The 115,343-nt window shown below is 58.7% G+C and carries 90 protein-coding genes, 1 tRNA gene and 3 pseudogenes (1 of these 94 running past the window's edge); 52 read left to right on the forward strand and 42 right to left on the reverse strand.

Annotation, left to right across the window (positions count from 1 at the left end):
* Positions 1-38: 38 nt before the first annotated feature.
* Positions 39-1,463: an aminotransferase-like domain-containing protein gene (locus GRO01_RS10055; RefSeq protein WP_062507742.1), complete on the reverse strand. Its 1,425-nt coding sequence runs from the start codon at positions 1,461-1,463 to the stop codon at positions 39-41.
* 227 nt (positions 1,464-1,690) lie between these two features.
* Here GRO01_RS10055 and GRO01_RS10060 point away from each other — a divergent pair, with 227 nt between their 5' ends.
* Positions 1,691-2,980, forward strand: a complete 1,290-nt coding sequence (locus GRO01_RS10060; protein WP_174787445.1) for an aspartate aminotransferase family protein — start codon at positions 1,691-1,693, stop codon at positions 2,978-2,980.
* A 24-nt stretch (positions 2,981-3,004) separates the two neighbouring features.
* Positions 3,005-3,412 carry a tautomerase family protein gene (locus tag GRO01_RS10065; protein ID WP_062507746.1) on the forward strand — a complete coding sequence of 136 codons (408 nt, stop codon included), beginning with the start codon at positions 3,005-3,007 and terminating at the stop codon, positions 3,410-3,412.
* A gap of 59 nt (positions 3,413-3,471) precedes the next feature.
* Here the strand turns inward: GRO01_RS10065 and hydA are convergent, their stop codons facing one another.
* Positions 3,472-4,890, reverse strand: coding sequence for a dihydropyrimidinase (gene hydA, locus GRO01_RS10070; RefSeq protein ID WP_062507748.1), 1,419 nt, complete (start codon positions 4,888-4,890; stop codon positions 3,472-3,474).
* Between the two features lie 97 nt (positions 4,891-4,987).
* Here hydA and GRO01_RS10075 point away from each other — a divergent pair, with 97 nt between their 5' ends.
* The 6 genes and pseudogenes from GRO01_RS10075 (at position 4,988) to GRO01_RS10100 (ending at position 13,857) form a co-directional block, all read left to right on the forward strand.
* On the forward strand, positions 4,988-5,677 hold the full coding sequence (locus GRO01_RS10075; RefSeq protein ID WP_167494588.1) for a TetR/AcrR family transcriptional regulator: 690 nt from the start codon (positions 4,988-4,990) through the stop codon (positions 5,675-5,677).
* A 201-nt stretch (positions 5,678-5,878) separates the two neighbouring features.
* Positions 5,879-7,177 carry an NAD(P)-dependent oxidoreductase gene (locus GRO01_RS10080; protein WP_062507887.1) on the forward strand — a complete coding sequence of 433 codons (1,299 nt, stop codon included), beginning with the start codon at positions 5,879-5,881 and terminating at the stop codon, positions 7,175-7,177.
* 3 nt (positions 7,178-7,180) lie between these two features.
* Positions 7,181-8,465, forward strand: a pseudogene (gene preA / locus GRO01_RS10085) (NAD-dependent dihydropyrimidine dehydrogenase subunit PreA).
* A 38-nt stretch (positions 8,466-8,503) separates the two neighbouring features.
* On the forward strand, positions 8,504-9,766 hold the full coding sequence (locus GRO01_RS10090; protein ID WP_062507752.1) for a Zn-dependent hydrolase: 1,263 nt from the start codon (positions 8,504-8,506) through the stop codon (positions 9,764-9,766).
* Between the two features lie 44 nt (positions 9,767-9,810).
* The gene (locus GRO01_RS10095) at positions 9,811-11,229 is read left to right on the forward strand and encodes an NCS1 family nucleobase:cation symporter-1 (RefSeq protein ID WP_062507754.1); all 1,419 of its coding nucleotides are present in this window, start codon (positions 9,811-9,813) and stop codon (positions 11,227-11,229) included.
* Between the two features lie 174 nt (positions 11,230-11,403).
* Positions 11,404-13,857, forward strand: a complete 2,454-nt coding sequence (locus GRO01_RS10100; protein ID WP_062507756.1) for a TonB-dependent receptor — start codon at positions 11,404-11,406, stop codon at positions 13,855-13,857.
* Positions 13,858-14,130: 273 nt separating this feature from the next.
* Here GRO01_RS10100 and GRO01_RS10105 read toward each other — a convergent pair whose 3' ends face one another.
* Both GRO01_RS10105 and GRO01_RS10110 read right to left on the reverse strand, forming a co-directional pair.
* A complete protein-coding gene (locus GRO01_RS10105; RefSeq protein ID WP_167494589.1) occupies positions 14,131-15,258 on the reverse strand; it encodes an acyltransferase family protein in 1,128 nt (375 codons plus the stop codon).
* A 118-nt stretch (positions 15,259-15,376) separates the two neighbouring features.
* Positions 15,377-16,672 (reverse strand): hypothetical protein, encoded by a 1,296-nt coding sequence (locus GRO01_RS10110; RefSeq protein ID WP_062507760.1) that lies wholly within the window; start codon positions 16,670-16,672, stop codon positions 15,377-15,379.
* Between the two features lie 520 nt (positions 16,673-17,192).
* Between GRO01_RS10110 and GRO01_RS10115 the strand changes: the two genes are divergently transcribed.
* Together GRO01_RS10115 and GRO01_RS10120 are read left to right on the forward strand one after the other, a co-directional pair.
* Entirely contained in the window at positions 17,193-18,302 is a 1,110-nt protein-coding gene (locus GRO01_RS10115) for a glycosyltransferase WbsX family protein (protein WP_062507762.1), read from the forward strand.
* Between the two features lie 9 nt (positions 18,303-18,311).
* Positions 18,312-19,847, forward strand: coding sequence for an oligosaccharide flippase family protein (locus GRO01_RS10120; RefSeq protein ID WP_141306993.1), 1,536 nt, complete (start codon positions 18,312-18,314; stop codon positions 19,845-19,847).
* 68 nt (positions 19,848-19,915) lie between these two features.
* Here GRO01_RS10120 and GRO01_RS10125 read toward each other — a convergent pair whose 3' ends face one another.
* The 4 genes from GRO01_RS10125 to GRO01_RS10140 are packed head-to-tail and all read right to left on the reverse strand — an operon-like array spanning position 19,916 to position 24,235.
* Positions 19,916-21,031 (reverse strand): SEL1-like repeat protein, encoded by a 1,116-nt coding sequence (locus GRO01_RS10125; protein ID WP_062507767.1) that lies wholly within the window; start codon positions 21,029-21,031, stop codon positions 19,916-19,918.
* Position 21,032: 1 nt separating this feature from the next.
* Positions 21,033-21,689, reverse strand: coding sequence for a phosphatase PAP2 family protein (locus GRO01_RS10130; protein ID WP_062507770.1), 657 nt, complete (start codon positions 21,687-21,689; stop codon positions 21,033-21,035).
* The gene (locus tag GRO01_RS10135; protein WP_167494590.1) at positions 21,682-23,070 is read right to left on the reverse strand and encodes an O-antigen ligase family protein; all 1,389 of its coding nucleotides are present in this window, start codon (positions 23,068-23,070) and stop codon (positions 21,682-21,684) included. The genes GRO01_RS10130 and GRO01_RS10135 overlap by 8 nt, the downstream gene beginning before the upstream one ends.
* A gap of 16 nt (positions 23,071-23,086) precedes the next feature.
* Entirely contained in the window at positions 23,087-24,235 is a 1,149-nt protein-coding gene (locus GRO01_RS10140; RefSeq protein WP_062507774.1) for a glycosyltransferase, read from the reverse strand.
* Here GRO01_RS10140 and GRO01_RS10145 point away from each other — a divergent pair.
* The gene (locus GRO01_RS10145) at positions 24,234-24,413 is read left to right on the forward strand and encodes a hypothetical protein (protein WP_062507776.1); all 180 of its coding nucleotides are present in this window, start codon (positions 24,234-24,236) and stop codon (positions 24,411-24,413) included. The genes GRO01_RS10140 and GRO01_RS10145 overlap by 2 nt on opposite strands.
* A gap of 51 nt (positions 24,414-24,464) precedes the next feature.
* Here GRO01_RS10145 and GRO01_RS10150 read toward each other — a convergent pair whose 3' ends face one another.
* Positions 24,465-24,926 (reverse strand): polysaccharide biosynthesis/export family protein, encoded by a 462-nt coding sequence (locus GRO01_RS10150; protein ID WP_231490087.1) that lies wholly within the window; start codon positions 24,924-24,926, stop codon positions 24,465-24,467.
* A gap of 141 nt (positions 24,927-25,067) precedes the next feature.
* Complete coding sequence (locus tag GRO01_RS10155) at positions 25,068-26,408, reverse strand: outer membrane beta-barrel protein (protein ID WP_062507778.1); 1,341 nt, start codon at positions 26,406-26,408, stop codon at positions 25,068-25,070.
* Positions 26,409-26,653: 245 nt separating this feature from the next.
* Between GRO01_RS10155 and GRO01_RS10160 the strand changes: the two genes are divergently transcribed.
* From GRO01_RS10160 to GRO01_RS10185, 6 genes are all read left to right on the forward strand, one after another.
* The gene (locus GRO01_RS10160; RefSeq protein WP_083541252.1) at positions 26,654-28,138 is read left to right on the forward strand and encodes an exopolysaccharide biosynthesis polyprenyl glycosylphosphotransferase; all 1,485 of its coding nucleotides are present in this window, start codon (positions 26,654-26,656) and stop codon (positions 28,136-28,138) included.
* Between the two features lie 142 nt (positions 28,139-28,280).
* On the forward strand, positions 28,281-30,332 hold the full coding sequence (locus GRO01_RS10165; protein ID WP_062507782.1) for a GumC family protein: 2,052 nt from the start codon (positions 28,281-28,283) through the stop codon (positions 30,330-30,332).
* Complete coding sequence (locus GRO01_RS10170; RefSeq protein WP_231490089.1) at positions 30,332-31,435, forward strand: glycosyltransferase family 4 protein; 1,104 nt, start codon at positions 30,332-30,334, stop codon at positions 31,433-31,435. Before GRO01_RS10165 ends, GRO01_RS10170 begins: the two co-directional genes overlap by 1 nt.
* 395 nt (positions 31,436-31,830) lie before the next feature.
* Positions 31,831-32,847: a glycosyltransferase family 2 protein gene (locus GRO01_RS10175; protein WP_083541255.1), complete on the forward strand. Its 1,017-nt coding sequence runs from the start codon at positions 31,831-31,833 to the stop codon at positions 32,845-32,847.
* Position 32,848: 1 nt separating this feature from the next.
* Positions 32,849-33,724, forward strand: a complete 876-nt coding sequence (locus tag GRO01_RS10180) for a glycosyltransferase family 2 protein (RefSeq protein WP_062507785.1) — start codon at positions 32,849-32,851, stop codon at positions 33,722-33,724.
* Positions 33,725-33,864: 140 nt separating this feature from the next.
* Entirely contained in the window at positions 33,865-34,731 is an 867-nt protein-coding gene (locus GRO01_RS10185) for a hypothetical protein (protein ID WP_141306997.1), read from the forward strand.
* 48 nt (positions 34,732-34,779) lie between these two features.
* Here GRO01_RS10185 and GRO01_RS10190 read toward each other — a convergent pair whose 3' ends face one another.
* Positions 34,780-36,231: a phosphomannomutase gene (locus GRO01_RS10190; protein ID WP_174787446.1), complete on the reverse strand. Its 1,452-nt coding sequence runs from the start codon at positions 36,229-36,231 to the stop codon at positions 34,780-34,782.
* Positions 36,232-36,635: 404 nt separating this feature from the next.
* On the opposite strand from GRO01_RS10190, the gene GRO01_RS10195 reads away from it, so the two are divergent.
* The 8 genes from GRO01_RS10195 (at position 36,636) to GRO01_RS10230 (ending at position 44,103) form a co-directional block, all read left to right on the forward strand.
* A complete protein-coding gene (locus tag GRO01_RS10195) occupies positions 36,636-38,960 on the forward strand; it encodes a TonB-dependent receptor (RefSeq protein WP_062507792.1) in 2,325 nt (774 codons plus the stop codon).
* Positions 38,961-39,000: 40 nt separating this feature from the next.
* Positions 39,001-39,729: a tetratricopeptide repeat protein gene (locus GRO01_RS10200; protein ID WP_062507794.1), complete on the forward strand. Its 729-nt coding sequence runs from the start codon at positions 39,001-39,003 to the stop codon at positions 39,727-39,729.
* A 104-nt stretch (positions 39,730-39,833) separates the two neighbouring features.
* Complete coding sequence (locus tag GRO01_RS10205; RefSeq protein WP_062507796.1) at positions 39,834-40,439, forward strand: O-methyltransferase; 606 nt, start codon at positions 39,834-39,836, stop codon at positions 40,437-40,439.
* Between the two features lie 52 nt (positions 40,440-40,491).
* A complete protein-coding gene (locus GRO01_RS10210; RefSeq protein WP_062507799.1) occupies positions 40,492-41,040 on the forward strand; it encodes a hypothetical protein in 549 nt (182 codons plus the stop codon).
* A gap of 158 nt (positions 41,041-41,198) precedes the next feature.
* Positions 41,199-41,924, forward strand: coding sequence for a tonB-system energizer ExbB (exbB, locus tag GRO01_RS10215; RefSeq protein ID WP_062507801.1), 726 nt, complete (start codon positions 41,199-41,201; stop codon positions 41,922-41,924).
* Positions 41,925-41,930: 6 nt separating this feature from the next.
* A complete protein-coding gene (gene exbD, locus GRO01_RS10220) occupies positions 41,931-42,365 on the forward strand; it encodes a TonB system transport protein ExbD (RefSeq protein WP_062507803.1) in 435 nt (144 codons plus the stop codon).
* Positions 42,365-43,198: an energy transducer TonB gene (locus tag GRO01_RS10225; protein WP_062507805.1), complete on the forward strand. Its 834-nt coding sequence runs from the start codon at positions 42,365-42,367 to the stop codon at positions 43,196-43,198. The genes exbD and GRO01_RS10225 overlap by 1 nt, the downstream gene beginning before the upstream one ends.
* Positions 43,199-43,236: 38 nt before the next feature.
* Positions 43,237-44,103, forward strand: coding sequence for an NmrA family NAD(P)-binding protein (locus tag GRO01_RS10230; RefSeq protein WP_062507807.1), 867 nt, complete (start codon positions 43,237-43,239; stop codon positions 44,101-44,103).
* Here GRO01_RS10230 and GRO01_RS10235 read toward each other — a convergent pair.
* Positions 44,079-45,008 carry a Dyp-type peroxidase gene (locus tag GRO01_RS10235; protein WP_062507809.1) on the reverse strand — a complete coding sequence of 310 codons (930 nt, stop codon included), beginning with the start codon at positions 45,006-45,008 and terminating at the stop codon, positions 44,079-44,081. The two genes, GRO01_RS10230 and GRO01_RS10235, sit on opposite strands and share 25 nt — an antisense overlap.
* Before the next feature lie 153 nt (positions 45,009-45,161).
* Here GRO01_RS10235 and GRO01_RS10240 point away from each other — a divergent pair, with 153 nt between their 5' ends.
* A complete protein-coding gene (locus tag GRO01_RS10240) occupies positions 45,162-45,512 on the forward strand; it encodes a zinc ribbon domain-containing protein YjdM (protein ID WP_062507811.1) in 351 nt (116 codons plus the stop codon).
* Here the strand turns inward: GRO01_RS10240 and GRO01_RS10245 are convergent.
* Complete coding sequence (locus GRO01_RS10245) at positions 45,499-47,187, reverse strand: SulP family inorganic anion transporter (RefSeq protein ID WP_062507813.1); 1,689 nt, start codon at positions 47,185-47,187, stop codon at positions 45,499-45,501. The two genes, GRO01_RS10240 and GRO01_RS10245, sit on opposite strands and share 14 nt — an antisense overlap.
* Positions 47,188-47,322: 135 nt before the next feature.
* Between GRO01_RS10245 and GRO01_RS10250 the strand changes: the two genes are divergently transcribed.
* Entirely contained in the window at positions 47,323-48,054 is a 732-nt protein-coding gene (locus GRO01_RS10250; RefSeq protein WP_062507814.1) for an SDR family NAD(P)-dependent oxidoreductase, read from the forward strand.
* Between the two features lie 42 nt (positions 48,055-48,096).
* On the opposite strand, the gene GRO01_RS10255 is transcribed toward GRO01_RS10250, so the two are convergent.
* The 3 genes from GRO01_RS10255 to GRO01_RS10265 all read right to left on the reverse strand — a co-directional run bounded on the left by GRO01_RS10255 (position 48,097) and on the right by GRO01_RS10265 (position 52,945).
* On the reverse strand, positions 48,097-50,586 hold the full coding sequence (locus tag GRO01_RS10255; protein WP_062507816.1) for a TonB-dependent receptor: 2,490 nt from the start codon (positions 50,584-50,586) through the stop codon (positions 48,097-48,099).
* 176 nt (positions 50,587-50,762) lie between these two features.
* Positions 50,763-51,989 (reverse strand): MFS transporter, encoded by a 1,227-nt coding sequence (locus GRO01_RS10260; RefSeq protein ID WP_062507818.1) that lies wholly within the window; start codon positions 51,987-51,989, stop codon positions 50,763-50,765.
* Between the two features lie 32 nt (positions 51,990-52,021).
* Positions 52,022-52,945 carry a LysR family transcriptional regulator gene (locus GRO01_RS10265; protein ID WP_231490092.1) on the reverse strand — a complete coding sequence of 308 codons (924 nt, stop codon included), beginning with the start codon at positions 52,943-52,945 and terminating at the stop codon, positions 52,022-52,024.
* Between the two features lie 227 nt (positions 52,946-53,172).
* Here GRO01_RS10265 and ggt point away from each other — a divergent pair, with 227 nt between their 5' ends.
* Together ggt and GRO01_RS10275 are read left to right on the forward strand one after the other, a co-directional pair.
* Positions 53,173-54,873, forward strand: a complete 1,701-nt coding sequence (ggt, locus tag GRO01_RS10270) for a gamma-glutamyltransferase (RefSeq protein WP_062507822.1) — start codon at positions 53,173-53,175, stop codon at positions 54,871-54,873.
* A 45-nt stretch (positions 54,874-54,918) separates the two neighbouring features.
* A complete protein-coding gene (locus tag GRO01_RS10275) occupies positions 54,919-56,229 on the forward strand; it encodes a lipase family protein (protein WP_062507824.1) in 1,311 nt (436 codons plus the stop codon).
* 107 nt (positions 56,230-56,336) lie between these two features.
* Here GRO01_RS10275 and GRO01_RS10280 read toward each other — a convergent pair whose 3' ends face one another.
* On the reverse strand, positions 56,337-59,648 hold the full coding sequence (locus GRO01_RS10280; RefSeq protein ID WP_062507826.1) for a Hint domain-containing protein: 3,312 nt from the start codon (positions 59,646-59,648) through the stop codon (positions 56,337-56,339).
* A gap of 194 nt (positions 59,649-59,842) precedes the next feature.
* Between GRO01_RS10280 and GRO01_RS10285 the strand changes: the two genes are divergently transcribed.
* Complete coding sequence (locus GRO01_RS10285; RefSeq protein ID WP_062507828.1) at positions 59,843-60,214, forward strand: ArsC family reductase; 372 nt, start codon at positions 59,843-59,845, stop codon at positions 60,212-60,214.
* Here GRO01_RS10285 and GRO01_RS10290 read toward each other — a convergent pair.
* Positions 60,189-61,094, reverse strand: a complete 906-nt coding sequence (locus GRO01_RS10290; RefSeq protein WP_062507830.1) for a helix-turn-helix domain-containing protein — start codon at positions 61,092-61,094, stop codon at positions 60,189-60,191. The two genes, GRO01_RS10285 and GRO01_RS10290, sit on opposite strands and share 26 nt — an antisense overlap.
* Positions 61,095-61,523: 429 nt before the next feature.
* On the opposite strand from GRO01_RS10290, the gene GRO01_RS10295 reads away from it, so the two are divergent.
* Together GRO01_RS10295 and GRO01_RS10300 are read left to right on the forward strand one after the other, a co-directional pair.
* Positions 61,524-63,995: a membrane-bound PQQ-dependent dehydrogenase, glucose/quinate/shikimate family gene (locus GRO01_RS10295; RefSeq protein WP_141306999.1), complete on the forward strand. Its 2,472-nt coding sequence runs from the start codon at positions 61,524-61,526 to the stop codon at positions 63,993-63,995.
* A gap of 77 nt (positions 63,996-64,072) precedes the next feature.
* A complete protein-coding gene (locus GRO01_RS10300; RefSeq protein WP_062507834.1) occupies positions 64,073-64,963 on the forward strand; it encodes a transporter in 891 nt (296 codons plus the stop codon).
* 20 nt (positions 64,964-64,983) lie between these two features.
* Here GRO01_RS10300 and GRO01_RS10305 read toward each other — a convergent pair whose 3' ends face one another.
* Complete coding sequence (locus tag GRO01_RS10305; protein ID WP_062507836.1) at positions 64,984-66,459, reverse strand: aminotransferase class V-fold PLP-dependent enzyme; 1,476 nt, start codon at positions 66,457-66,459, stop codon at positions 64,984-64,986.
* Between the two features lie 123 nt (positions 66,460-66,582).
* Between GRO01_RS10305 and GRO01_RS10310 the strand changes: the two genes are divergently transcribed.
* Together GRO01_RS10310 and GRO01_RS10315 are read left to right on the forward strand one after the other, a co-directional pair.
* Positions 66,583-67,044, forward strand: coding sequence for an Lrp/AsnC family transcriptional regulator (locus GRO01_RS10310; RefSeq protein ID WP_011252091.1), 462 nt, complete (start codon positions 66,583-66,585; stop codon positions 67,042-67,044).
* A gap of 53 nt (positions 67,045-67,097) precedes the next feature.
* Positions 67,098-68,396, forward strand: coding sequence for an amino acid permease (locus GRO01_RS10315; RefSeq protein WP_062507838.1), 1,299 nt, complete (start codon positions 67,098-67,100; stop codon positions 68,394-68,396).
* 4 nt (positions 68,397-68,400) lie between these two features.
* Here the strand turns inward: GRO01_RS10315 and GRO01_RS10320 are convergent, their stop codons facing one another.
* Positions 68,401-68,799 carry a DUF4186 domain-containing protein gene (locus tag GRO01_RS10320; protein WP_062507840.1) on the reverse strand — a complete coding sequence of 133 codons (399 nt, stop codon included), beginning with the start codon at positions 68,797-68,799 and terminating at the stop codon, positions 68,401-68,403.
* Positions 68,800-68,892: 93 nt separating this feature from the next.
* Here GRO01_RS10320 and GRO01_RS10325 point away from each other — a divergent pair, with 93 nt between their 5' ends.
* Entirely contained in the window at positions 68,893-69,927 is a 1,035-nt protein-coding gene (locus tag GRO01_RS10325; protein ID WP_062507842.1) for an exodeoxyribonuclease VII large subunit, read from the forward strand.
* A gap of 3 nt (positions 69,928-69,930) precedes the next feature.
* Here GRO01_RS10325 and GRO01_RS10330 read toward each other — a convergent pair whose 3' ends face one another.
* Entirely contained in the window at positions 69,931-70,425 is a 495-nt protein-coding gene (locus tag GRO01_RS10330; RefSeq protein WP_062507894.1) for a hypothetical protein, read from the reverse strand.
* Between the two features lie 145 nt (positions 70,426-70,570).
* Here GRO01_RS10330 and gap point away from each other — a divergent pair, with 145 nt between their 5' ends.
* On the forward strand, positions 70,571-71,593 hold the full coding sequence (gene gap / locus GRO01_RS10335) for a type I glyceraldehyde-3-phosphate dehydrogenase (protein ID WP_062507844.1): 1,023 nt from the start codon (positions 70,571-70,573) through the stop codon (positions 71,591-71,593).
* A gap of 3 nt (positions 71,594-71,596) precedes the next feature.
* Positions 71,597-72,811, forward strand: coding sequence for a phosphoglycerate kinase (locus tag GRO01_RS10340; protein ID WP_062507846.1), 1,215 nt, complete (start codon positions 71,597-71,599; stop codon positions 72,809-72,811).
* Between the two features lie 253 nt (positions 72,812-73,064).
* On the opposite strand, the gene GRO01_RS10345 is transcribed toward GRO01_RS10340, so the two are convergent.
* The 3 genes from GRO01_RS10345 to GRO01_RS10355 form a co-directional block, all read right to left on the reverse strand.
* Positions 73,065-74,300 carry an MFS transporter gene (locus tag GRO01_RS10345; protein WP_062507848.1) on the reverse strand — a complete coding sequence of 412 codons (1,236 nt, stop codon included), beginning with the start codon at positions 74,298-74,300 and terminating at the stop codon, positions 73,065-73,067.
* Positions 74,301-74,328: 28 nt separating this feature from the next.
* Positions 74,329-74,727, reverse strand: coding sequence for a GlcG/HbpS family heme-binding protein (locus GRO01_RS10350; RefSeq protein WP_062507850.1), 399 nt, complete (start codon positions 74,725-74,727; stop codon positions 74,329-74,331).
* Positions 74,728-74,806: 79 nt separating this feature from the next.
* On the reverse strand, positions 74,807-75,547 hold the full coding sequence (locus GRO01_RS10355) for an IclR family transcriptional regulator (RefSeq protein ID WP_062507852.1): 741 nt from the start codon (positions 75,545-75,547) through the stop codon (positions 74,807-74,809).
* A 174-nt stretch (positions 75,548-75,721) separates the two neighbouring features.
* On the opposite strand from GRO01_RS10355, the gene GRO01_RS10360 reads away from it, so the two are divergent.
* On the forward strand, positions 75,722-76,483 hold the full coding sequence (locus tag GRO01_RS10360) for a meso-2,3-butanediol dehydrogenase (RefSeq protein ID WP_197032592.1): 762 nt from the start codon (positions 75,722-75,724) through the stop codon (positions 76,481-76,483).
* A gap of 57 nt (positions 76,484-76,540) precedes the next feature.
* On the opposite strand, the gene rpoH is transcribed toward GRO01_RS10360, so the two are convergent.
* Complete coding sequence (gene rpoH / locus GRO01_RS10365; protein ID WP_062507856.1) at positions 76,541-77,434, reverse strand: RNA polymerase sigma factor RpoH; 894 nt, start codon at positions 77,432-77,434, stop codon at positions 76,541-76,543.
* Positions 77,435-77,678: 244 nt separating this feature from the next.
* Entirely contained in the window at positions 77,679-78,647 is a 969-nt protein-coding gene (locus GRO01_RS10370) for an RluA family pseudouridine synthase (protein ID WP_062507858.1), read from the reverse strand.
* Here GRO01_RS10370 and GRO01_RS10375 point away from each other — a divergent pair.
* Positions 78,646-79,029 carry a hypothetical protein gene (locus GRO01_RS10375; RefSeq protein ID WP_062507860.1) on the forward strand — a complete coding sequence of 128 codons (384 nt, stop codon included), beginning with the start codon at positions 78,646-78,648 and terminating at the stop codon, positions 79,027-79,029. The genes GRO01_RS10370 and GRO01_RS10375 overlap by 2 nt on opposite strands.
* 55 nt (positions 79,030-79,084) lie before the next feature.
* Positions 79,085-79,561 (forward strand): TspO/MBR family protein, encoded by a 477-nt coding sequence (locus GRO01_RS10380; protein WP_062507862.1) that lies wholly within the window; start codon positions 79,085-79,087, stop codon positions 79,559-79,561.
* Between the two features lie 8 nt (positions 79,562-79,569).
* Here GRO01_RS10380 and GRO01_RS10385 read toward each other — a convergent pair whose 3' ends face one another.
* The gene (locus GRO01_RS10385) at positions 79,570-79,869 is read right to left on the reverse strand and encodes an ArsR/SmtB family transcription factor (RefSeq protein ID WP_062507864.1); all 300 of its coding nucleotides are present in this window, start codon (positions 79,867-79,869) and stop codon (positions 79,570-79,572) included.
* A 94-nt stretch (positions 79,870-79,963) separates the two neighbouring features.
* Between GRO01_RS10385 and GRO01_RS10390 the strand changes: the two genes are divergently transcribed.
* Complete coding sequence (locus GRO01_RS10390; RefSeq protein WP_062507866.1) at positions 79,964-81,049, forward strand: alkene reductase; 1,086 nt, start codon at positions 79,964-79,966, stop codon at positions 81,047-81,049.
* A 45-nt stretch (positions 81,050-81,094) separates the two neighbouring features.
* Here the strand turns inward: GRO01_RS10390 and rlmB are convergent, their stop codons facing one another.
* Positions 81,095-81,943, reverse strand: coding sequence for a 23S rRNA (guanosine(2251)-2'-O)-methyltransferase RlmB (rlmB, locus tag GRO01_RS10395; protein WP_174787434.1), 849 nt, complete (start codon positions 81,941-81,943; stop codon positions 81,095-81,097).
* A 69-nt stretch (positions 81,944-82,012) separates the two neighbouring features.
* On the opposite strand from rlmB, the gene GRO01_RS10400 reads away from it, so the two are divergent.
* The 3 genes from GRO01_RS10400 (at position 82,013) to GRO01_RS10410 (ending at position 84,609) form a co-directional block, all read left to right on the forward strand.
* Positions 82,013-82,098 (forward strand) — tRNA-Tyr (locus GRO01_RS10400).
* Positions 82,099-82,569: 471 nt separating this feature from the next.
* Positions 82,570-83,553 (forward strand): DUF1852 domain-containing protein, encoded by a 984-nt coding sequence (locus GRO01_RS10405; RefSeq protein WP_062507898.1) that lies wholly within the window; start codon positions 82,570-82,572, stop codon positions 83,551-83,553.
* 27 nt (positions 83,554-83,580) lie between these two features.
* On the forward strand, positions 83,581-84,609 hold the full coding sequence (locus tag GRO01_RS10410; protein ID WP_062507868.1) for a methionine synthase: 1,029 nt from the start codon (positions 83,581-83,583) through the stop codon (positions 84,607-84,609).
* Between the two features lie 303 nt (positions 84,610-84,912).
* Here GRO01_RS10410 and metF read toward each other — a convergent pair whose 3' ends face one another.
* Positions 84,913-85,881 (reverse strand): methylenetetrahydrofolate reductase [NAD(P)H], encoded by a 969-nt coding sequence (gene metF / locus GRO01_RS10415; RefSeq protein WP_062507900.1) that lies wholly within the window; start codon positions 85,879-85,881, stop codon positions 84,913-84,915.
* Between the two features lie 160 nt (positions 85,882-86,041).
* Here metF and GRO01_RS10420 point away from each other — a divergent pair, with 160 nt between their 5' ends.
* Positions 86,042-86,950, forward strand: a complete 909-nt coding sequence (locus GRO01_RS10420; RefSeq protein WP_062507870.1) for a LysR family transcriptional regulator — start codon at positions 86,042-86,044, stop codon at positions 86,948-86,950.
* A 94-nt stretch (positions 86,951-87,044) separates the two neighbouring features.
* On the opposite strand, the gene GRO01_RS10425 is transcribed toward GRO01_RS10420, so the two are convergent.
* Positions 87,045-92,285 carry a Hint domain-containing protein gene (locus GRO01_RS10425; protein ID WP_062507872.1) on the reverse strand — a complete coding sequence of 1,747 codons (5,241 nt, stop codon included), beginning with the start codon at positions 92,283-92,285 and terminating at the stop codon, positions 87,045-87,047.
* 328 nt (positions 92,286-92,613) lie between these two features.
* Here GRO01_RS10425 and GRO01_RS10430 point away from each other — a divergent pair, with 328 nt between their 5' ends.
* Positions 92,614-92,901: a hypothetical protein gene (locus GRO01_RS10430; RefSeq protein WP_062507873.1), complete on the forward strand. Its 288-nt coding sequence runs from the start codon at positions 92,614-92,616 to the stop codon at positions 92,899-92,901.
* Between the two features lie 22 nt (positions 92,902-92,923).
* Here the strand turns inward: GRO01_RS10430 and GRO01_RS10435 are convergent.
* The 4 genes and pseudogenes from GRO01_RS10435 to GRO01_RS10450 all read right to left on the reverse strand — a co-directional run bounded on the left by GRO01_RS10435 (position 92,924) and on the right by GRO01_RS10450 (position 96,085).
* A pseudogene (locus tag GRO01_RS10435) lies at positions 92,924-94,048 on the reverse strand (SMP-30/gluconolactonase/LRE family protein).
* Positions 94,049-94,122: 74 nt separating this feature from the next.
* Positions 94,123-95,319, reverse strand: a complete 1,197-nt coding sequence (locus GRO01_RS10440) for a DUF2075 domain-containing protein (protein ID WP_062507878.1) — start codon at positions 95,317-95,319, stop codon at positions 94,123-94,125.
* A gap of 20 nt (positions 95,320-95,339) precedes the next feature.
* Positions 95,340-95,819 carry a Cys-tRNA(Pro) deacylase gene (gene ybaK, locus GRO01_RS10445; protein ID WP_062500700.1) on the reverse strand — a complete coding sequence of 160 codons (480 nt, stop codon included), beginning with the start codon at positions 95,817-95,819 and terminating at the stop codon, positions 95,340-95,342.
* Positions 95,816-96,085, reverse strand: coding sequence for a hypothetical protein (locus tag GRO01_RS10450; protein ID WP_141307001.1), 270 nt, complete (start codon positions 96,083-96,085; stop codon positions 95,816-95,818). The genes ybaK and GRO01_RS10450 overlap by 4 nt, the downstream gene beginning before the upstream one ends.
* 39 nt (positions 96,086-96,124) lie before the next feature.
* Between GRO01_RS10450 and GRO01_RS10455 the strand changes: the two genes are divergently transcribed.
* Together GRO01_RS10455 and GRO01_RS10460 are read left to right on the forward strand one after the other, a co-directional pair.
* The gene (locus GRO01_RS10455) at positions 96,125-96,913 is read left to right on the forward strand and encodes a triose-phosphate isomerase (RefSeq protein ID WP_371857410.1); all 789 of its coding nucleotides are present in this window, start codon (positions 96,125-96,127) and stop codon (positions 96,911-96,913) included.
* Positions 96,913-97,737, forward strand: coding sequence for a DeoR/GlpR family DNA-binding transcription regulator (locus tag GRO01_RS10460; RefSeq protein WP_062507880.1), 825 nt, complete (start codon positions 96,913-96,915; stop codon positions 97,735-97,737). The genes GRO01_RS10455 and GRO01_RS10460 overlap by 1 nt, the downstream gene beginning before the upstream one ends.
* Here GRO01_RS10460 and GRO01_RS10465 read toward each other — a convergent pair.
* Together GRO01_RS10465 and GRO01_RS10470 are read right to left on the reverse strand one after the other, a co-directional pair.
* The gene (locus GRO01_RS10465) at positions 97,724-98,758 is read right to left on the reverse strand and encodes an alpha-E domain-containing protein (protein WP_231490096.1); all 1,035 of its coding nucleotides are present in this window, start codon (positions 98,756-98,758) and stop codon (positions 97,724-97,726) included. The genes GRO01_RS10460 and GRO01_RS10465 overlap by 14 nt on opposite strands.
* Positions 98,755-100,260 carry a circularly permuted type 2 ATP-grasp protein gene (locus GRO01_RS10470; RefSeq protein WP_083541258.1) on the reverse strand — a complete coding sequence of 502 codons (1,506 nt, stop codon included), beginning with the start codon at positions 100,258-100,260 and terminating at the stop codon, positions 98,755-98,757. The genes GRO01_RS10465 and GRO01_RS10470 overlap by 4 nt, the downstream gene beginning before the upstream one ends.
* Positions 100,261-100,560: 300 nt before the next feature.
* Between GRO01_RS10470 and GRO01_RS10475 the strand changes: the two genes are divergently transcribed.
* The 3 genes from GRO01_RS10475 to GRO01_RS10485 all read left to right on the forward strand — a co-directional run bounded on the left by GRO01_RS10475 (position 100,561) and on the right by GRO01_RS10485 (position 105,139).
* Complete coding sequence (locus tag GRO01_RS10475; protein ID WP_083541263.1) at positions 100,561-101,439, forward strand: transglutaminase family protein; 879 nt, start codon at positions 100,561-100,563, stop codon at positions 101,437-101,439.
* Complete coding sequence (locus GRO01_RS10480; RefSeq protein WP_062507882.1) at positions 101,426-102,502, forward strand: zinc-binding metallopeptidase family protein; 1,077 nt, start codon at positions 101,426-101,428, stop codon at positions 102,500-102,502. Before GRO01_RS10475 ends, GRO01_RS10480 begins: the two co-directional genes overlap by 14 nt.
* Before the next feature lie 219 nt (positions 102,503-102,721).
* The gene (locus tag GRO01_RS10485; RefSeq protein WP_231490099.1) at positions 102,722-105,139 is read left to right on the forward strand and encodes a TonB-dependent receptor; all 2,418 of its coding nucleotides are present in this window, start codon (positions 102,722-102,724) and stop codon (positions 105,137-105,139) included.
* Between the two features lie 70 nt (positions 105,140-105,209).
* Here GRO01_RS10485 and GRO01_RS10490 read toward each other — a convergent pair.
* The 3 genes and pseudogenes from GRO01_RS10490 to pgm form a co-directional block, all read right to left on the reverse strand.
* Positions 105,210-106,510: pseudogene (locus GRO01_RS10490) on the reverse strand (NAD(P)/FAD-dependent oxidoreductase).
* Between the two features lie 240 nt (positions 106,511-106,750).
* Positions 106,751-108,142: an NAD-dependent succinate-semialdehyde dehydrogenase gene (locus GRO01_RS10495; RefSeq protein WP_062509810.1), complete on the reverse strand. Its 1,392-nt coding sequence runs from the start codon at positions 108,140-108,142 to the stop codon at positions 106,751-106,753.
* Between the two features lie 637 nt (positions 108,143-108,779).
* The gene (gene pgm / locus GRO01_RS10500) at positions 108,780-110,426 is read right to left on the reverse strand and encodes a phosphoglucomutase (alpha-D-glucose-1,6-bisphosphate-dependent) (protein WP_062509806.1); all 1,647 of its coding nucleotides are present in this window, start codon (positions 110,424-110,426) and stop codon (positions 108,780-108,782) included.
* A gap of 218 nt (positions 110,427-110,644) precedes the next feature.
* Between pgm and GRO01_RS10505 the strand changes: the two genes are divergently transcribed.
* The gene (locus GRO01_RS10505; protein ID WP_062509805.1) at positions 110,645-111,874 is read left to right on the forward strand and encodes an acyl-CoA dehydrogenase family protein; all 1,230 of its coding nucleotides are present in this window, start codon (positions 110,645-110,647) and stop codon (positions 111,872-111,874) included.
* 40 nt (positions 111,875-111,914) lie between these two features.
* Here GRO01_RS10505 and GRO01_RS10510 read toward each other — a convergent pair whose 3' ends face one another.
* The 3 genes in view from GRO01_RS10510 to GRO01_RS10515 are tightly spaced (at most 24 nt apart) and all read right to left on the reverse strand, a layout consistent with a single transcriptional unit that may run on beyond the window.
* Positions 111,915-113,825 carry a TonB-dependent receptor domain-containing protein gene (locus GRO01_RS10510; RefSeq protein WP_231490330.1) on the reverse strand — a complete coding sequence of 637 codons (1,911 nt, stop codon included), beginning with the start codon at positions 113,823-113,825 and terminating at the stop codon, positions 111,915-111,917.
* A 24-nt stretch (positions 113,826-113,849) separates the two neighbouring features.
* On the reverse strand, positions 113,850-114,308 hold the full coding sequence (locus GRO01_RS13615) for a TonB-dependent receptor plug domain-containing protein (RefSeq protein ID WP_231490328.1): 459 nt from the start codon (positions 114,306-114,308) through the stop codon (positions 113,850-113,852).
* Positions 114,305-115,343: the 3' portion of an MFS transporter gene (locus GRO01_RS10515; RefSeq protein WP_062509803.1), read on the reverse strand. Its footprint extends 251 nt past the window's final position; 1,039 of the gene's 1,290 nt are visible here — the last part of the coding sequence; its start codon lies beyond the right edge, outside the window; it ends in the stop codon at positions 114,305-114,307. Before GRO01_RS10515 ends, GRO01_RS13615 begins: the two co-directional genes overlap by 4 nt.

Here is a 115,343-nt window from a genome sequence, read left to right on the forward strand (position 1 = left end):
ATAGCCATCAGTCTCAAAAACCCCGCTAAGTCAACGGCTTAGCGGGGTTTTTGTGCGTTATTCTGACTGGATGTGATCTCTGCAAGGCAGCGGAAAAGCTTTGGCGAGTTCATCTGGCTTGTATTGAAACGGAGCCAGGAAGTCTGCCTCTGATTAGGGCTGAACAGGAAGCCGGGAGCGAGCATGATGGCCTGTTCGGCGGCTTTCCGGGCAACAGGCACTGGGTCCAGGTCTGTGCAAAAGCGTGCCCACAGGAACATGCCGCCTTCGGGATATGAGAAAATTTCCAGACCGGCAGCTTCCAGAGACGATATGGCCGTCTTTCGGGTGGTGGCCAGTTTTTCCCGCAATCTCTCCAGATGCAATCGGTGTCGCCCGTCTGCGAGAATGGTATGAACGATGGCCTCGTTCATGGAACTGCTTGTCAGACTGCTGGCCATCTTAAGATGCAGGATTCGTGCGGCGATCTTCGCCGGACAGGCCAGGAATCCGACCCGTAGCCCTGGTGAAATCGTTTTGGAAAAACTGCTGATGAAGATGACCCGTTCCAACTGGTCCAGATGTGCCAGCGTGGGAGTGTTCTCGTCCGCAAGGCCACCAAAAATGTCATCTTCGATAATCATGAAATCATGACGTTCGGCCAGGCTCAGGACATGATGCGTGACGGACGGACTGCAATTCGTACCAGTCGGGTTATGCAACCGGGTATTGAGAATAAAGGCTTTCGGCTGCTCCGTTCTGGCAATACGTTCCAGTGTTGCCAGACAGGGGCCATCGTGAAAGCGTGGAATGCCGATGGTCCGAAGGCCAAGCGCTTCGAGGGTCGGGAAGAGGTTGCAGTAACCGGGATCTTCTACAAGTACAGTGTCTCCTGGTTGGGTCAGACATCTGATGCTCAGTTCCAGAGCCTGACTGGCGCCATGCGTGAGGATGAGAGCCGGCAGGTCACATCTGATGCCCTGTCGCAGCAGGAGCAGGCGGATCAACTCCCGGAGGCCGGCATGACCATAAGGATTGCCATACCCTGACATCTCCGGATCGGGACGACGCCCCAGCGCTGTAAAGGCATGACGGATACCCTCGCGGAAAAGATAGCTGTCCGGCAGCCACCCACATCCTGCCTGAACGACGGACGCGTTGTTTTCATAAGCCCGCTGGAGCATCCATGAGGAATCGATGGATGGGGTAATGTCAGAATGTATGACTGTATTGTCAGTTACATGCTCCCTGTGTCTGGCCACGAAAAAGCCGCTTGCCCTGCGAGCTTCCAAGATCCCATCGGCTACAAGACGATTATAGGCATTGGAGACAGTAAGGGGACTGACACTGCATTGTCGGGCGAGGTGGCGGATGGACGGTAGGCGGGTGCCGGGTGTCCAGTTCTGGCTGCGGACCAGGGTTGTGACCTGCTGGACGATCTGGGTGACTAGAGGGGTGGGGGAATGGGGGTCTGTCTGGATCATGGGTCTGACTGTACCGGTCGTTCTTGCAGTACAGACTAGGCTCATATTTCCCTGACTGTATATATTCAGTTCGTTTCATATTCGGGATAGCCTTTTTTCTGATGTGACGGGGCTGGCGCACCAGGCCTGTTCATGTATGCACCCATCATCAGTCTGCGAGGCGTATCGTGTCGAAACTGACCAACGGATTTGACTGTGTTGAGACTATCCGCAAGGGCACGTACTGGATGCCCTTTACGGCCAATCGCAGGGTCCGGGCCGATCCGCAGGCACGGCTTCTGACGTCTGCGAAGGGGCCTTATTATTATACGCCGGATGGCACGGAGCTTTTCGATACGCTTTCGGGGCTGTGGTGTTCCCCGCTGGGGCATGCGCATCCCCGGATTGTGGAGGCGCTGAAGACGCAGGCCGAGACACTGGATTATGCGCCGCCGTTCCAGCTCACGAATCCGCAGACAGTGCATCTGGCGGAGCGGATCGCCGGCCTTGCGCCGGACGGGATGGATCATGTCTTTTTTGCCAATTCCGGCTCCGAAGCGGTGGATACGGCGCTGAAGATCGCGCTTGGGTATCATCGGCTGCGGCAGGAGGGGCAGCGCTTTCGCATGATCGGGCGTGAGCGCGGGTATCATGGTGTTGGTTTTGGCGGCATGTCCGTTGGCGGGATTGTCCCGAACCGCAAGATGTTCGCTTCGGGCATGATGCCGGGCGTGGATCATCTGCGGCATACCTATAACCCCGAACACATGGCGTTTTCACGGGGTCAGCCGGAATGGGGCGCGGATCATGCCGAGGATCTGGAGCGGCTGGTCGGGCTGCATGACGCCTCGACGATTGCGGCGCTGATTGTAGAACCGGTGCAGGGATCGACGGGGGTGATCGTGCCGCCTGTGGGGTATCTGCGCAGGTTGCGGGAGATCTGCACGAAACATGGCATCCTGCTGATTTTTGATGAGGTTATTACGGGTTTCGGCCGTATGGGCGAAAACTTCGCGGCGCAGCGTTTTGACGTGACGCCGGACATGATCACGTTCGCGAAAGCCGTCACCAACGGCATTGTCCCGATGGGGGGCGTGATTGTGACTGATGAAATCTATAACACGTTCATGACCGGTCCGGAAAATGCCATCGAGTTCGCGCATGGCTATACCTATTCCGGCCATCCGATGGCGACGGCGGTGGCCCATGCGGTTCTGGATGTCATGGAGGAAGAATGCCTTTTCGCGCGTGTCCGTGCACTGGAGCCGGTTCTGGAAGAGGCGGTACACGGGTTGCGCGATCTTCCTGCCGTCAGGGACATCCGTAACATGGGACTGACGGCGGGAGTGGATCTGGTCCCTGCGGAGGGTGCGCCCGGTGCGCGGGGGCTGGCCATTTTCGAGCGCGGTCTGCGCGAAGGTCTGCTTCTGCGCTGCACGGGCGACACGATTTCCTTCGGTCCTCCGTTTATTTCGACCCCGGAGCAGCTTCGCGGGATGATTGATGGTGTCCGCCGTCTGATCCAGTCCGTTTCCTGAAAATACATCCTGTGAGGACAAGACATGCCACTTCTGCATTTTCACCTTGTTGAAGGCCGTTCCGACCGTGAAATCAGGGCGCTTCTCGATGCGGCCCATGAGGCCATGCTGGAGGCGTTCAGGGTTCCGCGCGGGGACCGTTATCAGATCGTCTCGGAGCACAAGCCCTCCCGCATGATCGTGGAGGATACCGGACTGGATATTCCGCGGACCGGAAATGTCGTGCTGTTGCAGGTGTTCAGCCGGCCGCGCGGGGAAGATGCCAATGCGCTGTTCTACCGGCTGCTGGTGGAGCGGCTGGAGGCGGATTGTGGGATTGCGCCTTCGGACGTGATGATCTCCGTTGTTGAGAACGAAGATGCTCACTGGTCCTTCGGCTATGGTCGTGCGCAGTTTCTGACGGGGGAGCTGGGTGGCAAAAAGCCGGAGTAAGTGCCGGGTGTTTGAACGGTCCCGGATCAGGAGAGCCCTGATCCGGGGCCAAAGTTACGTCAGGGCGTGCTCTTGCGGTGGATGGCGGCCTGCATGTCCGGGCTGAAACAGGGCCGTTCCACATACCGGCCCGCGCCGCGTGTTACGCGCAGGTCGTTATCGGCCCAGGCGATTTTTCCGCCGCTGATGGTGTATCGGGCCAGACCGGTCAGGGTCATGCCTTCATAAATGTTGTAATCGACATTCTGGTGGTGGGTTTTTGCGGAGACCGTCCGGCTGGCCTGCGGATCCCACAGGACGAGATCGGCGTCCGCGCCTGCGGAGACGCTGCCCTTGCGGGGATGGATGTTGAAGATCTTCGCCGTGTTGGTGGAGGTGATGGCCACGAATTCCTGCGGGGTCAGTTTTCCGGTCCGCACGCCGTGGTGCCACAGGACGCTCATCCGGTCTTCAATGCCCGGGGTGCCATTGGGGATTTTCGTGAAATCGTTCAGTCCCTGTTCCTTCTGCCCGGCGCAGAAGCAGCAGTGATCCGTGGCGGTGGTCTGAAGTTGGCCGGAAGCCAGTCCTGCCCACAGGGCTTTCTGATGATGTTTTGGGCGGAAGGGCGGGCTCATGACGTGCTGGGCCGCGCCGAGCCAGTTCGGGTCCGCGTAAACGCTGTCGTCGATCACGAGATGCTGGGCCAGGACTTCGCCATAGACGCGCTGGCCACGGGCGCGGGCTGCGGCGATGGCCGCGGCGGCTTCTTCCGTTGAGACATGCACGATGTAGATCGGGGCGCCGAGCAGTCCTGCGATGGCGATGACGCGCTGTGCGGCTTCGCCTTCCACGGAGGGTGGCCGGGAGATTGGGTGCGCCTGCGGGCCTGTCACACCGCGTTTGAGAAGATCGGCCTGAAGGTATGCGACGGCGTCCCCGTTTTCCGCATGGATGTTGCACAAGGCGCCGAGTTCGAGCGCGCGGCTGATGGAGTGCAGGAGGACGTCATCATCCACCATCAGGGCGTTTTTATAGGCCATGAAGTGTTTGAAGGAATTGACGCCGCAGTCCCGGGTCAGAGTGGCCATGTCTTCATGGACTTTCTCGTCCCAGTGTGTGACCGCGACGTGAAACGAGTAGTCGGAGACGGATTTTTCCGCCTTGCGGCGCCAGTCTTTCCAGGCGCCGAGGAGAGAATGTCCGGGTTCGGGGATGACGAAATCAATGATGGTCGTTGTGCCGCCAGCGACGCCCGCGGAGGTGCCCGTATAGAAGTCCTCGCTTGCGACGGAGCCCATGAAGGGCATTTCCATATGGGTGTGCGGGTCGATGCCTCCGGGCATGACCAGCAGGCCGCCCGCATCAAGGGTGTCGCAGCCCGAGGGGGCTTCCAGATCAGGGCCGACGGCGACGATCCTGCGTGCGTCGTCACACAGGACGTCTGCCCTGTGGGCCGTTTCGGCCGTTACGACGGTACCACCACGGATGAGAAGCATGGGTTTATCCTTGTGCAGGGAGGGTGGAGACGGGATTTCGGGTGATCAGGACATGTCTGGTCTTGTCAGCGGGGGGAAAGGGGAGAACGATGTCTGTATGACCGAGACTCTTCCTCCTTCTTCTGTCGGCAGGGCCGTTCACAGGACCCGCCCGGGAACGCCCCGCCCGGGCATTCCCCGTCAGGCGGCTGAAGCGGCCATTCTTGCGGCAGCCGAGCGTGTGTTCGGACTGCATGGTTTCCGCGGGGCGAGCGTGAATGAAATTGCCCGCGAAGCGGGGGTTCCGAAGCCGAACATCCATTACTATTTCGGGACGAAAGAGGAGCTCTATTGCAGCGTCCTCGAAAACATCATGACGTTCTGGCTGCGGGATGCCGATGACTGGCTGGTGCCGGAGCGGCGGGCGCGGGAAGGATTTGAGGGATATATCCGGGCGAAAATGGCGTTTTCCCGCGAGCGGCCGGATGCATCGCGGATCTTTGCCTACGAGGTTTTGCAGGGCGCGGGAAATATCCATCATTATCTGTCTACAACCCTGCGCGAACACGTTGCGAGACGGGCACGGACATTTGAGGTCTGGCACAGGGAGCGCCAGATGCCGGCCATTGATCCGGTGCATCTGATGTTTGCGATCTGGTCAATGACGCAGGCCTATGCGGACATGAGTGCGCAGATAAGCGCGGTGACGGGTCATGCCGTGCTGCATGACTCCGATTTCGAGGCAGGTCTGCAGACGATCCTGCGTCTTGTTCTGGGGTTTTGCAACGATATTGAAGATCGGGCGTGATTTCGGCAAGGAAATGTCTCCCTGTCTGGCGGCCGGAAATGATTATTGTCTGAGAAGGATGTAATTTCCTGACCATGTGGTCAAGTTTACGTTGCGGAATCGGTCTGAACTCAGTCATGGTGTGTCACGAAACGCCCATGGTGGAGAGTTTTCTTCGTGGATCAGACTCCGAATATCACCGCAAACCGCCTGCCGCCGGACATGCTGGCACGGAATTTCTCAGATGCTCATCCGCCTTTGACGGAGGGGCAGGCCACCATCGAGTCCGATCGGTGTTATTTCTGTTACGATGCCCCCTGTATCGAGGCGTGTCCGACCGGGATTGATATTCCCGGCTTCATCAAGAAAATCTCGACAGGGAATATTCCGGGTTCGGCACGGACGATTCTGGAGTCGAACATTTTCGGTGGGTCCTGTGCGCGGGTCTGTCCGACGGAAATCCTCTGTGAAGGCAAATGTGTCCGTAACACGCAGGAAGACCGGCCCATCCAGATCGGGGCGCTTCAGCGTCATGCCACGGACTGGCAGATGCGGGCGGGCGCACAGCCGTTCAGCCGGGCGCCGCTGACGGGAAAGCGGATTGCCGTTGTGGGGGCGGGGCCTGCGGGTCTGGCCTGTGCGCACCGGCTGGCCATGCAGGGGCATGATGTTGTCGTATTCGATGCGCGGCCCCGAGCGGGTGGCCTGAACGAGTACGGTGTTGCCGCTTACAAGCTGGCGGATGAGTTCGCGCAGAAGGAAGTGGCGTTTGTCCTGTCCATTGGCGGGATCACAATCGAGAACGAGATGGTGCTTGGGCGGGACATCACGCTGGCATCTCTGAGGGCGGAGTATGACGCCGTATTCCTCGGGATCGGTCATGCCGGTGTCAGGGCGCTGGGGATTGCCGGGGAGTATTTTCCGGGTGTCCGCAATGCCGTGGAGTTCATTGAGGATCTGCGAGCCTCTCCAACGAAATCGGATGTAGCCGTCGGGCGGCGTGTGGTTGTGATCGGGGGTGGAAATACCGCCATTGATGCTGCTGTTCAGGCGAAGCGTCTGGGAGCGGAGGAGGTCACGCTGGTCTATCGCCGGGCGGCGGAAAACATGTCCGCAACGACGGTCGAGCAGGAATGGGCGCAGACGAACGACGTTACGATCCGGTACTGGTCGGCTCCCATGCGGATCGACGGGACGGAGGATGGGGTTGCGTCCGTTACCTTTGCCCGTGGTGTCGTGAAGGACGGGCGGGCGGTTTACGATCAGGGGGACTATACGCTTGAGGCGGATATGGTTCTCAAGGCGGTGGGACAGCTGTTCCTGCCGGACCCGCTGGCTGAAGACGAAATCGTTATCGAGGGTGGCCGCATCAGGGTGGATGCCGAAGGGCGGACAACCATGACGGGCGTGTATGCCGGTGGAGACTGCACGGCGGGCGAGGATCTGACCGTGGCAGCTGTCCGTGACGGTCGCAATGCTGCTGAAGCCATCACGGCGGATCTGATGAAGGCGGGGAACTGAGACATGGCCGATCTGAGCACCAATATCGCTGGTATCCGTTCTCCCAATCCGTTCTGGCTGGCGTCGGCGCCGCCGACCGACAAGGAATACAATGTCCGCCGGGCTCTGGAAGCCGGCTGGGGTGGGGTGGTGTGGAAGACGCTGGGCGAGGATCCGCCGGTTGTGAATGTCAGCAGCCGTTACGGGGCCACCCGCTATAACGGGCAGCGCATGGCCGGGCTTAACAACATCGAGCTCATCACGGATCGTCCGCTGGCGGTCAATCTGGCGGAGATCAAGGCCGTCAAGAAGGATTATCCGGACCGTGCCATCATCGTCAGCATCATGGTTCCGTGTGTGGAGGAAAGCTGGAAGCGCATCCTTCCGCTTGTCGAGGAGACGGGAGCGGATGGCATCGAGCTGAACTTTGGCTGTCCGCATGGCATGTCCGAGCGGAACATGGGATCCGCGGTCGGGCAGGTTCCGGGATATGTGGAAATGGTGACGCGGTGGTGCAAGCAGTATACGCGGATGCCGGTGATCGTGAAGCTGACGCCGAATATCACGAATATCCTCAATCCGGCCCGGGCGGCCCTGCGCGGGGGGGGGGGCTGATGCGGTTTCGCTGATCAACACCATCCAGTCCGTGGTGGGGGTTGATCTGGATGCGATGGCGCCGATGCCGGTTGTGGACGGGCGGGGGACGCATGGCGGTTATTGCGGGCCTGCGGTGAAGCCGATTGCCCTGCGGATGCTGGGGGAGATTGCGCGGACGCCCGATACGTCCGTTCTGCCGATTTCGGGGATCGGGGGAATCTCGAACTGGCGGGATGCGGCCGAGTTCCTGGTCATGGGGGCGACGTCGCTTCAGGTGTGCACGGCGGCGATGCATTATGGATTCCGGATCGTGGAGGACATGATCGATGGCCTGTCCAACTGGATGGACGAGAAGGGCTTCGAGACGATCGCGGATGTGACGGGGCGTGCTGTTCCGAATTTCGTCAACTGGAACCAGCTCAACCTGAAGTTCAAAACGCTTGCATCCATTGATCAGGAAGCCTGCATCAAATGTGGTCTTTGCCATATTGCGTGTGAGGATACGTCCCATCAGGCCATTTCGAAGACGCTGCTGAATGGCGAGCGTCATTATGAAGTCATTGATGAGGAATGTGTGGGCTGTAACCTCTGTGCGCATGTGTGCCCGGTGGATGACTGCATCACGATGGTGCCGCAGCCTGTCGAGGATGTTCAGACATGGAACGAGCATCCCAACAATCCGATGAGCAAGATCCCTGCAAAAGCGGGCTGATCGCCCGGACACGAGAAACCCGAAAACGGAGAACGACAATGAGCACGCAGTCTGCATCTGGCGCGGTTGGCAATGTTACCGTGAATGGCGTGAAGCTCTGGGAGGATATTCTGGAGACGGCACGGTTTGGTGGGACGCCGAAGGGTGGAATCCGGCGCCTTGCGCTGACGGAGGAGGACCGTCAGGTCCGGGACTGGTTTGTCCGGGCCTGTGAGGCGCTGGGATGTACGGTGTCCCATGATTCCATGGGGAACCAGTTCGCGCGGCGTCCCGGAACGGAGGAGACGCTGCCGCCCATTACGATGGGGAGTCATCTCGATACGCAGCCGACCGGTGGGAAATTCGACGGAATTGTCGGTGTTCTGGGTGGTCTGGCGGTTCTGCGGACGCTGCATGAAACGGGGCGGGAGACACGTCATCCGATCGAGTTGATCAACTGGACGAACGAGGAAGGGTCGCGTTTTGCGCCCGCCATGCTGTCCTCTGGTGTGTTTGCGGGTGTTTTTACGGAGCAGGAGGCGCTTGATACGAAGGATCGGGAAGGCGTGCGTTTCGGGGATGCGCTTGAGGGCATCGGGTATCGTGGTGTGGAGGTCTGTGGCGCACATCCTGTGGCGGCGTATTTCGAACTGCATATCGAGCAGGGGCCGATCCTTGAAGTCGAGCATAAGACGATCGGGATCGTGACGGGTGTGCAGGGTATGCGCTGGTACGAGGTTACGCTTACGGGACGGGATTCCCATGCCGGGAGCACGCCCATGCGGATGCGGGCGGATGCTCTGGTGACGGCCGCGCGTCTGATTGATGCCGTGCAGACAATCGCGCTGGAGCATGGTCCGGATGCGGTGGGGACGGTCGGGTTGATCGAGAACAGGCCGAACAGTCGCAATGTCGTTCCGGGGGACGTGTTTTTTGCGGTCGATTTCCGTGATCCGGACGACAGCATTGTCCAGAAAATGGAAGAGGCGTTTTATGCACAGGCGTCGGAGCTGGCCGAAGCGGCCGGTCTGACGCTGGAGATTGCGCGGGTATGGGATACGCCTGCGGTTCAGTTCGATCCGGAATGCATTGCATCCGTCGCGCGTGCGGCTGATGCGCTGGGTTATCCGGCCCGGCGGATCGTTTCGGGTGCGGGGCATGATGCGACCTATATGGCGCAGGTTGCTCCGACTGCGATGATTTTTGTGCCCTGTGCCGGAGGGCTCAGTCATAACGAGGAAGAAAGTGCCGAGCCTGACGATGTGACGGCCGGTGCCAATGTGCTTCTCCGGGCTGTGCTGGAGACGGATATGCGTCTCTGACAGGCGCGGCTGGCCGGATTTTTTGAGACTGGGGAGGGGCGTTGATGAAGCCGGGTTTTGCAGCGGATCTCTATAACGAGGAACTTGCCCCGGTTGCGCCGGAGAAGCGGAACTGGTCATGGCTGAACATGGCCACGGTCTGGATGGGGATGGTCCATAATATCGTGGCCTATGAAGCGGCGGCCGGTCTTATGGCGCTTGGTCTTTCAGCGTGGGAATGTCTGGAAGTCGTGGCCGTTGCCTATGCGATCCTCTTCGTGACGATGTGGCTTAATGCGCGGCCCGGAACGCAGTATGGGATTCCGTTCTGTGTCCTGATCCGTTCTGCTTTCGGGCCGAAAGGGGCACAGATTCCGGTTGTCCTGCGGGGATTTTGTGCGGTTTTCTGGTTTTCCGTTCAGGCTTATGCCGCCACACAGGCGATGGATGCCATTCTGTCCACGCTGAGTGCGACATGGGCGTCTTTCACTACGCCTGTTCTGGGGATGCCCGAAAAGCGCTGGGCGTCGATGGCGATCATCTGGGCGCTTCATGCCTGGATTTCGAGCCATGGTGTCCATCGTATCAAGAACTTCGAGCTGGTTGCAGGGCCACTGGTCATTGTGGTGGGGCTTATCGCGACAGTCTGGGGACTGCGGGTGGGGCATGGTCTGGGGCCGCTGTTTTCCGTCCCGTCCCGGCTGCACGGGTTGGCCTTCGTGGCGACGTTTGCGCTGGGCGTGACGGGCATGATCGGGATGTGGGCGACATTCGCCGTGAATATCCCGGATCTCTCGCGGTTTGTCCGGTCCCAGCGGGATCAGGTCATCGGGCAGGCCATCGGTCTGCCACTGACGGCGCTTGTTTTCACTCCGATGGCCATCATTACCACGTCGGCGACTGTTCTGCTGTTCGGGCGGCCGATCTGGAATCCGACAGCGCTTCTGCTCGCGCTCAATCAGCCTCTTGTTACGGTCATCGGCGGGGCCACGCTCATTCTGGCGACACTGTCCGTGAATGTGGTCGCCAATATTCTTCCCGCGTCCTACGATCTTATCAATCTCTTTCCTCGCCACCTTGATTTCAATCGGGCCAGCCGGCTTGTTCTTGCGCTGGGCGTTTTCTTCGTACCCTGGCTCTGGTTCGATCATGCCGATAACATTTATCGGATGCTTGATGTCATCGGTGGTACCCTGGGGCCTGTGACCGGTATTATGCTGGCTGATTATTATATTGTCCGGCGGCAAACACTTGATGTGGGTGCGCTTTACCGGCACGGGGATGTCTATGACGGCCGGGGAGGCTGGCATCTGCCGGCGGTCATTACTTTGGTGGTGGGGGGCGCTGTCGCTTCGGCTGGGCAGGTGGTGCCAGCTCTGCATGCCCTGGGGAATGTGTCCTGGTTTGCTGGGATTTTCATCGGGTTTGGACTGTATCTGGGCCTGACCTGCGACTGGCAGAAACGGAGCGTACAGATCAGATGACCGGCGCTCCATGACAGTTCGGTGAAGAAATCATACGTTGCAGATTCGAATCATTGTGTCTTCCGTCCGGACTTGATACTAATTTGACTGTTTAGTCAGCTTCACAATGTTTCAGCCCCGTGCCTTTGCAGCAGAATGTTGCAGGATACGTCCTCTGAAGGAAAACGCGTTTCCATGTCGCTTCCTTTTATCCGAACCTGTTATGTAACCCTTCTTGCGGGCACGGCACTGGCCAGTGTGGCTGCGCATGCGGCATCCCCGGACCAGACATCCCATAAGCCTTCTTCTGCGACACCTTCCGGCAGCAGGTCGGCATCGGGTTCGGGTAAGGCTGCAGCTTCGGCTGCACCCGCGGTGAGAAAAACTCCGCACGACATGACGGCGGCTGGCAAGGTCGAGGAAGTCAACGTTTCCGGGCGCAGCACGCGGACGCGTTCGCCGGGCGGTGGCCTGATGCGGGTCGAAACAGCGGCGAAGGCCGTCCAGACTGTCACGCGCGATTTTATCGCAAAGCAGATGCCCTCCGCGAACGTCCAGCAGCTTATTGCGATGCTGCCAAGTGTGAACGTTGCGCAGCAGGATCCGGCGGGGCTGTATTCCGGGCAGGTCAATGTCCGGGGATTTGACCAGAGCGAAGTGGGCTGGATGCTCGATGGCGCGCCGCTGAATGATATTGGTGGCGGCCAGTTCTATGCGAACGAAGTTCTGGAATCCGAGGATCTGGAGAATGTCTCGCTTCAGCCCGGTTCGGTTGATATCAACAGTCCTGTGGTGAATGCGTCTGCCGGTCTGACCAGCATGACCATGACGAATCCGACGACGCGCGCAGGGGGACTGCTGGATGTTTCCTTCGGTTCGTTCGATACGTTCCGCGAGTTTCTGCGCCTGAACTCCGGCTATATCGGAAACAGCGGCATCAGGGCCATGTTTGCTTTCAGCCATACAAAGGCCAACCAGTATCGCGGCCCCGGGCAGGCGGAGAAGTTCCATTATGACTTCAAGGCTGTAAAGGATTTCAGCAATGGAAGTCATACCGGTCTGACAGTGTCGTATAACGACCAGGTCAATGATTCCTATCTCAACCCGAGCCTGCCCAACTACCTGAAGTCCGGTTACAGCAACAACTACGTGGCGGATTATACGGGCGTGAGTTCAGGGGCCAATTATTACCGGCTCCATGTCAACCCGTTCCGGAACGTGGTTGCGGTGTTGCCCACCCATATCGTGGTTTCTCCGAACATTACGGTCGATGACTCTCTTTATTTCTGGCATGGAATTGGAAACGGCACGGGGGCAGGGCTGGTGAATGCTTCGACCGGCCTTGGCAATCAGTCTGTGACACTGGATCTGAATGGTGCCAGCCGTGCGCTTGCACTGACGCCGTCCAACCAGGAACAGTTCCGTACCGGCAACACGCTTTCCCTGCATTACAGGCCGGACCGGCACCATGATCTTTCCATGGGGTGGTGGTATGAATATTCCAACGAGCTTCAGTTCTCTCCCTATGGGAGTGTGAGTCAGACGACTGGAGAGCCGGCCAACATCTGGGGCACGAGCGGTATTCTTCAGACGACGACGGGACAGGATTATAACGTCCGCAACTTCCTGACCCTGACGCAGGTGAACATGCTGTTCGTCGGCGATGAGATGAAATATTTCAATGACCGTCTGAAGATCGTTCTGGGCTTCAAGGAAGCCATGGTGACGCGCCGGACCTACAACTATACGCCCGGCACGACCTATAACCGGAACCTGCATAGTGCGGAGCCGCTGCCGCAGATCGGGTTATCCTGGAACTTTGATCGCAAGAACCAGATCTTTGTTTCCGGCAGCACCAATTTCAAAATGCCGTCCAATACGTCTCTTGTGGATTATTACGGCACCGGGAAAACGAAGACACAGCTCGGTGGTCCCAGCAATCCCGAATATACGATCGAGGAAGAACTGGGCTACCGTTATAATGGCGATGTCATTATCGGGTCAGTGTCCTTCTTCAACTACAATCTGTCCAACCGCCAGCAGTCTCTGAATTATTATCTGGGCGGGACGGCGAACGGGGCGTCCTACAGCCAGACCGTCAACGCCGGTGGGCAGACGACGCGGGGTGTTGATATCCAGCTCAGCACGCGTCCGATCTGGCATCATCTGCGTCCATACGTGACATTTGAATATCTGCACTCGACCATCGACAATAATATCGCGGCGACCACGACCAGTGGGACCAGTGACTTTCTGCCGACCAAAGGCAAGACGGCCATTCGTTCTCCGCATGAGATGGCGGGGATCGGCATAGATTACGACGATGGCAGTTTCTGGTTTTCCGGGCAGGTCAAGTATGTGGGCAAGCAGTACGCCACGTTCATGAACGATAATGCCATTCCGCAGTACATCACGAACAATGTCGGCATGGGATACCGCTTCCACAATACGGGTTTCCTGAAATCGCCGCAGATCCAGCTGAACATGCAGAACCTGACGGGGGCCAAGTTCCGTAGCGGCGTTTACGGTTTCACGACGAATGCGAATGCGACGAAGGGTGTTTTCGGCGGTACGATTGCAGGATCTGCCCCGAGCTATTACCTCCAGGTACCATTCAGCGCGATGGTCACGCTCTCGACCGGCTTCTAAAACGCAAGGGGCCTCACCAGGCACAATCGATAAATTGTGCCTGCCCGACTACGTGTATGTGAGGCGAGTGCTGTGAAGCTGTTGAGTATGGCGGAGCAGACATGAATTTCGCTGGTTCGGCGATTGAAATGCATGTCCATTCAGGCGCTGCGAGGCGCCTGAAGATGAGTGATCTGTATTGACTGATACGAACAGACTAAGCGGCTGCGGCTGATTTCCAACGAAGCACAACAGCAGGCCCTGTGAGCAGTGACACGGGACTGCTGTTGCGGTTTATCGGATGTATTTCTGAAGTGTTCGACCGATCCTGTTGGCTGGCATTTCAATGAAATGAAAGCAGAAAGAGGCTGATATAAACGAAATGATCAGGACAGGAAGCAGCATGACTGAAATCTGCACGGACAGGGGCTCTGAAAGCAGGAGAGGGCTTACCAGACGTGCAACAATGACAATCACCAGAAAATGGAAAAGGTATATTCCAAACGATATATCGCCAATTCGAGACAGCCAGCGGTGCGACAGAACTCTGGACATATGATTTTTTGTCGCTAGTCCATAAATAATGACTGCAGAAAAAAGGGCTTCAATCAGGCTGCATAAGGGATCGTGAAATGGGATTTCGCCCTGGTGGGGGAATAGCCCCAGTGTTCCTCGAACGCCAAACAGGCCAATTACAGCAAGATAGAAGAATACATCAGGGTAGTTTCCTTTATGCGATTCCAGAATTTTAAATGTTAGAATGCCAATAATGAAGTCTACAGCATAAAAAACTGGCAGAGTCTTTCCGCCGCCATCAGCTACAAGAAAAGACAGTCCTGCAAATATTGCAGTAGTGAGCGCTGCCATCCATACGCGCCCGGTGCAAGCCTTGATAAAAAAAGGCAATACAAATGCGACCATAATTTCGCAGGTAATCGTCCAGTTCTGAGGGACGAGAGCACTGTTCATGCCAATAAAGCATTTGATTATGGTAAAGCCGGATAAAGGCAGTCCATGAGGCAACAATCCCTGAAACCAGGTATTGAGGAATGGCACGTTTCTTTCCGAGAGACTCGACTTTACGTAAATCAGGGATAAGGCGGTGACGACCATCAGGAGAGGCAGTATTCGAAAGATGCGGCGTGTATAAAAACCCGCAATTTCTCTGATTTCGAGTGGTTTTCTGAAAAAGGAAGGTGACAGGACAAAGCCGCTCAGAACAAAAAATACAACGACTGCAGCATGGGAGTTGAGGACAACGTCCTCAAATGTAAGCCAGAAAGAACTGCTTACAGGAAAGCAAAGCACATAGTGTCGTAGTAATACGATCAGGGAAGCAATTCCCCGCAGTGACTGGAGGGATGGAATATGATGGTCAAAGGATTTTGTCGCTTTGAATGATTTTCCAATCGAATGAGACACCGTTACTTTTTTCTCCCGCAAAATTTAGTTCGTTATAAAGCAGCTGAAATAAAAAAAGGAAGCACCCGGATACGGGTGCTCCCTTTTCTATGTAGAAACAGGCTAAGTGCCGAAACGATCAGCAGCCCCAGTGCGATGTGTTGTGCAGCACGGGAACCTGCGAATGCGAAGCCGACTGTGTGGTCGACGAGAAGCAACCCTGTGAACCAGCGTGGCTCGTCGATGCGGTGGAGCAGCCCCATGCGTTGCCCGACTTGCCGAAGCTGCCGCCGAAGCAGTTGCTGCTACCGCTACCGCTTGACTGCCATCCACTGCAGGACGAGAAAGCTCCGTTCATTGCAGAAATGATCTTGTGAATGGAGGAGGCAAGATCGCTTCCGCTGCAGCCGCCAGAGCCCCAGCCCCAGCTTCCGCTATGGCTACCGCAGGCAGTGCTGCTGCCATTGTCATTGTGCGTTGAGCTTCCGTTGTGGCCATTCCAGCCGGAATGTCCGTCCTTACCGGAATGTCCTTCACAGCCGGAATGGCTGTTATGGTCCCAGTGGCCACAATGACTATTGTCCGAGCTGCCTTTGTCAGCCGAGGCATCAGAGATCAGATAGTTTCCGCTCTTGTCCTGCGTAATCTGAAGCGTACCGGGGGTATAGCCTGAAGCCATCGAGACATTGCTCAGGGTTAGCGTATGATTGTCGCTTTCCTGAACAACGAGGCTGTAGCTGCCGTCGGTGTTCTTGACATAGGAAGCTGAAAGCGGAGTTTCACCCGTGTTGGCGGTAATGCCGAATTCCGTCTTGCCAGAAACATTGCTGAAGCTGGTATCAACGGTTGTGTCCTGGCCGTTGAGGAAGAACTGCTCGCTCGACTTGGGGTCAAAGGAGACCGAAACGCCGGTTGCCAGGAAGCCCGTGTAAACGGAGCTGTCACCAGACAGGGTGATATGCATCGAATTGGCGATGTTGACGCCGTCCGTCTGGCTTCCGAATGTCGAATTGACAAGGTTCAGCGTACCGCTGCCGTTCAGTCGCTCGCCATCGCCCATAAAGACGTTACTGCGGTTGTTCTCAATGGTCATGGTACCGTCCATGACGTTGATGTCGCCAAGCTGAACAGCCGAACCCGTATCGATTACAATCGAGCCGTACTGGAACACCTGAAAAGAACTCGTCGAGAAAACAGGCGAGCTTTCACTGGACGTGCAGGAAGACGCCGTGATGTCGAGTGTGCCGTAATCACCGATTGTCAGGCTGGGAACAGCCGTCGAATTTGCCGTTCCGGCGACAGCTTCAGCTGTGGCGGTTGAGCTCGTTCCGGTAATATTGACATCGTGATAGGTCGTCGGGGAAGCGCCCGTGGACCAGTTCTTGACATTATAGAAATCGCCGTTCGTGCCGCCGGTCCAGTAAGTAGAAGCCATTAGACAAGTATCCTATATTCCAGGGAAACCCGGATATTCTTATGTTCAAAGCTCGAGTGCAGAATTATTCAACCCGCGCACTCTCATCCGGGATCAATGCTGGCTTAATTTGCACATCTCAAAAATATTTTCTCATTAATAAGACGTTAAATGCTTTTTTTCTATAAATTGCAGATAGCCAGAAATTCCCGGAATCTCGGGTATCAGCGCGGTTTTTTCCAATTTCCGAATGTATGCTGGCGATCTGTTTTCGTGGGCTCGTCAGGAAAGATCGGGTTTTTCTGACCACGATTCGTCCGGTCTGGAGAATTGCACAGACAGGCAAATAGCGATTATGACAGCCGCGACATATCTGGAAACGCACAAGCAGGATGATCAGGATATTCGCGTTCCGATATTCCCCTGTGCTGTGACAGTCGGGTCATCGAACGGGCATAGTTTTTGGGGAGGGCAAGCTGCGTAGACCAATCTGACAGACTTCTCTACGTTTCCAAAAAACAGTATCATAGTGAGACCCCCATTGAGCGCCGAAGTAAGAAAAATTGCATTTTATTTGCCGCAATTTCATCGCATTCCCGAAAACGACAAATGGTGGGGTGAGGGCTTTACGGAGTGGACTAACGTCCGCAAGGCGAAACCACTCTTCAAGGGGCATGTTCAACCTATCGTTCCAGGAGAGCTGGGATACTACAATCTGTTAGACGAGCAGGTTTATGCTGCTCAGGCGCAGATGGCCCAAAGTCATGGAATTGAGGGGTTTTGCTACTGGCATTACTGGTTTGGAAACGGAAAGCGGATTCTTGAGAAACCCTTCAACAAGGTTCTGGAGACAGGAAAGCCTGATTTTCCGTTTTGTCTGTGCTGGGCCAACCAGTCCTGGACAGGTGTGTGGCATGGGGCCCCAAAGCAGGTGCTCATGGAGCAGACCTATAATGGTGAGGAGGATATGCGGGCCCATTTTGCATTTCTCGCAAAGGCTTTCCGGGATCCTCGCTACATTACCTTCAATGGTCGGCCTGTTTTTCCGATCTATGGCGTTCGTGAACTTCCTGACCCACCGGCTTATATTAGGGCGCTGCGAAATCTGGCGGTTGAACACGGATTTCCGGGTCTGCATGTTATTGGTATGGCCAATAGGGATGCCGATAAACTTCTGACCTGTTGTGATCAGGTTATGCCTTTTGGGCCTGGAGATTATCTGGACAACAACCCATTAGGATTAGGATTGGTAAGACGCGTATTGCGTCGTTTTCTCTGCACATCAAAGGCGGACTGGCTGCCTGATGCCCTGCGAAAAGCAATGAATGCACCGATTCATCATCCATTTCGGGATGTGGTCGATCAGGCTTTCAAAGACCTTCCTGCGTCTGCGGATTATATCCCCTGCGTCACGACTGGCTGGGACAATACCCCACGTTCGAAACGTAGAGGGGTTGTCTTTGAAGGATATTCTCCTGAACTGCTGGGCGAATATGTGCGCAAGGCAGTACTGCGGAACAGGCAGATCGGCAGTGATAATTTCATTTTCTTCAAAGCCTGGAATGAATGGGCGGAAGGCAATATTCTGGAACCTGAAACGCGTTTCGGGATGAAACCGCTTGAAGCCGTAGCGGCAGCGCTAAAGGATTGATCTGAAATCGTGACCGACAGATCTCAGCCAGAAACTCTCCTGAATCCGGAACATGAAGTCATGACGGATACAGGTGCAAAAACAGCGCGGGGAGCGGCCTTTCTGCTTGGTACCAAGCTCTCAGGCCGCGTTCTGGATTTTATTTCTCTTGTCGTTCTGACACATCTTCTGCGACCAGCCGATTTCGGTCTGGTTTCGTTGGCCATGTCCGTAATCTATCTGGCAGAGGCAGTTTTCGAACTACCTCTGTATCAGGCACTGATTGTTCTGGATCTGATAGACAAAGATCATCTCGATACTGCATTTACACTGAGCTTCCTGCGTGGGTTCGCAATCTGTATCGTTATTCTCGTTATTTCCGCGCCGTTCTCGATTTTCTATCACGATTTCAGACTGTTTCCGCTTCTTATGGCACTCAGTCTGGCGCCTGCATTTCGCGGACTGCACAGTCCGGGCATCGCAATTTATGCCAAGCAGCTCGATTTTGCGCGCGAATGTGCCATTGAACTGCTGGGGAAAGGCTGCGCGGTAGTTGTTGCCGTTCTGGTCGCTTTTACAATGCGATCATATTGGGCCATTGCGGCCGCAACGATTACCAATGCTGTTGCTTCCATGGCCGTCTCGTATGTTGTATCCGCGTATAGACCACGTTTTACACTGTCTCGATGGAATGATTTCAAGAGCTTCCTTGGCTGGAGCAGCGGTGCCCAGATTCTCAGCGCCATTAACTGGCAATACGATCGCCTCATTCTGGGCCGTCTTGTCTCTGCGCCGACCCTTGGTGCTTTTTCGATAGCAAGCGATCTCGTTGGCATTCCTTCTCAGGCCATTGCCGTTCCTCTGGGTCGTCCTCTTCTTTCTGCTCTCGTCGCGAGCCGTAATAATCTGGATCGTCTGAGAAATCTTTATCGCCTGTCGAACACGACCATTTTTATGGTCATTCTTCCCGTTTTTATTGAGATGTCTTGTCTTTCCAATGAAATCGTTCACACGATTCTGGGACCAAAATGGGAGAAATCCGTTACTTATATTTCTCTCCTTGCCATTCCTCCAATGATTGCAGGTCTGGCTGAGGGTATTGGGGCTCTGGTGACGGCTTTCAAGAAAAACCACCTCTATATGCGCCTTAATGCTCTGGAATTCTTTCTCAAGATACCCATTATTACGGGCGTTTCATTTCTCTTCGGAGCGATCGGGGTGTGCTGGGCTCGTATAGGTATAGCATCCATTATGATGGTTGTTTGCCTCACGATGACCAGATCTCTGATCAAGACATCCTATACCGAAATATTTTTTCAGAACTGGCGTACCGCTCTGGCTGGAATCATTTCCTGCCTCGTCATGGAAGGTCTGAAATACAATATTCTGCCTTCAACGTGGCCGGGGCTTGCGAGGCTGTTCATTCTGGGATGGGCCGGAATAGGGGCCTATGTCCTTGCTCTGCTTGGGCTCTGGTATCTGACCGGGAAAAAAGCTGATGATATTGAAGCCAAAATCGTCGGGAAACTCCTGTCGAGATTCAGGAAGCCCCAGCCGCAGTCCTGAGACGCGGTTTCCTGGTGACTTCAAGCGTTAGTAGCTCTCTTCAGCGCTTCGATTTGTAATATGCGGCGCTAGTTCCTCCCGACGCCACTGTTCTGAGAACTGGATTGAGCGGATTGGGCTTCGAGGAGCTGGCGCAGTTTAATGGCCTGTTCACTTCCGCGATCTGCGGCAAAATCCAGAAGCTGCTTCGCTTCTGCAGGATCGGGCTCGCACCCCATTCCATTGTAGACGAGCTGGGCAAGCGTTACGGCCGCTCCGATATGCCCGGCTTCGACGGCCCGGCGATACCATGAATGGGCTTCAAGGAAATTGGGATCAATGCCATCGCCCTGAAGGTTTATATCACCGACCAGTGCGAACGCTTCAACCTCGCCGCCCTGTGCGGCTTTTCGCAGCCACGTCTCGGCTTTCGATACATCCCGTTCGACACCGCGGCCCTGATAATAGGCAACTCCGACTTTCATCTGCGCTGCCGGATGGTTCTGTGTTGCGGCCTTCATGAAATGGCTCAAAGCCTGAGCGTCTTTGCCGCCTTCATATTCCAGAATTGTACCAAGCATCAGTTCGGCGTCTGGCAGGCCGCCATGAGCTGCCTGCTGAATGAATGCCGCTGCCCTGCTGCGTTCTTCGGGCGTCCGCGCCGCGCCAAGCAGAGTGATCCCATGACCGTACAGTCCCTGAACATTTCCTCCTTCAGCCGCACGCTGGTAGAACTTGCGGCCTCTTGGGATGTCGCGAAGCGTTTCCGGGCCCTGTGTCAAGAGATAGGCTGCCAGCGCCATGCCTTCCAGATCGCCGCCTTCTGCTGCCCGCTCAGCCCAAGACAGTGCTTCTGCATGATCAGGTTCTCCCTGTTTCAGCGCCATATCGAACACTTTGACCTGATCTCCGGCAGGTGCGCTGAAGCCCATATGGCTCAGTACGCCCAGTCTGTGACAGGCTTTGGCATGATGTTGTTCTGCGGCTTGCCGGAACCAGCGAAGGGCCTCGTTTCCGTTCATCGGAACATCCCGGTCGGCCAGATACAGTTCTCCGAGCACAAACTGGGCTTCTGCATTCCCTGCAGTCGCCAGCGTGTGAAGCTGTTTTATTCCCTGTCTGGTTTTTCCGTTTTTCAGAAGATTCTGTGCGTGCTTCAGTTTTTCTTCAGGGGTGCCAAATAACGGGACACGAAAATTCTTCATGTTATTTTCCCAAATCATTAGGAGATGGTTTTTGGAATGCAGAAGGGGTTACAGGACAGCGCATGAGGGGTGCAACAAACCGGTGTGAAAAATACTCAAGCCACATCTCCACTGGGGAGCGCAGGCCATGCAATACCATCGTCAGAACCAGACCACCGGTTATCAGGAAGACGGTGGGCCGGTTCAGCCATGCCTTTCCCGAAAACGCACGCAATTCGTTCTTTCTCGCTAGTGTCAGAAACAGGACGCCCAGCAAACCGACGCTCGCACCGACAAGAACTTCTGCACGGGAATGAACATGCAGGGCGATCCGTGCACAGCCTGCGAACAGCGCCACTCCAACTGCCGCGACAAAGCACATGCGCGGATATCTGCTGAAAAGCACTGCAGCCCCGCCATAGACAAAAGTCGTCCCTGCCGTATGTCCGCTGGGACTGTACAGGCTTTGTCCCGGAAGCCGCCCGCAGGCCTCAAAATAGAGTTTGAGGACCAGTGTTCCCCCGAAGACCAGAAGCACCAGGGCAGAGTAGTACAGAAATATCCTGTATCGTCGTTGCAGGATGAGGGTCAGGCTAATCAGCGCCATCAGGGGCCACAGAATATTCTCGTCCCCGAAATCGCTCAGAAAGCCGATAAGCATCATGGGGCTGTCAGGCATGCCCCGTTTTTCCCTTTCCGGCCTGAACTCTCATCAGCGATGAGACCAGCACGGCCAAAAGCACATAAAAATCCATCGTTCCCAGAACGGGACCGGAAATCAGTGTCGCCACCGTCCGACCAAGCAATGCCGTAAATGTTGCTTCGATCATCCAGGCATCCAGCGATTGTTCATTCGCTACTGCCCTCAGCGTACGGAATATTGTTACAAACAGTCGGCCGTTCCAGAAAACGAGCCCCAGAACGCCTACAATGCCAATGGTAGACAGAAAACCCGGAAGCAGGCTGGAGGAACGGTTGCTTCCCCACCCGGTTCCCAGGCCATAGGTTTCCAGAGCAAGCTGATATGAATCGTTGTCTTTCTGAGTGCGCTCTTCGTATGAAACCGACTGTTTCTTGTCCTGAGTTTCCAGCATCACGACCGAAGCTGCCTTGATCACATCAGGCGCGAAAGCGGCAAGGGCTAATGTCGTTAAGCCCATGCACAGGACGCCGGCTCCGATGAACATCATCAGCCGCCGGAACAACTGCCGTTTCCGGGTGACAATGGCATAGATGACCAGCAGCATCAGCCCGACCAGCATGGCAACATAACCAGTGGTTGAGGTTGTCATCAGCAGGCAAATTACGCTCATCACCAGCATGAGCCGCGTCAGCCATCCGCCATAACCTCTCAGTGTCGACCACACTGTCGAATAGAGTGTACCGATCAGGAAGGTCGCGCAGGCCGAAGGTTCCGCAAATGTGGCATTGATGCGCGGGACTGGCCCGCTCATTTGCGTATCGAGGACAGCCCAGCCGGGATTGGAATATAAAAGGGTCTTTGGGAACGGAATACTGCCTATAAGCCTGTGTGCCATTTCCCAGAACCCGATGAGACATGCAAGCATCGCACCTATGAGATAGGCCAGATATAGCCGGCGCGGGTCGGCCTCGCGTCTTGTCAGGAACAAGAGCGTCATGATGAACATGACGAGATCGAGTATGAGGTAGGTGTCCTGCGTTATGTTTCCGCGTTGCGGGGAAAGCGGCATACGCGTTGCGAGCTCATCCAGCTTCTGAGGCCAGACAAGAACTTTGCCTTCAAACAGACGCGGAAGCAGAATGGAGCCCAGGATTGCCCAGGAAAAAGCGAGAAGCAGCGGCAAACAGAATTTTATCTGGCGGCTCGCTCCAGGAAAGGTGATGCCCAGTGCAAGCTGAAGCCCCATGAATGCAATAAACATCATTCCCGGAGCCATGGAGGGCTGTAGGCCCAGCCCCCCCAGCACCAGAACAGCGGCAGCCTGGAAGACACCCCCAATAACAGTCAGTTCCAGAAGGCGCTGCGGATCTTTTCTGAAAAAGAAGATAAGGCTGAGGGGCCAGAAGATCAGCCCCATCGCAGTCAGACCCATGTCAGACCTTGTCGGCTGGTTGAGACGGCATAAAGGCCTGCCATTGCTGTTCAACAAATGTCGTGAAACGCGATCGAAACAGTTCTTCCGAAAACCGGAGTGCGTTCTGATGACAGAGTTCGGACGTCATGTCCTTTTCATGTTCCTCAAATGTCCGCACCGCATCGATAATGCTTTCCGCGCTCTGGCTGTCGAACAGGAGACCTGTTGTTCCAGACTGGACAATGTCGCAGGCCCCTCCGCGTCCGTAAGCGATTACGGGAGTTCCTGCGGCCTGTGCCTCGACAAGGGAAATACCGAAATCTTCTTCCCCGGCGTACACAAAGGCCCGGGCCTTACTCAGCGTCATCTGCAATTCGGCATCCGGGATATGCCCCCGAAGGCTGATATTTGAAGCTCCGGCCGCTTTCTGACGGACCAGTTCCGCGTCAGGTCCGCCTCCAATGACGATCAGCTTCCTGTCGGGCATGTGGCGGAATGCTTCAACCACCAGGTCAATCCGCTTGTAGGGCACCAGTCGTGAAACAACGACATAGTAGTCTTCCTTGGTGCCATTCACAGAAAAACGGTCCAGATTGACGGGGGGCGGAATGACATGGGCTTCCCGTCGCCATGTCTTGCGGATCCGGCGGGCGATATAACCTGAATTTGCTACGAATGCGTCCACACCGGCCGCCGCTCTGACGTCCCAGTTTCGCAGGCGATGGAAGAGCCAGCGGATATAAAGGCCACGCAGCCCTGTATTCAGTCCGCTCTGACGAAGATAGGTGTTCTGGAAATCCCATGCGTACCGCATTGGGGAATGGACATAGGACACATGGAGTTGATCCGGTCCTGTGATGATACCCTTTGCCACGGCATGATGGCTGGAAATAACAATATCAAATCCACTGAAATCCCACTGCTCGACCGCCAGAGGCATCAGGCCGAGATAGTGCCTGAAAAACCTACGTGCAAATGGCAGCTTTTGAATGAACGATGTTTGAATTTTTCGATTTCCCAGACGCGCACGGTCTTTTGGGGAAAGAAAATCCACAACAGAGAAAATTTTTGCGTCCGGGTAACATTTAATTAATTGCTCAATGACAAGCTCAGAACCGGCCCAGTTTTCCAGCCACTCGTGTACAATCGCAACCTGGATAGATTTCATGTCTATTTTTTCTCATTCTGCGGTTTTCAAAGTTCCGCTGCCCGCAGGGACTTACGCTCTCTTTGTAACACCGTCGTCGAAGCAGTCTTCCACGCCGGTTGCGGGAAGTGGCATTGGTCTGGCAGCATTCCTCGGCACATGCATGTGGATTGCCGGAGGCTACTGGCTTTTCTCCTGATCAATCTCAAGGACCGGCGGCTTGCTCATCTTCGGAGAAGGGGGAGCAACATCAGAAATGCCGCTCATATACCTTGATGACATCTCCAGGTTTGACAAAATTCTGAGGATAGAGAAGGCCGGTGACTGTGCTTCCTCCCTCCTGCCGGATCGCATACGCATAGTGTTCCCATGACCGGTATGTGAATCCTCCCGCCGCTGCGACGGCTGAAAGCAGTGTCATACCCGGCTGGTATGCATACTGACCCGGATGTTCGACCTCTCCGATGACCGAGATGAGGCGGTAGGCTGTAACCTGCACCGCGATTTTTGCGTCCCGAAGAATGGCTTTTCGCCGAAGCTCAGCCGTAACATTTTCTCCTAATTCCCGGGTCGTCAATCCGGATGCATGTACATTTCCCAGCAATGGCACATCAATATTGCCTGCACTGTCGATGCGGAAATCAGAAGTTAATTGATCCTGACCATACGTCATCAGACGCACTTCATCATCGGTCCCAAGTTTATACTGCATCGGATCGTATGCTGGTACCGCTGTCAGCCCCCGGCCCGGACTACAGGCCGCCAGACAGCAGCCTGACACGCATAGAAGAATATATTTTCGCAGGCTCTGCAAAAGGCTCATCCCAAAAAATCCGTCATGATGAGAATTCTATCACAATTGATACTTTATGCTTATCACAGCCGTATCGATACTGTATCGCTCAGTTCCGACAGCATTGGCATTTCTGTAGATATTCGATGCTTCCAGAGAGAAGTTCCGGTCTAGCGCCCAGTCGAAGCCGACGTTGAAGTCAGCATTCAGCTGGGATGTCATAACCTGATACAGTGGAGTATGTTCGAAAATAGCCGGTGTTCCTCCTCCTCGACCCTGCTGAATCTGAGCCCCGGCATGTAGTACGAGGTTGCGGGAGTAGGCATGGCGGATATCGAGTGCAGCGCTGGTATAAACAAAGCCGACCACACTTTCGAAAGCACTGTCTGCAATTCCACGCGATACGGTCAGAGAAACCCGTGTAAGATGCGTGGGCGTCCATGTTCCCCGTAGCTCAACATAGAAGGTGTTAAGGGCTTTATAGGCCGATGCAGCGTAGATGCGGCCTTGATATCCCCCTAATACCCGAACGCTGAACGGGCCAGGCATTTTGTAATCATATCCCGCCAGAGCAGAAAAACCATTGGAGTTTCTGGAAGGAAGATTGAAACGATTATTCGAATACCGGATCTCGACACCCTGGGCGATCATCAGAAGGTCGCTACCTTCGGCCATGGAATACCGCAACCCGACCCCCTCAGAGAACAGCACCCGGTTACGGTAGGACTGCTGCAGGTAAATATCGTTTCCCCCCAGATCTGCGAACTGAAAGCGTTTCAGATCAAAGTTTGGAATTATCGAGAGCTTTCCGTGCGTTTCGATCCGATCATCCAAAGCCAAATCCTGTATGAAATAGGGAATGGGTCGATTTGCGGCCAATGCGCCCAGGTCAAATGGCATCTGGGTCATTTTTTCATGGCTCAGATGATACTCGAGCCGATCATGGCCCAGACTTTCATCTCCTGACAAAAATGCAGACCAGTTAGTCTGATCCTGTAATTCGCGCTCGGGATAGTAAAGCTGATCAACGGATGCCCCAGCCCTGATGTGCCTCCGGCTCTGAATGAGTAATCCTTCCAGATTTGCCTTGGTCTGGCTGGCTGCGCTGGGAACGCCGCCCATAATCTGGTCGGCGTTATTGGTGTAACCCCATCCTTCGGAGGCCTTCCCATTGATAGTCCAAGGGCCGAATCTGAGGCCCTGAGCCCCGTATCGATAATCTGTATCCGACTGGAAAGCATCTGCGGTTGCACTGCTTTCAGGACTACCCAGAGCCGAAAGGTTCTGTGTAACGACCTGTGCATATGCTGCGTTGCCCAGAAATAGCGGCGACTGGAAAGACGCCCCGATTCCCAAAGCGAACAATACGCTCAGACCAGATTTTTCCCGATACAAAAACATGCGACAATTTCTTATCAGAAAAACACTTCTCAAGAAATCCTTCCCGTGGAAACAGTCGAAAATCATAACGTGAATGCTGCTATAACGTTTTATTAACTCAAGTTGATGTAGACCTTTGTTAATTTTTATGTAAATAGATATCGTCGTCAACGACACAAGTTGCTATTGTTATATATCGTTCGGAAAGTGGCCGTGAATAACACTGCTATCGCCTTCGATAATGAGTGTCATTCTACGGGGAACCGATGAGATTATCCTTCTCCTTTGATCGGGCTGCTTCCAAACCCTCAGCAGACAAGACGATGATTTCTGCGGTTGGCAATGTTCGCCCCCGGTTTGTTGTGGAGCTTGCTCGTCGGATACCGCTCGTCTTTTTTTTCAGTGATCTCGTGGCTGTATTTCTGTCGGGGGTGGCTGGAAGCTGGATTGCTTCGGCTGTTCACAATTCGTCAGTCGGTGCGCCGCTGTTTCTTGATGCAAGCCTGAATGCATCCCGTGCAGCAGGCCATCTCATGCCGATCTGTATCGGTGTTCTGCTCTACATGTTTGTCAGCGGTGAATACCGTAACAGATTCCCGTTCTGGAGCGAGTTCGGGCGTCTGATCGCAGCGTCGTTCTGTGCCCTGCTGGCATCGGGCTTCTGGGCATTTGCGTTCCAGATTTCCGATCTGCGGATGGCAATCCTGCTGCCTTGGGTCATTTTTCCGTTCTGCAGCGAACTGCTTCGGCAGTTCTGTCGTCGCGGACTGCACGCAGTCCGCTTATGGCAAATCCCTACACTGCTGGTTGGGGGTGAGGCAGAAACGGACCAGGCAAGGCGTATCCTGAATAGTGAATCCCTTCCCAGCTACGAAATCACCAGGCGTCTCAGTCCGGAGGAAGCGATAAACTTCCTTGCGGCATCTGAGGAAACGAATTTTTCCCGCGGGTTCGAGTTTCTGTTATGCCTTGATCCAACCGATACGCGTTCTCGGGACCTTATCGAGCGACTGACCCGGAGGCGCATTCCCTTTGCCCTGATCCCTCAGGTCTCCGGAATGCCTACTCACGGTCTGACGCAATCATCCTATTTCAGTCATGATACTATTATTCTGTCCTATCGGAGCAATCTGGAAGAACCTGTTCATCGTTTTTTTAAATTCACGTTTGACTTTCTGCTGGCCGTAATCCTGTTTGCGCTCGTTTTTCCTGTCTACGTGATCCTCTATGTGCTCATTGCTCTGGAGGGTGGGCAGCCAATTTATGGCCATCGCCGGATCGGTCAGAATGGGCGTGAATTCAAGTGCCTGAAATTTCGCACAATGGCGAAAAATTCTGATGAAATCCTGAAGCATCTTCTTGAAACCGATGCTGAGGCAGCCGCAGAATGGCAGGAGACACAGAAACTGCGTCGTGACCCCCGGATCACCCGTATTGGACATCTGCTCCGGAAAACGAGCCTGGATGAACTGCCGCAGCTTCTTAACGTTATCCGAGGGGAAATGAGCCTGGTGGGGCCGCGTCCTATCGTGCAGGCGGAAGTCCATCACTATGGTGAGAATTTCGAGTATTACGAAGCGATCCGTCCGGGAATTACCGGGTTGTGGCAAGTTAGTGGTAGAAGTGATACAGGTTATGCTGAACGTGTTCAGCTTGATCGGTGGTATGTTCGTAACTGGACTCTCTGGCACGATGTCGCCATCCTGGCGAAAACCCTTCCGGCAGTTTTTCTGAGACGCGGTGCTCGGTAAGCGGAAATTAATATTTATGAGTCAGATTTCTGCTACGATGAATCCGAAACCCTCTTATCCAATTGAGATTACTCCTGCCCACGAGCAGGAATTCGCTGGTTTCAGCCAGTTGTTTTCAAGTCTCAAAAGGCACAGGCTTCTGATGTGTTCCGTCACAGGCGGCACATTCCTTCTAGGGGTCCTCGCCATTGCGAGCCTCAAACCTTACTATCAGTCTGTTGCTGAAGTCGCGGTAGGGGCCCGCGGCATGATATCGCCGTCACAACTCAGCCCCTATGCCGATCATGCTTTGGATCTGGTCGCGCTCAATACCCAGCTCCGCATCATCAAAAGTCCGGCAATCGCCCTGATGGTGACGCAAAGACTGCATCTTACGGATACCCCGGAATATGAGCAGGCGCTGCGTCCCTCGCTTCTGTCAAAGCTCAAGAGAAGCCTCGGTCTTCAGAAAGCCCCGGCTCCCCTGACACCTGAACAGCATGAAGAGCTGGTTTCCGACCTGCTCATGCAGAAGGTGGTCATCAGCAATGACGGTCGTTCGGCGATCCTCGGGATAACCGCGCGGTCTGCCACGCCCGACCTCGCGCCCGCTATCGCCAATGCCTATGTGCGCGCGTATCTCGACTTCGAACAGCAGGCCAAGATTCAGGCGGCCCGCAATGCAAGCGTTCTTCTCGAGGAGCAGATTGCCCCGCTGCGCGAAAGAGCGATTCAGGCAGAGCAGGCTGTTTCCCGCTACAGGCAGGAACACAATCTGCATCTGCTTGGAGACGATACGGGTAATGATGCAGATCGTAAGGGGCGTATTGCGCTTCCCGCGACAGAGAATGATGTGCGTCTTACACAGATGAATCGTGAACTTGGTGAGGCGGAAGCAGATCTGGCGCGAAAGCAGGCGATATACAGTCAGGCTGAGTCAGGCGGAAACATCGAGACCATTACCGCAATCACGGCGTCACCGCTGATCCAGAGTCTTCTCCTTCAGCAGGCGCGGATCAATGCACGTATCTCGACGCTGTCCGCCACCGCTCTCGATCAGAATCCGGAACTGATCTCTGCCCGGGCCGAAGAGGCGCGAATTGAAGCCCAGATTGCCACGGAAAGCCGCAAGCTTCTGCAGAACCTCCGTTACGAGGCTGAAGCTGCTCAACAGCGGGTCAACGCTCTGAAAGAGCGTACAAACATCCTGCAAGCAAATGCGACGGAAGAAGAGCACGCTGACATCCGCCTGCGACAGCTTGTGGGCGAGGCAACAGCCGCACAGACCCTGTATCGGGATTACCTTTCCCGCGTTGGTCAGATTTCTGCCGAGACGGCCATACAGCAGGCAGAAGCACGCCTTATCACGCCTGCTGATCAGCCTCTCGGACCAGCAGGGCCACCAAAAAAACAGTATGGCGTGCTACTACTCCTGATTTCCCTAGGACTTGGAGCTTGCGCTGCTCTGCTGAGAGACCGTTCCCGCAGCACTCTTCGGACCCTCAGCGAGCTTGAACAGCAGACCCATCTGTTCGGCCTTGGGGCCCTTCCGCGCTTTGAAGGTCCCCTGCGGCAGCAACTGGGCTATAGCAATTCCCTGTACGGCCGGATGCTTAATTCCATGCGGGCCATCCTGACCTTCGGTAATCCTTCCATCCGCACGAAAACCACGGTTATTACCTCGGCTGTAGGCAGCGAAGGCAAAACCACACTTGCCATTTCGCTTGCCAGCAGTGTGGGGGCGCTCGGCAAACGGGCCCTTCTGATCGATTGTGATGCCCATCGTCCAGGCGTCCTCCTGTCGCTGGGGCTGAATGAAACCGCTGACGGTTTCATTCGCGAAGCGTTGCCAGGAATGGATATTTTCGTGGCCAGCCAGAGCAGCGAACGCGGGGTAATGAATTTTGAAGCCCTGGCGCAGTTTCTGGAAACGCATCGCGATGATTACGATCAGATCATCATCGACACGCCACCAGTTCTGAGCTTCCCCGAGGCGGGTGTTCTGGCCTCTTTCGCTGAAGGAGTAATCCTCGCCGTCAAATGGCATCATACGTCTGCGAGTGCCGTTCTTGAAGCACAGAGAATTCTGCGCACCCATCATGCAAACTGCCTGGGTGCCGTTCTGACATTTGTCGACATTGAAAATCTGCACCCCGAAGAGAGTGTCCGGATCGGAGAATATTCCTACTATCGCAAGCTTGTTTCCGCACCATAATGTCTGTTTCTTCCATGCCCCGGATCTCTCTGAATGGACGTTTTTCCGTTCAGTCCCTCAGTGGAGTGCAGCGTTTTGCGACGGAGATTACACGCGCACTTTCGGAAATCTGGCCAGTTGACCTGCCGCGCCCCGAACTGTTGACACCACAGGTCCCTTCTTCTGCGTCGCCCCCTGTTGATATGGGTTTTCCGGTACGACCTTGTGGCCGTTTTCAAGGCCAGCTCTGGGAGCAGATTGATCTGCCCAGAGCCGCAGGCCTGGGATTGCTTGTGAATCTGGGAAATACTGGCCCTCTTATTCTGCCAGCACGGAACAGTCGTCAGATCGTCGTCATCCATGATGCCGGCGTCTTTTCCACTCCCCAATCCTATTCGCAGCAGTTTCGTGTCTACTACAAAACCCTGCACCGGTTACTGGCGTCAGGCAGAACCCGTATTGTCACGGTATCAAACTTCGCTCGCAATGACATTGCCCGCCATCTCCGGATTGATCCGGCCAGGATCAGTGTCATTACCGAAGGTGCGGAACATGCTACGCGTCTTCCAGCAGACAGAACCATTCTGGAACGCAGTGGACTGGAAGCAGGGAAGTATGTGTTGGCTGTGGGCAATATGGCTCCGCACAAAGATTTTGCAGCACTTGATCATCTGGCAGCGACATTACCCCAACGCGGACTGAAGCTGGTCATCAGCGGCGGAATGAATAAACGGGTTTTTGACACTGACATGCCTGATCTGCAGCATGCCACTTATGTCGGTCGCGTGACAGACGAAGAACTTCACGCCCTTTACAGGGATGCAGGCTGCTTTGTTTTTCCTTCCATTTACGAAGGTTTTGGTCTTCCGCCGGTCGAGGCCATGGAAGCGGGTTGCCCCGTTGTTGCGCGCGACATCCCTGTGTTGCGTGAAGTTTGCGGCCAGGCTGCTCTCTACGGTTTCACGCCAGCCGATCTGACGTCCCGGGTTTTGGAAATTTTTGATAATCCCGATGTTGCCAGAACGCTTCGCCATGCGGGCCGGGAACAGGTGAACCGATACCGCTGGTCAATCGCAGCCGGTAAACTTCTGGATATCATGCGCGAGGAATTCTCCAAGTGCTGAAGATTCTCCGCATCGTTCACATACTGGCTATGCTGGCCTCAATTGGCACTGTGATGCCAGTCAGGGCACAAGAATTTACCACGAACGAAGACACTTCCTCCGCTCCTCTTCCCACAAGGATGCAGTTGTGGTGTTCAATCGCGGATTTGGCTTCAAATCGCCTGTTCGTTTCCAATCCAATACCTACATCCGCTCTTAGCCATATGGTATTATGGAACGTGAGTAGCCGTTTTGTAACAATTGTAAATAGCCGCTACAACCTGACATTTCGTAATAGTGATCATGCATGTGTCATATCACACGATATGACACATGCCACGAAAGCAAGGAGTACCTTGATATCCTTGGCGCAACATCGTGGCAGCCGCATTATTATTGTCGGTTTGAACTAGAGCATGACATCCGTGATTACCTCGACCGACCTGGAAGCAAAGGATATTTTGCATAAAACCAGCATATTTTTATCAGAGAGACTTACAGAGACTGGAGAAAGAGTGTCCCTGCCAGAACCATCGCGGGTTATTGTCGGCATAGCAACCAGCGGTCGGCCTACCGTTCTTGCCGAGCTCGTGCGTCAGTTGGCGAACCAGTCGGTTCAACCGCACAGATTCATCATCAGCTATGCCAAGCCAGATGATATTTCTGCTATTCCCCAAACACTGCGTGACAGCCTGAAAATTGAATTTGTTACTGGTCATATGGGGCTGACGACACAGCGTAATGTTATCCTCGATCATATGTCAGATGAGGATATTCTCCTTTTTTTCGATGATGATTTCTTTCCACACCCGACGTATATTGCCAAGATCATCGAATGTTTTTGGAATAACCCAGATGTGCTGGGCGCTACGGGATCTCTGCTGGCAGATGGTGCCAAAGGACCCGGCTTGGAAATCGAAGACGCCAATCGACTTAATGAGACTGCCCATATAATGGCAATTTCCCCAGTCGAGGATGTTTTTAATACCTATGGTTGCAATATGGCTTTCCGCTGTGATGCCATAAAGCGTCTGGGCGCCCGCTTTGACGAAAATCTGCCTCTTTATTCCTGGTATGAGGATATGGATTTTTCACGATCTCTCCTTCCATATGGCAGAATTGTTCAGGTCAATGGTGCCAGAGGCGTGCATCTTGGTAACAAGACCGGCAAAGGATCAGGTATCCGCCTCGGTTATTCCCAGATCATCAACTGCATTTATCTCGCTCGCAAAGGGACCTATCCCTGGTCGCACGCGCTGAAAAGCGCAGGACGGCATTTCCTCATCAATGCCGTCAAATCCCTCAAACCAGAGCCTTACGTTGATCGTAGGGGACGTTTGCGGGGAAATCTGATCGGTATAGGCGATTTGCTCCGAAACCGTATTACCCCTGAACGTGCCGCCACAATCACCATTTCAAAAGTAGCATCCTGACATGCGGTTCTCACTTATCGTCCCCACACTCGACCGCCCGGCTGAAGTTGAAGCTTTCATGCAGGGTCTCGACCGCCAGATTTTCCGTGATTTCGAGGTCATCCTTGTCGATCAGAGCGGAACAGATCTTTATGAGGATATTGTTGCACGATACAGCCGTAAATGGCCCGTGAAGCATGTCCGATCTGATGTCCGCAAGCCCCGACACGCGTGTAATCTGGGCGCCCGTCAGGCTGTGGGGGAAATTATTGCTTTCCCCGATGATGACTGCATTTACGAACCAGACACGCTCGAACGTGTAAATGCCTATTTTCGTAAAACAGGTGATCAGGGATTTATAACCGGTGCGGTACTGAACCTCGATGGGACACCAACAGCAATGGGGCGATGGCTGAAAGAAAGCCAGCCTCTTAACCGTCACTCCATCTGGACGGGCCTGATCGAATTCAATTTCTTCATGCCTCGCGACCTGTTCGAACAGGTCGGCGGTTTTGATGAAAATCTGGGGCCGTGTACGTCATTTGGCTCCTGCGAAGGGCCAGATCTTGCGCTGCGTCTGATGTCGGTCGGAGCGCATGGATACCATGATCGTAGTCTGCTGGTCCGTCACATGGACAAGTCTTCCACGCTCAGTGGTTCCCGCGCCTATGATTACGGGACAGGAATGGGATATGTCCTTCGCAAAAACCACGCTTCCGTGCGAACAGTCCTGACATTCTTCATTCGCCCACTGGGAGGAACGCTCCTCAGTCTTCTGCGACGGAAACGTGACCGGGCGACATATTATTTCAGGACACTTCAGGGCAGGCTGGCAGGGTATTTCTCCAGACAGACCTGCCAGATTGCACGGCATACTCTACGGGAAAATATTTCCTGATAGTCCGGAAGGTATTCCGGAACGACTGTAAAGGCGGGTTCATGACAGGAAATTTTCTCAAGGTTTTTGGCATCTTGAGTGCAATCCCAGCGGTGTTTTGCATTCTCACTGCACATGCTGATGCAGCAGATCCTGCCCGAATGATCGCAGCCTGTCCGGCATGGCCTGCCCATTGCAAAATTGATCTCAAGGGGCAGGTCTACAAGATCCAGCACACACTGCATCTCAATCCACTGACCATGAGACTGACCAATGGCGTACTGGATGCCTCGGGGCTGCCGGATGGTGAGCCTGCAATTCTTGTCTCGTCAGATGGTCCGGGCCAGCCCGAAAGTTACGATACCGCGGCAGACAGCATCGATCATATTGTTCTGACAGGCCAGCCGAAAGCAGATGGGATCGTTCTCGATAACAGGAATGATGATAATATCCGTATGGCTGCCATTACGATGGAAAATGTCTCCATTTCCGGATTTCGCCGTGGGCTGACTTTTGGCAGTCATGCCTATGTTTTTGGACTTTCCCACGTCCAGATCCATAATAACGCAACGGGCCTGTATACGGTCCCGAACGCAGTGGATGCGGGAGAGCGCATTACCCTGGAGGATGTCAACGTTTTCAATAATACCTTGGGCGTTGATGACGAAGGAGGCATGGAACTCGACTGGCTCGGATCACGTCTGGATTACAACGCGATGACGGCGGTGATCTCAGGTCTGTGGAATTTTGACGGTCATATTGAGATTGCTCCTCCGCACGTTCCTCCGATCCGGCTTCATGCCCTCGTCGGTCAGCCGGCAGGTTCACTTTTCATAACGCCCGGGTCTTTCGTGATCGTCAGTCAGTCCGGCGGGCAGGCAAGCAGCGACTACTGGGTCCAGAGCGACAGCCCGTACAGTGCGATCCAGTTTCCTGCCCACACTTATGGTGTTCGAGGAAAGATCGCTGTTATGAACGGTCCTGCTCCCGTTTATGGGCCTGCCTTGCCGCCCTACAATCCGTACTGATCCTGACAAGCCCCTGCCTGGAGGCAGGGGGCCCGCAATAGAGTTGTGTTACGCCATCCAGCGGCCTACTGCCGCCATACCCAGCGTCAGAAGTTCTTCGGCCCGCTGAGGCGTGGATGCCTCAACATATACCCGTAGTTCCGGAGCATTTCCTGACGGGCGCAGATGGATAATGTCATCCTGATGGAAAGTGATGCGGATACCATCCGTTTCATCGACCTTTGCAACGGGACCACAGGCATCAACGAAACCCAGCATTTCGCTGACACCCGCAACGTCCTCGCGTAACATGGTCAGGCGTGCTTCACTCTGCGTTCTGGGGATGTTTTGCAAACGGTCGCTCTGTGTGAAACGCGGCGGAAGTGTTTCAAGAAGTTCCGCAACACCGCGCTGCCCGTCCTGAACCGAGGTCAGGACACAGATCATTGGTAAGACGGCGTCCCGGGTTGGCAGGGCAGCGAGAAATTTTCCCTGATGGTTGATATCACTGGCCAGCAGGAACCCGCCATTGGCTTCGTAACCAACGGACGGAACATTGCCCGCCTCAACGGCATCCATCATTCCCGTCACGACGTAAGGTGAGCCAATCCGGGTGCGACGTATGGACGGAACAATTCCCGAAGCTTCGAGGGCCGTATTGCTGCTGACAGGTGTGGTCACCGAAGCGGCGCCGAGGCTCTGTGCCGCCAGAATTCCAAGGACGTCTCCCCGCAGCCAGCGCCCATGCTGATCCGTGAGAAGAGGGCGGTCTGAGTCCCCGTCCGTTGTCAGGATGGCGTCATACTCGCCGTTCTGTGCCCAGTCGCGCGCAAGAACGATATCTTCCGGACGCACTGCCTCCGTATCGACGGAAACGAAAACATCCGAACGTCCCAGAGCAACGGCTTTTCCGCCCAATGCTTCGATAATGGATACCAGCACGTCTCGTCCTACGGCCGAATGCTGGTACACACCAAGTGTCTTTCCGGAGAGCGCCGTGGGACCAAAAAAATCCACGTAGCGTGAAATATATTCCGGCAGAACATCTGTGACGGCAGGAAGCGTGATATCGGCCGTCAGGGTACCCTGATCATCGAACCATCCGTGCGGGAGGCTGACGTCCTGTTCGCGCATGCCGGTTTCGTCGCTTTTGAGGAACTCTCCCTTTGCACGGTTGAACTTGATGCCGTTTCGATCGCTGGGGATATGGCTTCCTGTCACCATAAGTGACGGCATATTCCGTGAAAATGCATACAAGCTTAACGCGGGTGTAGGAACCAGACCGCAATTGACCGGCTTGCCTTTCATCCACACGATGGCGGCAGCGCATGCCCGCAGAATGCGAGGGGTGCTCGGACGCAGGTCTCCTGCAATAGCCACGGGTTTTCCGGGACTGAACTCCCCGATTGTCTCCAGATATTTCAGATAGCCAACAGTATAAGCAAAGCAGACGGCGTCCGTCATGGACGTGACAAGTCCGCGTGCGCCACTTGTTCCGAATGCTACTTCTGATTGTACCATCCAGTCAGAAATCTTCATGTATCTTCAGCCTCATGTCATCGGGGAAATAGTTCATGCGTATCTCTTCCCGAACATACATCCGCGCTATTGGACCTGATAGGGCTTCCCGGGAAAATCATGGATGAGCATGGCTTCGCATGCGTAAAAGTCTCTTCCGGGGTGTGGCGACGGGGACACAGCATCATTATTACACAATATTGCTAATGAGAATCATTTGCATTAACAACTGGAGTGAGGGAAACAGGGCTCAGTCAGAACGTCGCGACGGTTTCTTTTCCGATGGCGGATCATGGGTGTGCAGGCTGAAACCAGAAGCGTTTCGGTCGCAGGGAGCGGCACCTGGTCCGATCGGATGAAAAGCTGTCGGAAGGTCTGTGGCGTAGTTTCCAGAGTTCAGGTGTTGCATGCCGCAAGAAAACGATTTTTCGCTCTCCTCCCTGTCGGGTCCGTCTTTCCGGTCCTCCCGTGAAGGTTCAGGCCAGAAATGGTCTGCCCTTGTCATGCTCGCACTCGGTGCAGGGCTGGGTGTGGCCGAAGCCGGTGAGGCCGAGGCGCAGGATGGAACGGACACGGCAGGAACAACCGCGACCGACAGCACGATCAATCTCTCCGCCGTGCGGGTGCATGGTCAGGCCGACGTTGAGGGGAGCAATACGAACAACACGTCTCTCGATATCGGGCGCATGCCGGGCACGGTCCGTGACACGCCGCAGACCATCAGCGTCGTGCCGAAAGACCTGATCATCCAGCAGCGTCTGTTCACGCTGGATCAGGCGCTTGCCAATGTTCCGGGCATCACGATGTCCACGGGCGAGGGCAATGGTGGCCTGAACGGCGACCAGTTCCGTATCCGTGGCCAGCAGGCACGTGGCGACATCTATGAAGATGGCCTGCGGGATTTTGGAACCTATGTGCGGGACACCTTCAACACCGAGAGCGTCGAAGTCATCAAGGGGCCGAGCGGCGAGTATTTCGGCGCGGGCAATGTGGGTGGCGTGATCAACCAGACGCTCAAAAAGGCGCATCTGGGCAACCATTACGATCTGGACCAGACCTTCGCCAGCGGCATGCAGTATCGCGGCACGGCGGATGTGAACTACCAGCTTGGCAAGCATACCGCCCTGCGCGTGAACGGCATGTATAACAAGCAGGACGTGGCCGACCGCGACAACATCCGCACGGACCGTTACGGCGTGGCGGCGGACCTCGGTTTCGGGATCGGGACGAAGACGACCTATCACCTGAATTACCAGTGGCTCGGCAGCCGTGGCACGCCGGATTACGGTGTTCCGATGATCCAGATCGGCGGCATCTATTCCCCGATCACGAGCCATGGACTGGCCCGCGATACGAGTTATGCGCGCAGTTTCAACATGGATAATTCGAACATCCACATGGTGACGTCGAAGTTCTCGTCACAGATCGCAAACTGGCTGACATTCAATAACGATACGCGCTTTACGCATTATCATCGTGATTATTCCGCATCGAACCCGAATGCCTGTACCGGGTCATGTGCCACATCCTTTCTGGCGGGTGGCAATCCGGCGCTGGCTTATGGTGCGGGCGGTGGCGCGGCCTATAATCAGGATGGCTGGGGTATCCAGAACGTCATGATGGCGCGGGCGAAGTTCAATACGGGCTTCCTGCGGCATGACATCAGCGCGGGTGTGGACATCAACTACACCAAAGATGACCGGATCATGGGCACTTATGTGAACCGCATGAACGACCAGACGATCCGCAATCCCTACTACTCGGCACCGAATACCTACATTACCTGGCCGTCTTCGGGGCATCGTACGGCGGATTTCCGGGATCTGGGCCTGTTCCTGGCGGACAAGATCCATATTACGAAGCGCCTTTCCCTGTTCGGGACGTTCCGCTGGGATAATTACGAGAGCACCTACTGGAGTGCTGCCGCCTCTGCTGCAGGAACACAGTCCCAGTCGTCCAGCAAGTTCAGCCCGTCTGCGAGCCTGATGTATGACGTGGACGACAACAAGAGCGTCTATTTCACGTTCTCACGCTCCTACAAGCCAGTTGGGACGGATGTGGCGTCCGAGGTGACGACGCAGTCCAGCATCGGGGACGTTCCGGTCAACGGCCGGAACCTCAAGCCGCAGCGCAGCGACCTGTTTGAAGTTGGCACCAAGATGGACTTCCTCAACAAGCATCTGGGCATGACGGCGGCGCTATATCAGATCGAGCAGAATAACTCGTATACCTATGACGAGAGCGGCAATGTCATCACCGGCTTCCAGGATGCGGGAACCGGGCGTGAGATCCGCGGGGCCGAGCTGAGCCTGACGGGCAAGATTACGAAGGACTGGGAAATCTACGGCGCCTATTCCTACATGGGCGGCAAGGTGACCAATTCCTCCACCACGGCCGGCAAACAGGCGCCGCAGCTCCCGCACAACAATTTCTCGGTCTGGACGTCCTATAATCTGTCTCCGCTGCTGCTGAAGCCAGGTCAGGGCAAGCTGAGTGTCGGTGGTGGCGCGCAGTACAGCTCCGGTTACTGGGCGAACGAGGCGAACACGGCCCGCATGCCGTACAATTTCTCGCTGAATACCATGATTTCCTACCAGTACGGCCGGTATCATGTGCAGTTCAACGCCAACAACCTGTCCGATCATCTGAACTATGCCTCGGCCTTCAATACGGGCCGTGCCGTGCCACAGTCCGGCCGGACGTTCATGGGCAATTTCGGCGTCGGGTTCTGAACCGACCTGTCATGAATGACCGGGCTTCATGAGGAACGCGATGTCATCAGGTCTACAGGACTGTCAGGATAACGGGATATTGCATCTCGTTGTGCCTTTGCCTGTTCCGCAGCAGGTGAAGGCACAGCTGATCCTGGCACAGACCCATCTTGATGCGGGCTGTGCCGAGGACGCCTTTTCCTGTTTCGCAATTGCCGCACGGAGTGGTCATCCCGTTGCGCTGAACATGCTGGGTCGTGCCTATGAGCGTGGGTGGGGTGTGACGCGCAATCCGGCACTGGCGGCATGCTGCTTCGAGGCAGCCCTGCGTGGCGGAGACGGGTGGGCCATGTTCAATCTGGCCGATCTCTTTTTTACGGGAGAGGGCGTGCCGAAGAATCACCGTCGGGCTTACCGGCTTTATGTCGATGCGGCCCGCTCCGGGAACGCGAAGGCGCTGAACATGCTGGGGCTCATGCATGAAGAGGGGAGCGCACCGGGAGAGAGTCCTGATCCGGAAGGCGCGCGGCAGTTCTATCTGGCCGCCGCCGAGGGCGGGGACTGCTGGGCATGGCTCAATCTGGGTCGGCTTTCACTGGAGGACGGTGAATGGCCCGATGCGGCGGAGGCGTTCACTAAGGCGCTGGATGCGGCAGTCGATGGTGTGCCCGAGGCCGTACTTGGTCTGATCCGGCCATATGTGCAGAAGCCTGTTTTTCAGGCTGTTCTGCGCCGGTGTCTGGCGAAGCATGGCGTGTCTTCAGACAAGAAGGTGTGCCATGCAGCCTGACCTGAAACAGCTCCTTACAAACGGTTTTTCTTTCATACAGAATGGTGACGTGACAGCGTCTGAAACCGTGACAGGATGGGTATCTGGAGAAAGGAAACACTCTCATGGATGATCGTGTCACACAGGTTCTCGAACTCTATCACGAGCGGCTTGAAGCCGAACGGCAGGAGCGGATTGCCGGGGTTCAGCGGCCAAACTCGGAGCGGTTTCTGGCGGTAGGGCGCCGGACCGGACAGCTCATCAGCATCCTGGCGCGGTCTCTGGACAAGCCGACCATTCTCGAACTGGGAACATCCTACGGCTATTCCAGCATTTGGCTGGCCGAGGCTGCGCGTAGTGCGGGCGGACGGCTGGTGACGATGGAGCTTGAGACTCACAAGATCGCCTATGCCCGCGAGATGGCTGAACGCGCCGGGCTCTCGGACTACGTTGATTTTCGCAACGGCGATGCGCTGGAGCTGATCGGACAGATGGACGACGGCATCGACTTCGTCCTGATGGACCTATGGAAGGACCTGTACGTGCCCTGTCTTGAGGCCGTTCTGCCGAAACTCAGTCCGGGCGCCATTATCGTTGCGGACAACATGCGTATTCCTGGTGGCGAGGATGCACAGAAATATCGGGAGGCCGTCCGTGCAATCCCCCACATGCTGAGCGTGCCCCTGCCTGTGGGGACGGGGCTCGAAGTCAGCCGCTATTGTCCTGAGTAATTCCCTTTCAAATCAACCTGCGTCTGGGCATGTCCCGGCACAAGAAAGCAACATGTTCAAGACATTCATGAACCGATATGGGACCCCACTGACGACCGGGTTCTTCATTGTCTCCGGCGTCACAGGCGTGGCGCTGTTCTTTCACTGGGGGCCAACAGCGTTTCATCCCATCCATGAATGGCTGAGCATGGTGCTTCTCGCACCCTTCATCCTGCATCTGGTGAAGAACTGGACATCGCTGGTCAATTACGCCCGTCGCAAGACGCTGTATGTGCCGCTGATCATCGCGTTTGCAGCCTGCATTCCGTTCTTCTTCCAGGCGCCCAGCGGACATGCGGGTAACCGGCAGACGGCTTTCATGGCACTGCCGGTTCTGGAACACGCGCCGCTCACACAGCTTGCGCCGCTGGTCCATATGGATGCGGACGGACTGGTCCATCGCCTCCAGTCGCAGGGTTATACGGTCGGCTCAGGGGACCAGACGCTTGAGGATATTGCAAAAGCCTCAGGGCATCCGGTTAATGACGCCGTGGTCGCAGCGCTGCAAAATCCACATGGTGGCGGCCCGGGCCATGGCGGCCATCATCCGCATCAGGAATAAGACAGAAAGCCTCGGTCAGACCGGGGCTTTTTTTTATGAGGGCCCTCTCAGGACTGCGGACACGATACGACACGGAAGAGCCGCCGAATCATTCTTGATAGTGAGAATGACTCTCATTATCGTCGGATTAATATCCCCGCAGTCCAACAGGTGCCGTGATGTCCCTTAGCTTTTCCCCCTGGCAGATGTTTCTCGACGCCGGCCCGGTCGTGCGGGGCGTCATGACAATCCTTGCGATGGCCTCGCTGGTGACCTGGACGATCTTCATTGCCAAAACCATTGAACTGCAGCGCCTTCGCTCGCGTCTGAAGAAATCGGAAATCACGCTCGAAGACGCCGAGACGCTGGATATCGGCGAGGAGTGGACGCGCACCGGATCGGGCTCCGGCATCGCCCATGCCATGGTCATGGCTGCCGAAGTGGAGCGTCAGCGCTCGCAGGACATTCCGGGGGACCGTGAGGGCATCAAGGAGCGCATTGTCCTGCATCTGGAAAGGCTGGAAGCCGCTGAAGGCCGCCGCCTGATGCGGGGGACGGGCGTTCTCGCGACTATCGGTGCGACGTCTCCGTTCGTCGGGCTGTTCGGCACGGTCTGGGGCATCATGTCGTCCTTCACGGGCATTGCGGCCGCCCATGCCACCAGCCTCGCAGTCGTGGCACCGGGCATTGCCGAAGCACTTCTGGCCACGGCACTTGGTCTCGTCTCCGCCATTCCGGCCGTGGTCATTTACAACCATCTCGCCCGCCAGACGGCAGCCTGCCGCGCCTGCGTTGCGGATCTGACGTCACTCGTAATGCGTCTCGTCTCGCGGGATCTGGCGCGCGGGATCAGCGGCGGCAAGGTGCTCCGCTTCGGGCGCGATACGCTGGCTGCGGCAGAGTAAATTTCCATGGCCATCCGGATCCGCCATGCGGACGAAAGTGTGCTCGAAGCGCATGAAATCAACGTCACGCCGTTTATCGATGTCATGCTGGTGCTGCTCGTGATCTTCATGGTCACGGCGCCGCTCACCACCGTCAACGTCCCCGTCGATCTTCCGTCCTCCACGCAGCAGACGGCACCCCGGCCGGACGAGCCCGTCTTCCTGACCGTCAAGGCAGACCACAATCTGGCCCTCGGCGAAAACGATGTGCCCGCCGCGCAACTGACGGAAGCGCTCGCCGCCGCGACCAAGGGCAACCGCGACGAACGCATCTTCCTGCGTGCCGACAAGACGGTGGATTACGGCACGCTCATGGACGTCATGGATCATCTGCGAAGCGCGGGTTATCTCAAGGTGGCCCTCGTGACGTTGCAGGGCCAGACGACCGGAACAACGCCCTGATGTCGGACGGGCTGATCTCCGAGCAACCGACGCTGCCGAGTTTCCGGGAATGGTACGCCGCGACCTGTCGTGTGGAAGACCGCTGGAGTGCAAGGCTCTGGGGTGGCTCGGCGTTGAGCGTTGTCATCCTCACGGGGGCTGTCCTGTTCTGGGCAGTGACGTCCGCCCATCCCCAGCCCATTCTGGCGGCGGAACCGCCCCCGGCTGCGATCAGCATCGATCTCGCTCCTGTCCCCGCGCCGGTTCCGGCTCCGCAGCAGGATGTCGATCCCGGCCCGCAGCAGGCAGTGGCCTCGACGGAGCCACAGCCGGAAGATCCGCCCAAGGTCGAAGCCCCACCAAGCCCCGCGCCCAATCCTCCGGTCCCGGTGCCCAAGCTGGAAAAGATCAGGTCGCACAAACCAACTGTGCACAAGCCGCTCCCGCCCGTTCCGGTCAAAGCGCCGCCTGCGGAAAAGACAACGGCCCCGCGCACTGTGGAAGCCCCGCCCACGACCAGCCCGAGCGCCGCTTCGGCCACTACGTCCAGCCATGCATCGCATGATCCCGTCACCTGGCAGGGTGAGCTTCTGGCGCGTCTGGAACGGTTCAAACGCTATCCGCAGGAAGCCCAGTCCACGCATCAGGAAGGAACGTCCCTGCTGCATTTCGTCATGGACCGCAAAGGCCATGTTCTGAGCGCCAGCCTCAAGCGCAGCGCGGGGCATGACCTGCTGGACGCGGAGACGCTGGCCCTGATCCACCGTGCCGAACCGCTGCCCATTCCGCCCGACAGCGTGCAGGGCGATCCGCTGTCCCTGACGGTTCCCATCGAGTTCTATCTGGAACACTGATCCGTTTTCCCCGTAAACATCGCGCAGGGAGAGACGACATGGATCTTGTTCTCGGGGCCTCAGGGCATGTGGGCGGCACGGTCGCCAGAATTCTGCTGGAGCAGGAGCGGGCGGTTACGGTTGTTTTGCACCGTCCGGAACAGGCTGCTGCATGGTCTGCCCGTGGGGCCAGCGTGGCCGTGCTCGATGTTCACGACACGGCGGCCCTGACGGCAGCTTTTTGCAAAGCCCGGCGCGCATTTCTGCTGAACCCGCCCGCCAGCCCAACGCTGGATGTGGACCATGAAGAGCGCCGCACGGTTCATTCCATCCTTGAAGCCGTCCGGGGCGCCTCGTTGGAAAAGATCGTCGTGCAGTCAACCTATGGCGCGCAGGACAAGCCGCATTGCGGAGACCTTGGGAGCCTGTACGCCTTCGAGCAGGGCGCACGGGAAACGGGAGTGCCGCTCTGTATCGTGCGAGCGGCGTATTTCATGAGCAACTGGTTCGGTGCCCTGTCCACTGCGCGGCAGTCAGGGGTATTTCCCAGCCTGCTTCCCAAGGGGCTCAAAGCCCCGATGGTCGCGCCGCAGGATGTGGGCGAACTGGCGGCCCGTCTTCTGGTCGCGCCTCTTGAAGAGACGGGCACTTACAGCATCGAAGGCCCCGAAACCTACACGCCGGAAGACGTTGCCACAGCGCTCAGCGCCGTGCTGGAGCAGACTGTGACGATGGATGAAATCCCGCGTCCGCAATGGCTGGAGTTCTATCGCAGTCACGGCTTCTGCCCCGAAGCCGCGCAGTCCTATGCCACAATGACGGGGATTTTTGTGGACGGCCGGTATGACCGTCCGCGCACGCCCTTGCGGGGTGCGACGGACCTTCAGACCTGCCTGCGCGATCAGGCGTCGAGATCGTCCAGATAATCGGCTGACGGAACAAAGAACAGCGTGCCCGTGACGGGGCGGCTGTAATCCAGCAGGCGGTCGTAATTCCCTTCCGGCTTGCCGACGAACATGTTGTGCAGCATTTCCTCGGTCACGGACGGGGAGCGGGCATAGCCGATGAAATAGGTGCCGAACTCGCCCTTGCCGGCTTCACCGAACGGCATGTTGTCCCGCAGGATATCGACCTGTTTGCCGTTGCGCGTCACGACATTCAGGGCGTTATGGGCGTAAGCGGGCTTTGTTTTGTCATCAAGCTCGACATTGGAAAGCTTTTTGCGGCCGATGATCTTTTCCTGCATCTCGATCGGCAGGGTGTTCCAGGCGTCGAGATCGTGGAAGTATTTCTGGGTGATGACGTAGCTGCCGCCTTTGAAAGCCGGGTCTTCATCGCCGATGATCGCGGCTTCGCACGCAGCGGCGTTTTCCGGGTTTTCCGTGCCGTCCACAAAGCCGATCAGGTCCCGGTCATCGAAATACTTGAAGCCATGCACTTCATCGACAACCGTGCACACGCTGCGCAGGCGGTCCATGACCAGCTTGGCCATCTCGAAACACATGTCCATACGCGTGGCGCGGATGTGAAAGAGCATGTCGCCGGGCGTGGAAACGGCGTGATGGACGCCTTTGATTTCCTGAAACGGATGCAGTTCCTTCGGGCGCGGACCGGGAAAAAGACGGTCCCAGGCGGCAGACCCAAAACCCAGAACACAGGACATCTGTCCGTTCAGGTCCCGGAAACCGACCGTACGACGCAGCCCCGAGAGGTCCGCGCACAGGCTGCGGATGGTCTTTTCCGCATCCGTGCCGGGATGGATGTTCAGGATCAGAAAAATGGCCGCCCGGGTGAGGGAGGCGGCAACGGGCTGTGGCGTGGGGTCGGGCATGGGAACGGTCTTTCCGTCAGCATTGCGTGATGTGTCAGGCGCCGTTGATAGCGCGCTGTGCGCTGAAGGAACAGATTACGAAAACGGGCGAGCCCCGTTTTGAAATGTGCTGCGCGTGCAGTAGGGTCCGGCCACAAACGAGAAAGGCCGATCATGGACAGCAATCTGAAATGCCCCGTCTGCGGGTGCGAACATGTTTATCCGGATGGTGCGCTGTGGATGTGCCCGGAATGCGCGCATGAGTGGAACCCGGCCGACACGGCAGCGGAAAACGGCGAGGCTTCTGCCGAGATCCGCGATGCCAATGGCAATGTCCTGGCCGATGGCGACAGCGTGACGGTCATCAAGGATCTGAAGATCAAGGGCTCGTCCATGGTCGTCAAGGGTGGCACCAAGGTGAAGAACATCCGCCTTTCGGACGGTGGCGACGGGCATGACATCGCCTGCAAGATCCCCGGGATCGGCGCGATGAACCTCAAATCCGAGTTCGTCAGGAAGGCCTGACGGGCGACGGGGATGCAGCCGTATCCCCAAGGATCTGGTGGGCGGCTTTCAGCGCCGTATGCAGTTCGGCGTAGATATTGCCGTCCCCAAGGGCCGGGGTGATGTGGTGCCGGTCCATATCGGCGCGCAGATAGACACTCACCCGCCCAAAGAGCAGCGCAATGCCGCGCTGGTGCAGTTGCGCGATCAGGTCCCGCAGGTCGGCAGCGGCGGAATAGTCAATGTCGGTGACGGGGCTTGCATCCAGCACGACGCAGCGGACGGGATGGGGCGCATGCTCCACCAGATCCAGCAAATCCTGCCGAAAGCGCGTCGAATTGGCGTAGAACAGATCCGCGCAGAAGCGGAAGACGATCAGCCCGGGCGCGCTTTCCAGCCCGTCTTTTGCAGGCAGGGCTTCCAGAACCCCGGCCGTCGAGGACTGTTGCAGCACCATCGTATGCGGCTCGTAGCTGTGCCGGACATGGCGGAACAGCGAGAGCGCGATGGCAAGGAAAATGCCTTCCTCGACGCCGACACCGACCACGACAGCCGCTGTCGTAACGGCCAGCCAGAACTCACCCGGGCTTTCCTGCCGGATCGCACGCAGGCTTTTCAGATCGACCATGCCGACCGCAACGGTAAAGACGATCCCCGCCAGAACGCAGCGGGGCAGGGCTTCCAGCGGGCGCGTAAGAAACAGCAGCACCATGAGCGTCACGCAGGCGAACGTGACCTGCGCCAACTGCGTGCGGGCACCGGAACGCACGGCCATGGCCGTCTGGGTCGGGCTGCCATTGACGGTGAAAGTCCCGCTCAGTCCCGCTGCGACATTGGCCGCCGACAGCCCCAGCAAATCGCGGTTCTCATCAACGGTTTCATGAAACCGCTCCCCGAACACGCGGGACGTGGCCGCACTCTGCGCGATGATGACGAACACGCAGGACGCCGCGACGGGCAGGAGGGCGAGAAGCTCGTTCCAGGAAACATCTGGCAGACCGAAATGCGGCAACCCGCCCGCGACATGCCCCAGTGTCGGGACACCGTGATGGGACAGGTTCAGCCCCATGCTCAGTGCGATACTGCCGATCACGACGCAGAGCCCGGCCGGCAGATGCGGCGCAAGGCGCTGCCCGGTCATGAGAATGCCGACCGTCACCGCCGAAAGACCCGCGACCATGAGGCTCCCATGCGTGATCTGGCGAAGGGTCTCGTAGGCCTGCACCAGCGGATTATGCGCGCTGACCGATACGCCCAGCATGTCATGCAGCATGGCGATGCAGACCTGCACGCCCACCCCGGCCAGAAATCCCGTCAGCACGGTGCGTGACAGGAAATCCGCCAGAAACCCCAGCCGGAAAACCCGCGCCACCAGCAGAAGTGCCGCGCAGAGGAGTGCGGTCATGCTGACGAGCGCGATGTAATGCGCGCTTTCGGGCGGTGCCATCTTGCCGATGGCACTTGAGAAAATGGCAGCCGTCGCGGAATCGGCAGCCACGACCAGATGCCGGGACGAACCGAACGCTGCAAAGGCCACAAGTGGCAGCAGGACCGTATAAAGCCCCGTGACTGCTGGCATGGCCGCGATGCGCGTATAGCCCAGAACCTGCGGAATATTCACCGAGGCAAGGGAAAGACCTGCGACAATATCCGTCCAGCTTCGGCGGGTGTCTGTGGGCTTTTGCTGTTCCGACATAAGGTGCGTTCTAGGCCTGTGGTGGGGATCTGTCTTCACAATGTTCTGTGGGTGGTTGGGTCTGATCCGGAAATGCCTCATGATCCGACCGCTCAAGACGGATTTTTCGTCAATGCAGTCAGAAGGAACTGGATTATGACCCAGAGAGTAGCGCTCATTACCGGTGGATCACGCGGTATCGGTGCAGCGATCGCGCTGAAGCTGGCGCAGGATGGCTTTGATATCGCCATCACCTATGCCCGCAACGAAAAAGCTGCGCAGAAGGTCGTGTCAGAAGTCGAGGCACTGGGCCGCAAGGCCGTCGCCGTTCAGGCCGATGGCGGCAGCACGGACGGCAATATCGCAGCTATTACGAAGACGCATGAGGCGTTCGGACGTTTGGACGCACTCGTGTGTAACGCGGGCATCTATCCCTATGGCCCGATCGCCCAGATGACCGTCACGCAGATCGAGGATGTTCTGAACCTCAACCTGCGCGCTGCAATGGTTGAGACGGTCGAAGCGCTGAAATACATGAAGACGGGTGGCCGCCTGATCTATATCGGCTCGGCTTTCGGTGAGCGCGCGCCGTTCCCGGGCATCTCGCTCTATTCGGCAACGAAGGCCGGTCTGATCGGCTTTACGAAGGGTGTGGCGCGGGATCTCGGTCCGCAGGGTATTACGGCAAATGTCGTCGAGCCCGGCCCGATTGCAACGGATCTCAACCCCGAGGACGGCGCGGCCGCTGCTGTCATTCGCAAATTCACGGCCACGGAATCCTACGGCAAGGTCAATGATATTGCCCGCACCGTGTCGTTCCTCGCCAGCCCGGATGCGTCCTACATCACGGGTGCATCCATTCTGGTGGATGGCGGTCTCGTCGCCTGAGACCGAAAACGGCTCCCTCGATATGAGGGAGCCGTCGTTGCTTCAGAAGCTGGTGGAGAGCGAGCCCATCATCGAGAAGGGCGGCTGGATGTAATAGGACGGCGCGGAATCAGCCGAGATCTTGTTGCCGTACACACCCGTCGTGGCCTTCGCATTTTCCGAGAAGTTATAGACGCCCCCCAGCTTGTACTGGCCGGTCAGGTTGGTGAAGTTCAGCTTGAAGACCGGCGACTGCGCGATGAAGAACTTCGGCAGGTGGTAGCCCAGGGACAGCGAGTCCGAGAAGTAGGACGGCATGGCCTGGTCGTTCATGAACGAGGAATACTGCTTGTCCGTGTAGCGGATGCTGGCATTCAGGAAGAACGGACCTTCCGTATAGGTCAGGCCGATGCTGCCCATGAACTTTGGCGTCATGATCGGCGTCTTGCCCTTGGTCTTCAGATAGTCGATCGAACCGTTATCCGCAGCAACCGGCAGGTTGTTGTCCATTGTGGCGTGCAGGTATTCGAACGACAGATATGGGCGGAAGCGGTGGAACAGCGGCTTGGTGGACAGCATCAGGTCCACGCCGCGGATCGTCTCGCCACCCGTATTGAGCGTCGTGCTGACAGGCACGTCATTGCTGTAGGTGTTGAGTGACAGCAGGCGGTTGGTGACGTTGAAATTGTAAACGCTGATATCCGCCAGGAACACGTTACCCGTATAACGATAGCCCAACTCTTCCTTGATGGAATACTGCGGCTTTACATTGGCCCCCGAGGTGGTCATCGCACCCGTGGAGGTGCTGTAGCGTGTGATGAGGTTGACGGGGGATGGCGCGCGGAAATCACCCTCGGCATTGATGTAGATCTGGTGATGGGGCGCGAAGTCCCAGGACCAGGACATGCGGGGCATCGGTGAGACGAAGGTGTGGTTCGAGCGGCTGGCCGTGCTGGTCAGGAAGTCCTGTCCACGCAGCGTTTCGGAGACAACCTTGATCCCGCCGGTCAGCGACATCGTGCGGTTCAGGAAGTGCTGCGTGTCTTCCATAAAGCCGGAATTGAGGCTGTAGGAGCCGAGATAGTTCGTTGAGTAATAGATGTTGCCGCTGGTGGTGCGGTAATAGGCGGCCGTATCCGTGTCCGAAGGCTGGGCACCCGTGACCTGGTTCATGCGCGAGAGAGGCGTCTTGAGGGAATAGGAATTCTCCTCGTGCCAGTAGCCGATCTGGCCGTCGTTGTTCTCGCCATGCCAGTGCAGGCTGGCGACGACGCCGCCCTGCTGGTTGAGGGACATGGCATTGCTCGAGACGGCCGCGCGTGTGGCCGTGCTGATCTTGCCGTCACCATTCAGGTCAACCTTCTGCAGGGCTGTTCCCGCATAGGTATGGCCTTCCTGCAGGCGCGAGGCGCTGTTCAGTGTGATGGCGCCGCGCTGGTAATAGGGCGTGATGGTGACGCTGAAGAGATGGTTCAGCGCGAAATGCATCGGCAGGGACGCATAGAACTGGTCCTTGTCCGAGCCATGCGTGCCGTAATAGCTGCTGGGGGACGTCGCACTGAAGGTCGCGGTGTAGCTGATGGGGGTTGTGACCGGCAGGCCGTTCTTGTCCGCGTAGAAGTTCGCCATCGTCGGATAGCGGTTCTGGTAATAGAACGAGTGGTTGTAGCCCACGAACAGATCAATGGCGCTGCGCTCACCGATCTTTTTGGTCATCCGGAAATCCATGTGCTTGCGCTCGCTGGTACCCGAGCCGCGCCAGGCGTCTGAATGCATGTTCGAGAACGAGGCATAGCTCGTGATACCGGAATGACCGATCTCGCCGCTGTCCAGGCGGATGAATTCGCGCGACGTGTTGAAGGAGCCGTAGCTGCCGGAAACGAAACCGCCAAACTTCTGCGAAGGCGCGCGGGTGGTGATGCTCAGCGCACCAGCCGCGGCGGAGGTCAGCGGATCTTCGACCGAGATCGAACCCGGCGTCATGGATTCCGAGGCGATGTTGTTGCTGTCGATGTAGTTCTGGATGAAATTCGACGCAGACGTTGAAGACCCGTTGGCGATCGGCATGCCGTTGAGCAGGAAGCCGATGTCGTTGTCATACAGGCCACGGCTGCTGATGGAGCCGCCTTCGTTGCCGGAAGGATCTGGCGTCGAAATATTGACGCTGGGCAGGTTCTTGATCAGGTCGAGCGGGGAACTGGTCGGGCTCTGCATCTCGATATAGGCCTGCGTGACCGACTGGACCGAACGCGCCGCCGTTTCTGCCCGCATCATGCCGCCGCCAGGGGCCTGACCGCGCTGTCCGAGAACGCTGATGGATTCCTGACCGCCCTTGGGTTCTGCCACGGTGCGTGGTGCGTGCTGGGCGGTCTTGCGGCTGTGCTTCGGCTTCGTAGCGTCTTCGGCATAGGCCGCATTTGCGGCCAGAACGGTTGCGCCGCTGAGGATCGTGGCAGTTGCCAGAAATTTTTTCCCTCTTCCCATCAGAAAGGAGAACGCGGGCAGTCGGCTGGGACGCACGGGGCCTGACGGAGAGGGGATTCTGAAAGACATTTCTGGCGGGATCCTGAAAAAACTAACGCTACGGTACCGTTATGAATCTGTGGCTTGAGATAAAGGAGGCGTTCATAAGAACATTCCCAAGGAAAAATTGGTAGTTTCATAGTCTGTCATGAAGCAGGGGTTTCCATTGCGTCACAGCAACATGGAAACTCCGGAACGTTCGCCTGTCAGATCAGGCGTCGTGACAGGAATATCGCCGTTGCGGAGATCAGTGCGGTCAGACCCAGGTAGAAGGCTGGGGCCTGCTCCGTACCGCTCCAGGACATGAGAGCCGCGTTTGTCAGCGGAGCCAGACCGCCGAACAGGACCACCCCGAAGGAATAGCCGATTGTCAGGCCGCGTCCGCGCAGACGGTCAGGGAACAGCATGCCGATGAAGCCGTCGAGGGCTGCGAAATAGAGCAGTCCTGCGACATTGAAGAGCAGCGGCATCAGCAGAATGCTCTCGGGCCAGAATGCGACCAGCCGGAACATCGGCCAGGGCAGGCAGAGCAGGACTGCGCAGGACAGGAGCATGGGCCGGATGCTGTGGGTCCTGTCGAAATGGTCGGCCAGTTTCCAGCGCAGGGGTGTGAACAGAAGCTGTCCGCCATAGGTCAGCAGCGCTGAGGCATAGGCGTGGGACGCGGCAACATGAAAGTGCAGCCGGGCATAATGCGGCATGTAGATGCCGAGATAGGTGATGCCACTGCCCAGAGCGACAGCACCCATGACGGCGACCGTGCGGAACAGGTTCTCACGACGCAGGAAAGGGGAAGAGAAGGGCGATGTGACCGGCAGGGCAGGCGGCTGGTTCCGGACAAGCCTGAAGCGCAGGATCAGGGCCGCCAGCCCTGCAAGCGCGCCAAGCCCGGCGGCGATGCGGAAACCGTAGCTGTCAAAGGCCTGTATCGGCAGCAGGAGCGTCAGGCCAAGCGTGACGATGGCTGCGGTCAGCGAAGCGACGATCTGCCCGATGGCCTGCCAGCTTGCGGCCCGCGCCTCATGGCCCGGCGCCTGTTCGATGAGGAAAGAGGTGGCGCTTCCAAATTCTCCACCAAGGGAAAAACCGTGCAGCAGGCGCGCGGTGACGATCAGCGCAGGTGCGGCGATTCCAATGGTCTGGTAGCCGGGCGTGATCGTGATCAGTAGGCTGCCCAAAGCCATGAGCAGGATGCACAGGATCATCGTGAAGGTGCGACCTTTGCGGTCCGTGCAGATCCCCAGAACGATGGCGCCGACGGGGCGGGCGAGCAGGGTGAAGCCGAAAGTGGCGAGGGTCAGGGCGACCTGCGACAGCGCCAGTCCGGACGGGAAGAATGTCCGGCCGATGGAGGCCGAGAAGGACGCGTATATTACGAAATCATAATATTCAATGATGTTGCCGAGAATGGAGGCGATGACAGGCAGCGTCATCCCGGGTCGTGGGAGAAGCCTGTCGCCGGTGGTCATGATGCGCCGGGCCCGATCTGCCCTGACCCGGTCTGGCGGTCGCCAAGATTGCGCATCATGAACTGGATGAAGGAATGCAGCGTTGGCGCGCTGTAGCGTTCCTTGTGATACAGCAGATAGATCGGCCGTGAGGGTAGGGTATAATCGGGCAGGAGCGACTGAAGGGTTCCGGCTTTCAGATCTTCCTGCACCAGATCCGTCGGGAGCATCGCGACACCAAGACCTCCCAGAGCGGCGCGGCGCATGGCCTGCGTGCTGTTGAACAGGCCGCGCCGGCGCATTTCCACCGTCACGCGCCCCTTGGGGCTCTCGAAATGCCATTCATGCCGCGCCCAGTGCCAGGGCGACGACGGCGTATAGGCAAAGGCCAGCGCATCATGCGTCGCAAGCTGTTGCGGAACCAGAAGTTCATCCCGGCGGGCGAGATAGTCCGGGGAGGCGCAGAGCGTCATACGGTAATCCGTCAGGCGGCGACACATGAGCGAGGAAGGCTCCGGCACGCCAAGGCGGATCGCGATGTCGAACTTCTCATGCGTCAGATCCACGCTGCGTTCCGTCAGCACCAGATCGACATCCACGGACGGATTTTCAGCCAGATAGCGGGCCAGGCAGGGGGTAACGCTCTGGGTGCCGTAAGTGACCGGCGCCGTGACCCGCAATGTGCCGGAGGGCAGGGTCTGCGCCGCCTGTGCCAGATGTTCGGTCTCATCCAGCAGGTTGAGAATGGACTGGCATTTCTCGAAATAGACAGCCCCGAAAGCCGTAAGGCTCTGCCGGCGCGTCGTGCGGCGCAGGAGGCTCGTGCCCAGTCGTTCTTCCAGAAGGCGCACGTAATTGCCCACCATTGTGGGGGAAATGCCGCAGCGTTCTGCAGCGGCGGTCATGCTTCCTGTCTCGACGACCGCCATGAAGGTGGTCATGGCCTGAAAAACGTTCATTGCAAACCGTTGGTTGATAATGTTTCCATCATAGCAGCATTTATCGGGGCGATTGAAGGCCGTAACGATCCTGTTACGATGTTTTCCGTTCCGACCATGAAAGTATGTGCTGCATCATGCATTCCAGAGCATTTCCTGCATCCCGTCCATTGGCGCGCAACCATCTTTTCAGCCGGAGCCGGGCCAGTCTGTGCGGAGTGTTCGGCATAATGGGACTGGTGCAGACACTGGCGCTGGGCGGATGTGCGCAGACGGAGCATGCGGCTGTCAGTCCGGCTCCGGTTGCCCAGCCCAGCACGGCCACGACATCCATGGCTGCCACCGCCAATCCGCTGGCCTCGCAGGCCGCGATGGATGTGATCCGCCGCGGTGGCAGTGCGGTTGATGCCGCTATTGCGGGGCAGATGATGCTGGCGGTGGTCGAGCCGCAGGCCTCCGGTCTGGGGGGCGGGTCCACGATCCTGTACTGGGACAAAGGCGCCGGAAAGCTCTCGTTTTATGACGGTCTGGCCGCCGCTCCTGCCATCGTGCCGCAGGATTACGCGCATGATTCGGACGGGCACGCCATTCCTCACGCTCTGCTGGAACGCAGCGGGCGCGTCGTCGCCGTCCCGGGCACGCTGCGGACGCTGGAGTTTCTGCACAAACGTTACGGCAAGCTCCCCTGGGCCGATCTGTTTCAGGCGGCCATTGCTACGGCCCGCAATGGCTATGCGATGCCCGGCTACCTGCATCTCGTCCTGACGGAACGTCCGGAACTCGCGCGGAAAGCCAGTTTCAAAGCCTATTTCGATGCGGACGGTCATCCGCTGCCCAAAGGCACGATCCTGCACAATCCTGCTCTGGCCGAGACGCTGACGCAGGTGGCGGCAAAGGGTGCGGACTATTTTTATGGCCCCGCTTTCGCCCGGAAGATTTCCGCTGCCGTGACGACAGGGCCGTATCCGGGGCACATCACGCCGAAGGATCTGGCAGCCTACAAGGTCCGTGAGCGCGCGCCGCTCTGCGTCGAGGCGTTTGGCCGCCGCATCTGCTCTGCAGCGCCTCCGGTTGCGGGTGGACTGTCCGTGCTCCAGCAGCTTGCGATTCTTGATCGTCTGAAGATCGGCCAGTACCACCCCGGCAGCGTCGAGGCTGCGCATCTTCTGCTCGAAGCCTCGCGTCTGGCAGAGGCCGACCGCCGCAAATATGCCGCCGACCCCGACTACACGCCCGTTGCAACGGATGAACTGCTGAGCTCGGCCTATCTGGACGCGCGTGCGGCTCTCGTCTCGAAAGGGGAGGCGGCAGGGCAGGTGCGTCCGGGCGTGCTGAAGAGCCGTCTGGCCAGTCTGCCAGCGTCCGATGCCATGACCGTGCCCGCCACGACGCATCTGGCCATTCGGGATGCTGCCGGAGATGCGCTGTCCTTCACCACGACCATCAATCTCAACTTCGGGGCGGATATTGTCGTGGATGGGGTGGTGCTCAACAACGCGATCACCAATTTCGCAACGCATCCTGTCGTGGACGGACAGCCGGTCGCCAATATCGCGGCCCCCGGCAAGCGGCCCATCACAACGATGGCGCCGACCATCGTATTCGGCGCGGATGGCCAGCCTGAAGTGATCGTGGGCGCTGGCGGTGGCGCGCGGATCATTGATTCCGTGGTGCAGACGCTGGTCGGCCATCTTGCCTGGGGCCAGAACATTCGCACGGCCATCGAACAGCCGCGCATCGGCGCGCAGAACCGCGCGGAAGAACTGGAACACGGCACGTCAGCCGCCGAACTGAAATCCGCGCTTGAGAGCATGGGCCATCACCCGCATCCTGCCGTGATGAATGCCGCCGTGCAGGCCATCACCATTGGTCCGGACGGGCTCACCGGCTGGGGCGATCCGCATCGCGACGGTGTTGCCCTCGGCCAGTAAGCCTTTGACCCTCAACGACATCCTTCCCATCCGCTGGAGAGCCTTATGAAGTTTCCTGCCCGTCTTTTCCTGTGTGCCAGCGCACTGGGAACGCTCGCCGCCTGCGCCACGCCGCAGCCCGCACCGAAACAGCAGGTCGCAGTAGTCGAGCCGGACCGCCCGCACGGCGATGGTGGCGTCAGCGCCTTCTATCAGCCGCCGGCACAGCTTCCGTCCGGGCCGGGCAACATGATCCGCACCGAGGAAATTCAGGGCAAGCACCTGCCGGACAATGCCGGTCTGGCCGTCCGCACGCTTTACACATCCGTCAGCGGTGTCGGAGAGCCCGCGCCGGTGGCCGTCTCCGGGCAGATCATCTTCCCGAAGGGCACACCGCCCAAAGGTGGCTGGCCGATTGTGGCCTGGGAACATGGCACGACCGGGATTGCCGACATCTGTGCCCCCTCATGGCGCGGCTATTTCTCGCGGGACCGGGCCTATCTGGACCGCTGGCTGGCCGCAGGCTTTGCCGTGGTTGCCAGTGACTATCAGGGGCTGGGAACGCCGGGGCCGCATCCGTATCTGATGTATCGCCCCGAAGGCTACAGTGTCCTGAACGGGCTGCGCGCCTCGCTTCAGCAGTACAAGGGCACGCTGCGCAACCAGATTGTCCTTGTCGGGCAGTCACAGGGCGGTGGTGCGGCGCTTGGAACCGGCTGGCTCGCTCCGCAATATGCGCCGGACCTGCATGTTCTGGGTACGGTGGCGACGGGCGTCGTGATCGCGTTCCACGTCCCGGCGAACACGGCTCATCCGCAGATCACGCGGGACAATCCGGAATCCCCGCACATGTCGGCGTCCTACGGCATCCTGACGGTCGAAGGCTCCATGACCAGCCTGCATCCGGAGGCGGATGTGCGGCAGTTCATGACGGAGAAGGGAAAAGAGCTCTCCCATCAGGCGCGTCAGTCCTGCCTGGGCGATTTGTTCAAATACACCAACGCTCATGACATGACGGAAGAGAACGTCTTCACTGGCGACCGCTCGCCGCTGGAACAGGGCTTTGATACCGCTTTCACTATCCCGGACGCGCATCTGAAAATGCCGGTCTTCGTGGGAACGGGACTTGCGGATGACGAGGCCGGCGTGTCCCAGCAGTACGATGCGGTCGCGGCGATGTGCGACGCCGGAACGCCCGTGACCTGGAAGCAGTATCCGGGCCTGACCCATAACGGCGCGGTCAATGTTTCGGCTGATGATTCCGTACCCTTCGCGCTCAGCCTGCTCAAGGGCGTCAAGCCGCGCGGCAACTGCCGGACCATCAAGCCGATCTCCAAGCTGGAGAAGCCGCTCGCCGGTGTCCGCTGGAACAACTGATCGGGCGCTACTTCGTCAGGCATGAAAAAACCCGGGAAAGGCGAGGCCTCTCCCGGGTTTTTCTGTCCCGTGGCGTTCCGTGAAGGAACGCCGCGGAGCCTGAAGGATCAGGCGAACTGGGCAGCAGTCTCGACTGTGCTGTCTGCGAGATACGGGCCCGCGGCGCGGATCTCGATGGAGAGCAGGGCCAGGCTGTCCTGATCACGCTCACCGAGCGTCAGCAGGCCGTTGCCAGCCGTCCAGCGGCAGGCTGCGTTATCAGCAATCCGCCAGCCTTCGAGATCGGCCTGCGTCAGATGCGACGTGATGGAGCGCGTGGCGCGGGAGTCGTACAGGACGACATCGCCGACCAGAATGCCCAGTTCACGACGGTCATCAACGAACGGTCCAACCGTCTCGGACGGACGGGCCGTGCGGGAGACGATGCGGACTGCCGTCACATCGGCAGGGATCATGAAGATCGCGCGGCCAGCGGCCTCACGGCTCTGACGGATGACCGTACCGTTATCAGCCACAAGGTGCAGATCCGCATCCTGGGTCAGTTCGGCAGCAGCCTCATGGTTTTCCAGACCGGCAGCGATGGCGCGGTCCGCGATCTGGCGGAACATCGGCTCCACCGTTGCGCGGTCCACGGTCAGGGCTGCGGCAGCGTCCTGTTCCCAGCTCTTCTGACGGCCACCGAGGCTTGCGACTTCACCGTGCTGGGTGAAGGTGCGACGGTTGCCGGTATCGAGATAGCTCTCGGTCAGCATGCCGTCCGCCATGATGACGAAGTGGTTTTCCGTCTCGATGTGGAAGTAGTCATAGACGCTGATGGAGCGGTCGTAGAACACCGAGCGGCCGTTGACGAGCATGCGGGTCGGCACGAAACGGCCATCGATGAAGAGGCAGTGTTCCGGCGTGACCAGCAGGTCCTTGTTCGGCACGTTCGTAGCAATCGCATCCTTGAGGATACGAACCGGATGACCGGAGAGGTCAGCCGAGGCGCCACCCTGTGCACGAACGCGCTTGCTGCCGACCCAGGTGATCTTGCGGCTGACGGGGCTGCCATCGACCCAGGCCGTAACCTCGTCACCGATGCGCAGGACTTCGACGGCCGTGGTGCCGGAAGGCGTCGTGATCATCGTGCCCGGCAGGAAGCAGATCTCGCTGCCCTTGGCGAGCGTGACAACCGTGCTGCCATCGCGGTCTTCGGTCAGATCGGCATGGTAGCCGGAATAGTCGCCTTCGAGGTCGATCGTGTAGCTCGTGCCGCCTTCGGTAACGACGAGGGTGTCGCCGTTGATGGCGGCCTTGGCCACGCCGGCATACTGCAGGCTGTCGATATCGATATGGCCACCGACTGCAAGGATCGTCTCGTCGATCTCGCCACCGGCATCAACCGTCAGCCAGGCACCGGAAGCAACGCTGGTTTCGTCAGCAACGCCGCCGGAGAGGACCGTCTCGAACGCATTCTTCTGCAGGACGGTGTGATCGGTGCGACCGCCGTCATACTGGACGGATCCGCTGCCAACCGTCGTCTCGCTGGCCGTGCCGCCTGCGCTGATGAACTGCTGGCTGCCGCCTTCGACCGTGGCACTGATGGAGGCGCCATACACATAGTCCATGCCCTGCTGGTCGAGGACCGTGCCAACGGCCGTGCCGCCTGCGCTGATCGTCTCGTGAGCGTGGCGCGTGATGGTGCTGCCGCTGGTGTAACCGCCGGAGAGGACGTCGATCTTGCCGAGTGTTGTGGCGCTGTCACCGAAGGCCGAACCTGCAATCCATTCATGGCCGCGAATGACGGTTGCACCGTTCTCGACGCCACCAGCCTGAACCGTCTCGAAAGCCTGACCACCGCTGAGGAGCGTGCCAACCGTTGAGCCGCCGGACTGGACGGTGATGTTGCCCTGGGTTTCGGTTGTGGCGTTGGCAAAGCCGCCGCTTGCGACCGTCATGGAGCCACCCGTGATGATGGTACCGTCGGCAAGGCCGGAGTCCACAAGCGTGCCGCCGCTGACAGCGGTCTGGATGGCCTGGCCGCTGGAGCTGACAACTTCGCTGCCGCTGATCAGGTTCGTACTGACGGTGCGTCCGCCGGCTTCGACCTTTTCCACACCACCGGTCACATTGGTGTTGTAAGTCCGACCATTGGACAGAACGTCTTCAACACCACCCTTGTTGACGGTTTCGCTGACACCTGTGCCGTAAGCATTGACCTTCTCGATGCCGCCGTTGTTGATGACGGTTCCGAAGGAGAGGCCATCCTGCCCCACGATTTCGGTGCCGCCGGAGTTCAGGACGGTTTCGTTGGAGGTGCCGTTGTCGTACTGGACAGCGCCGGTGGACAGCGTTGCAGTGCTTGCGACACCGCCTGCGCTGACGATCTGGATGCTGTTGGTGGTCAGCGTGGCCTCCACGGAGGAACCGGCCACAAACTCCATGCCCTGATAGGACAGGGTCGAGCCCGAAGCGATGCCGCCCGCGCTGACATATTCATGTCCGTGGGTGCTGACGGCCGTGTTGGACGCGACGGCACCGGATGCGATGTGCAGTTCGCCAATGCCGGAAAGCACGTCATTGACGGCAGTGCCCGACAGCCATTCCTTGGCGCCGTTGATGATGGAGGATGCGGAGTCCACGGCACCCGATGCGACGCTCTGGAAAGCAGTACGGCCGTTGATGACGGCACCGCTCGTGACGCCGCCGCTTTCGACGACGGACCAGCCGCTGGTGTTCTGGGTGCCCGTGGCGCTGCCACCGGCCTCGACGATCAGGGTGCCGCCGCTGATCGTGGTGCCGAGAGTCGAGCCTGCGTCATAGAGATTGCCGCCGGACAGGGTCGTGTTGCTGGCCACGCCATGGGCGTAGAGCTGTTCGTACGCGCCGGTATTGACGGTCTCATTGACGGACTTGCCGCTGAGTACGACGTCAAAGCCGCCGCTGTTGACAACCGTATTGTAGGACGAGCCGCCCTTGCCGGTGTGGTCAGCAGCATCGCTGTACTCGACCATGCCGCCGCCATTGTTGATGACGGTGTTGGTCATCGTACCGCCATCGACATAGACCGCATAGTTGCCCTGCGAATTGACGGTGACGTCTGTTGCAGAGCCATTGCCCTGCACGGTCATGCCACCATCGTTCAGGACGACGCCCGAGGCCGTCGCACCGTTCAAAACGATGAACTGGTCATGGAACACGGTCGTGTTCACGGCGGAGCCGCCGCTTGAGACGATCACGGATTGGTGCTGGTCCTCGGTATCGGTAGCGCCCGAAATCGCGGTGTCGGAAATGACCCCTCCGCTGAGGACGGCCATTGCGCCGCCATCGAGAACAGTGGTCGAAACAGCGCTTCCACCTGCGGAAATGATCAGGCCATCGCCGGAGGAAAGCGTGGTTCCGCTGACGGTCTGGCCGGATGTAACGGTTTTTTCGCTCATCGGAGTCTGGTCCACATCTAGTGGTTAATAGTTTCTTAACTATGCACTTCAGGAAAAAATTAACAATTTGTTTTTGGCTTTCCCAACAAAACGTGACTGACGGGGAAACAGGGACGATCGCGTTGTGAGGCAGGTTCTGACGTGTTTTCATGGGGATGCCATCCGCACCCATCGCCAGATCGGGAACACACTGCATGACCGCGACTCTTACGATTTATGGAATCGCCAGCTGCGACACGATGCGCAAGGCGCGAAAATGGCTTGCGGATCACGCGGTTGCCGTCACGTTTCACGACTATCGCAAGAGTGGTCTGGACCGGGCGAAGCTTGAGAGCTGGACGGATCAACTGGGCTGGGAAAAGCTGCTGAACCGTTCAGGGACAACGTTTCGCAGGCTGGCACCGGAACTGCGGGAGAACCTCGATACAGAACGGGCCATTGCGCTCATGCTGGAGCATCCGGCAATGATCCGGCGGCCTGTTCTTGAAGGTCCGGGTATTCTGCTGGTCGGATTCCGCCCGGACGACTATGCCGCCGCGTTCAGTGATCCAGGCCAAGCATCCTGATTTTGCGGTGAAGCGTGGAGCGGCTCACGCCGAGGAGGCGGGCGGCCGCGCTGACATTGCCATGCACTGTCACGAGGGCAGAGCGGATGACCTGAGCCTCCGCCTTGCGGAAGCTGGGTTCTTCCTGTGTGTCGAGCAAAGGCAGCAGGGCCGGGAGGTTGGACAGCTCACCATCCGGCCAGTTCATGTGCTGGCGGCTGGCATGGGTTGCGCCCCGGATGTGACCGTCCCGGTCCAGGGCGACGAGCATTGCTGACGAGGACGCTGACGGTCCAAGTGTGACGATCATGTCCTGTCGGAAGCGGTCATGAAAAAGCTTCTCTTCCACGCGCCGCGCCGTGGTTAGCAGGGCGTCCATCAGGAGCGGTGCGACGGGTAGGACGGTCTCGGCTGTGAATGAACTGATGTCGATCGCGCCTGCCAGTTCCCCGATGGAATTGTAGACCGGTACTGCCATGCCCGTCAGTTTGCGGAAACACAGGCGCCAGTGCTGGTCATGGACGACCATGACCGGGCGTTCTTCCCGCAGGCAGGTACCAATGGCGTTCGTGCCCGCATTCTGTTCGTTCCAGACCGCGCCCGCCTGAAAGCGCCAGCGCCGGCAGCCACTGAGCTTGCTGCGCTGGGTGTGGCGGGAGAGGACGATGCCTGTGGGGTCAGCCAGCAGAACGGTGAAATCCAGCGGGTCAACCAGTGTGTGCAGGCGCTGCATTTCCGGTACTGCGCTCTGGATCAGGCGCTGGGTGCGGCCGCTGACAAAGCGCAGCTCGGGCTGGCTGAGAACATGGGTTTCCCAGCGTTCGGACGGATCAAGATTGTAGCTTGTGGAGCACCGGGCCCATGAGTCTGATAGGCATGTGCGGGAAGCGGCAGCCGTCATGAGGCCTCGCATTCGGCATTATTCGGCACCGGGTGCCAAAAAACTGTCGCAGAACTGCGACAGGTGCGACGCAGACGGTCACAATCGGGTGAGCGCTCAACGATGCGGGATAGCCCGTAGCTGACACATTCGGGAATGACGATTTCTGGAAAAGGCGAAGCGTTGCGTGCCGTGTGTGTGTTCTTGCAGGCCATTGGTAACGCAACACTCCTCTCTTTTTCGGTTCAGTGCTGTGGGTCGGATGGGAAACAGGCATGAAAGCCGGCGCTTTTGCAAGCGCCGCCCAGTGCCACTCCTGACGCACGAACAGGACTGTCCCGTCCGTCACAGCCATGACGGAGCGCCAACGGTATCGCGTTCCGCCGATGATCAGGAAAGACAAATCATTTCAGAAGGAATGGTTTTCGTTTTTCACAAGAACGAGGTGTCATGTCTGCTTCACTTCAGAGGGTAATGTCTCCATTAACCTCTATCCTGCTCGCGCTTGTCGGGCTTTTCCTGCTGGGAGGAGGGGGATATCTCCTCATTCTTGGCGGTTCGTGGTTCTACGCCTTTCTGGGCCTCGTGATGCTTGCGGCAGCTGGTCTCAGCTTCCGGAACCCGCTGCTGGGTGCGCGCCTGTATGCGGCTCTTCTGCTGGTGGCGACCGTCTGGTCCGTCTTTGAAGTCGGGTTCGACATCTGGGGTCTAGAAGTCCGTCTGTTCACGCTCGTCGGCATTGCAGCCTGGATGCTGCTGCCGTGGGTGTGGCGTACCGGTCATAACTGGGTTTCGGACAAGCGCGAGCTTCTCGGCTCAGCTGCGATTGCGATGGTTGCAATCATCGCAAGCTGCTTCACGTCCTACTCCATCGACGGCACGCTTCCCGCAGACCGCATGGCGGCGACGGGTCAGTCCGATCTAACGGCCAAGGACACCCCGGAAGCCGACTGGCCGGCCTATGGTCGCACGGTGGGTGGTGATCGCTACAGCCCGCTGGCGCAGATCACGCCCGCAAATGTCAGCCACCTCAAGCGCGCCTGGGTCACCCGTACGGGGGACGTTCAGAAGGCCGATGAAGGTGTGGTTGCCGGACCGGATCAGGGCCATGAGTTCAATCTTGAGGTCACCCCGATCAAGATCGATGACACGCTCTATCTGTGCACGCCGCATAACTGGGTCATGGCGCTCGATGCCAAGACCGGTAAGGTGAAGTGGAAGTTCGATCCCAAGCCGGCTGCTGCCGATCTGGCCGCGAACGTCTATCTGGCCTGCCGTGGTGTGTCCTATTACAAGGCGCCGGACAACTATCAGGCTCCGGACGGGTCCAAGGCCTGTCAGAAGCGCATCTTCTCCCCGGTTGGTGACGTGCGTCTGCTGGCTGTCGATGCCGAAACCGGCAAGCCCTGTGAAGACTTCGGCGAGCACGGCTTCATCTCCCTGCGCCAGTATCTCGGTCATGTTCCGCATGGCTTCCACTTCGTGACGTCGCCGCCGCTGGTGGTGAAGGATCGTGTGGTTCTGGGCGGCTGGATCTTCGACAATCAGGCGAATTTCGAGCCCTCCGGCGCGATCCGTGCGTTCAACCCGATCAACGGCGAAATCGAATGGGCCTGGGATGCCGGTCATAACCCGGAAAACTGGAAGCCCGGCCCGAACGACGTGCTGACACGTGACACGCCGAATGCCTGGGGCGTTTACACGGCCGATCCGGATCTGGGTCTGCTCTATCTGCCGATGGGTAACTCCCCGCCGGACAACTGGGGTGGCTCGCGCCGTCCGTTCGACGATGCAACCTCCAGTGCCACGATTGCTCTCGATATCGAGACGGGTGAGCGTCGCTGGACCTTCCAGACCGTGCATCACGATCTGTGGGACATGGATCTGGCCATCGGACCGTCCATGGTTGATCTGCCGGGCCCGAATGGCGAGAACATTCCTGCTCTGATCCAGAGCACGAAGCGCGGTGAGTTCTTCGTTCTGGACCGTCGCACCGGCAAGCCGGTTCCGGGTTACCCGGTTGAGGAACGTCCGGTTCCGACCGCGGGTGTTGCAGCGGATGACCATGTCTCCCCGACGCAGCCTTTCGCTGTCGGTCTGCCGTCCCTGACGCCGCCGGACCTCAAGGAAAGCGACATGTGGGGCGCGACGCTGCTGGATCAGATGATCTGCCGCATCCAGTTCCGCCAGTCCGCTTACGAAGGTCAGTTCACCCCGCCGCATGTTGGCAAAACGACGATCGTCTATCCGGCATTCTATGGTGTGGTTGACTGGCAGGGCGCTTCCATTGATCCGCAGCGCAAACTGCTGATCGCCAATGCGAGCTACCTGCCGTTCCGGATCCGTCTAGAGCACCGTCAGAAGGCCGAGAACGCCGGCATCCTGCCGAAGTGGAACGGTCAGGGCGACAAGCCGGAAGCCAAGGGCGATGCGCTGAGCGTCTCCCCGGATTACGGCACACCGTACATCGCCTACACTAGCCCGTGGCTGAACCCGCTTCAGATCCCCTGCAAGGGACCGGTCTGGGGCAAGATCACGGCCATCGATCTGGTGACGAAGAAGATCGTCTGGCAGCACCCCGTCGGCACCACGCGCGATACGGGTCCTTTCCGGACACACAACAACCTTCCGCTTCCGACCGGTATGTACAACATCGGCGGCAGCGTCCTGACCAAGGGCGGCGTCTCCTTCATGGGGGCCACGGCCGACGATTACCTGCGCGGTTTCGACATGTCGAACGGCAAGGTGATCTGGCGTGACCGTCTGCCCGCAGGCGGACAGGCTACTCCGATGTCCTATCAAATTGATGGGAAGCAGTATGTTGTGATCGCCGCAGGCGGTCATGGGGGCCTTGGCACCCGCAGCGGTGATTATATCATCGCTTACAGCCTGGATGGGGATCAGGGCGCACAGGCGCACTGATCATCCGGTTCCGGATGGAGCGTGTCCCTCGGGGGCACGCTCCAAATTTCTTATTAATGTCTATGGAAATTCACGTCATGCGTTGCAAATTCACGCTCGGAGTGCGCCTTGGGGCCCTGACAGCCTGGTTGCCTGCTGTTGCCCTCATTCCGGGCTTTGCCGCTCATGGCGCGGATATTCCACTGGCCATCATCGGGCCGCATGAATACGACCTGCCGGTGGACTTCAAGCCGTTCAACGTGGTCGTGCAGTACGGTGATGGCAATGCGGCCGGCTCTGTCTATGACAGTGGCGGCCAGCGCCGGGCGCGGGGCGGCAGCCACACCTGGAGCGGCATGACGAAATACGTGCATTTCCGCAGTTTCGACGCGATCCCGCATGTCAGCTTCGCCTTTGAGCTAATCCAGTCCGAGGCCTACACGCTGGCCAACGGGCAGAACTGGGGCGGTCTGGGCACGACGATTGTCGGGCCGGCCGGATGGTTCAAACCCAACAAGCACAGTACGCTTGGTATCCAGACCTTCATGGAAACCCCGTCAGGCACGCGGGATTCCATGGCGATGCATTACTGGGCCAACCTGTCGAGCATCATCTTTGACTACGAATGGAAGCATTTCAGCTTCGACGGCGATCTGGGCAGCGTGGTGAGTTCGACTAAACACCGCAACGGCGAACACAGCTATTCAGCCGGCAATGTGTTCTACACCAACCTGCGTTTCAGCTGGAAAGCCTCGTCACGTTTTGAGCCGTTCTTCTCGCTCGACTGGCAGAACAGCGGCGGCATGCATGACAACACGTCCAACCTCTGGGTTGCCAATTCCAGCAGCCGCGAGACGGCGCTGGGTGTGGGTGCGATGATCTACGTCACCAAGCGCCTGTCGATCACGCCGCGCTATTCCCATTCCGTCGAAGGCCGCAACGTGGCGGAGACGAACGCCTATTACATGAAGATCGCCTATTTGTTCTGAGGGCGTTTCCGCGGCCTGTTTCAGGCCGCTGCCTTCGGGCGGAAACGTGCCGTGGTGATGTCGCAGTCATACTGTGCCGCCGTCTCGCAGGGATTGCTGGCGAGTTCATTGACGGCATTCAGGATGCGCTCGACCTTGCCGTCATCCATCAGTACGCTGAAATTCAGGCGCGTCCAGCCGGGCTTTTCGATTTCCTGACCCGAGAGAATGGCACTGCGGATCAGGCCGGACTCATCTTCATCAATTCCCAGCAGACGATGTGCATACGGCCCCGCGCAGGCACAGCCGCCACGGACCTGAATGCCGTAACGGTCCGACAGCATGCGCGTGAAAAGCTGCTGGTGAATGAAGCCGCCATTCTTCGTGTCGCGGATGCGAAACGAGAAGATCGGAAGGGCATCGGCGGTCGGATGGCCAAGGATTTCGATGGCCGGATTGCTGCTCCAGGCCTTCACGGCCCGCGCGCGCAGTTCGGCGTTGCGCTGCGCCATATAGGCCTCGCCGATGACGTCCTTGACGATGAACGCCAGCGCCGCGCGGATATCCCCGATCACGTTCGGTGTGCCGCTCTCTTCGCGTGCGGCGAGGTTTGCGGTGTAATCGTGGTTCCAGGGCGAGACAAAACGCACCGTGCCGCCGCCCGGAAGGACAGGCGTCGTGCGGGGCATGGCGGCATTGCGCACGATCAGCACGCCTGATGCTGCGGGGCCACCGATGAACTTGTGGCAGGACACAACGACCGCATCCTTTTCAAACGGTGTGCCGGGCTGCATGTCGATCGGGCAGTAAGGCCCAGCCCCGGCATAATCCCAGATGGACAGGGCACCGTAACGCTTGAGCAGGGCCGTGACGGCATTCACATCCGTCAGGATACCTGTGACGTTGGACGCAGCCGAGAAGGAACCGATCATCAGCCGATCCTCCGGGCAGGCCTTCAGCGCCTGTTCCAGAACATCCAGATCCGGCCCACCTTCGGCCGCCTCGGGAATTTCGACGATTTCCGCACCGCTCTCACGCCAGGGCAGGATGTTGGAGTGATGTTCGTAAGGGCCGATGAAAACGGTCGGGCGCTTTCCGGCTTCGCACAGGGCCGGGATTTCCAGCAGATGGACAAGGCGGTTCAGCCCGGCCGTGGCGCCATTGCCCATGAAGATGGTCGTGAAATCGGGGGAGGGGGCATGGCAGAACTGGGCGATCATGGCGCGGGCGCTGTTGCGCAGGCGCGTCATGTAGGCACCGCAGAAAGACGCTTCGGTATGGCTGTTGGCGTAGAACGGCAGGATTTCGTCCATGATGAACGTCTCGATCTGCTTCAGCGCACGGCCTGAGGCGACATAATCGGCATAGAGCAGGGACTGCGTGCCGAACGGCGTCGAGAACTTCGCGCCATCCCCGATTACACCCTTGGCGAGCGCGGCCAGCCCGTTATTGCGCAGCGTCTGCTCGAACTGTTCGAGAATGGCGGTGCTGTTGTCGAGATTGCCGATCGTTTCCATGGCGCGATGTTTCCCCCGTCCGTGATGGCCCTGCGTGATGAAAGGACGATAGACCGACGGAAAGAGTGAAAACTGCTTCTTTTTTGAGGGTGAAAAATCCTTTTTGTGGTCATATGATGCGGTATGGCCAGAAAGCTCGATCAAACGGACAGGGCGATCCTGAGAATCCTGCAAAAGCAGGGCACTCCCTCCCAGCGTGAACTCGCCGAGAAGGTCGGCCTATCGCAGAACGCCTGCTGGCGGCGGCTGAACGCCCTGCGCGAGGACGGCGTGATCGCCCATGACACGGTGCGGCTCAATGCCTCCGCGCTGGGCCTGACCCTGACGGTGTTCGTACTGATGCGCACACGCCACCATTCGCGCGAATGGTTCGAGACATTCCGCAAGGTGGTCGGTTCGATACCGAACATAGTTGATTTTTATCGGATCGCGGGCGAATACGATTATCTTCTGAAGGTGGTGGCCTGCGACATGAACGATTTCGATCGTGTCTATCAGCAGATCATCAGCAAGGTGGAGCTTGATGCCATTACCTCGTACATGACCATGGAAACCCTGGCGGACAACAGGGACCTTCCGGTCTGAAGCGTCCTTCTTTTAAAACGCCTCTCCCGTCCACAGCAGGAAACTTCTTGTCCATGAGCCAGCCCGACCAGCTTGCCCACAGTCTGCGTACGCGCCATGTCGTCATGATCGCCCTGGGAGGGGTGATCGGGGCGGGATATTTCATCGGAGCGTCCGCGGCACTCTCGCTGGGTGGTCCTGCGGTGCTGCTGTCCTATGCGCTCGCCGGAACGCTGGTGTTTCTGGTCAATCTGATGATGCGCGATCTGGCGCTGAAGGTGCCGGGTCGCGCGTCCTTCCTGCGGCAGATCCAGTATGCGCTCGGCAACCGGGCCGCTTTCGTGGCGGGCTGGGCCTATTGGTTGACCTGGATCATCGCGATTGCCGTGGAAGTCATTGCGGTGGCGACGATGCTCGCGCCCTATATTCCGCTGCCCTACGCCGTGCTCGAAATCCTCATCATGGCGCTGATGACCGGCGTGAACCTCATGTCCGTCAAGGGCTATGGCGAGTTCGAATACTGGTTCTCCGCCATCAAGGTTCTTGCAATCGTCTGCTTCATCGGGATTGGCGTCTGGGCGCTGCTGAGCCGTCCCATTCCCGTGCATGATAACCTGTTCGCCCATGGGGGCCTGCTTCCGCATGGCTGGCTGGCGCTTCTGGCCGTGATTCCGACCATCCTGTTCTCCATGGGCGGCAGCGAGATTTCCACCGTCGCGGCCGTTGAATCCGACAACACCGAGCAGAACATCGTCCGCGCCACGCGCTCCATCGCGCTGCGGATCGGCGGGTTCTATCTCGTCTCCATCGCGCTTGTGCTGTGTCTGGTGCCGTGGAGCGATGTGGTGTCCGGCTATTCGCCATTCCTGCTGGTGCTGCATCGTCTGCATGTCCCGTTCGCAGACGTGGCGCTGGCGATCGTGGTCATGACGGCAGCGCTTTCCAGTCTCAATTCCGGGATCTATGTGACGTCTCGCATCCTGTACGAACTGGCAGAATCCGGCTCTGCGCCGGGTTCGTTCCTGACGGTGGATGCGTCCACAAAACTCCCCCGCCGCGCCATTCTGGTCAGTGCGTTTGCGTCCATTCTGGTGGCCGCCGTGGCCGTGCTTTCGCCGACGCTGATCTTCGGCCTGCTGGTCAGTCTCACGGGTGGGTTCATGGTGTTCAACAACACCATGATCGTGGCGGGACGGCTGAAACTCGTACCTGAATCGCCCTGGAAAGCCTATGCCGCTCTGGTGCTGATCGGATGCACGCTGGTCGCCATGCTGATCCAGCCCGAAACGCGCTCGCAGATCGTGCTGGGTGCTGCGGCACTTCTGCTGATCTTCCTGGCGGAGCGGTTCGTGCCGCGCCATCAGCCAGACTGAGGCTTCAGAAAAGCGCCCCCTGTGCCGGGGTGCTGGGCACGGTCCGTCCAAAGTCCCGCTCGATCCAGCTTCGCAGCACAAGCAGGATCTGCGCCTGCTGTTCGGACGTCAGCGCCTTTCCCGGAGCCATGCCATGCCATTTGGACAGGCAACTCCGGCAGCACGCACCGGTGGCATGCTGGGCGATGAAGACCGGATGGCCACGCATGGGCGTCTGCTTGCCATCGCGGGGTGGATGGGCCGGGGCAAGACGTTCGGTAATGAAAGCCGCACCATGCTCCATGACGGCATCAAGGCCCCGGCTTTCGAGATAGAGTCGTGCCTGATCGTCCAGATGGAAGCGGGTTCGGAACCGGGAGCGGGCAAGGCGTTCGAACAGCTCTTCGGGATCAAATCGGCTCACCAGCCCACAACCTTCTGAAAAACAGGCAAAAAATCGCGTGAGAGGGCGTCCGCCCCCTGTAAGAACATTTGTTCTTTCTCCATATGGTAACGAATGGACGCTTTTCCGAGACGCTCCCGCTCATCTTCCGCGGCGGGAGATACAACAACACTGACAGTCCTCTCTCCGCTTCAGGTGCAGGACCTGTTCTCTGCCCGGCTGGATGAGATCTGCGCCGCTTTCGATGAATGGGGCTTTCCGCTGGTCGTGGCGGGACAGCTCGGCGACGCCGCGCCCAATGCCTATCCCAAATATTACCAGCTTCCGCTGATTGACCCGCAGTTCGGAACAACGATTGGGCTGGAAGTTCAGAAATCCATTCTGGCGCGGGCGGAAGTTGGCCCAGGCGATCATGTCCATGTCACCGGCATGCTGCGCGCGCGGCAGTATCGCGGGCAGGTCGCCCTGCGGTTCGAAGTGGTGGCGGTGGAACTCCACGATCCGGGACAGCAGCGGACGGAGCGTGTGGAACGTTCCGTGCTGGATGTCCTGCGTGGGCTGCCCTGCGCATTTCATCCTTACCCTGCGCGGCCTGATGCGCGGCTTTTGCTGATCCACTCGGCTGCATCCAGCGCACTGGTGGCCGAGGATTTTCTTCAGGCTCTCGGCGGCGCCTGGCGTCCGGAGCGTGTGCGCAGTCTGCCGACGGCGATGAATGATCCCGGCCGTCTGGCTGAAGCGATCGGGACCTGCCGGGAAGACATCATCGTGCTGATCCGCGGAGGCGGGGATGTGTCTGATTTCGTGGTGTTTGAAAATCCGATGGTGCTGGAGGCTCTGGCCGTCTGTCCGGCGCATCGCGTTCTGGGACTGGGCCATACGGCAAACCGGACCCTGGCCGAGCGCGTCGTGGACCATGCCGCAACAACGCCTGCCGATGCCGGACATTACATCCGGCGTATGAGCGGCCGGGTCTGGCAGGAACAGGAAGAAGCCCGGGCGCAGCAGGAAGAAATGGTCGCCCTTCGCGACAGCGTGACGCAGACTGTCGTGCCGGAGCGGACGCCAATCGGAACACGCCTGCGCAACGGGTTGATCCTGCTCGCGATCGGTCTGGCGCTGGGTCTGCTTTTGCCCCGGCTGCTCTGACCTCTAGCGGACGTCGACGCGGACGAAAGGCTTGGCAGCTGACGGATCGGTCGTGGCGTGCATTTCGATCTGGATGGGCTGGGCGCCGGCTTTGGCAAGATGTGCTGCGACCAGAGCGGCCAGATGATTGGTCACGTCCGTCAGGGCCTGCGCCTGTGCGTCCGGGGTCGGCTGCGGCGGGGCAAAGGCCTGCACGATGAAGAGCACGTTCGGCTTGCGCGACAGGGCGGCTTTTGCAGCACGTTCGACGATGGGGCCGTAATCGGATTCCGGTGTGCCTTCGGAGACTGACAGGAACGGCGCATGCGGCGGCGGTCCCGGCGGTGCAGGCGGAATATAGGGATGGGGAGGCTTGCCCGCATTCGGATTGAACGTGCGCTGGTCCAGCAGCTTGCATCCCGAGAGCAGGGGCATGGCCAGAAGAAGCCCTCCCATCAGGAGTGCGGAGTGCGGGACGAAGCCCCGGTGCGAACGGAAATGTCGGACAAGTGGTGCCATATCGCGCGGAACCGTCGCAGGAACGGAGGCTTTGAGCAAGATTATAGAGTCAACTTCATGAAAAACTGTTGATGCCCCCTGTTGCTCTGCTGTGGCAGTGCTATGGAAGATGCCCGAGTTTTCAAGGAACGGAGTAGGGCAGGTCATGGCTGTAAAAATCGCGATCAACGGCTTCGGACGGATCGGACGGCTGGTGCTGCGTGGCATCATCGAGAGCGGACGGACGGATGTTGAGGTTGTCGCCATCAACGATCTGGGCTCGGTCGAGGCCAACGCACATCTGCTGGCCCATGACAGCGTCCACGGCCGTCTTCCGGGAACGGTCCGCGCCGAGGGCAACACCCTGATCATCGAAGCCAATGGCCGCACCTATGGTCCGATCAAGGTGTCTGCCGAGCGCAACCCGGCACAGGTTCCCTTCCAGGGCGTCGATGTGGCGATGGAATGCACGGGCCTGTTCACGTCCCGCGAGAAGGCGTCTGCCCTGCTGGAAGCCGGCGCCAAGCGCGTCCTGATTTCCGCTCCGGCCACGGACGTCGATGCGACGATCGTGTTTGGTGTGAACAACGACGTGCTGACGCCGGACATGAAGATCATCTCCAACGCGTCCTGCACCACGAACTGCCTCGCCCCTGTGGCGTCCGTTCTGGACAAGGCCTTCGGAATCGAATGTGGCTACATGGTCACGATCCATTCCTACACGGGCGACCAGCGCACGGTGGACACCCTGCACAAGGACCCGCGCCGCGCCCGCGCTGCGGCGCTCAACATGATCCCGACCTCCACGGGTGCCGCCAAGGCCGTGGGTCTGGTCCTGCCGCATCTGAAGGGCAAGCTGGACGGCACCGCCATCCGCGTTCCGACGCCAAACGTCTCGCTCGTCTCGCTGGATTTCGTGCCGCAGAACGCCCCGACCTCCGTCGAAGCCGTGAACGAGGCAGTCCGCGCAGCCGCTTCGGAAGGCCCGCTCAAGGGTATCCTGGCCTACAATACGGCGCCGCTGGTGAGCTCCGATTTCAACCATGACGTCGCGTCCTCCACGTTCGATGCCACCCAGACGGCTCTGGTCGATGGCGGCAAGCTGGTGCGCATCTGCGCCTGGTATGACAACGAGTGGGGCTTCTCCAACCGCATGGCCGACACGGCCGCCCTGTTCGGGAGTCTCTGAGTGATGGCCTTCCGCACCCTTGATGGTGTGGACGCACGCGGCAAGCGCGTGCTGGTCCGCGCCGACCTCAACGTTCCGATGCATGACGGCGTCATCACCGATGACACCCGTCTGCAGCGGGTTGCCCCCACCATCCGCGAACTGGCCGACAAGGGCGCCCGCGTCGTGGTGTTCAGCCATTTCGACCGTCCCAAGGGCCAGGTCGTTCCGGCGCTGTCGCTACGTCCGATCGCGCTGAAGCTCGGCCAGATCCTCGGCCAGCCGGTCGGCTTCGTGGCCGAATGCGTCGGTCCGACCGTGGAAGCCGCTGTAGGCGCCATGGCGGACGGGGACATCATTGTTCTTGAGAACACGCGCTTTCATGCGGGTGAGGAGGCCAATGATCCGCAGTTCGCCAAGGCTCTGGCGCAGAACGGCGACATCTTCGTCAATGACGCGTTCTCGGCGGCGCACCGTGCCCATGCCTCCACCGAAGGCGTAGCGCGGGATCTGCCGTCCTTCGCCGGACGTCTGATGCAGGCCGAGCTGAGCGCCCTGTCCGCCGCTCTGGAAAACCCGGAGCGGCCGGTCGGTGCGATCATCGGTGGTTCCAAGATCTCGACGAAGCTCGATCTGATCGGGAATGTCATCGAGAAGGTGGACACGCTGTTCATCACCGGCGCGATGGCCAACACGTTCCTTGCGGCTGAAGGCATGAATGTGGGCAAGTCCCTGCAGGAAGCCGACATGCACGAGACGGCGCGCAAGATCGCCCATCTCGCACAGGAAAAGGGCTGCGAGATCGTCCTGCCGGTTGATGCCGTCGTGGCGCGTGAGTTCAAGGCCAATGTCCCGACCGAGACCTGTCTGATTGGTGAAGTCCCGGACGACGCCATGATCCTCGATGCCGGTCCGCGCACGGTTGAGCTGATCCGGGACCGTCTGGACACGCTCAAGACGCTGGTTTGGAACGGCCCGCTCGGTGCGTTCGAGATCGCACCGTTCGACAGGGCGACCGTCGAGGTCGCGCAGTATGCCGCGCAGCTCACGGAAGAGGGCAAGCTCAAGACGATCGCCGGTGGTGGCGACACGGTCTCGGCCCTGCGTCATGCCGGGGTTGTGGACAAGATGACCTATGTCTCCACGGCAGGCGGGGCTTTTCTCGAATGGCTGGAGGGCAAGATCCTTCCGGGGATCGAGGTGCTTCGCTCCGCGGGCCACGATCTGGGGCTCGAATAAGACAAAAGCCGGGAAGGGGCACCTTCCCGGCTTTTTTATGCGCTTTGCAAGGGAAGGCGGATGTTGAGGAAGTTCCTGTCAGGCTGTTGCCTGCTGTGCAGTCTTGCTGGCTGTCAGGCGTACAACCAGCCCCCGAAACCGCCTGCTCCACCTTCGACCGGAGATCCTATCCGCAGCGGACGTCCCGCTGGAATGCTGCTGTCTCCTCCAAGACATGGGAGCAGCATGTACTACTGATCCGGTTGTGCGACGCTCAGTCGATTGCGCCGCGGGTTTCGATCTGTCCGCTCCGCCTGAGCACCAGCATCGCGAGAAGATAGACGAGCAGTCCGCACGCCGAGAGGATCGCCCCACCGAAGCCGAGTGAGCCATAGCCGAGCTGGTGGGCCAGCAGGACACTACCTAAAGAGGCCCCCAGCGCATTGGCGATGTTGAACGCGGAATGGTTCAGCGAGGCGGCCAGCGTTTGCGCATCGCCTGCAAAATCCATCAGGCGGGTCTGAAGCGCGGGGCCAAGTGCGTTCACGAACGCTGGGACCAGAAAGACATCCACCATCAGCGCCGGACCGTTATGGAGCAGGATGGGAAAGGCCATCATGACCACGGCACTTCCTGCGAGCGCCAGAAGAGCCGCGATATCGAGGTTCCGGTCCACGATCCAGGCACCGATATTGGCCCCTGCGAGCATCCCAAAGCCCCAGATCACCATGAACAGCATGACCTGCCATTCCGGAACATGTGTGACGTTCTGAAGCACGCTGGTCAGATAGGTGTAGATTGCGAACATGCCGCCAAAGCCGATGGCCGCCGTCAGCAGGGTCAGCAGAACCTGCGTGTTGCCGATGGCGGTCACTTCCCGCAGGGGGGAGTTTTTGCGGTTGGGAGTGTCGGCCGGGATGTAGCGCCAGACGCCGAGAAACGTCACGAACCCGAGGATCCCGATAATCAGATAGGCCATCCGCCAGCCGAAATGGTTGGCGGCAAAGGTTGAGAAAGGCGCGCCGATCAGGGTTGAGATCGCAATACCCGACAGTACGCGCCCAACCGCCCAGCCACGTCTTGATCGTTCCACCATGGAAGCGGCGACCAGCGCTGAAATCCCGAACAGAGCGCCGTGGGGCAGGCCGGTGATGAAGCGTGCGACTTCGACCAGACCGGGTGTTGGCATGGCAATGCTGAGCAGGTTTCCGAAGCAGAACAGGATCAGCAGAAGCAGGAGCAGCTCCCGGCGTGACAGCCGCGCACCGAGGATGGTGATGAGCGGGGCGCCGATGACCACGCCGAGCGCATAGGCCGTGATGGCATATCCGGCCTCGGCGGGAGACAGGCCCAGGGAATGGGCGAACTCCGGAAGCATGCCCATGATGGCGAACTCTCCTGTCCCTACGACGAATGTGCCGAAGGTGAGGGTGAGGAGGGCGGCTGTCCGGCCGTGCGGCGCGGAAATCTGTATCGTGGCGTCTGGCGCGGTCATGGTGTCAGTCGTCATGGGAGGGGACCATTGATGGGATGTCAGATCAGGTGCTGAGTGCTGCGGCGCCAGCACGCGCTATGGCGATGTCTTCGTCCACGCTGGCGCCTGATACGCCAATGGCACCAAGGATGGAACCGTCTGCGGCTTTCAGCACCACGCCGCCGCCGAAGCTCGTAAGACCGCCATTGGTGTTTTCGAGCGTGTAGGCTTTACCGCCCGGACTGCCGACCTCGGCAAAATCGGCGCTGTCCATCTGGAAGAGGACGGAGGTGCGCGCTTTCTTGGTGGCGACCTCGATGGCGCCCAGAGGGGTTCCATCCATGCGGATCATGGCCATGGGCCAGGTGCCTGCATCAAGGATGGAGATGCAGACGGCGACATTCAGTCGTGCCGCCTCGGCATGGGCAGCGTCCAGCATGGTGGTGGCGATGGAAAGTTTCATGGTCTCGGCCTGTTTCGCGGAGGAAATGGCGGAGACTATCGGTGTCGTCAGAGGATGAAATTGGCAAATTCGTGAAAAATCAATTTGTCCAGCATTGTTGAACCTGCGCTTTCTCAACCTGCTTCATCATCATCCAGCTCAGATGGATCAGGCGATGACGCGGAAGGGTTTCGGCCGGTCCGCTGACACAGATGCTGGCACGGACTTCGCCATTCTCGCGCCAGGGAATGGCAACGGCGTTCCAGCCGGGACGGAATGTCTCAAGGTCGAGGGAGTATCCCTTGATCCTGACATCCTCGATGCGGTTGAGACTGTCTCCGTCGAGGGCATGGGTGCGGGTGCTGAGAACGCGTCTGCCCAGACCGGGCACGAAGGCGAGAAAGACCAGCCCCACGGCCGAGCCTTCCAGCGTCTCACGCTCCTGCATCAGTGTAGCGGCCATGTCGGGGTCATGGGGATTGAGAATGTCGAGATAGGTGACCTTATCGCCGCTTGGCACGCCGAGAAACACCGTCGCACCGCTGTCTTTCGCAATGGCTTCAAGGGCGGGACGCGTCCGCGTGCGCAGGACGTGATCGTCCCCGGCAATGCGGGAGAGGTTCAGGACACGGCCCCCCAGATGGTAGCGCATGTCTCCCGGCCGCCGCTGGACGTAACCGAGCTGCGTGAGCGTCTGGAGGATGTTGTGGGCCGTGGTTTTGCCGATACCTGAAATTGCCGCGATTTCCTGAAGCCGTGCCCCACCCCCTTCCTGCGCGATGATCTCAAGGATCGCGGCGGAACGTTCGATGGACTGGATCATGCGCGGGGCTCTGGTCATGGATTTCTTTCGGTCTGGCAGGCCTGAGTTCACCATAGATGAATATCTGGACATTCCCCGGTCAAGAACCCTGACGGCACAGAACCCGGCCAGCGTGAAGCGCCTTGTAGTGGCGTAAGCAGGAAGACGCAGCATCGTTTTCCTGTCCGATGCAACAGACAGGGGAGCATGTCAGTGAAGGATTTTGCAGGCAAAACCGTAATCGTCACCGGAGCCGCTTCGGGCTTTGGCAAGGTCACGGCGACACGGTTTCATGAAAAAGGCGCCAGTGTTGTTATGGTGGACAAGGATGCGGAGACACTGAAGTCAGTTGCGGAGCAGTTCGCCGACAATGCTCTTGCCATCACATGCGACGTGTCCGATCCGGAGGCGGTCGAGAAGATGTTCAGCCGTGCCATCGGGCATTTCGGGCAGCTTGATGTGCTGGTTAACAATGCAGGCATCGCCGTTCCCGGACAGCCGGACGAGATCGACAATGCTACCTGGAGTCGGGTCATCGGCACCGATCTGAGCAGCATTTTCTACTGTTCGCGGACAGCCATTCCGCATCTGAAGAAGACGAAGGGCAATATCATCAATGTGGCTTCGATTTCCGGTATGGGTGCAGACTGGAATTTCCCGGCCTATAACGCAGCCAAGGGCGGTGCGGTCAATCTGACGCGCTCTCTGGCGCTGGATCTGGGAAAGTATGGAATCCGCGTCAATGCGGTCAATCCGGGACTGTGCCGCACGGCCATGGGCAAGGCGCTGGTCGAGGATTCGGAAAAGGCGAAGCGTTTTATTGAGCGCACGGCGCTGGGCCGGCTGGGTGAGCCCGAGGATGTAGCGCCGGTAATCGTGTTCCTGGCAAGTCCGGAGGCCGGATTTGTCACGGGTGCGACGGTCGCCGTGGATGGTGGCACCTCAGCCTCCAACGGTCAGCCGCCGATGTCCTGACATGAAAAACCCCGCTGAAGCAGAACTTCAGCGGGGTTCTCCGGGAGCGGTATCAGTTCAGGCCTGAAGACCGTTTTCGCGGCGACGATGTTCCACTTCAGCGGCCATGGCCTTCTGAAGCTTCTCCATCGCACGGGCCTCGATCTGGCGGATACGCTCACGCGAGACATGATAGTGATGGGAAAGCTCTTCCAGCGTGGAAGGCTCTTCCTTCAGGCGACGCTCGCTCAGGATGTGACGCTCACGCTCGTTTAGCGTCATCAGGGCCTGATCCAGCAGAGCCTTGCGACCCGTGAACTCTTCGGATGCGGCGTATGTCTGCTCCTGGTTCTCGTGATCATCCACGAGCCAGTCCTGCCACTCGCCTTCACCGTCGATGCGCAGCGGCGCATTGAGGCTGTGGTCGGGTGCAGCCAGACGCTGGTTCATCGAGACCACGTCCTGCTCCGGCACGCCGAGCGTCGTGGCAATGGAATTGACCTGCTCGGGTTTCAGATCACCGTCATCAATGGCCTGCATCTGCCCCTTGAGGCGACGCAGGTTGAAGAACAGCTTCTTCTGCGCGGCGGTCGTGCCCATCTTCACCAGCGACCAGCTGTGCAGGATGTATTCCTGCATGGCGGCGCGGATCCACCACATGGCATAGGTGGCGAGACGGAAGCCACGCTCCGGATCAAACCGGCGCACGGCCTGCATCATGCCGATGTTGCCTTCGCTGATGAGTTCGTTCACCGGCAGGCCATAGCCACGGTAGCCCATGGCAATCTTGGCCACGAGACGCAGATGGGAGGTGACGAGGCGATGGGCCGCGCTCGTGTCTTCGTCCTTGCGCCAGCGCCGGGAGAGATCAAGCTCTTCCTGCGGCGTCAGCAGCGGGAACTTGCGGATTTCCTGAAGGTAGCGGGTGAGATTGTTCTCGGGACCCACTGAAATGACGGCTGGGGATGCCATGATCTTCGACTCCTTTCGCCCGGGGCTTAACCCGCATCCGGATGAGATGGAGACTCATACGGACCGGCGACGGGATAGTTCCGTCTGACCCAGGTGACGCATTGGGAAGGACTTTCACGTCCCCGACCGTCAGCCCCCGGACTGGGCGACCTCTGGTGGTACGATCCATTCCGGCGGCGCGTCAGCTCGTCGGATGAGCTGTTTATGACAGGCTCAGCCAAAAAAGTCAATGGCCTTTGAAGGTTTAGCCGATCAGTCGCTTTTTCAAGGTCTGGAAGTCTTCAGGAGGCGCAGTTTCGAAAGAAAGCTGCTTTTTCGTCCGCGGATGGATAAATCCGAGTCGGGTCGCATGGAGCGCCTGACGGGGGAAATCAAGGGCCGCTTCCTTTGCATCCTGCGACAGACCGCGCGCTGCTGCGGGAATCCGGCGCAGATAGACCGGGTCTCCGAGCAGGGGATGGCCTGCATTTGAAAGGTGAACACGGATCTGATGGGTCCGTCCAGTGGCGAGGCGACATTCGATCAGGGAGACGGCGGCCTGAAAGGGTTCGATCAGTTTGAATCGTGTCAGGGCCACCTTGCCCCCACTTCCCACGACCGCCATGCGTTTGCGGTCCCGCTTGTCGCGGCCGATATTGCCGTCGAACTCGCCCTCGGCGGGAAGTAATCCCCAGGCGAGCGCCAGATAGGCGCGGTCGATGTCACGGGCGGCAAAGGCGTCTGACAGCGCGTTATGGACCATTGCCGTTTTGGCCACGACCATCAGGCCGGACGTGTCCTTGTCCAGACGATGCACGATTCCCGGACGCTTCTCGCCGCCAATGCCCTCGAATCCTTCCCCGCAATGCCCAAGCAGAGCATTGACCAGCGTGCCGGTCTCGTTCCCCGGCGCAGGATGGGTGACGAGCCCGGCCTGCTTGTCGAGCACAATCAGGTCGTCGTCCTCGTAGAGGATGTTGAGCGGGATCTGCTCGGCGACCGGACGGGCAGGGGTGGGGGCGGGGAAGGTCAGCACCATTTCCATGCCGTCGCGCAGCGTTTCCGCTGGCTCGCAGACCGTCTTTCCATTGACGGAAAGATTGCCGCTTTCAATCAGGGCCTTGACCCGGGAGCGGGAAACCGTGCCGATGGCGTCCGCCAGCGCCCGGTCGGCCCTCTGGCCAGCCGTGGACGCATCGACAACAAGACGGAATGGGGAAACAGGATCAGACATGACACAGGGTGTAGCCGAGGAAATGGCGAACAGCGAGTCGCAGACGCCAAAAGCGCTTCTGGCCGCCGTAATTTTGATGGGCGTGCTGATTATCGCGGCTGTCTTCGGACTGATCGGCGTGATTGCCTACCGTTTTCTGCATCCCCGTCCAAGCGTCACGGCCACCGTGCCGCTGGCTGACGGCGGCTTTTCACGTCTGGCGCTTCCGCTGGGTGCAGGCGAGCACATCACGGCAGTCACATCCCGTCCGGATGGTCTGATGGCGGTGACGCTGAGCGGGGCGGGAAGTGACCGTGTCCTGCTATGGAATCCGGAAGCCGGCAAGATTGCCGCCGAACTCGATTTCGGAACGCCCGCGCCGTCTGCGTCCCCGTCTCCCTGAACCGTGAGCCCTGCTGCCGCGTTAAGGCAGAAGGATTTATGAAGGATCAGGGATTATGGGACGTCTGATTGATGCGGTCGTGGCGGCCGGTACGGTGTTCGGAGTTCAGTACGCAGCCAGGGAAATCAGCCCGGCTGATGATAAAGCGACCCGCCGCTGGTACGAACATCTGAACAAGCCGCATTTCAATCCGCCTGGGCCGGCCTATGCCGTAATCTGGACGGTGCTCGACGGGCTGCTGGCCTGGTCTGGTTACCGGCTGCTGCGGGCCGAGAAGTCCTGTTGCCGGACAGCGGCGCTTGTTCTGTGGGCACTGTGTGTTGCGGGCGTAGCGGGCTTCCCGTTCTTCGTGTTCCGCAAGCGTCAGCTTGGGACCGGTCTTGCGATCTGCATTGGCCTGATCATGACGTCCGGTGCCTCGATCTGCACGGCACATAAGGTGGACTGCAAGGCGGCCTCAATGCAGGTGCCGTTCTTTGTCTGGCTGATTTTTGCAACCTGCATCCATGAACAGATCTGGCGCAGGAACTGAAACCTGTCTTAAGGCGCGCTGAGTATAGCCGCCAGTAGCCCGGGGAACCGCTCGTCGAGTTCCTCGCGGCGCAGGGAATTGCGATGCTGGACGCCCTCGATCCGCGTCCGCAGGATTCCGCTCTCCCGAAGCACCTGAAAATGATGCGACATGCTGGATTTGGGCCGCGTCCCGATCAGCGTAGCGCAGTTTGCCTCCCCGACACGCTCCAGATGCCGCACGATGTCCAGCCGTGCGGGATCGGCGAGGGCCCGCAATACCACGGTCAGTTCAAACGTCTCGGGGGCGGGATGGTCATAGGCAGCCATGGCGTTCTTATCCCTTTCCTGAGGTTTTATCGCAACAGTTGCTTTGTTCGGGTGTTATCGAACAACAGGATGACCTGGTTCCAGGAGACAGATAATGCCAACGCTTTTTGATCCCATTGATTTCGGTCCCATTCACGCAAAGAACCGTATCGTGATGTCGCCGCTGACACGCGGACGGGCCACGAAAGAGGCAGTCCCGACCCCGCTCATGGCGGAATATTATGGCCAGCGCGCCAGCGCGGGACTGATCATCACCGAGGCCACAGGCATTTCCCGCGAAGGTCTGGGCTGGCCGTTCGCTCCAGGTATCTGGACAGATGAGCAGGTCGAGGCCTGGAAACCAATCGTGGAAGCCGTTCATGCAAAGGGCGGCAAGATCGTCTGCCAGCTCTGGCATATGGGCCGCATGGTCCATTCTTCCGTCACCGGAACGCAGCCGGTCTCGTCCTCTGCGACCACGGCGCCCGGCGAGGTCCATACCTATGAAGGCAAAAAGCCTTTCGAACAGGCCCGGGCCATCGATGCAGCAGATATCAGCCGTATTCTGGGTGATTATGAAAATGCCGCCCGCAATGCGATCCGTGCCGGTTTCGACGGAGTGCAGATCCATGCTGCCAATGGCTATCTGATCGACGAATTCCTGAAGGACGGCACGAACAAGCGTACTGACGAATATGGTGGCAGCCCCGAAAACCGCACACGCTTCCTGCGTCAGGTAGTGGAGCGTGTCATTGCTGCTGTTGGTGCAGAACGGACCGGTGTGCGCATGTCTCCCAATGGTGACACGCAGGGCTGCATCGACAGCGCACCGGAGACGGTTTTCGTGCCGGCTGCAAAGCTGCTTCAGGATCTGGGCGTTGCCTGGCTCGAACTGCGGGAACCCGGACCTAACGGAACGTTCGGAAAGACGGAGCAGCCAAAACTTTCGCCGCAGATCCGCAAGGTGTTCCTGCGCCCGTTGGTGCTCAATCAGGACTACACGTTCGAGGAAGCGCAGGCTGCACTGGCAGAAGGGAAGGCCGATGCGATCGCCTTCGGTCGGAAGTTCATCTCCAACCCGGACCTGCCGGAGCGCTTTGCCAAAGGGATTGCGCTTCAGCCCGACAATATCAAGACCTGGTACAGTCAGGGACCGGAAGGATACACGGACTATCCGTTCGCTACGTCCAGCTCTGACTGAAACAGGTCTTTCCGGAAGCAGACATTGCTCCCGGAAGCTGCCCGTTCAGACCGGGCGAACCAGTTCGTAGAGTGCCACGGCCGCGGCATTGGAGACGTTCAGGCTCTCCATGTCGCCGGGCATGTAAACACTGGCGATTTCGTCACAGGTCTCACGCGTCAGACGACGCAGCCCGGCGCCTTCGGCTCCAAGCACAAGCGCCACGCGGCGCCCGGCAAAGCTCTTGCCATCTAGTCGTGTGCCCCCGGCATCCAGTCCCACGACCCAGAAATTCTCGGCCTGAAGCGCCTGCAGGGCTCGGGAAAGATTGACCTCACGCAGAATGGGTACAACGTCCAGCGCACCCGAAGCGGCCTTCGCCATGGCACCACTTTCCTGCGGAGCATTGCGATCCTGCACGAGAAGGGCAGCCGCACCGAACGCCGCGGCGGATCGCAGAATCGCACCGATATTGCGCGGATCCGTCACCTGATCGAGCACCAGAACCGGGCCGGTCCGCTCGACGATGTCCGGGATAGCCAATGTTTCCAGAGGCTCGACCCGCAGGCAGACGCCCTGATGCACGGCATCGCGCTCACACAGACGGTCCAGTCGCTCACGGTCCACGATCTGCGGTTTGCGGGACGCATTGTCGAAAGCAGCTGCGGCTTCGCGCGTGGCCAGAAAGTCGTGGATGACACGCTCGGGATTGGCCAAAGCCGCCTGCACGGCATGGTGTCCGTAAATCCAGTAACCGGGTCCGGAGCTTGCGGCACCGCCACGACCGGAACGGCCACCCCGTTCTCTGGTGCGGCCTCCAGACGTATGGGTGCCGTGACCGGCATTACCGGTAGAAGGGGAGGAGCGATCCGTGGAACGGTCGGGAGCGGAACGGGAGGGAGATCTTCTGGCCATAAAAAAGCATATAATCGACAACAGGCGATTGACATAGCCGTCAATCCGCCATATCCCAACCGCCGACCCGGAGAGGTGCCCGAGTGGCTAAAGGGGGCGGACTGTAAATCCGCTGGCGTACGCCTACGTTGGTTCGAATCCAACTCTCTCCACCAGGTCCCCTCATTTTTCCATAAAATCTAATTGCGTTATGGGTCAGGCATTGATCCGCCCATGATCTGATTTGGGGCTCAGATATCTGAGCGGCTCGCGATAACGCAAAATCAATTATAAAAAAGCTCACATCGGGCTGGCCATGTTTCTTAAGCGTGGCAAGGCAAACTGGCACAGCTGTTGCTTCAGGAGCGGCTACCAGAGAGTTGCTGAATTTTGCAAAAGCGAAACTGCGGGAGGACAAAATGATCCTCTTACCGATGTTTGCTGCTCCTTAATTCATGAACAAAATTCATATATAAATGAAATAAAATCATTTTTGCTCAATGAACGGCTCGGGCATAACAGCCAGCAACGCTTCCTGGCGCACATGGCATGCAGAGCAATGCCGGAGAACTATAAAATAAATAAATTCTCGCAATGTTCGAAATAATGGGCATGAGAATTTGCTGCATAGCAAGGTCACGCAGAACATGACTATGGATTTCAGATTCAACATCAAGAAAACCCGATTTGACGAGGACTATTGCCCGTCAAATGATACTCGCCTGACAACGAATTTTGCCAATCTGGCCAGAGGTTCGCATCGTCAGGAAAATTTGCGTAATGTTCTGAAGATGATTGATAATCGTTTCAATGCACTGGCGCACTGGGACAACTCCAAAGCAGATCGTTATGCTGTTGAGCTGGATATCATTTCTGTCGAGATGGTTGCCAATTTCCGTGGCGAGCATGAAACATTCCCATTAATCGAGATTCTCAGCACATCTATTATTGATAAACTCCGAAATGAGCGCATTCCCGGTGTTGCCGGAAACAATTTTTCTTCCTACGTCCGGGATTACGATTTCAGTGTTCTTCTGCTGAACCATAATAAATCCCGTTCTGAGTTCAGTATTCCCGATCGCTTTGGCGACCTTCATGGGAATCTGTTCAAATCCTTTGTGTATTCTGATGAATACAGGAAAAACTTTAGCAAGATGCCTGTCATCTGCCTGAGCGTTTCAAGCAACAGAACCTACCACAGAACCGAAAACCATCATCCGGTTCTGGGCTCTGAATACGAGCAGCCCGAATACTCTCTGACGGATCAGTATTTTGAAAAAATGGGTATGAAGGTGCGGTATTTCATGCCGCCTCACAGTTCTGCACCTCTGGCATTCTATTTCTTTGGTGATCTTCTTTCAGATTACTCTGATCTGGAGCTTATCAGCACCATCAGCACGATGGAGTGTTTCCAGAAGGTCTATCGCCCGGAAATTTATAACGCCAATTCGCCGGCAGCAGGATGCTATCAGCCCAGCCTGAAACATCAGGACTTTTCGACGACCCAGATTGTCTATGATCGTGAAGAACGCAGCCAGCTGGCAGTGGCGCAGGGAAAATTCACCGAAGAGACCTTCATCAAGCCGCACCAGGATATTCTTGAGCAGTGGTCTGCTCAGTATTCCGCCTGATTACCTGACCACACAAGGCCATTAACCATGACAAGACTCCTCCCGACCTCGACCGTTGGCAGCCTGCCCAAGCCTTCCTGGCTCGCGAAGCCTGAAACTCTCTGGTCCCCCTGGAAGCTGCAGGGTGAAGAACTGATCGAAGGCAAACAGGATGCGCTGCGCCTGACGCTGGATGATCAAAACCGCGCCGGGATCGATATCGTCAGCGATGGCGAGCAAACGCGCCAGCACTTCGTTACGACGTTCATTGAGCATCTCAGCGGTGTGGATTTCGAGAACCGGCAGACGGTCAAGATCCGCAACCGATACGATGCGAGCGTGCCGTCAGTTGTGGATGCCGTGGCGCGTGAAAAGCCCGTCTTTGTCGAAGATGCGAAGTTTCTGCGGTCGCTGACAGACAAGCCGGTCAAATGGACGCTTCCGGGCCCCATGACCATGATCGACACGCTCTATGATGGTCACTACAAAAGTCGCGAGAAGCTGGCCTGGGAATTTGCAAAGATTCTCAACCAGGAGGCCCGGGAACTGGAAGCTGCTGGCGTCGACATCATCCAGTTCGATGAACCTGCGTTTAATGTGTTCTTCGATGAGGTCAATGACTGGGGTGTGGCTACTTTGGAAAAGGCTGTCGAGGGACTTAAATGCGAAACCGCGGTCCATATCTGTTACGGATATGGCATCAAAGCCAATATCGACTGGAAAAACAGTCTGGGGGCAGAATGGCGGCAGTATGAGGAGATTTTTCCCAAGCTGCAGAAATCCAGCATCGATCTGGTTTCTCTGGAATGCCAGAACTCCCGTGTTCCGATGGATCTTATCGAACTGATCCGCGGCAAGAAGGTAATGGTCGGCGCCATTGATGTGGCAACGAACACTATTGAAACACCGGAAGAGGTGGCTGCCACTCTGAGAAAAGCTCTGCAGTTTGTAGACGCGGACAAGCTCTACCCTTCCACTAATTGTGGCATGGCTCCCCTGTCACGCCAGGTCGCCCGGGGAAAGCTGAATGCGCTCGGCGCTGGTGCAGAGATCATTCGCAAAGAGCTTTCTGCCTGATGAGCCCGATATCCGGTGTATGACGCAGTAATGTGTTCATGCACCGGAAAACCGGACGACATTCTGACGCTCCGTGGTTGCTTCCTGTTCTGATCAATGTCTGGAGCGCAAGTATCTCCTGCAAAAGTGCTTCATAAGCCCCATGGCATCGCACAGCATGGGCACTCCCATGGTTTTCCACCTTCCGGGTCCGTGTCTTCCGGTTCATCGCATGTCAGAAATGGCGTGCGGGATTCACTCTGTGTTTTATCGTGGCGGCGCAAGGCCGCAGTTTCGATATCATCCCGCTTGTTCCATGGTTGATCAGTCATCAGTCTTGTCCTGCTGTCCGGAACTGTCAGCCTGCTTGAGCGAACCCGTCGGACGCGCGCCAAGAATATGAGCAATTGCGTAGCTCAGATCAGGTCGGTTCAATGTGGATACGTGAAACTCATTGACGCCTCTGGCCTGCAGGGCACGGATCTGCTCAACGGCGACAAGGCTGCCGATGGTCCGACGCAATTCCGGATTGCCTGAGGTTTCTTCGAACAAATGCGTCAGCCAGGACGGCACGGTTATTCCGCACATTTTTGAAAATTGCGCGATCTGATCATAATCCGATACCGGCATGATGCCGGGTATAATCGGCGCGGTAATGCCTGCCGCCAGACAACGGTCCAGAAAGCGCAGATAAGTCGAGGCCTCAAAGAAATACTGGGTAATGGCCCGTGTCGCCCCGGCATCGAGCTTGCGTTTGAGATTGTCGAGATCGGCTTCTGGACTCAAAGCCGCAGGATGTCCTTCAGGATAAGCAGCGACAGAGATTTCAAAATCCGCAATCCGGCGCAGGCCCGCAACAAGATCGCTGGCATAGGCATACCCATCCGGATGCGGCGTATAGCCAGCCCCTCCCGCAGGCGGATCGCCACGCAGGGCCACGATATGCCTGATCCCGGCCTCCCAGTATTGACGGGCAATATCGTCAACTTCCTCACGCGATGCTCCCATACAGGTCAGATGCGCAGCCGGAACCAGATTTGTTTTCTGTTGAAGACGCAGCACGCTGGCCTGTGTGCTGTTCCGTGTGCTTCCACCGGCACCATGAGTCACCGATACGAAACGGGGCGAAAGCGGGGCCAGACGGCGGATGCATGCCCACAGACGCCGCTCCATCGCCTCAGTCCTTGGAGGAACAAACTCGAAGGAGAGGACAGGAACGGGCAAGCCAGAACCACAGGACGGCAGGGAGCCGCTTTCTTCTTCGGAAGCCCTGCGTTTCAGCTCCGAACTCATGTCAGCGCCTCTGAAATGACAATGGCGGACTGGCGGGAGATGAGCATGGAGAAAAGATCCGGATGTGCTTGGAACCGTCTCCAGATAACCGTTCCGGACAATGCGCATAAATGATATGTTTTCATGAATACATGAATTTGATGCATCTAACTGGTGAGACATGGGCATTCTCGAACGCAACCATCTGATGATTATCCGGGAGGTCGCCCGGGAAGGCTCATTAACAGCGGCAGCAGTACGGCTGAATCTGACCCAGCCTGCGCTCAGTCATGCCGTCCGCAAGATCGAATTCCAGCTTGGTGTGAAGATATGGCGGCGCGAGGGGCGCTCGCTGGTGCTGACGCAGGCCGGGCAGTGGCTGCTTTCTCTGGCAAACCGGCTGCTGCCACAGTTTTCACTGGCGGAAGAGAGGCTGGAACAGTTTGCCAATGGCGAACGCGGCACCCTGAGGATCGGGATGGAATGCCACCCCTGCTATCAGTGGCTTCTCAACGTTGTCTCGCCATATCTGGAGCGCTGGCCGAAAGTGGACGTTGATGTGCGACAGAAGTTCCAGTTCGGCGGCATCGGAGCGTTGCTGAGCAACGAGATCGATATTCTCGTAACGCCGGACCCGCTTTACAAGCCCGAGCTGAATTTCACACCTGTCTTCGACTATGAGCTCGTCCTCGTCGTGGGAAGCGGTCACAAACTCTACGGCGCAAAGCACATCACACCGGAACAGCTTTCCAGCGAAACACTCATTACCTACCCCGTACCCTCTGAGCGGCTGGATATTTATACCCAGTTCCTCCAGCCCGCCGGTATCGCCCCGCGCCAGCAGAAGCAGATTGAAACAACCGACATCATGCTGGTCATGGTCGCGCATGGTCGAGGTGTTGCAGTCCTCCCCCGCTGGCTCGTGGAAGAATACGCCTCACGCTATGATCTCCATGCGATAAGGCTGGGGAAAAACGGGATTGCAAAACAGATTTTTCTCGGACGGCGCGAGACGGACGATGATATTCAGTATCTCGCCGATTTCATAAAATTTGCCGCCGAGCCCCGGGAAGAGGCTCAGAATTCGTAGCTGATATTCATCATCGGCCTGCCAGCTGGGAAAAAGCCAACAGACAGGTTCATCTGTTGATCCGGACAGGTCGCCCTGTCCGGATTATGGTTGGTCAGATGGCTGTTTTCAGTTCCAGCTGATGGCACTTCACGGCCTGTGCGAGTGCTGTGGTCACGGCGTCTGTGGAAAATGCCGTGCTTGCATAGGCCTGACCGGCTGCGACCAGTCCGGACAGGTCTGCAGTATTGTGCAGGGCCACGATCCGGTCAGCCAGCGTGACCGCATCGGCTTGGACAAGGTCCTGAAGATCGCCGGGCAGTGCGAGACCTTCGGCCGCTACAGGCGTCATGACGCAGGGCAGGCCTGAGGCGAGGCTTTCGATGACCTTGCCCTTGATGCCCGCGCCGAAGCGCAGGGGGGCGACACTCAGGCGATGGGCTGCAAGCACGGCTCCCAGATCCTGCGCATGTCCCAGAACGCGGACGCGTTCACTGGCGAGAGCCTGAAGGCTTTCAGGCATCTCCGCGCCCACCAGAGTGCAGCAGATGGTCGGATCGGCAGCCCATACGGCGGGCATGATCTCTTCAACCAGCCAGCGTGCGGCATCGGCATTGGGCGCATGGGCGTAATTACCGACGAACACCACACCGCTGCGATCGACAGAGGGACCTGTTTGGGCAGGGATGGCCCAGGGAACCACATGCACGCTGGCCTGTGGCAGATCCCTGCGAAGCTGATCGGCCTCGGTCTCGGAATGCGTCAGGACGGCATCGGCCTGAAGAGCGGCCCTGTATTCCGCGATACGCATCTGGTTGGCCTGTGCCATCAGTTCTGGGCGTCCCTGTACCGCAGCCTGACGGGCCAGGCGCAGGAAGTGCAGGTCCGCGACACTGTAGAGCACGCGGGCCTTGCGCTGGTTGCGACGGACCAGCGCCATGTAGCGTGTCGCGATGTCCTCGCGGTGCAGATAGACGACGTCAAAGCTGTTGGCCTGACGCCGCAGCATGTCTTCGACAGATGTGAAGAACGGATGGCCGAGAACGCTCACGTTGGGCAGACTCTCCAGCATTGAAGCTGTGTCCATCTGGTCGGCTGCGATGAAGCTGACTTCGTAACCGAGGGCCTCCAGCGCTGCCATATGTGACAGGACCGCCTGCGATCCTGCATCGCGGTTCGCCATTGGATGCTGGCCATCGATCACCAGAGCGCGGCGACGCTGAACAGTGTCTGGTGTGGCCATGCCACGGCGACGGCGGGCAGCCCCGAGTGCTGCCTGTGCGGAGCCACTTTTAGAATCCGCACGGGCCTGACGGAGCTTCTCCACCTGTGCGAGCAGGAAGGACAGGACCTGATCGCTGGTCTGCTCGTCTGCGGCGGCAACGGCGCGGGCGATGCCCTGCGCCATGTCGGCGTCGAACGTATCCGCCGGTTCGATGATCTGTGGCTCGCCAAGGAGCGCACCGTCACAGGTTCGACGGATTTCCAGCACATGGCGCGTGAGCGGGGACAGGCCACCCGGCAGCAGGACATCGAAGCCGCAGAGCATCGGCCGTCCGGTTCGGGCGACGTCCGGGCGACGTCCGTTGGCGACCACGGAGGCAAGAGGGACGCCGTTATCGACGATCTGCAGGATCACGGCCTGATCGGGCGTGGCGGGGTTGCAGACCCAGCCGGAAATCCGACTACGGGTGACAATATCGACACAGCCATCCATCGGGGTGACAGGAGCGGACGCCACGATGGCCTGACGCAGCTTCTGCTCGGTCTGATCCATCATCCAGGGCACATGGGCGAGGGGGGCGTGATCGTCGACCCGGCGGACTTCCAGAACGTGGCGCTCCAGCGGAGAAAGACCGCCTGGAATGTCAAAACGGAACCCGCAATCGCCGCCAAGATCAGCCCGGGACTGGTTGGCCAGGACTTCACCCAGCACCACGCCGTTATCGACGATCTGCAAGCGTACAGGCTTGGCGCTACCGGGGATGCGGGCCCAGCCCCGGACATGGGTGTGGGTGGCTGCGTCCAGATAGCCCTCGAGTGGGGTAAATGTCGTGGTTTTGCGGCGGGCCGGGTTCAGACGGCTGCGGATGGCCTCAAGCTGTGCCCCTTCCTCGACGCGCGGGGCGCAGTAACGGGCGGCAACCGGGCTGGCATCCGGATAAAGGACGTCATATTCGCCGGCATTGTGAAACATGCCGCGGGAGCCGTCATCCACAAAGGTTTCGGACTGCGTGCCGTTGGCAATGATGATGTCGTGGTGTTCCAGCTCGATATGGAAATAGGCGACTTCATCCATGCGCTCGGCCTGAAGGATGGTGTTGCCATTCACCAGCAGAACGGCCGGAACCAGAACGCCATCCAGATACATCGCATGAAGCGGTGAGACCGACAGGTCCTGATGCGGAAGGTCTTTCCCAAGCGATCCGCGACGGAAGATGACGGGCATGATGTCACGGTTGCCGTTGGCGAAGGTGCCGGAATAGCTGCGACGGCCAATCCAGCGGATCGGGCGCAGGCCGTTTGTGGCCGTCTGGACCAGATCGCCGATCTGAAGGCTCTCGACGGGCACTTCACGGCGATCTGTCAGGATCAGCGTGCCGCGGCAGTAGCAGGGTGTGCCTTCCGCGAGCAGCATCGTGCCGCCGCTGCTGTCGGAAGCGAGGCTGAAGAAATCGGCGTCATAGGCCCCATCGAGGCCGATCGTGTAGGTGCTGGTCCCGTTGGTGATCTGAAGGGTCGACGGGTCTGTCAGGGTCGTGGTGGCATTGCTGGACCAGGCGAGTTCCGGCAGGTCGATTTTGGCGCCACTGGCAAGTGCGATGTTGCTGGCAGTGCTGCCGGAATACAGTGCCAGACGGCTGCCGTTGCCGACCGAGATGTTCGAGGCCGTGCTACCGCTATGGACCGCGGCCGTCTTGCCGGATGCTAGGGCAATGTCAGACAGGGCGGCGCCGTTCGTGGCGTTGTAATCCGTCATTGCGAGCAGGGTGACGGACGGATCGTGATCAGACTCGCCGGTCAGGGAGCCCGTGTTGACGTGGATCGTCTCGAACTTGCCCGCACTGGCGAAATCCGCGCTGCCGATCGTATGATCCAGCGATTCCGCGTTGCCTTCGAAGATATAGGTGTAACGGTTGGACGGGTCTTCCGTGTTGCTCATATCCGTCAGGCCGGCATTGGCATAGACCTGCTGGGCGTCGCTCCATTCGGTGTCGTTGAAATCCCCGAGGATGCCGACTTTGGCGGTTGGATCACTGGTCAGCAGACCGTTGACGTAGTTCGTGATGTACTGCGCCTGCGCGATGCGGTTGTTGACCGTATCCGTCGTGCCGCCGTGGTTCACGGGCGGCTGGGTTGCACCATAAAGCTCGCTGCTGCCAGCCTGCGAGGACAGATGCACGTTGACGAGTGTCACCGTCTGGCCGTTGAACTCGAACGTGCCCACCAGGGGCAGGCGGGTGTTCTTGAAGGTGCCGCTGGCCAGTTCCTCGTCACCAATGGTCGTGACGGGCGCTGCGAGGCTGACGCGCTCGGGGTTGTAGAGGAAGACGCTGCGGATATTGCCGCCCGAAACGCCGCCCGAGGCGTTGTTGGTCGGGTCCACCTCGGCCCAGGAATAGGTCGGCCCACCTGCATCCGCGATGGCTTTGACGATGGCCGCGAGGTTCTGCGAAGCGCTGACGGTGCCGTCATTGGTCGTGCCGCTGTCGTCCTGGATTTCCTGAAGCGCCAGTACGTCCGGGCTGTCGAGGTTGCTGACGATGATCTGCGCGACCTGCTTCAGACGGTCCGCATTGGCCGGGTCGAGCGCGTTGAAGTTCTCGATATTGTAGTCGCTGACCAGCAGGTTCTGATCGTCCTTGTGCAGGGACGTGACCGGGGCTGGCGTGTCGGTATGCAGGACCGTGACCTGTGTGGTCGGGACCAGTTCATAGACGCCATTGTAATAGGTCAGCACACCCGTGATGTCGCCGAGCTTGTCTCCGACTTCCGCACTGATGGCAGACCCCGGCGTGACGCCGCTGTCGTAATAAAGCTCGATCCGCTGCGTGTTGACGCTGTCGGCCGTTTCCTGAAGCGCACCAGTCGGGGTCAGCAGACCATTGCCGTTGTCGGGGACGACCCATGTCGCATTCGAGGCCGTGGCGCCGACGGCCACGGCATCATGGATCGTAATGACCTGACCGATCAGGTTGCGGTAGAAATCGAGCGCATTGGTGTCGGGGCTGAGAGAGGCTGTGCTCGTGTTCAGGTTGATCGCCTGCGTCAGATCACCGAGATAGGAGGCAGCCGGAACTGTCAGGCCACCCTGACCAACCACGACAGGCGTGGTGTTCACATAGGCCGCGCCGGTATCGGTGTAAGAAACAAGGTTGATTTCCGGAAGGGTGAGGGACTTGCTCCACGACGTGCCGGAATAGTTCGTGACCGTGCCGGTTACGGAAACGGTCTCACCCACCGTTGGAAGTGTCGCCGTCTTGCCCGCATAGATGAAGATGCCCGAACTGCCGACCGTGTTCTTGTCCGGATTGGACTGCTGGATCCAGAAACCGATGCTGCCATTCGTATCCACGGCAGTCACGACGCCCGTAGTCATGACAGAAGCATTGGCATACGGGCTGTAATAGCCGGTGCCGTTGATCTGCTGGATCGTCAGGTCCTGCGGGGTTGTCGTATCGCTCCCCGTGCCCGAACCTCCGGTATCGCTGCCTGAACCGCCTGTGTCGGAGCCGCCCGAACCCGATCCGCCAGTGTCACCGCCCGTGCTTCCGCCGGAAGGTGTGCCGTCATTGGCCGCACCGGGCGTGACCAGAACCGTGCCTGCCGCGGCAACGGTGCCATAGCCGTCAATCCCGGCGAGGGACGGGTCATCCGCGACCCAGTCCGAAGTGCTGTCCGTATCGGTGCCATCAGGAATACGCGAGGCGCCGTTGATGATCGAACCCGTCAGGACAGGCGTGCCGGCATAGGTCGGATCGCCCTTGCCGCCATCGGAGACGGCGATCGTGTCCCCGATTTCGGACCATGGTGTTGATGTGAAGGTTCCGGCATTGGCCGTGTCGAGATCATCGCCGGCCTTGCCGGTGAAATCCTTGACGAGAAGGACGGTCTGCGTGCCGTTCTGCAAGGCATTCGTCTGAAAAGGCGTGACCCAGTAGCCGTCGCTGTTCGTGACGCCGACAGTAAAAACATTGTCGATTTTGCCCGCTGCGGTGCCGTCACCATCGACGACGATCAGGGACCAGGCACTGTAATCGGTACTGGCATCGCCCTTTACTTCAATAAATTCATCTGGATCACCAGAAACACTTGGATTGAACATGAATTCATTAATAAGTAATTTCGACGTCATTGAACTCTATCCTGACGAGGGGCGTTCCCCGGGATGATTACTGAAAAGCAAACATGAATTTCGGTGAATGTATAAAAAAGAGTCAATATGTTTCGATAAAAATACGGTATTAATCATGAAAGCTTCATTTTGTGTCTTTTCATTTCAATATAATAACGAAATATATCTTGTGCGCGGGGCAGGATTTTCCCTTGAAAAGTCCTCGTTTTTTCAGAAGAAAGAAGCGCGTCCAGGCACTGAAATACCTGCAAACGTAATGGTTCGTTGCTTCCGCGGGCGCGGATGTCCGCTATGACAGGCGCGACCTGATCAGGGAGTCTGTGTCCGCATGAAGCCGCATATGTTCATCATGATGATTCTGGTCGGGCTGGCAGGATGTTCGCATCCACGCCCGCAGCCGACGGACAGCCGGTCCGCGCTGCTGAGGCCGCTGGTTACCAGTGGCTCCGACAAACAGGCGGACTCTTCCCGGCCGGATCACAAAATCCACGGGGCCGTCAGTGTTGGAACGGGCTTTGGCAGTGCCGGGAATTATGGTGTTGGCCCGCAATCCGGCCTAGGTTCTGCGACCGGAATTGGAGCGGGCCGTATGGGGTTGACGCCGGAAGGTTGGTAGACGCTCCCGGCGTCGTATGGCTTCAGTTCAGCGGGGCGATCTTCACGACAATATACGGCATGACTTCGAGATCCTTGCCATCATGGAAGGCCGGCAGCCGGGCCTACTGGCCGATTGTGCTGTAGAGGGCGCCATTGGCATAGGCCAGGCCATCGGGTTCGGTCATGTGCGGATCATGGGCGACGACGGAGATTGCGCCGTCCGGCTTGCGCCGCAGAATGGCGTGGCGCTCATCATCCGTGATGTAAAGCGATCCATCCGGGCCGGTCGCCATGCCGTCTCCCATGCCGGTTTCGCCTTCATCCTTCACAGCCCGCTCCAGCGTGGTTTCGCTGGCTTTCGGATCGGACAGGACTGCAATCGGTGCAGAATAGAGGCGGCGGCTGGTCTGTGGCTGCCAGTAAAGCGTCTGCTGGTCCGGGCTGATGGCAATGCCGTTCACACCACCCTGGGGCAGGATGGCGTGGTCCGGATCGTAGCGTCCTGCGACACCGTCCATCATCGCAACAAATCCCGGCTGCGGCATGACGGAAACCGTATCACCAAGGATGCGCCGCTGATGTCCCGTTGCCAGATCAACGACGACTAGCGCCGGATGCACGCCGGTTGAACTGTCGGTGATGAAGGCCGTGCCCGTCGTACCATGCGTCAGGTCGATGCGGACGTCATTGACGTGGCTGTCCGGCAGCAGGGCGGGTGCGGAGAGCGGGATGACCTGCGCGATCTTTGCACTGGCGGGATCAATGCGGAAAAGCTTCTGCGCTCCTGCAACCGTGCCCGTTCCGGCCACCATGCCTTCATCCAGAACCCAGAGCTGTCCTTTCGCATCAACCGTCATGCCCAGCGGGGAGACGAACTGCTCCTGCGCGGCAGCATCGGGGAAGGGCGTCAGCTTTCCGTTTGCATAGAGCGCCAGACGCGGCCCGGAATGTTCATGCGCACTGCGCGGAAAGCCCAGCACCAGACGGCCATCGGGCAGGACCGCAATGCCGGACGGCTGGGCGTTGGAAAACCGCCCGATGATCTGCACATTGCCTGAAGGGAGCGTGCCTTTGTCCACCGTCTGGGCGGCGAGGGCAGGGGACGCAGCGGACAGCGCGGCGAGACCGGCGCTGAAAGTAAGGGCCAGAAGTGTCTGACGGGCCATGGTTGAAATCTCCTTTGCCGCACAGGACCAGAGCGGCTGCATGATGACAACTCACGCAAACGCGAGCACAGAGGTCAGGTTCGCAGCAGGCGCTCACGCAGGGCAGGATCATGGGCATACAGGAACAGCCCGTGGATGCCGCGTGTGAGAATGACATTCAGCGCATTGAGAATGACGCGCTTCTTCGCCTCTTCCGGCGTCGCAATCCCGTCGCGCCCCTGAAACGCCGCGCTGTCCTCGTAACGCTCCGGCCGCACTCCGATCCGGTCATTCTTCGCGTCGTAGAACAGCGACGGCCCGAGAATGACGCCCGCATAATTCAGATCGAAGCCCTGGATCGTATAGACGGACCCCACCTCGTCGATCGTATCCGGTCGTTCGGCCCAGGGCAGTTTTTCGCTCGGCAGGGAACGGTCCCAGCGAAGGCGAAAGTCGCCTTCGGTGATGAAATGGTCCTCATCGTTGAGTGTGTAGGGATAATCATAGGTCGAGAGCAGGCGGCACAGACCGTATTTCGCATTGCACGTGCACAGATCCGCATAGAGCTTCGCGCAGTCGTCATAGAGGCGCAGATCAAAAGACGGATCTTTCGGGCGCGGCAGGATGTCCCCCTGTCCGAGCGCATCAATCCACGAACATGTCGCCGGACTGGCCGAAACGCGGAACTGCGTGTCGAGATGGAACGTCTCCGACGGACGGCCCTTGCGGAAACTCTCCAGCAGATCGGTGGACCAGTGGCTCTTGAACTTCAGGACCTGCAACGGATCGAACACCACCACTACGATCCGCGCCCAGCGCAGGATTTCTTCCAGATGGTTCTGTTGTGCGAAATGGTTGTAACGGTCCGGCCGCGTCAGCAGCAGATGCGCCTCGTCCACCAACACGATATCCGCGCGCCTGCCGGTTTTGGCCGATTTGTTGATGAACGTCGTCGGGCGCTCGTAATCGCTTTTGCGCAGGTTGGGCATGGTGGCCGCAATATTGCGATAGAGCTTGAGCATCTCCGGATGGTTGACGATCACCATGTTCCGCAGACCACGCAGCAGATCATCCGCCGCGCCACTCCGCGCCCGGGTCTGGAGCGTATTGAAGATCGCGTTCAGGACAACGCTCTTCCCCGTGCCCGCCGCACCCTCGATGACGAAGAGCGCGCTGTCATCGGCCTGATGCCGCTCGCAGAACGAAACCACCCGATGCAGCAGCTCCGTCTGCGGTTCGGACAGCGCAAGGTCGGGGGAGAGCTTGTGCGTCGCGGCATTGTCCAGCGCCATGGGGGAAGCGGTCACGCGGCTCAGTCCGCGGCGATATCGGCCACTTTGGCATCCGTGGCGCGCTGGGCATCCGCCGGCGTGATCCGTACGACAAAACCCTGACCCCCCGCATTGATATAGACATGCTCACGCGGCATGGCGTCCTGCGAAATGACCACCGGTATCGGCGTTTTTGAACCAAACGGGCTGGTCCCGCCGGACTGGAATCCCGTCAGCTCCTGCGCCTTTTCGGGGTTCATCATCCGCGCATTGCGTCCGTCGAACAGGGCCGCAACCTTCTTCAGGTTCATCCGCTGATGGGCCGGGGCCACAACGCAGACCGGCTGCTTCTTGTCCACTTCGACCACCAGCGTCTTGAGCACATCTTCGGGCGCCACGCCGATGGCCTCGGCCGCCTGCATCCCGATCAGCCCGCCATTGGGGGCGTATTCGTAATCATGGACGCTGAAAGGAATGTTTTTCGCTGCCAGAAAGGCCGTTGCAGCTGTTTCGCGGGTCATGTGAGCGCTCCGTTGCCAGCAGCAGGTCTGCACGCGCCGGACGACTGAAATCCCTTGGAAAGCAGTTCCGGCATGACCTGCAATAGTTTGCAAACTTTATGGCGGCACAGGCCGGGATTGGCAACATGCAGGCCTTGTGAAGTTCGGATGCGATCGTTCGGGAACCTTTTGGATGTATCGTTCTTTTTGAGAAGAATGACTTTTTCTTTGTTATTGTTTAGCGGTAAAGATATTCCTGAGATGTCGAGGTCCGGGAGAATCGGCATGAGCAGTCGGCCCGTTAAGAGCCTGTCGGGAGGTTAATCGTGGATCAGAAGAGCGTCTGGATCGGGACGAACTGGAAAATGAACAAGGGGCCGGCCGAAGCCATTGCGGCGGCCCGGGCTTTTTCTAACTTCCACCTGCCCGAAGGTGTCCGGTGTTTCCTGACGCCGCCTGCGACATCCCTGCGGGACGTCTGCTCGGTGCTTCAGGACACCCCCGTGATGGTGGGGGCCCAGAACATGTTCTGGGAAGATAGCGGCGCCTGGACCGGTGAGATCTCCGCGCCGATGGTCGCCGAATGCGGAGCGTCCACCGTGCTGCTCGGACATTCAGAGCGCCGGCAGCATTTTGGCGAGACAGACTGGACGGTGAACCGGAAGGTCCGTGCAGCGCTGCGGCATGGTCTGCGTCCGCTGATCTGCATTGGTGACACGGCGGATGAATTTGAATTTGGCGTCTCGCAGGAGACGCTCGCGCGTCAGACGAAAATTGCCCTGCATGGTGTTTCGCAGGAAGATCTCGGGCGCGTGGTCGTAATCTACGAGCCTGTCTGGGCCATCGGATCGGCGGGGCGTCCGGCCGAAGCTCCGTTCGTATCGGAGATCCATACGAAGTTGCGGGGCGTGGTGCAGGGCGTTGTGGGGCGCAACAGCTCCGTGCGGATTCCACTGCTTTATGGTGGCAGCGTTTCCCAGGCCAATATCTGCGATTATGTCGCGCTGCCGGATGTGGACGGGGTGCTGGTCGGCCGGGCCGGATGGGATCCTGCGGATTTCATCAAACTGGTTTCCCGTGTGGGCGAACTGGTGTCTTCGAAAGTTGCTGCCTGATGAACGCCATGCTCATGGAAGGACAGGCCCTGTCCGGTCGCCGGCGCGGTATCCTTGATTATGTCATGGAGCAGGGCGCGGTTCCGGTCGGGGAGCTGCTGAAGCGCTTCTCCCTCAGCCGGACGTCCATCAACCGGGACCTGCTGGCGCTGTCGGCACAGGGGCTGATCCGGCGGAATGGCGCGAACATCACCGCACTGCCGAGTGTGAGTGCGCCAGGAAGCATCCTGTATCGTTCGCGGCAGAAGGTTGCGCAGAAACAGGCCATTGCCAGACTTGCAGCCTCCATGGTCAGTCCGGGCGATACCGTGGCGCTGGATGATTCCACAACTGCACTCTGTATGGCTGAAAGCCTGTCTGAAATCGCTCCATTGACGGTCGTGACCAACAGTCTGGGACTCGGGATGCGTCTGGGGTCATGCGAAACGGTCAGTGTGATCGGTCTGGGCGGGAATTACAGCCCGATATTCGATGCGTTTGCCGGCATGGTCTGTGAGCAGAGCGTGCGTGCCATGCGGATCGACATGGCGTTCGTCTCGGCCGCTGCCGTTCATGGTCTGACGGCCTATCATCAGGTCGAGGAGATCGTCCGGGCCAAGCGGGCACTGATGGACACGGCGGATTGCCGCGTCCTGCTGGTGGACAGCCGGAAGTTCGACACCTCCGCCATGAGTCGGCTGGCGATGCTTTCCGAATTCGATGTGGTCATCACCGATGACGGCATCGACCCTGACTATGCCGGAATGCTGCGCGATGCCGGCGTTACACTGCGGATTGCTGCGGTATCGCCCTCGGCTTCGGAAGATGGTTTTACTGTGGAATAGAGATCTCCTCACGCACCGTAACCGGAGCAGCGGGCCAGAACGTGGCTGAGACCTCCGCCTGCAATGCTGCAAGCTCGTCTTGGATGTAGGTCATGTATTCATGCAGGCCACGCGAGATGATCTCTTCGGCCGTCTGGTCTTCCAGCGTGGCACGCATGTTGATGATGCGTTCCTGAAGCGGCCCGCACTGATGTCGCAGGTTGTAATGGGTGGAGAGGGCGGAGAGCGTACTGTCCACCTGGCGCAGATTGAGCATCAGGGAGCGGGGAAAGCCCTCGTTCTTGAGAAGAAAACCCACGACATTGGCCGGTGTGGTCGTAACAGGCTGCAGACGTCGGAAAGCATGATAGGCGGCGGCTGAGCGCAGGACGGAGCCCCATTGCGTGATGTCCATCTGCGAGCCGGAAGTCTCCCCGCTGGGGAGAAGCGTATGATAGCGGATGTCGATCAGGCGGGTGATCTGGTCGGAGCGCTCCAGATACTTCCCGAGCAGATAGAACAGCCAGGCCTGATCGCGATAGAGCGTGCCTTCGGTAATGCCGAAATGGGTTTGGCAGTCCTGTTTGAGGCGGTTGCACAATCCGGACAGACCATGACGCCGGATGTCAGGCGTGGAAAGCTCCATCATGCTTCGGGTGAAGACGTTGAGCTGCATCCACATTTCGGTGGAAATCAGGGGGCGGGCCGAGCGGGCGTTTTCACGGACCATATGGGCCATGGCACGGATGGACGTCGGGTTCGTGCTTTCCGTGATGTAGAAGGCGAGGATGTTCTCTTCTGTCGCGGGCAGCGGATAGATCGCGGCGTAACGGTCCTCGTCGGAATTGATCTGGAGGATGGAATCCCAGCCCGGACTGCCGTCGGGATTGCGGACGAAAGCTTCGGTGACTTCTAGGAGCCGGGCGAGATTCTCGATTCGCTCCATGTAGCGGGCGAGCCACATCATGCTTTCGCCATAGCGCGACAGCAGCGTGTTGAGATTGGCGAGCATGGCGGGGAAACGTGCGCTGGTCTGTGTCATCGGGCCATCACCCATGTGTCTTTTGAGCCGCCGCCCTGTGAGGAATTGACGACCAGCGAGCCCTTGCGCAGCGCCACGCGGGATAGGCCGCCGGGCAGAACCCATGTGTTCTTTCCGGTCAGGGCGAAAGGCCGGAGATCCACATGCCGGGCCTCAACGCCGCTTGGGCACAGCGTCGGCGAGACGGAAAGGTCGATGACGGGCTGGCTGATATAGTTGGACGGGTCTTCGAGCAGCTTGGCGCGGAATTCGTCCAGTTCGGTCTGTGTCGCCTGAGAGCCGATCAGCAGGCCGTAGCCGCCGGACTCGCCGACGGGTTTGATGACCAGCTTGTCCATATTGGCGAGCGTGTAGGCCAGACCTTCTTCTTCGGCGCAGATATTGGTCTGGACGCTGTCGAGAATGGGGTCTTCGCCCAGATAATAGCGGATGAGGCGGGGCATATAGGCATAGACGGCCTTGTCATCCGCCACGCCGGTTCCGAGCGCGTTGGCCAGCGTGACATTGCCGCGGCGATAGGCTTCCACAAGACCGGGAACGCCCAGCATGCTGTCGGGGTTGAAGGCCAGCGGGTCCAGATACTCGTCGTTCAGGCGCCGATAGATCGAATGGACCGGGCGCAGGCCTGCCACGGTGCGCATATAGACGCGGTGGTTCTCGACGATCAGGTCTTTGCCTTCGACGAGGGGGACGCCCATTTCGCGCGCCAGAAAGACGTGTTCGAAATAGGCGGAATTGTAGATGCCGGGCGAGAACAGCACGACCTGCGGATCGGTTACGCCCTCGGGCGCAACCTCGCAGAGCGTCTGATGCAGTTTGAGTCCGTATTCCTCAACCGAACGCAGGGGCATGCCCGAAGCCAGATCCGGCATCAGACGCAGCATCATGTGCCGGTTTTCAATGACATAAGACACACCCGATGGTGTGCGGGCGTTGTCTTCGAGCACCATGAAACGTCCGCTGCGGTCGCGGATCAGATCGGTGCCGTTGATGTGGACATAGACGTCGCCGGGCACGCGGACGCCGACCATGGCTTCACAATAATTCGGATTGTTGAGCACCAGATCGGCGGGGATGATGCCGTCCCGCAGGACGTGTCGCTCATGATAGATATCGCGCAGGAACAGGTTGAGCGCTTTGACGCGCTGCTGCACGCCACGGTCGATATGGTCCCATTCCGCAGCCGTAAGGACACGGGGGATCATGTCGAAAGGCAGGATGCGGTCGATCGCTTCGCGGTCGGAATAGACGGTGAAAGTAATGCCCAGACGATAGAGCTGTGCTTCGGCCGTGCTGGTGCGGTGGCGCAGTTCGTCAAGGTCGAAGCCTGCCAGGCGGTCGCGGACGGTCTGGAGCGAGGGGGGCATCTCGTCCGTCCGGCGCATGAGTTCGCAGAAGAAATCCGATGTGTCGTAGGCGGCGAACATGCCCGCTTTCGCGGCCGGAGCCTGTGCTGCGCTGGCCGGGGAGGGGATGGGAGACTGCAAAACCGGCCTGTTCATTTTCTGCCTCACCACCCTGGTCTCTGACCGGCGGTGCCTGCTGAAGGGAAATTCGATCAGCCGCGCCGGTTCATTACGATATTTTATTAACGGAGCAAGATTCCAGCACTTTGCCAAGCGTGAAATTTGCCGTTTGGACGGATCAGGAAAAGTCGGGTGGAAATTGTTGCGGTTCCCAGGAAGACTGATAGGGTGAGTGTTCGACTGATGTCAGACCCCATGGTTGGCGGAACGGGATGGCCCGAAAATCGCGTGTCTGAAAGCAGGTGTCTGAAACCGTTTCCACAGGGCCTCCTGAACATGACTTCCCGCGTCGTCCTGAGCCACCAGACCCGATACCAGTACGACCGGCCGGTGTTTCTGGGACGTCAGACCGTGCGCCTGTGCCCGGTGCCGCAGGTCCGATCCGCAGTCCAGAACTATGCACTGGATGTCTCGCCGGAAGGCGCGGATGTGGTCTGGCGGCAGGATGCATATGGCAATCGGGTGGCGGAAATCCGGGTTCCGGAGCGTGTGACGCGGTTTGATGTCTCCGTCAGCATGGACGTGGATCTGCGGGCCCGGCGGGATGGTATGGTCGGTGCGGAAGCGCCGGTTTGTGCCGCATACCGGGATGTCGATGCGGCCGGGGCGCAGGTGTCGCGGTTTGTGGAAGCCTGGCGTCCGGCGGGGGCAGAGGGCACTTCGGAAGCGGTGGCAGAACTCAACCGGGCCGTGGCGGAACGCCTGACCTATCAGCGCAGGCTCGAGCCGGGCGTGTGGGCGCCGGAAGAGACGCTGGAACGTGCAAGCGGATCGTGCCGGGATAGTGCGTGGCTGCTGGTTACGGTCCTGCGGCATCTGGGGTTTTCGGCGCGCTTCGTGTCCGGATATCTGATCCAGCCGGACAAAGCGGGTGGGCTGGACTGTGATCTTCATGCCTGGGCCGAAGCCTGGATTCCGGGAGAAGGCTGGATCGGTTTCGATACGACATCGGGGCTGGTGGTGGCGCAGCATCATATTCCACTTGCAGTGGCCGGGCGGCCCGAGGAGGCGGCTCCGGTTTCGGGGCTGCTGGACCGGTGTCGGGCGACGTTTGACGTGACGATGCGGGCGACGCCTTTTGCATCCGCAGGAAATGTGCCGGAACTGGCCATGATCGGGAAAACCGGTGTAATGCGATCCCATGAAGCTCTTTGAGTGCCAGTCCTGCGGGCAGATTCTCTTTTTTGAAAACACGGTCTGTGAGCATTGCCGGCACCCGATCGGGTATCTGCCGGACCGTTCGCTGCTGACGGCGCTGGACCCGGCAGGAGAACGGTTCTGGCATCCTCTGGAGCCGTCGGCGCAGCAGGAGCGGGTGCTGTACTGCTCGAACCATGATTATGACGTCTGCAACTGGCTCACGGGGCCGGACGCGGCGGGTGGCAAGCCATTCTGTTTTGCATGCCGGTTCAACCGGACAATCCCGAACCTTGAGATCCCGGAAAACCTGGAGCGGTGGCGCAAGATCGAAGTGGCCAAGCACCGGCTGTTCTACACGCTGCTGCGGCTGAAACTGCCAATCCGCGACCGACGGGAAGACCCGGAAAACGGGCTGGTCTTTGATTTCCTCGATGACCCGCCAGACGGTTCGTCATCGGTGATGACAGGGCATTCCAATGGCGTCATCACGCTCGCCATGCGCGAGGCGGATGATGCGTCGCGGGAGCGCATGCGTGTCGAGATGGGGGAATATTACCGCACGCTTCTGGGGCATTTCCGGCACGAAATCGGGCATTATTACTGGAACCTGCTAGTGCGGGATGCCGGGCGGCTTGATGAGTGCCGGGCGGTGTTCGGGGATGACCGTGCGGATTACCAGCAGGCGCTTCAGACCTATTATGACAGTCCGACGCCATCCAACTGGCAGGACAGTCATGTCAGCATCTATGCGACGTCGCACCCCTGGGAGGATTTTGCGGAGACCTGGGCGCATTACCTGCATATCGTCTCTACGCTTGAGACGGCTTGTGCATTCGGGGTCAGCGTCAATCCGATCGTCAAGGGGATCGGGCGGGCTTCGGGGCGCAAGCTCGGGGACCCGTATACCGAGGCGTCTTTTGAGGACATCATGCAGGCCTGGCTGCCGCTGACCTATGCGGTGAACAGTCTGAACCGCTCCATGGGGCTGGCGGATTTCTATCCGTTCGTGCTGACGGAAGGGGTCATGCACAAGCTGGCCTTTATTCACCCGCTGATCCGCGAGAGCCAGACGGGCTGACGAGAGGCATCCGGGTTCACCGTGACGTGTTGCCGTCATGACAGCTTTTCCTGCTCATGATGTCGGAAGACGGTGTGTTTTCGTGGGAAATGTCGTATCCGTTCCGGGACCCGGATGGTTGACCGGACGGGGCTCTGAAAAAAATGCGGGGTGCTGGCGGAGGCTCCGTTTTGTTTCAGGGAATGCTAGCGGAATAAACAGGTAAAGCGATCTATGTGCATGCGGTCCGCCTTTCTGCGTGTTGTCTTATCGGTCACGACAGTGCTGTCGGCTGGGTTTTCTCCGGTCGTTCTGGCTGCGGTGACGCATCGGGAGCCGGGACATCATCCTGCCCGCAGGCCGGTCCATGCCGCTCCTGTGCCAAAGCATCGTGCCGTGGGCCCGTATGTCAGCCAGAGCGCGGAAAACATGGCCGTTGTGGCGCAGCATCCGCCGCGTGGGACGGTCGAGACGGTCAGCCAGAGAATGCTGGCGGAAGCACCCGCCGGGACCAATCCGATGAAGGTCATCGCCCAGCTTCCGGGCGTCGTGTTCCAGTCCGGCGATGCGCAGGGCCTCGATACATGGAGCATGCAGGTCTTCATGCACGGCTTCCAGCAGCAGGAAATCGGCATGACGCTTGACGGAATGCCGCTCGGGGAAATGACGCTCCGAAACTATAACGGTCTGAACCCGATCATGGCGATTTCGTCGGAAAACGTGGCGCGCATTGACGTGTCGCAGTCAGCCGGTGCGGAAAGCATGGCCGCGAGCAACAATCTGGGCGGCGGGCTGAGCTATGTCTCGATGACGCCATCGGACAAGATGGGTGGCACGGCTGCGGCAGGTTTCGGTAGCTACAGTACCTATCATACCTTCCTGCGCTTCGAGAGCGGGAAGCTCAATTCCAGCGGCACGAAGTTCTACACGTCCTACATGCGCAACGACAGCGGGATGTGGAAGGGCTATGGCGAGCAGTTCATGCAGCAGGTGAACGCCAAACTCGTGCAGCCAATCGGACATGACAGCTCGATCTCGGCGTTTTTCGACTGGAGCGACCTGCACCAGAACACTTATCCGGATGTTTCGCCGCAGATCATCAACCGGGTCGGCTACGGTCTGCCGAGCTACGAGAATGGCAGCAATTCCGGCTATATCGCGGCTGTGAATGCGGCGAACGGGATCTATCCGGGCAAGGTCGGGACGCTCGATGATCCGACGGACGCGGCGTATTATGATGGCAGCACGAATACGGTCGATACGTTTGGCGGCATCAAGGCCGATCTGCGCCTGACAGACCGCTTGACCTGGAACACCACGGCTTACGGGCATGGCGAGCGAAACCAGACCTCCTGGGCGACGCCATATTATCCGTCACCTACGGGATCGCCGGTCAGCGAACTGCTGAAAGAGCCGGAAATCCGGCGTTTCGGCATCGTCTCGGCGCTGCATTACGATATCGCGCGCAATCATATCGGCGCGGGTGTCTGGTACGAGAACAACAGCTACATGTCGCCCATGAACGCCTATGCGCAGCCGGCGGTCGTGAATGGTGTGGTTCAGGGAAAGGTGCATGATCCGCTGACCCAGTGGCGCGATCCGTTCGCACAGATCTTCAACCAGAACTACAACACCAACACGTTCACGGCCTTCGTGCAGGACACGTATAACGTGCTGCCGAACCTGGCGCTGCATTTCGGCTTCAAATCCCTGCTGAGCACGACGCGCGTGGGTGACGGCTATCTGAACCAGGACTATTACGGTGCAGGTGCTGCCATCACGAGCGGGGAGAGCCTCACGGTGGCCAAGCCGTTCCTGCCGCATATCAGCGCGGACTGGCATTTCCTGAAGGATCACGAACTGTATTTCGATATTTCGGAAAACGCCCGGACCTATGCGCAGTCCGGCTACAAGCTCTCGAATTCGCCCTTTGCCGTCTCACAGACCGCCTATGACGATACAAAGTCTTCGATCCGCCCCGAGACAGCGTGGACCTACGCGATCGGCTATCGCTACACGGGCAAACTGGTCGCCGCGACGGTCTATGCGTATCGGACGAACTACAACAACCGTTTGCAGCAGATTACGGAAGGGCCGGTCGTCAACCCGATCTCGGCTGTTTCGAACGTGGGTGGCGTGACGATGAATGGCGTGGATGCAGGACTGACGCTGATGCCGTTCAGCGGTTTCGCGCTGACCAACTCCGTCAGCTACAACCATGGCGTCTACGACCAGAACCTTGTCAGCGGCTCCACGGTGTATGCGACGAAAGGCCAGCAGATCGTCAATTATCCGCGCTTCATGTATAAGGGGCGCGTGTCTTACGAATGGCACGGCATGACGGCCTATGCCGATGGAAGCTATACCGGAACGCGCAATTACAGCTACACGGGAGACGTCAAAAGCCCCGGCTACTGGCTGACGAATGTAGGCGTGCAGTACAGCTTCGGAAACATGAAGCGGTACAACCGCTCTCTGGGCGCCATCAAGAACCTGACGGTTTCGTTCAACGGCTCCAACCTGACGAACAAGCGCTATATTTCCACGATGGGCCAGAACGGCAATCCGGCGGATATCGCCTCGGGTGCGCTGACGGACCAGTCCATGCAGATCGGGGCGCCACGGATGTTCTTCGGCAGCGTGCGGGCGGATTTCTAGGACAAAAAGCCCGTGGCGTAGGCCGCGGGCTTTTTTGCTGTCAGGCGGGTTTCTCAGGCGCGGATGATGCTTAGTCCAGCCGCACGGAAGGACGGACAAAGGTCTCGACCCAGTCGGAGTAAAAGGACATCAGCCCCCGGTAATAGCCGAACAGCTCGATCTGGTGCTGGCGATAGAGCATGAGATGGGCCATCCGTGCCGAAAAGCCGTGCGAGATGCCTACCCCCCCCCCCCCAGACAGTGCCACCGGGAAGGGCGGCCCAGCCATTGTATTTTCCCAGAGCCACGATCGCGCCCTTGTTATGGAAAATACAGCCCGGAACCCTGCTGGCCGTGCTCGATCCACGCGGGCAGATAGCGGGCAAGATGCTTGGCCTGCTGCCGGGCGACCTGTGCCGTGGCGGGAAGGGGATCGTCCTGAATGAAGGAGCAGTCTCCGAGCGCGAAGATGTGTTCATCATCGATCGAGGACAGGTTCTGATTAACGAGGATCTGGCCGGTCCGGTTGATCGTCAGGCCACCATAGGCCGTGGTGACTTCGGGAGCTTTGACACCCGCCGCCCAGACACGGAGTTTGGCAGGAACATAGGAGCCGTCTTTCAGCGTGAAGCCGTGGTCGTCGGCGCCAGCGACGCGCGCATTGGTGCGGACGGTGACCCCGATATGTTCGAGTTCCTGCTGGGCTGCGGCGGAGACGGATTCCGGGAACGCAGGAAGGATACGGGCGCCTGACTGCAGGAGCGTGACATGCAGTTTGGGCGGGGCCTTGCCGAACGCATGCAGGTTATAGGGACCGACGATTTCCAGCGCCTTGTGCAGCTCGGCGGCGAGCTGGACACCGGTTGCACCACCGCCGACGATGGCGATGTCCAGTTCTGAATTGTTGGCGAAGGCGCGGAGCAGTTCCATCCGGAATTTTTCGTTGAAGGCGTTGGCCTCCACGAGATTGTCGATGGACATGCAGTATTCCTTGACGCCGGGCGTGCCGAAATCATTGGCGCAGCTGCCGATCGCAATGACGATCGTGTCGTATTTCATGCGCCGGCTTTCGAGAATGACGGTGCCGTCGGCTTCCAGAAGCGGGCTGAGGACGACTTCACGGTTCTCGCGGTCGATGGAAGCCACTTCGCCGGGCCAGAACTCGAAATGGTGGCCGCTGGCCTGGGAGATGAAGTTTACCTTGTCGTTTTCATTGCTGAGCGTGCCGGAAGCAAAGCAGTGCAGCATTGGCTTCCAGACATGGGAAAAGCTCTTGTCGATCAGCGTGATGCGCGCCTTTCCGGGTTTTCCCATCGATTTGCCGAGGCGGGTTGCAAGGGCAAGACCGGCAACACCGCCACCGACAATCAGAATTTCAGATCGAGACGCCATCGGTTTTCAGGCCTCCGTGTAGGGAGTGGGCAACAGAAAAGTTACGAGGGGAGGAATATCTGCCAAGCTCTCTGGTGGCTGATATGAATGCTTTGGGTGTATTAAGGGCGTTCAGGTTGTGATGAAAATCATATTCAGGTGACTGAAATACACATTCATCACATATCAAGTACTGGAAAGCTGATTTTCAAAACGCCGTGAGGGGCGGGAAGGCTCTGTTTCCCGCCCTGATCGACGTCCTCAGAGCGGGGCGTCGATATCCACGATGTTGATGAGCTTGTGGTTCACGAACTCCTTGATGCCCAGGCCCACCAGCTCGCGGCCATAGCCGGAGCGGGCGATGCCGCCGAAGGGAAGGTCGGCCTTGGGGATCAGCGGGTGGTTGACGTAGACCATGCCCGTACGGATCTTCGAAGCCACGCGGGCGCCACGGCTCTCGTCCTTTGTAAAGACCGCACCGCCCAGACCGTAGGGAGAGTCGTTGGCGATGCGGATGGCATCGGCTTCGTCCTTGGCGCGATACAGCTGTGTGACCGGGCCGAAGAACTCCCAGTGACGGGCCTCGTTGTTTTCGTCCAGTCCAGTCATCAGCAGAGGCTGAAAGAAGGAGCCTTTCGTGGGGACCGGAGCGCCGAGGGGCTCGACCTTGGCGCCGTGCTTCTTGGCTTCCTCGACCTGCTTGCGCAGATCATCCGCCGCACCCTGCGAGCAAAGCGGGGCGAGGGTGATGGACGGATCCATCGGGTCACCGGCCTTGAGTTCGGCAACGCCCTTTTTGTAGAGGTCCAGGAAGCGGTCATAAATTGCGTCGGCCACGATGATGCGCTTGGCGGAGACGCAGACCTGTCCGGCGTTCCAGTGGCGACCGAGAACGGCCCATTTCGCGGCCTTTTCAACGTCCGCGTCATCCAGCACGATGAAGGCATCGGCGCCGCCGAGTTCCATTGTGGCTTTCTTCAGCGCCTTGCCGGCCGTTCCCGCGATGATGACACCTGCACCCTCGGAACCTGTCAGAGCCACGCCGCAGACGCGGGGATCGTTCAGGATCATTTCCGTATGGGGACGGGCAAGATAGAGGTTGCGGAACAGTCCCTTGGGCAGTCCGGCCTCGTTCATCAGATCTTCGCAGATCGCGGCACACTGCGGCAGGTTGGATGCGTGCTTGAGCAGGACCGCATTACCGGCCGAAAGCTGCGGGGCAATGATGCGGACGACCTGATAGAACGGGAAGTTCCACGGCTCGATAGCCAGCACGATGCCGAGAGGTTCGTGAACCAGCGTAGCCTTGCCCTCGGCCGGATTGGCGACCGGAAGCGTCTCGGGCTTCAGCAGTTCTTCGGCATGCTCGGCATAATATTCAAAGATTTCGGCGGAGAGAATGATCTCCATCTTTGATTCTTTGAACAGCTTGCCCATTTCGAGCGTGCCAAGACGTGCATATTTGTCGAGGTCGCGGCGCAGGATTTCGGCGGCAGTTTTCATGATCTTTGCGCGTTCGACAAAGGAGGTATCGCGCCAGCTTTCAAAGGCCTTGTAGGCGTCTGTCAGCGCGGCCTGGACTTCTTCATCCGTCGCGTTCGGGAAGGTCTTGAGGACTTCGCCGGTGTAGGGATTTGTCGTTGCGTAGGCCATGTTTACCTCGTTGCCGGTTGGGAAAAGGCGTGCGGCCGCAACAGGGCCGGTCGGATGGCTTTTCCCGTCATCATCTGGGGGAGCAAACAGGTTTCCAGTTCGGGACCGGGCGCAGAATGTCCGGGCTGGACAGAGTGCGTTTCTGAAAGAACAGAAGAAGTATCTGTCTGGAGAAAACGGAATGAAGAGGACGCACTGGCCGCTTTGTCCTCAAAGGACATCGCGGATTTGTGGTTTGTATTTAACATCCATTTTATCCTTTATCCGGACTGAAAACAGATAGACTGTCGAGTGGCAGGTTGTCGTCTAAATATGACACTCAGTGTCAGAAACGGGTATTATCCATATCCCGACTGATTACCAGAGCGCGGGCATCACATGGGTGTGAAGCGCCGTGACGTGCCCATGGCACGCGCAGGTTCCGGGATGCGTAAAGCTGCTGAAATTATGGAGAAAACCGGTCCATTCAGAATGTCAGGATTTTCTCTTCGGATAGTGGAATCCGATGGCGCTTTCAGGCGGCGCAGGAGGGCTTTTCAGAGTCGAAAAGGGAGTCGCCGGGCCTCAGGAATAGTGTCGTCCGGGCGCGGCTGAGTGGCCCGGGACATGTGTCATGTCCCGGGGATAGGCGTGTGGTTCAGGAAGCAAAGACCTTGGAGATGGCGTCCTGCGCTTCCTGCTGGATCGCGCGCAGATGCTCCTCGCTGACGAAGCTTTCGGCATAGATCTTGTAGACATCTTCCGTGCCGGACGGACGGGCGGCGAACCAGCCGTTCTCGGTCACGACCTTCAGCCCGCCAATCGGCGCGTCATTGCCCGGCGCACGGGTGAGCTTGCTGATGATCTTGTCGCCCGCCAGCGTCTCCAGCGGGAACTGCTCGGCTGTGAGTTTGCTGAGCTTGGCCTTCTGTTCCGGATTGGCGGCGGCATCGATCCGCTCGTAATACGGTGTGCCGAGACGGGCGATGATCTCATGATAATGGGCGCTCGGGTTTTTGCCGGTCTTGGCTGTGATTTCAGCCGCCAGCAGGCCCAGAATGAGGCCGTCCTTGTCGGTGGTCCAGACGGTGCCGTCCCGACGCAGGAAGGTGGCGCCTGCGCTTTCCTCGCCGCCAAAGCCAAGTGAGCCATCCATCAGGCCCGGGACGAACCATTTCAGCCCGACCGGTACTTCAACGAGCTTGCGGCCCATGTCCTTTGCCACGCGGTCAATCAGCCCGCTGCTGACGAGCGTCTTGCCCACACCCAGTTCCGGGCTCCAGTCCGGGCGGTTCCGGAACAGGTAGGAAATCGCCACTGCAAGATAGTGGTTCGGGTTCATCAGGCCGTCGGGCATGGCAACAATGCCGTGACGGTCGGCGTCGGTGTCATTGGCGAAGGCGACGTCGAAACGGTCGCCCATTTCGATCAGACGCGCCATGGCATAGGGGGAGGAGCAGTCCATGCGGATCTGCCCGTCCCAGTCGGCAGTCATGAAAGAGAACGTCGGATCCACCACGTCGCTGACGACGGTGGCGTTCAGGCCGTAGCGCTCGATGATGGGCTTCCAGTAAGCCACGGCAGCCCCGCCCAGCGGGTCGATGCCGATCTTCACGCCGGCATCGCGGATCGCCTTCATGTCGATCACGGAGTCCAGATCGTTCACATAAGGCGTAATGAAATCATAGCCTTTGATGCAGGCTTCCTGCCGTGCCTGTTCGTAAGGCAGGCGTTTGACGTCCTTCAGACCGTTGGCGAGGAAGTCATTGGCCATGTCCTGAATGGCCTTGGTGATGGACGTATCGGCCGGGCCACCATTGGTCGGGTTGTATTTGAACCCGCCATCGGACGGCGGATTATGCGACGGCGTGATGACCACACCATCGGCCAGACCCGTGGTGCGGCCCTTGTTGTAGGTCAGGATGGCATGGGAAATGACAGGGGTCGGCGTGTAGCCGCCATTTTCATCAATCCGGGCGTCGATCCCGTGGGCCGCAAAGACCTCGATGGCGGATTTCTGCGCCGGTCCGGACAGGGCGTGGCTGTCCATGCCGATGAAGAGCGGGCCGTCGATGCCTTCGGCCTTGCGATGGCGGCAGATGGCTTCGCAGATGGCGAGGATATGGTTCTCATTGAAGCTGGTATGGAACGAAGAGCCCCGGTGGCCGGAAGTGCCGAACGAAACGCGCTGCGTGGCAATCGAAGGGTCGGGCTTGCGGTCATAATAAGCCGCGATCAGGGCGGGAATGTCGGTCAGCTGGTCAGAGGGAAGTCTTTTTCCGGCCAGGGGGCTGAGATGGGCCATTGCTTCAGATATCCTTGCATTTGCCGTTGCGCAGAGACGTCGGTTGACGGTCGTAACGCATGAACGCCCTGCCTGGGCGCGTCGTTCGGGCAGGAAAACTTGTATCCGGGCTGATGTCCAGAGAGGCGCGTTAGTTCTGTGAAGTTTGTGTTGCTGGAACGACAAGTCTCTCAGGCGCATGATGACATGGAAACTGTCACGGGCTGGAGGATGAACAGATGAAACAGCGTTGCGGAACTTCTTTTGGCGCTCTGCACAGTCTTGTACCGGCCTGTTCCATACCGGCTGGGCTGGAGGAATTCTTTCGGACGCTGCGTGGGGTGATCCAGCATGAAATTGCCCCGAGAGCAGTGGAGAACGACCGCATCGGGCGTTATCCCCAGGCATCCATTCTGGCTTTGAAAGTCTGCGGACTCATGCGGGCGCCTCTGCCGGTTTCGCTTGGCGGTTTCGGGTTTTCCCAGGCGCTGTCTCAGGAAGTCTTTCTGGAACTCGGGATGGCGGATCCGTCCGTGGCGCAGATCTACAAGGTGCATGATGATGCGGTTCGCGAATTGCTGTCCGTAGCGCCGGCAGCGTTCTGTCAGCGGCTGGCACAGCGGATCTGTTCGGACGGGGCCATTATCGGCATGGCGATTGCCGAGGATGGCAGGCGCGCTGTTGATTTCGGGCACGTGGTGTCACGGCCCGAAGGGGGCGGGCATCTCATTGACGGACGCAAGATCTATGCAACGGGGGCTGTAGGGGCAGATCTGCTGCTGGTGTCGTCCTATGATGTTGTTGCAGGCGCAGTCCGGCTGGACCTGTTGCCGGCCGGGACGAAAGGTGTGCGGTTTCTGGAAGACTGGGACCGGCTGGGACAGCGGGCAACGGATTCCGGGACCGTGATGCTGGAACACGTGCTGACGCAGCCGGAATGGTCGGTTCTGACGGGAAAATCCTTGCCACAGGTGCATGCGCCCCTGCGTTATCAGAACGGGTTTTCGATGATTCTGGTGGGGATCGGGCTGGCGGCTCTGGATGCCGGGATCCGGTTCGTGCGTGAGCATAGCCGCCCATGGGCATCTGCAGGTGTTGAGGTTGCAGCGGATGATCTGCTGGTGCGGCGGCTGTTTGGTGAAATCGGTGCGGATCTGGCGGCAGCCTGTGCGAGTGTGCGGGCTGCGGCGAAGCTGCTGGATACGTTTGAGCAGGGCGGGATGACGCGGGCGGAGGTTGCTGTTCCCGTTTATGCGGCGCGGTCCTCGGCATGTCGGGCGGCGCTGCGTGCAGGGTCGGATCTCATGTCGGTGCTGGGTGCGCGGGTGACGGATGCAGCATGGGGATTTGACCGGTACTGGCGGGATGCGCGGACCGTGTCGCTGCATGATCCGGTGGAATGGAAGCATGAGGAAATCGGGCGGAATCTTCTGACAGGCTGGGAGCCCGAGCCCGGGCTTTATCAGTAATCACCAACTGGGTCAGGTTCGCGAGAGGTCCAGCCTGTCCTCAGAAATGGGCACTGACGGTTCCGAAGAACTGACGCGGTGCACCCATCAGGAAGTAATTGTATCCGGTATTGACGAAATTATTGCCAAGCTCGTTGGTCGTCGAAACATAGGTCTTGTTGGCAAGATTGTAGATGTTCAGGCTTGCCGTCAGCCCCTTGAGGACGCTGATATTCCCGAAATTGTAGCGTGCCCCGAAATTGGCGAGGAAGTAACCCGGGACATGCAGATCGTTCGTATAGGTCAGCTGCCGGCTCGACAGGTAAGTCCCATCGACATGCACCTCAAAACCGCCGATGCGGTAGGTGATGTTTCCCTTGTACATGAACTGCGGATAGTTCGGCACGAGCTTGCCGCGCGTTGCCTGCACGCCGGATGCGGTCGTGACATCCTGATCGTAGGTGGAGTGAGCGTAGGAGAACGAGTTGTAGATCGACAGTCCGTCGACCGGCCGGATCGTGACGCTTGCTTCTGCACCGTTCGTTGTCACGCCGCCTACATTCTCGACCGCCGTGATCGGGTTGATGCCCGACTGGCTGTTGATCAGCTGAAGGCGGTTGGAGAAGTTGATCCGGTACAGGGAGGCCAGGGCGCTCAGGAACGGTGTTGTGTAGCGGTAGCCCCCTTCATAGACCCAGTCGGTTTCGGGGCGCAGCGTGTTCTTCGTGCTCTGAAAAGCGCTCTGCGACGATGTCCAAGGGGTTGCGGAGACGTTGGTGCCGTATCCGTCTTCCGGGAAGGAGCGCATGTTGTGCGAGACGTCGAAGAACAGTTCATGGTGGGGCAGGAAGCGCCAGTTGGCCGAAACCTGCGGCAGGAACGCGTTGGAAGCCTCAAGCCGTCCCTGTGCGATCTGCGTGCCGTTGATGGCGAGGCTCTGCGTGGGGACGCTGTTTCCGGCATTGACGATCATGGATTTGAAGCCTGCATTGACTGTCAGGGTCTTTGTGATGCGATAGGTGTCCTGAAGATGGAACACGAATGTGTTGGTTGAGAATGCTTCCTGCCAGGGTTGGGCAAAGACCTTGCTGGTCGGAAAGCCCGTCGTCGGATTGCCAAGCGTGCCCTGTCCCAGAACCGGGGCTTCGGTGAAATAGCGGCTTTCGTTGAAATTGCCGTATTCGTACCAGACACCGGCATTGATCGTATGGCGCGCGATCTTGTAGGTCAGCGCGGTCTGGAAGCCGCCGCGTGCGATTTCCGGCGTCTGGATGCGCTGTGACAGTGGTGCGCCATTGGGGGACGGCATGTAAGGTGTGGTCCAGGTGCTGTAGCCGGTATCGGCGTGACCATAGAGCGTGGTTTTCCAGTTCAGCCGGTCCGTGAAGTTCTCGTCCAGCGTCAGGCCACCCAGATAATCGACGCGGTTGGCCGTACCGGCATAATAGGCTGCGTCATATGGGTCGTTGGTTTTCTGAAGCGCCGGGCGATAGATGCCCTGCGCTGCCTGATAGGCTGCCGTGTAGTCCGGATAGTAGTTGGCAAGGTTCGGACCGACCGTATGCAGGTAGTTCATGGTCATGTCCTGGTAGTCGAACTGCTGCGTCGAGCTCCAGTCGAAGAAGGCCTTGATGGACGATCCCCGCGCCAGCGGCTGGACGATCTTCGCGTTCACCTGATCGGAATAATCGTAGCCGCCGCCTTTCCACAGGTTCATGTTCGTGCGGGCATAGGCCACATAAAAGCGCGTTCCGGACTTGTTGAGGTCGCCGCTGTCCAGCCGCACATAGGTACGCATCGCGGAATTGCTGCCGAAGGTCTGGCTGACCGTGCCGCCACGCTTGTGGGCGGGGTCGAGGGAATGGATCTGGATTGCACCGCCCAGATTGCTGGTGGAGGCGACGTCAATTGCACCAGCGCCCTGTGAGACATCCACGCTGCCGACATCATCAGAGATGATCGAGCGTGTCACGCTCAGACCGTTGTAGTTGTTGAACTACTGGTCTCCGAGCGGAATGTCATCAAGTGTGAAGCCGAGCTGGGACTGGCTGAAACCGCGCATGAAGATCTGGCTGGAATATTCATAGGCACCGAACGGATCGGCGGACTGATAGACGACGCCGGGCAGCTGGCTCAGAACCTTGAGCGGCGAAGTTCCCGGTGCGCTTTGCAGCATCATGCTGTGTGTGATGCTGGTCATCTGGCGGGTAGAGCCATGACCAAAGACGGTAATCGCTTCGTCATGTCTGGAAATGCGGACTTCCTTTTTCGCCGGGGCTTTCCGGGCAGTTTTCGGAGCAGTGGCAGCATGGGGCGTCCGGGACGACGCATCTGTCGTCCTGCCGGATGTGTCGGCTGCGCGGGCCGGGCTGGAGAGAAGCCCCGGACAGAGAGCGGGGATCATTGCCACGCCACTGAGGACGGTCGAAAGCGTGAGAGCCTGTCGCGTGATCATTTGATCGTTCCTTGGTTTGCCGGGGTCGGCAGGGAGAAAGGGGGCATGGGGAACGCAGCGTGGCTGTCCGATGCATCCGTTTCACGAAGTCCGAACTGGTAAATGGCGGCGCAGGTCAGCCCTACACCGCAGGCAATAAGCATCGAAGGCGCGAAGGATCTGAAGTGATCCACCATGATGCCGGTCACGACAGGGGCCAGCGCACCACCGAGTGAGCCTCCCGTGTTCTGGATGGCCTCAAGCGTCGCAACGCGATGCTCTGCGGCAATGACGGTTCCAAGTGTCCATCCCGTGCTCATGGCGACCCCGCCTGCGAACAGGGCGGCGGCCATGAAGGCCATGGAGATGGTCAGGCCGGTATCAAGCGCGGTCAGCCCGGTCATGATGGCGGCCACCACCATTGAGAGCACGAGCGGACGGCGGCAGGCTTCCAGTCGTCCGAGGCCCCGCGCCATCAGACGGTCTGAAAGCAGGCCACCCGTCAGGTTGCCGGCGAAACCGCAGATCTGGGGCAGGGCCGAGAGCAGTCCGGCCTGTGTTGCGGTGAGATGATAAGCGGACTGGAGCCATGCGGGCAGCCAGGTCGCATACAGCCAGGTCAGGTAGATGATACCCGCAAAACCGGCAGTCACGATCCAACTGGAGCGCTGACGCAGGAGATATCCCAGATCATCGCGCAGGATGGAGGGTGGCCGGGAAGAGGCGGACGTAGTGGGCATCGGATCGCGGTAATAGAGAACCCAGACCAGCCCGAGCAGTAGGCTGAGCACGCCGATGATGACCGACATGCCGCGCCATCCCTGAAACGCCATGATCGCCAGAAGCAGGGGAGGGGCAAGCGCTGGCCCGAGGGCCGCCGAACCGTTGAAAAGCCCGATGACCGTTCCTCTCTCCGCAGGCGGGAACCAGCGTACGAGCACGCGTGTGCCGGCCAGAAAAAGCGGGGACTCCCCTATGCCGAGCAGGATCCGGCACACGAACAGTCCCGCTACACTTGGCATCAGTCCGAAGCCGATCTGGGCGCAGGACCATACG

Source organism: Gluconobacter roseus NBRC 3990, assembly GCF_006538885.1.
Lineage (GTDB): Bacteria > Pseudomonadota > Alphaproteobacteria > Acetobacterales > Acetobacteraceae > Gluconobacter > Gluconobacter roseus.

Excerpts from the sequence above, each read along its gene's own strand:
- GRO01_RS10055 (WP_062507742.1), bottom strand. The coding sequence starts at position 1,463 with ATGATCCAGACAGACCCCCATTCCCCCACCCCTCTAGTCACCCAGATC.
- GRO01_RS10060 (WP_174787445.1), top strand. The coding sequence starts at position 1,691 with ATGCCCTTTACGGCCAATCGCAGGGTCCGGGCCGATCCGCAGGCACGG.
- GRO01_RS10065 (WP_062507746.1), top strand. The coding sequence starts at position 3,005 with ATGCCACTTCTGCATTTTCACCTTGTTGAAGGCCGTTCCGACCGTGAA.
- hydA (WP_062507748.1), bottom strand. The coding sequence starts at position 4,890 with ATGCTTCTCATCCGTGGTGGTACCGTCGTAACGGCCGAAACGGCCCAC.
- GRO01_RS10075 (WP_167494588.1), top strand. The coding sequence starts at position 4,988 with ATGACCGAGACTCTTCCTCCTTCTTCTGTCGGCAGGGCCGTTCACAGG.
- GRO01_RS10080 (WP_062507887.1), top strand. The coding sequence starts at position 5,879 with ATGCTGGCACGGAATTTCTCAGATGCTCATCCGCCTTTGACGGAGGGG.
- GRO01_RS10090 (WP_062507752.1), top strand. The coding sequence starts at position 8,504 with ATGAGCACGCAGTCTGCATCTGGCGCGGTTGGCAATGTTACCGTGAAT.
- GRO01_RS10095 (WP_062507754.1), top strand. The coding sequence starts at position 9,811 with ATGAAGCCGGGTTTTGCAGCGGATCTCTATAACGAGGAACTTGCCCCG.
- GRO01_RS10100 (WP_062507756.1), top strand. The coding sequence starts at position 11,404 with ATGTCGCTTCCTTTTATCCGAACCTGTTATGTAACCCTTCTTGCGGGC.
- GRO01_RS10110 (WP_062507760.1), bottom strand. The coding sequence starts at position 16,672 with ATGGCTTCTACTTACTGGACCGGCGGCACGAACGGCGATTTCTATAAT.
- GRO01_RS10125 (WP_062507767.1), bottom strand. The coding sequence starts at position 21,031 with ATGAAGAATTTTCGTGTCCCGTTATTTGGCACCCCTGAAGAAAAACTG.
- GRO01_RS10130 (WP_062507770.1), bottom strand. The coding sequence starts at position 21,689 with ATGCCTGACAGCCCCATGATGCTTATCGGCTTTCTGAGCGATTTCGGG.
- GRO01_RS10135 (WP_167494590.1), bottom strand. The coding sequence starts at position 23,070 with ATGGGGCTGATCTTCTGGCCCCTCAGCCTTATCTTCTTTTTCAGAAAA.
- GRO01_RS10145 (WP_062507776.1), top strand. The coding sequence starts at position 24,234 with ATGTCTATTTTTTCTCATTCTGCGGTTTTCAAAGTTCCGCTGCCCGCA.
- GRO01_RS10140 (WP_062507774.1), bottom strand. The coding sequence starts at position 24,235 with ATGAAATCTATCCAGGTTGCGATTGTACACGAGTGGCTGGAAAACTGG.
- GRO01_RS10150 (WP_231490087.1), bottom strand. The coding sequence starts at position 24,926 with ATGCAGTATAAACTTGGGACCGATGATGAAGTGCGTCTGATGACGTAT.
- GRO01_RS10155 (WP_062507778.1), bottom strand. The coding sequence starts at position 26,408 with ATGTTTTTGTATCGGGAAAAATCTGGTCTGAGCGTATTGTTCGCTTTG.
- GRO01_RS10160 (WP_083541252.1), top strand. The coding sequence starts at position 26,654 with ATGAGATTATCCTTCTCCTTTGATCGGGCTGCTTCCAAACCCTCAGCA.
- GRO01_RS10165 (WP_062507782.1), top strand. The coding sequence starts at position 28,281 with ATGTGTTCCGTCACAGGCGGCACATTCCTTCTAGGGGTCCTCGCCATT.
- GRO01_RS10170 (WP_231490089.1), top strand. The coding sequence starts at position 30,332 with ATGTCTGTTTCTTCCATGCCCCGGATCTCTCTGAATGGACGTTTTTCC.
- GRO01_RS10175 (WP_083541255.1), top strand. The coding sequence starts at position 31,831 with ATGACATCCGTGATTACCTCGACCGACCTGGAAGCAAAGGATATTTTG.
- GRO01_RS10180 (WP_062507785.1), top strand. The coding sequence starts at position 32,849 with ATGCGGTTCTCACTTATCGTCCCCACACTCGACCGCCCGGCTGAAGTT.
- GRO01_RS10185 (WP_141306997.1), top strand. The coding sequence starts at position 33,865 with ATGATCGCAGCCTGTCCGGCATGGCCTGCCCATTGCAAAATTGATCTC.
- GRO01_RS10190 (WP_174787446.1), bottom strand. The coding sequence starts at position 36,231 with ATGGTACAATCAGAAGTAGCATTCGGAACAAGTGGCGCACGCGGACTT.
- GRO01_RS10195 (WP_062507792.1), top strand. The coding sequence starts at position 36,636 with ATGCCGCAAGAAAACGATTTTTCGCTCTCCTCCCTGTCGGGTCCGTCT.
- GRO01_RS10200 (WP_062507794.1), top strand. The coding sequence starts at position 39,001 with ATGTCATCAGGTCTACAGGACTGTCAGGATAACGGGATATTGCATCTC.
- GRO01_RS10205 (WP_062507796.1), top strand. The coding sequence starts at position 39,834 with ATGGATGATCGTGTCACACAGGTTCTCGAACTCTATCACGAGCGGCTT.
- GRO01_RS10210 (WP_062507799.1), top strand. The coding sequence starts at position 40,492 with ATGTTCAAGACATTCATGAACCGATATGGGACCCCACTGACGACCGGG.
- exbB (WP_062507801.1), top strand. The coding sequence starts at position 41,199 with ATGTCCCTTAGCTTTTCCCCCTGGCAGATGTTTCTCGACGCCGGCCCG.
- exbD (WP_062507803.1), top strand. The coding sequence starts at position 41,931 with ATGGCCATCCGGATCCGCCATGCGGACGAAAGTGTGCTCGAAGCGCAT.
- GRO01_RS10225 (WP_062507805.1), top strand. The coding sequence starts at position 42,365 with ATGTCGGACGGGCTGATCTCCGAGCAACCGACGCTGCCGAGTTTCCGG.
- GRO01_RS10230 (WP_062507807.1), top strand. The coding sequence starts at position 43,237 with ATGGATCTTGTTCTCGGGGCCTCAGGGCATGTGGGCGGCACGGTCGCC.
- GRO01_RS10235 (WP_062507809.1), bottom strand. The coding sequence starts at position 45,008 with ATGCCCGACCCCACGCCACAGCCCGTTGCCGCCTCCCTCACCCGGGCG.
- GRO01_RS10240 (WP_062507811.1), top strand. The coding sequence starts at position 45,162 with ATGGACAGCAATCTGAAATGCCCCGTCTGCGGGTGCGAACATGTTTAT.
- GRO01_RS10245 (WP_062507813.1), bottom strand. The coding sequence starts at position 47,187 with ATGTCGGAACAGCAAAAGCCCACAGACACCCGCCGAAGCTGGACGGAT.
- GRO01_RS10250 (WP_062507814.1), top strand. The coding sequence starts at position 47,323 with ATGACCCAGAGAGTAGCGCTCATTACCGGTGGATCACGCGGTATCGGT.
- GRO01_RS10255 (WP_062507816.1), bottom strand. The coding sequence starts at position 50,586 with ATGTCTTTCAGAATCCCCTCTCCGTCAGGCCCCGTGCGTCCCAGCCGA.
- GRO01_RS10260 (WP_062507818.1), bottom strand. The coding sequence starts at position 51,989 with ATGACGCTGCCTGTCATCGCCTCCATTCTCGGCAACATCATTGAATAT.
- GRO01_RS10265 (WP_231490092.1), bottom strand. The coding sequence starts at position 52,945 with ATGACCACCTTCATGGCGGTCGTCGAGACAGGAAGCATGACCGCCGCT.
- ggt (WP_062507822.1), top strand. The coding sequence starts at position 53,173 with ATGGGACTGGTGCAGACACTGGCGCTGGGCGGATGTGCGCAGACGGAG.
- GRO01_RS10275 (WP_062507824.1), top strand. The coding sequence starts at position 54,919 with ATGAAGTTTCCTGCCCGTCTTTTCCTGTGTGCCAGCGCACTGGGAACG.
- GRO01_RS10280 (WP_062507826.1), bottom strand. The coding sequence starts at position 59,648 with ATGAGCGAAAAAACCGTTACATCCGGCCAGACCGTCAGCGGAACCACG.
- GRO01_RS10285 (WP_062507828.1), top strand. The coding sequence starts at position 59,843 with ATGACCGCGACTCTTACGATTTATGGAATCGCCAGCTGCGACACGATG.
- GRO01_RS10290 (WP_062507830.1), bottom strand. The coding sequence starts at position 61,094 with ATGACGGCTGCCGCTTCCCGCACATGCCTATCAGACTCATGGGCCCGG.
- GRO01_RS10295 (WP_141306999.1), top strand. The coding sequence starts at position 61,524 with ATGTCTGCTTCACTTCAGAGGGTAATGTCTCCATTAACCTCTATCCTG.
- GRO01_RS10300 (WP_062507834.1), top strand. The coding sequence starts at position 64,073 with ATGCGTTGCAAATTCACGCTCGGAGTGCGCCTTGGGGCCCTGACAGCC.
- GRO01_RS10305 (WP_062507836.1), bottom strand. The coding sequence starts at position 66,459 with ATGGAAACGATCGGCAATCTCGACAACAGCACCGCCATTCTCGAACAG.
- GRO01_RS10310 (WP_011252091.1), top strand. The coding sequence starts at position 66,583 with ATGGCCAGAAAGCTCGATCAAACGGACAGGGCGATCCTGAGAATCCTG.
- GRO01_RS10315 (WP_062507838.1), top strand. The coding sequence starts at position 67,098 with ATGAGCCAGCCCGACCAGCTTGCCCACAGTCTGCGTACGCGCCATGTC.
- GRO01_RS10325 (WP_062507842.1), top strand. The coding sequence starts at position 68,893 with ATGGACGCTTTTCCGAGACGCTCCCGCTCATCTTCCGCGGCGGGAGAT.
- GRO01_RS10330 (WP_062507894.1), bottom strand. The coding sequence starts at position 70,425 with ATGGCACCACTTGTCCGACATTTCCGTTCGCACCGGGGCTTCGTCCCG.
- gap (WP_062507844.1), top strand. The coding sequence starts at position 70,571 with ATGGCTGTAAAAATCGCGATCAACGGCTTCGGACGGATCGGACGGCTG.
- GRO01_RS10340 (WP_062507846.1), top strand. The coding sequence starts at position 71,597 with ATGGCCTTCCGCACCCTTGATGGTGTGGACGCACGCGGCAAGCGCGTG.
- GRO01_RS10345 (WP_062507848.1), bottom strand. The coding sequence starts at position 74,300 with ATGACGACTGACACCATGACCGCGCCAGACGCCACGATACAGATTTCC.
- GRO01_RS10350 (WP_062507850.1), bottom strand. The coding sequence starts at position 74,727 with ATGAAACTTTCCATCGCCACCACCATGCTGGACGCTGCCCATGCCGAG.
- GRO01_RS10355 (WP_062507852.1), bottom strand. The coding sequence starts at position 75,547 with ATGACCAGAGCCCCGCGCATGATCCAGTCCATCGAACGTTCCGCCGCG.
- rpoH (WP_062507856.1), bottom strand. The coding sequence starts at position 77,434 with ATGGCATCCCCAGCCGTCATTTCAGTGGGTCCCGAGAACAATCTCACC.
- GRO01_RS10375 (WP_062507860.1), top strand. The coding sequence starts at position 78,646 with ATGACACAGGGTGTAGCCGAGGAAATGGCGAACAGCGAGTCGCAGACG.
- GRO01_RS10370 (WP_062507858.1), bottom strand. The coding sequence starts at position 78,647 with ATGTCTGATCCTGTTTCCCCATTCCGTCTTGTTGTCGATGCGTCCACG.
- GRO01_RS10380 (WP_062507862.1), top strand. The coding sequence starts at position 79,085 with ATGGGACGTCTGATTGATGCGGTCGTGGCGGCCGGTACGGTGTTCGGA.
- GRO01_RS10385 (WP_062507864.1), bottom strand. The coding sequence starts at position 79,869 with ATGGCTGCCTATGACCATCCCGCCCCCGAGACGTTTGAACTGACCGTG.
- GRO01_RS10390 (WP_062507866.1), top strand. The coding sequence starts at position 79,964 with ATGCCAACGCTTTTTGATCCCATTGATTTCGGTCCCATTCACGCAAAG.
- rlmB (WP_174787434.1), bottom strand. The coding sequence starts at position 81,943 with ATGGCCAGAAGATCTCCCTCCCGTTCCGCTCCCGACCGTTCCACGGAT.
- GRO01_RS10405 (WP_062507898.1), top strand. The coding sequence starts at position 82,570 with ATGACTATGGATTTCAGATTCAACATCAAGAAAACCCGATTTGACGAG.
- GRO01_RS10410 (WP_062507868.1), top strand. The coding sequence starts at position 83,581 with ATGACAAGACTCCTCCCGACCTCGACCGTTGGCAGCCTGCCCAAGCCT.
- metF (WP_062507900.1), bottom strand. The coding sequence starts at position 85,881 with ATGAGTTCGGAGCTGAAACGCAGGGCTTCCGAAGAAGAAAGCGGCTCC.
- GRO01_RS10420 (WP_062507870.1), top strand. The coding sequence starts at position 86,042 with ATGGGCATTCTCGAACGCAACCATCTGATGATTATCCGGGAGGTCGCC.
- GRO01_RS10425 (WP_062507872.1), bottom strand. The coding sequence starts at position 92,285 with ATGACGTCGAAATTACTTATTAATGAATTCATGTTCAATCCAAGTGTT.
- GRO01_RS10430 (WP_062507873.1), top strand. The coding sequence starts at position 92,614 with ATGAAGCCGCATATGTTCATCATGATGATTCTGGTCGGGCTGGCAGGA.
- GRO01_RS10440 (WP_062507878.1), bottom strand. The coding sequence starts at position 95,319 with ATGGCGCTGGACAATGCCGCGACGCACAAGCTCTCCCCCGACCTTGCG.
- ybaK (WP_062500700.1), bottom strand. The coding sequence starts at position 95,819 with ATGACCCGCGAAACAGCTGCAACGGCCTTTCTGGCAGCGAAAAACATT.
- GRO01_RS10450 (WP_141307001.1), bottom strand. The coding sequence starts at position 96,085 with ATGCCGATTCTCCCGGACCTCGACATCTCAGGAATATCTTTACCGCTA.
- GRO01_RS10460 (WP_062507880.1), top strand. The coding sequence starts at position 96,913 with ATGAACGCCATGCTCATGGAAGGACAGGCCCTGTCCGGTCGCCGGCGC.
- GRO01_RS10465 (WP_231490096.1), bottom strand. The coding sequence starts at position 98,758 with ATGACACAGACCAGCGCACGTTTCCCCGCCATGCTCGCCAATCTCAAC.
- GRO01_RS10470 (WP_083541258.1), bottom strand. The coding sequence starts at position 100,260 with ATGAACAGGCCGGTTTTGCAGTCTCCCATCCCCTCCCCGGCCAGCGCA.
- GRO01_RS10475 (WP_083541263.1), top strand. The coding sequence starts at position 100,561 with ATGACTTCCCGCGTCGTCCTGAGCCACCAGACCCGATACCAGTACGAC.
- GRO01_RS10480 (WP_062507882.1), top strand. The coding sequence starts at position 101,426 with ATGAAGCTCTTTGAGTGCCAGTCCTGCGGGCAGATTCTCTTTTTTGAA.
- GRO01_RS10485 (WP_231490099.1), top strand. The coding sequence starts at position 102,722 with ATGCGGTCCGCCTTTCTGCGTGTTGTCTTATCGGTCACGACAGTGCTG.
- GRO01_RS10495 (WP_062509810.1), bottom strand. The coding sequence starts at position 108,142 with ATGGCCTACGCAACGACAAATCCCTACACCGGCGAAGTCCTCAAGACC.
- pgm (WP_062509806.1), bottom strand. The coding sequence starts at position 110,426 with ATGGCCCATCTCAGCCCCCTGGCCGGAAAAAGACTTCCCTCTGACCAG.
- GRO01_RS10505 (WP_062509805.1), top strand. The coding sequence starts at position 110,645 with ATGAAACAGCGTTGCGGAACTTCTTTTGGCGCTCTGCACAGTCTTGTA.
- GRO01_RS13615 (WP_231490328.1), bottom strand. The coding sequence starts at position 114,308 with ATGATCACGCGACAGGCTCTCACGCTTTCGACCGTCCTCAGTGGCGTG.